Annotated in this window: 98 protein-coding genes and 1 pseudogene (2 of these 99 cut by a window edge); 52 read left to right on the top strand and 47 right to left on the bottom strand. The window is 61.0% G+C overall.

Annotated features, from left to right (window positions below; all coding sequences use genetic code 11):
- The 4 genes from G9X67_RS09720 to G9X67_RS09705 all read left to right on the top strand — a co-directional run.
- On the top strand, positions 1-218 hold the final stretch of the coding sequence (locus tag G9X67_RS09720; protein WP_012758783.1) for a substrate-binding domain-containing protein. 769 nt of this gene lie to the left of the window's left edge; the window shows 218 of its 987 coding nt (coding positions 770-987); the start codon falls outside the window, past its left edge; it ends in the stop codon at positions 216-218.
- Between the two features lie 194 nt (positions 219-412).
- A complete protein-coding gene (locus G9X67_RS09715) occupies positions 413-1,195 on the top strand; it encodes a FadR/GntR family transcriptional regulator (protein ID WP_138330129.1) in 783 nt (260 codons plus the stop codon).
- 132 nt (positions 1,196-1,327) lie between these two features.
- Entirely contained in the window at positions 1,328-1,921 is a 594-nt protein-coding gene (locus tag G9X67_RS09710) for an ankyrin repeat domain-containing protein (RefSeq protein WP_138386740.1), read from the top strand.
- A gap of 13 nt (positions 1,922-1,934) precedes the next feature.
- Positions 1,935-2,441, top strand: a complete 507-nt coding sequence (locus tag G9X67_RS09705; protein WP_171598574.1) for a YHS domain-containing (seleno)protein — start codon at positions 1,935-1,937, stop codon at positions 2,439-2,441.
- Between the two features lie 17 nt (positions 2,442-2,458).
- Here the strand turns inward: G9X67_RS09705 and G9X67_RS09700 are convergent, their stop codons facing one another.
- From G9X67_RS09700 to G9X67_RS09690, 3 genes are all read right to left on the bottom strand, one after another.
- Positions 2,459-4,630, bottom strand: a complete 2,172-nt coding sequence (locus G9X67_RS09700) for an adenylate/guanylate cyclase domain-containing protein (RefSeq protein ID WP_171598573.1) — start codon at positions 4,628-4,630, stop codon at positions 2,459-2,461.
- A gap of 195 nt (positions 4,631-4,825) precedes the next feature.
- On the bottom strand, positions 4,826-6,613 hold the full coding sequence (locus tag G9X67_RS09695; RefSeq protein ID WP_138386743.1) for an adenylate/guanylate cyclase domain-containing protein: 1,788 nt from the start codon (positions 6,611-6,613) through the stop codon (positions 4,826-4,828).
- Positions 6,614-6,760: 147 nt separating this feature from the next.
- Positions 6,761-9,079, bottom strand: coding sequence for a membrane-bound PQQ-dependent dehydrogenase, glucose/quinate/shikimate family (locus G9X67_RS09690; RefSeq protein WP_171598572.1), 2,319 nt, complete (start codon positions 9,077-9,079; stop codon positions 6,761-6,763).
- A 254-nt stretch (positions 9,080-9,333) separates the two neighbouring features.
- Between G9X67_RS09690 and G9X67_RS09685 the strand changes: the two genes are divergently transcribed.
- Positions 9,334-10,443, top strand: coding sequence for an acyltransferase (locus G9X67_RS09685; protein ID WP_138386745.1), 1,110 nt, complete (start codon positions 9,334-9,336; stop codon positions 10,441-10,443).
- 519 nt (positions 10,444-10,962) lie between these two features.
- Positions 10,963-11,259, top strand: coding sequence for a hypothetical protein (locus G9X67_RS09680; RefSeq protein ID WP_138330138.1), 297 nt, complete (start codon positions 10,963-10,965; stop codon positions 11,257-11,259).
- Positions 11,260-11,408: 149 nt separating this feature from the next.
- On the opposite strand, the gene G9X67_RS09675 is transcribed toward G9X67_RS09680, so the two are convergent.
- Complete coding sequence (locus G9X67_RS09675; protein WP_171598571.1) at positions 11,409-12,065, bottom strand: sugar transferase; 657 nt, start codon at positions 12,063-12,065, stop codon at positions 11,409-11,411.
- A gap of 452 nt (positions 12,066-12,517) precedes the next feature.
- Here G9X67_RS09675 and G9X67_RS09670 point away from each other — a divergent pair, with 452 nt between their 5' ends.
- Positions 12,518-13,267 (top strand): Crp/Fnr family transcriptional regulator, encoded by a 750-nt coding sequence (locus tag G9X67_RS09670; RefSeq protein WP_171598570.1) that lies wholly within the window; start codon positions 12,518-12,520, stop codon positions 13,265-13,267.
- Between the two features lie 286 nt (positions 13,268-13,553).
- Here the strand turns inward: G9X67_RS09670 and G9X67_RS09665 are convergent, their stop codons facing one another.
- A complete protein-coding gene (locus G9X67_RS09665) occupies positions 13,554-14,576 on the bottom strand; it encodes a glycosyltransferase family 2 protein (RefSeq protein ID WP_171598569.1) in 1,023 nt (340 codons plus the stop codon).
- Positions 14,577-14,709: 133 nt separating this feature from the next.
- Positions 14,710-15,621, bottom strand: coding sequence for a glycosyltransferase (locus G9X67_RS09660; protein ID WP_171598568.1), 912 nt, complete (start codon positions 15,619-15,621; stop codon positions 14,710-14,712).
- 308 nt (positions 15,622-15,929) lie between these two features.
- On the opposite strand from G9X67_RS09660, the gene G9X67_RS09655 reads away from it, so the two are divergent.
- Positions 15,930-16,229, top strand: coding sequence for a hypothetical protein (locus G9X67_RS09655; protein ID WP_138386750.1), 300 nt, complete (start codon positions 15,930-15,932; stop codon positions 16,227-16,229).
- 188 nt (positions 16,230-16,417) lie between these two features.
- On the opposite strand, the gene G9X67_RS09650 is transcribed toward G9X67_RS09655, so the two are convergent.
- From G9X67_RS09650 to G9X67_RS09630, 5 genes are all read right to left on the bottom strand, one after another.
- On the bottom strand, positions 16,418-17,884 hold the full coding sequence (locus G9X67_RS09650; RefSeq protein ID WP_171598566.1) for a hypothetical protein: 1,467 nt from the start codon (positions 17,882-17,884) through the stop codon (positions 16,418-16,420).
- Positions 17,885-18,007: 123 nt separating this feature from the next.
- Positions 18,008-19,393, bottom strand: a complete 1,386-nt coding sequence (locus tag G9X67_RS09645) for a polysaccharide biosynthesis/export family protein (protein ID WP_171598565.1) — start codon at positions 19,391-19,393, stop codon at positions 18,008-18,010.
- A 6-nt stretch (positions 19,394-19,399) separates the two neighbouring features.
- Positions 19,400-20,422: a glycosyltransferase gene (locus G9X67_RS09640; protein WP_171598564.1), complete on the bottom strand. Its 1,023-nt coding sequence runs from the start codon at positions 20,420-20,422 to the stop codon at positions 19,400-19,402.
- Positions 20,419-22,185, bottom strand: a complete 1,767-nt coding sequence (locus G9X67_RS09635) for a GNVR domain-containing protein (RefSeq protein ID WP_171598563.1) — start codon at positions 22,183-22,185, stop codon at positions 20,419-20,421. The genes G9X67_RS09640 and G9X67_RS09635 overlap by 4 nt, the downstream gene beginning before the upstream one ends.
- Positions 22,186-22,303: 118 nt before the next feature.
- Positions 22,304-23,005, bottom strand: a complete 702-nt coding sequence (locus G9X67_RS09630) for a sugar transferase (RefSeq protein ID WP_011653258.1) — start codon at positions 23,003-23,005, stop codon at positions 22,304-22,306.
- Between the two features lie 469 nt (positions 23,006-23,474).
- Here G9X67_RS09630 and G9X67_RS09625 point away from each other — a divergent pair, with 469 nt between their 5' ends.
- The 5 genes from G9X67_RS09625 (at position 23,475) to G9X67_RS09605 (ending at position 29,228) form a co-directional block, all read left to right on the top strand.
- Positions 23,475-24,212, top strand: coding sequence for a Crp/Fnr family transcriptional regulator (locus G9X67_RS09625; RefSeq protein ID WP_138330147.1), 738 nt, complete (start codon positions 23,475-23,477; stop codon positions 24,210-24,212).
- Positions 24,209-25,558, top strand: coding sequence for a glycosyltransferase (locus G9X67_RS09620; protein WP_171598562.1), 1,350 nt, complete (start codon positions 24,209-24,211; stop codon positions 25,556-25,558). Before G9X67_RS09625 ends, G9X67_RS09620 begins: the two co-directional genes overlap by 4 nt.
- Positions 25,555-26,799 carry a glycosyltransferase family 4 protein gene (locus G9X67_RS09615; RefSeq protein WP_171598561.1) on the top strand — a complete coding sequence of 415 codons (1,245 nt, stop codon included), beginning with the start codon at positions 25,555-25,557 and terminating at the stop codon, positions 26,797-26,799. The genes G9X67_RS09620 and G9X67_RS09615 overlap by 4 nt, the downstream gene beginning before the upstream one ends.
- Before the next feature lie 69 nt (positions 26,800-26,868).
- Positions 26,869-28,350, top strand: a complete 1,482-nt coding sequence (locus tag G9X67_RS09610) for a lipopolysaccharide biosynthesis protein (RefSeq protein ID WP_171598560.1) — start codon at positions 26,869-26,871, stop codon at positions 28,348-28,350.
- Positions 28,351-28,400: 50 nt separating this feature from the next.
- On the top strand, positions 28,401-29,228 hold the full coding sequence (locus G9X67_RS09605; RefSeq protein WP_171598592.1) for a glycoside hydrolase family 16 protein: 828 nt from the start codon (positions 28,401-28,403) through the stop codon (positions 29,226-29,228).
- 244 nt (positions 29,229-29,472) lie between these two features.
- Here the strand turns inward: G9X67_RS09605 and ugpC are convergent, their stop codons facing one another.
- The 6 genes from ugpC to G9X67_RS09575 form a co-directional block, all read right to left on the bottom strand.
- Positions 29,473-30,546: a sn-glycerol-3-phosphate ABC transporter ATP-binding protein UgpC gene (gene ugpC / locus G9X67_RS09600; protein ID WP_138330152.1), complete on the bottom strand. Its 1,074-nt coding sequence runs from the start codon at positions 30,544-30,546 to the stop codon at positions 29,473-29,475.
- Positions 30,543-31,472 carry a PfkB family carbohydrate kinase gene (locus tag G9X67_RS09595; protein WP_138330153.1) on the bottom strand — a complete coding sequence of 310 codons (930 nt, stop codon included), beginning with the start codon at positions 31,470-31,472 and terminating at the stop codon, positions 30,543-30,545. The genes ugpC and G9X67_RS09595 overlap by 4 nt, the downstream gene beginning before the upstream one ends.
- Complete coding sequence (locus tag G9X67_RS09590) at positions 31,473-32,495, bottom strand: SIS domain-containing protein (RefSeq protein ID WP_138330154.1); 1,023 nt, start codon at positions 32,493-32,495, stop codon at positions 31,473-31,475.
- Positions 32,492-33,337: a carbohydrate ABC transporter permease gene (locus tag G9X67_RS09585; RefSeq protein ID WP_138330155.1), complete on the bottom strand. Its 846-nt coding sequence runs from the start codon at positions 33,335-33,337 to the stop codon at positions 32,492-32,494. Before G9X67_RS09585 ends, G9X67_RS09590 begins: the two co-directional genes overlap by 4 nt.
- On the bottom strand, positions 33,337-34,221 hold the full coding sequence (locus G9X67_RS09580) for a sugar ABC transporter permease (protein WP_138330156.1): 885 nt from the start codon (positions 34,219-34,221) through the stop codon (positions 33,337-33,339). The genes G9X67_RS09585 and G9X67_RS09580 overlap by 1 nt, the downstream gene beginning before the upstream one ends.
- Positions 34,222-34,293: 72 nt before the next feature.
- Positions 34,294-35,532 carry an extracellular solute-binding protein gene (locus tag G9X67_RS09575; RefSeq protein ID WP_138330157.1) on the bottom strand — a complete coding sequence of 413 codons (1,239 nt, stop codon included), beginning with the start codon at positions 35,530-35,532 and terminating at the stop codon, positions 34,294-34,296.
- A 223-nt stretch (positions 35,533-35,755) separates the two neighbouring features.
- Between G9X67_RS09575 and G9X67_RS09570 the strand changes: the two genes are divergently transcribed.
- From G9X67_RS09570 to G9X67_RS09550, 5 genes are all read left to right on the top strand, one after another.
- Positions 35,756-36,961 carry an ROK family transcriptional regulator gene (locus tag G9X67_RS09570; protein ID WP_171598559.1) on the top strand — a complete coding sequence of 402 codons (1,206 nt, stop codon included), beginning with the start codon at positions 35,756-35,758 and terminating at the stop codon, positions 36,959-36,961.
- Positions 36,962-37,322: 361 nt separating this feature from the next.
- Complete coding sequence (locus tag G9X67_RS09565) at positions 37,323-38,678, top strand: extracellular solute-binding protein (protein WP_138330159.1); 1,356 nt, start codon at positions 37,323-37,325, stop codon at positions 38,676-38,678.
- A 232-nt stretch (positions 38,679-38,910) separates the two neighbouring features.
- Positions 38,911-39,795, top strand: coding sequence for a sugar ABC transporter permease (locus tag G9X67_RS09560; protein WP_072637366.1), 885 nt, complete (start codon positions 38,911-38,913; stop codon positions 39,793-39,795).
- A 10-nt stretch (positions 39,796-39,805) separates the two neighbouring features.
- On the top strand, positions 39,806-40,720 hold the full coding sequence (locus G9X67_RS09555) for an ABC transporter permease subunit (protein ID WP_138330160.1): 915 nt from the start codon (positions 39,806-39,808) through the stop codon (positions 40,718-40,720).
- 12 nt (positions 40,721-40,732) lie between these two features.
- Positions 40,733-41,842 (top strand): sn-glycerol-3-phosphate import ATP-binding protein UgpC, encoded by a 1,110-nt coding sequence (locus tag G9X67_RS09550; protein ID WP_064652204.1) that lies wholly within the window; start codon positions 40,733-40,735, stop codon positions 41,840-41,842.
- Positions 41,843-41,928: 86 nt separating this feature from the next.
- On the opposite strand, the gene G9X67_RS09545 is transcribed toward G9X67_RS09550, so the two are convergent.
- A complete protein-coding gene (locus G9X67_RS09545) occupies positions 41,929-42,402 on the bottom strand; it encodes a cupin domain-containing protein (protein WP_027683319.1) in 474 nt (157 codons plus the stop codon).
- Positions 42,403-42,531: 129 nt separating this feature from the next.
- On the opposite strand from G9X67_RS09545, the gene G9X67_RS09540 reads away from it, so the two are divergent.
- Complete coding sequence (locus G9X67_RS09540) at positions 42,532-43,074, top strand: hypothetical protein (protein ID WP_138330161.1); 543 nt, start codon at positions 42,532-42,534, stop codon at positions 43,072-43,074.
- Between the two features lie 4 nt (positions 43,075-43,078).
- On the opposite strand, the gene G9X67_RS09535 is transcribed toward G9X67_RS09540, so the two are convergent.
- The 8 genes from G9X67_RS09535 to G9X67_RS09500 form a co-directional block, all read right to left on the bottom strand.
- The gene (locus tag G9X67_RS09535; protein ID WP_171598558.1) at positions 43,079-45,181 is read right to left on the bottom strand and encodes a beta-galactosidase; all 2,103 of its coding nucleotides are present in this window, start codon (positions 45,179-45,181) and stop codon (positions 43,079-43,081) included.
- A 108-nt stretch (positions 45,182-45,289) separates the two neighbouring features.
- On the bottom strand, positions 45,290-46,165 hold the full coding sequence (locus G9X67_RS09530; protein ID WP_171598557.1) for a 2-hydroxy-3-oxopropionate reductase: 876 nt from the start codon (positions 46,163-46,165) through the stop codon (positions 45,290-45,292).
- On the bottom strand, positions 46,162-46,956 hold the full coding sequence (gene otnI, locus G9X67_RS09525; protein WP_138330164.1) for a 2-oxo-tetronate isomerase: 795 nt from the start codon (positions 46,954-46,956) through the stop codon (positions 46,162-46,164). Before otnI ends, G9X67_RS09530 begins: the two co-directional genes overlap by 4 nt.
- A gap of 10 nt (positions 46,957-46,966) precedes the next feature.
- On the bottom strand, positions 46,967-48,676 hold the full coding sequence (locus G9X67_RS09520) for an ABC transporter ATP-binding protein (protein WP_138330165.1): 1,710 nt from the start codon (positions 48,674-48,676) through the stop codon (positions 46,967-46,969).
- A gap of 10 nt (positions 48,677-48,686) precedes the next feature.
- Entirely contained in the window at positions 48,687-49,877 is a 1,191-nt protein-coding gene (locus G9X67_RS09515; protein WP_171598556.1) for an ABC transporter permease, read from the bottom strand.
- Between the two features lie 10 nt (positions 49,878-49,887).
- On the bottom strand, positions 49,888-50,874 hold the full coding sequence (locus G9X67_RS09510; protein WP_072637375.1) for an ABC transporter permease: 987 nt from the start codon (positions 50,872-50,874) through the stop codon (positions 49,888-49,890).
- A 103-nt stretch (positions 50,875-50,977) separates the two neighbouring features.
- A complete protein-coding gene (locus G9X67_RS09505; RefSeq protein WP_171598555.1) occupies positions 50,978-53,086 on the bottom strand; it encodes an alpha-amylase family protein in 2,109 nt (702 codons plus the stop codon).
- An 86-nt stretch (positions 53,087-53,172) separates the two neighbouring features.
- Positions 53,173-55,098, bottom strand: a complete 1,926-nt coding sequence (locus G9X67_RS09500; RefSeq protein ID WP_138330167.1) for an ABC transporter substrate-binding protein — start codon at positions 55,096-55,098, stop codon at positions 53,173-53,175.
- Positions 55,099-55,275: 177 nt separating this feature from the next.
- Here G9X67_RS09500 and G9X67_RS09495 point away from each other — a divergent pair, with 177 nt between their 5' ends.
- The gene (locus G9X67_RS09495; RefSeq protein ID WP_138330168.1) at positions 55,276-56,295 is read left to right on the top strand and encodes a LacI family DNA-binding transcriptional regulator; all 1,020 of its coding nucleotides are present in this window, start codon (positions 55,276-55,278) and stop codon (positions 56,293-56,295) included.
- Here G9X67_RS09495 and G9X67_RS09490 read toward each other — a convergent pair.
- Complete coding sequence (locus G9X67_RS09490; protein WP_171598554.1) at positions 56,292-57,062, bottom strand: TIM barrel protein; 771 nt, start codon at positions 57,060-57,062, stop codon at positions 56,292-56,294. The genes G9X67_RS09495 and G9X67_RS09490 overlap by 4 nt on opposite strands.
- 142 nt (positions 57,063-57,204) lie before the next feature.
- Here G9X67_RS09490 and G9X67_RS09485 point away from each other — a divergent pair, with 142 nt between their 5' ends.
- Positions 57,205-57,993, top strand: a complete 789-nt coding sequence (locus G9X67_RS09485; RefSeq protein WP_129421472.1) for an SDR family oxidoreductase — start codon at positions 57,205-57,207, stop codon at positions 57,991-57,993.
- Between the two features lie 176 nt (positions 57,994-58,169).
- Positions 58,170-58,634, top strand: coding sequence for an Rrf2 family transcriptional regulator (locus G9X67_RS09480; protein WP_011653231.1), 465 nt, complete (start codon positions 58,170-58,172; stop codon positions 58,632-58,634).
- Positions 58,635-58,646: 12 nt separating this feature from the next.
- On the opposite strand, the gene G9X67_RS09475 is transcribed toward G9X67_RS09480, so the two are convergent.
- Positions 58,647-59,774 carry a monooxygenase gene (locus tag G9X67_RS09475; RefSeq protein ID WP_171598553.1) on the bottom strand — a complete coding sequence of 376 codons (1,128 nt, stop codon included), beginning with the start codon at positions 59,772-59,774 and terminating at the stop codon, positions 58,647-58,649.
- Positions 59,775-59,938: 164 nt separating this feature from the next.
- Here G9X67_RS09475 and G9X67_RS09470 point away from each other — a divergent pair, with 164 nt between their 5' ends.
- Positions 59,939-60,715, top strand: a complete 777-nt coding sequence (locus G9X67_RS09470; RefSeq protein ID WP_171598552.1) for a metallophosphoesterase family protein — start codon at positions 59,939-59,941, stop codon at positions 60,713-60,715.
- A gap of 30 nt (positions 60,716-60,745) precedes the next feature.
- On the opposite strand, the gene G9X67_RS09465 is transcribed toward G9X67_RS09470, so the two are convergent.
- From G9X67_RS09465 to G9X67_RS09455, 3 genes are all read right to left on the bottom strand, one after another.
- Entirely contained in the window at positions 60,746-63,934 is a 3,189-nt protein-coding gene (locus G9X67_RS09465; RefSeq protein ID WP_138330171.1) for a multidrug efflux RND transporter permease subunit, read from the bottom strand.
- Positions 63,931-65,106, bottom strand: coding sequence for an efflux RND transporter periplasmic adaptor subunit (locus tag G9X67_RS09460; RefSeq protein WP_138330172.1), 1,176 nt, complete (start codon positions 65,104-65,106; stop codon positions 63,931-63,933). The genes G9X67_RS09465 and G9X67_RS09460 overlap by 4 nt, the downstream gene beginning before the upstream one ends.
- Positions 65,107-65,369: 263 nt before the next feature.
- Positions 65,370-66,914: a sodium:proton antiporter gene (locus G9X67_RS09455; protein ID WP_171598551.1), complete on the bottom strand. Its 1,545-nt coding sequence runs from the start codon at positions 66,912-66,914 to the stop codon at positions 65,370-65,372.
- A gap of 244 nt (positions 66,915-67,158) precedes the next feature.
- Between G9X67_RS09455 and G9X67_RS09450 the strand changes: the two genes are divergently transcribed.
- From G9X67_RS09450 to G9X67_RS09440, 3 genes are read left to right on the top strand one after another with little or no spacing between them, the layout of a single operon-like run.
- A complete protein-coding gene (locus tag G9X67_RS09450; protein ID WP_003562008.1) occupies positions 67,159-67,623 on the top strand; it encodes a MarR family transcriptional regulator in 465 nt (154 codons plus the stop codon).
- On the top strand, positions 67,616-68,845 hold the full coding sequence (locus tag G9X67_RS09445) for an HlyD family secretion protein (RefSeq protein WP_171598550.1): 1,230 nt from the start codon (positions 67,616-67,618) through the stop codon (positions 68,843-68,845). Before G9X67_RS09450 ends, G9X67_RS09445 begins: the two co-directional genes overlap by 8 nt.
- The gene (locus G9X67_RS09440; protein ID WP_138330175.1) at positions 68,838-70,379 is read left to right on the top strand and encodes a DHA2 family efflux MFS transporter permease subunit; all 1,542 of its coding nucleotides are present in this window, start codon (positions 68,838-68,840) and stop codon (positions 70,377-70,379) included. The genes G9X67_RS09445 and G9X67_RS09440 overlap by 8 nt, the downstream gene beginning before the upstream one ends.
- Before the next feature lie 61 nt (positions 70,380-70,440).
- Here the strand turns inward: G9X67_RS09440 and G9X67_RS09435 are convergent, their stop codons facing one another.
- The 3 genes from G9X67_RS09435 to G9X67_RS09425 are packed head-to-tail and all read right to left on the bottom strand — an operon-like array spanning position 70,441 to position 72,374.
- Positions 70,441-71,058, bottom strand: a complete 618-nt coding sequence (locus tag G9X67_RS09435) for a DNA-3-methyladenine glycosylase (protein WP_138330176.1) — start codon at positions 71,056-71,058, stop codon at positions 70,441-70,443.
- A gap of 53 nt (positions 71,059-71,111) precedes the next feature.
- Positions 71,112-71,426: a hypothetical protein gene (locus tag G9X67_RS09430; RefSeq protein WP_012758722.1), complete on the bottom strand. Its 315-nt coding sequence runs from the start codon at positions 71,424-71,426 to the stop codon at positions 71,112-71,114.
- A 39-nt stretch (positions 71,427-71,465) separates the two neighbouring features.
- Positions 71,466-72,374, bottom strand: coding sequence for a LysR family transcriptional regulator (locus G9X67_RS09425; RefSeq protein ID WP_171598549.1), 909 nt, complete (start codon positions 72,372-72,374; stop codon positions 71,466-71,468).
- A 119-nt stretch (positions 72,375-72,493) separates the two neighbouring features.
- On the opposite strand from G9X67_RS09425, the gene G9X67_RS09420 reads away from it, so the two are divergent.
- Entirely contained in the window at positions 72,494-73,237 is a 744-nt protein-coding gene (locus G9X67_RS09420; protein ID WP_171598548.1) for an SDR family oxidoreductase, read from the top strand.
- Positions 73,238-73,324: 87 nt separating this feature from the next.
- Positions 73,325-74,227, top strand: a complete 903-nt coding sequence (locus tag G9X67_RS09415; protein ID WP_171598547.1) for an SDR family oxidoreductase — start codon at positions 73,325-73,327, stop codon at positions 74,225-74,227.
- A 266-nt stretch (positions 74,228-74,493) separates the two neighbouring features.
- Here G9X67_RS09415 and G9X67_RS09410 read toward each other — a convergent pair whose 3' ends face one another.
- Positions 74,494-75,405, bottom strand: coding sequence for a LysR family transcriptional regulator (locus tag G9X67_RS09410; protein WP_138330180.1), 912 nt, complete (start codon positions 75,403-75,405; stop codon positions 74,494-74,496).
- A 162-nt stretch (positions 75,406-75,567) separates the two neighbouring features.
- Here G9X67_RS09410 and G9X67_RS09405 point away from each other — a divergent pair, with 162 nt between their 5' ends.
- From G9X67_RS09405 to G9X67_RS09375, 7 genes are all read left to right on the top strand, one after another.
- Positions 75,568-76,380 carry an alpha/beta hydrolase gene (locus G9X67_RS09405; protein ID WP_029872452.1) on the top strand — a complete coding sequence of 271 codons (813 nt, stop codon included), beginning with the start codon at positions 75,568-75,570 and terminating at the stop codon, positions 76,378-76,380.
- A gap of 46 nt (positions 76,381-76,426) precedes the next feature.
- A complete protein-coding gene (locus G9X67_RS09400; RefSeq protein ID WP_171598546.1) occupies positions 76,427-77,617 on the top strand; it encodes an efflux RND transporter periplasmic adaptor subunit in 1,191 nt (396 codons plus the stop codon).
- 119 nt (positions 77,618-77,736) lie between these two features.
- Positions 77,737-80,937 (top strand): multidrug efflux RND transporter permease subunit, encoded by a 3,201-nt coding sequence (locus G9X67_RS09395; RefSeq protein ID WP_171598545.1) that lies wholly within the window; start codon positions 77,737-77,739, stop codon positions 80,935-80,937.
- 161 nt (positions 80,938-81,098) lie between these two features.
- A complete protein-coding gene (locus tag G9X67_RS09390) occupies positions 81,099-82,010 on the top strand; it encodes an NAD(P)-dependent oxidoreductase (protein ID WP_138330182.1) in 912 nt (303 codons plus the stop codon).
- Entirely contained in the window at positions 82,007-83,791 is a 1,785-nt protein-coding gene (locus G9X67_RS09385) for a dihydroxy-acid dehydratase (RefSeq protein ID WP_171598544.1), read from the top strand. Before G9X67_RS09390 ends, G9X67_RS09385 begins: the two co-directional genes overlap by 4 nt.
- A gap of 130 nt (positions 83,792-83,921) precedes the next feature.
- Positions 83,922-85,745, top strand: coding sequence for a GGDEF domain-containing phosphodiesterase (locus G9X67_RS09380; protein ID WP_171598543.1), 1,824 nt, complete (start codon positions 83,922-83,924; stop codon positions 85,743-85,745).
- 358 nt (positions 85,746-86,103) lie between these two features.
- On the top strand, positions 86,104-86,952 hold the full coding sequence (locus G9X67_RS09375; protein ID WP_171598542.1) for a GNAT family N-acetyltransferase: 849 nt from the start codon (positions 86,104-86,106) through the stop codon (positions 86,950-86,952).
- A 24-nt stretch (positions 86,953-86,976) separates the two neighbouring features.
- On the opposite strand, the gene G9X67_RS09370 is transcribed toward G9X67_RS09375, so the two are convergent.
- Positions 86,977-87,894, bottom strand: a complete 918-nt coding sequence (locus G9X67_RS09370) for a DMT family transporter (protein ID WP_171598541.1) — start codon at positions 87,892-87,894, stop codon at positions 86,977-86,979.
- 191 nt (positions 87,895-88,085) lie between these two features.
- Between G9X67_RS09370 and G9X67_RS09365 the strand changes: the two genes are divergently transcribed.
- A complete protein-coding gene (locus G9X67_RS09365) occupies positions 88,086-89,384 on the top strand; it encodes an adenylosuccinate synthase (protein WP_011653210.1) in 1,299 nt (432 codons plus the stop codon).
- Positions 89,385-89,444: 60 nt separating this feature from the next.
- Positions 89,445-91,991 (top strand): hypothetical protein, encoded by a 2,547-nt coding sequence (locus G9X67_RS09360; protein WP_138330188.1) that lies wholly within the window; start codon positions 89,445-89,447, stop codon positions 91,989-91,991.
- Positions 91,992-92,097: 106 nt separating this feature from the next.
- On the opposite strand, the gene rpoH is transcribed toward G9X67_RS09360, so the two are convergent.
- On the bottom strand, positions 92,098-93,006 hold the full coding sequence (gene rpoH, locus G9X67_RS09355) for an RNA polymerase sigma factor RpoH (RefSeq protein ID WP_003542378.1): 909 nt from the start codon (positions 93,004-93,006) through the stop codon (positions 92,098-92,100).
- A gap of 190 nt (positions 93,007-93,196) precedes the next feature.
- The gene (locus G9X67_RS09350; RefSeq protein WP_138386788.1) at positions 93,197-94,222 is read right to left on the bottom strand and encodes an RluA family pseudouridine synthase; all 1,026 of its coding nucleotides are present in this window, start codon (positions 94,220-94,222) and stop codon (positions 93,197-93,199) included.
- 42 nt (positions 94,223-94,264) lie between these two features.
- Here G9X67_RS09350 and G9X67_RS09345 point away from each other — a divergent pair, with 42 nt between their 5' ends.
- The gene (locus tag G9X67_RS09345) at positions 94,265-94,651 is read left to right on the top strand and encodes a hypothetical protein (protein WP_003542374.1); all 387 of its coding nucleotides are present in this window, start codon (positions 94,265-94,267) and stop codon (positions 94,649-94,651) included.
- Between the two features lie 7 nt (positions 94,652-94,658).
- On the top strand, positions 94,659-95,483 hold the full coding sequence (locus tag G9X67_RS09340) for an RNA methyltransferase (protein ID WP_138330190.1): 825 nt from the start codon (positions 94,659-94,661) through the stop codon (positions 95,481-95,483).
- A gap of 74 nt (positions 95,484-95,557) precedes the next feature.
- Here the strand turns inward: G9X67_RS09340 and G9X67_RS09335 are convergent, their stop codons facing one another.
- Together G9X67_RS09335 and G9X67_RS09330 are read right to left on the bottom strand one after the other, a co-directional pair.
- Entirely contained in the window at positions 95,558-96,721 is a 1,164-nt protein-coding gene (locus G9X67_RS09335) for a hypothetical protein (RefSeq protein WP_171598540.1), read from the bottom strand.
- 116 nt (positions 96,722-96,837) lie between these two features.
- Positions 96,838-97,425: an EipA family protein gene (locus tag G9X67_RS09330; protein ID WP_003542368.1), complete on the bottom strand. Its 588-nt coding sequence runs from the start codon at positions 97,423-97,425 to the stop codon at positions 96,838-96,840.
- Positions 97,426-97,619: 194 nt separating this feature from the next.
- Here G9X67_RS09330 and G9X67_RS09325 point away from each other — a divergent pair, with 194 nt between their 5' ends.
- Positions 97,620-98,267: a histidine phosphotransferase family protein gene (locus G9X67_RS09325; RefSeq protein ID WP_171598539.1), complete on the top strand. Its 648-nt coding sequence runs from the start codon at positions 97,620-97,622 to the stop codon at positions 98,265-98,267.
- 121 nt (positions 98,268-98,388) lie between these two features.
- Complete coding sequence (locus G9X67_RS09320) at positions 98,389-98,751, top strand: response regulator (protein ID WP_003542364.1); 363 nt, start codon at positions 98,389-98,391, stop codon at positions 98,749-98,751.
- Between the two features lie 221 nt (positions 98,752-98,972).
- Here G9X67_RS09320 and ctrA read toward each other — a convergent pair whose 3' ends face one another.
- Positions 98,973-99,674: a cell cycle two-component system response regulator CtrA gene (gene ctrA / locus G9X67_RS09315; protein WP_003542362.1), complete on the bottom strand. Its 702-nt coding sequence runs from the start codon at positions 99,672-99,674 to the stop codon at positions 98,973-98,975.
- Between the two features lie 436 nt (positions 99,675-100,110).
- Here ctrA and G9X67_RS09310 point away from each other — a divergent pair, with 436 nt between their 5' ends.
- Positions 100,111-100,461, top strand: a complete 351-nt coding sequence (locus tag G9X67_RS09310; protein WP_003542353.1) for a hypothetical protein — start codon at positions 100,111-100,113, stop codon at positions 100,459-100,461.
- Between the two features lie 206 nt (positions 100,462-100,667).
- Here the strand turns inward: G9X67_RS09310 and G9X67_RS09305 are convergent, their stop codons facing one another.
- Positions 100,668-100,940: an N-acetyltransferase gene (locus G9X67_RS09305; protein WP_171598591.1), complete on the bottom strand. Its 273-nt coding sequence runs from the start codon at positions 100,938-100,940 to the stop codon at positions 100,668-100,670.
- Positions 100,941-100,995: 55 nt separating this feature from the next.
- On the opposite strand from G9X67_RS09305, the gene G9X67_RS09300 reads away from it, so the two are divergent.
- The gene (locus G9X67_RS09300) at positions 100,996-101,562 is read left to right on the top strand and encodes a paraquat-inducible protein A (protein WP_017961758.1); all 567 of its coding nucleotides are present in this window, start codon (positions 100,996-100,998) and stop codon (positions 101,560-101,562) included.
- 23 nt (positions 101,563-101,585) lie between these two features.
- Here G9X67_RS09300 and G9X67_RS09295 read toward each other — a convergent pair whose 3' ends face one another.
- Complete coding sequence (locus G9X67_RS09295) at positions 101,586-101,861, bottom strand: DUF1153 domain-containing protein (RefSeq protein WP_007533628.1); 276 nt, start codon at positions 101,859-101,861, stop codon at positions 101,586-101,588.
- A gap of 398 nt (positions 101,862-102,259) precedes the next feature.
- Here G9X67_RS09295 and G9X67_RS34930 point away from each other — a divergent pair, with 398 nt between their 5' ends.
- The 3 genes and pseudogenes from G9X67_RS34930 to G9X67_RS09285 form a co-directional block, all read left to right on the top strand.
- A complete protein-coding gene (locus G9X67_RS34930; protein WP_246705383.1) occupies positions 102,260-102,493 on the top strand; it encodes a hypothetical protein in 234 nt (77 codons plus the stop codon).
- Between the two features lie 42 nt (positions 102,494-102,535).
- The gene (locus G9X67_RS34925) at positions 102,536-102,883 is read left to right on the top strand and encodes a hypothetical protein (protein ID WP_246705382.1); all 348 of its coding nucleotides are present in this window, start codon (positions 102,536-102,538) and stop codon (positions 102,881-102,883) included.
- 68 nt (positions 102,884-102,951) lie between these two features.
- Positions 102,952-103,104 (top strand): annotated as a pseudogene (locus G9X67_RS09285) (helix-turn-helix transcriptional regulator); the annotation flags it as partial.
- 183 nt (positions 103,105-103,287) lie between these two features.
- Here G9X67_RS09285 and G9X67_RS09280 read toward each other — a convergent pair.
- Positions 103,288-104,013, bottom strand: a complete 726-nt coding sequence (locus G9X67_RS09280) for a sugar transferase (RefSeq protein WP_171598538.1) — start codon at positions 104,011-104,013, stop codon at positions 103,288-103,290.
- Positions 104,014-104,663: 650 nt separating this feature from the next.
- Positions 104,664-105,461 (bottom strand): 3'(2'),5'-bisphosphate nucleotidase CysQ, encoded by a 798-nt coding sequence (gene cysQ, locus G9X67_RS09275; RefSeq protein WP_138330194.1) that lies wholly within the window; start codon positions 105,459-105,461, stop codon positions 104,664-104,666.
- A gap of 543 nt (positions 105,462-106,004) precedes the next feature.
- Here cysQ and G9X67_RS09270 point away from each other — a divergent pair.
- The 6 genes from G9X67_RS09270 (at position 106,005) to G9X67_RS09245 (ending at position 111,536) form a co-directional block, all read left to right on the top strand.
- On the top strand, positions 106,005-106,907 hold the full coding sequence (locus G9X67_RS09270; protein ID WP_003542342.1) for a branched-chain amino acid ABC transporter permease: 903 nt from the start codon (positions 106,005-106,007) through the stop codon (positions 106,905-106,907).
- Between the two features lie 4 nt (positions 106,908-106,911).
- Positions 106,912-108,303 (top strand): high-affinity branched-chain amino acid ABC transporter permease LivM, encoded by a 1,392-nt coding sequence (gene livM, locus G9X67_RS09265; protein WP_029872436.1) that lies wholly within the window; start codon positions 106,912-106,914, stop codon positions 108,301-108,303.
- Positions 108,303-109,178 carry an ABC transporter ATP-binding protein gene (locus tag G9X67_RS09260; RefSeq protein WP_012758697.1) on the top strand — a complete coding sequence of 292 codons (876 nt, stop codon included), beginning with the start codon at positions 108,303-108,305 and terminating at the stop codon, positions 109,176-109,178. The genes livM and G9X67_RS09260 overlap by 1 nt, the downstream gene beginning before the upstream one ends.
- Positions 109,178-109,921, top strand: coding sequence for an ABC transporter ATP-binding protein (locus G9X67_RS09255; protein ID WP_171598537.1), 744 nt, complete (start codon positions 109,178-109,180; stop codon positions 109,919-109,921). The genes G9X67_RS09260 and G9X67_RS09255 overlap by 1 nt, the downstream gene beginning before the upstream one ends.
- Before the next feature lie 19 nt (positions 109,922-109,940).
- Positions 109,941-110,294, top strand: coding sequence for a DUF6867 family protein (locus G9X67_RS09250; protein WP_138330195.1), 354 nt, complete (start codon positions 109,941-109,943; stop codon positions 110,292-110,294).
- Positions 110,295-110,414: 120 nt separating this feature from the next.
- The gene (locus G9X67_RS09245; RefSeq protein WP_138330196.1) at positions 110,415-111,536 is read left to right on the top strand and encodes a branched-chain amino acid ABC transporter substrate-binding protein; all 1,122 of its coding nucleotides are present in this window, start codon (positions 110,415-110,417) and stop codon (positions 111,534-111,536) included.
- Between the two features lie 316 nt (positions 111,537-111,852).
- On the opposite strand, the gene G9X67_RS09240 is transcribed toward G9X67_RS09245, so the two are convergent.
- Positions 111,853-112,770, bottom strand: coding sequence for a DNA-binding response regulator (locus tag G9X67_RS09240; protein ID WP_138330197.1), 918 nt, complete (start codon positions 112,768-112,770; stop codon positions 111,853-111,855).
- On the bottom strand, positions 112,763-115,343 hold the 3' portion of the coding sequence (locus G9X67_RS09235; RefSeq protein ID WP_138330198.1) for an ATP-binding protein. The gene runs 806 nt beyond the window's last position; the window shows 2,581 of its 3,387 coding nt (coding positions 807-3,387); its start codon lies beyond the right edge, outside the window; the stop codon is at positions 112,763-112,765. Before G9X67_RS09235 ends, G9X67_RS09240 begins: the two co-directional genes overlap by 8 nt.

Genomic DNA, 115,343 nt, shown 5'->3' with positions numbered 1-115,343 from the left:
ATTTCGTCATTGGTGCCGCCGACACGATCGGCGACGAGGTCGCCATTGCGAAGGAAGGACTGGTGACGGCGCTCGTTGGCCAACGACCGTTCGAGATGGGCTACAAGGCACCGTCGGTGATGATGGATCTGATTGCCGGCAAGCCGGTTGAAGATCCGGTCTTCACCGGGCTCGATGAGTGCACAAAGGATACAGTCGACACCTGCATTCAAAAGTAGGTTCACGGTTTGGCGCACCCGGTTCAAGGGTGCGCCGACTGTCCTTAAGAGACGGATCGAGAGATCCGCTGGGCTTGACGCGCCCTGAATTCCGCGCTTTGTGCCGGCGTCAATCGCAGGCGACTTCCTCGTTATTACGATTGTTTTGATCATACGTGCAGACAGTCGAAAGAATGCTGAGGCAGTAGAAATAAATGCCTGACAAAAAATCGGGAAAGCCAACGGCTGCGGTCGAGGTGGTGACGGTTGACCGCTCGGCCACCACAAGGCGCCCAAATTCTCCCCGCATGACTGGGGCGAGTGTTCATGTGTCTTTAGCAGGCGAGATCGGTCTGCGAATCGTGCGCGGCGACTATCCGCCGGGCACGATTCTGCCAAATGAGGCAAAATGGTCGGAAGTCTTTGACGTCAGCCGATCGGCGGTGCGCGAAGCGATCAAGATGCTGATGGCCAAGGGCCTGCTTTCTTCTCGCCCCAAAATCGGCAGTTGGGTCGAACCCAGGGAGCGTTGGAACCTGCTGGATCGAGATGTCTTGGGCTGGTACGCCGCATCTCCCGATCGCGAGTCGTTTCTGAGGGCCGTGCAAGAACTCAGACATATGATCGAGCCGGAAGCGACGGCACTTGCTGCGGAGCGCCGGACTGAGGAGCAGATGGATGAGATCAGTCAGGCCCTGCATGACATGGATCAGGCGACATCGCTCCAACAGCGAACAGAATCCGATACGCGATTTCACATCGCGATCTTGCGCGCCTCGGGAAATGATCTGCTGGTACCGCTCGGCGTCTTGATCGAATCGGCGCTGAACCACCTCTTCGCCCATGTGACGCGGGAGGAAGACAATTTGCGGTACGCGCTGAAACTTCATGAAAATATTGAGAAAAGCATTCGACTGCAGCGACCGAACATGGCGCGCAACGCAGTCCGCAAGGCGCTGGCAAATACCGACGAAATCATCGCCCGGTGGTCACGATAGATTTTTGCATCCTGTCGGCTGGCGCGTTGCCGATAGCTTGATGCAGGGGAATTCAACCTCCTACAGTCCTCGATGCCTACCCAAAACCCGCGGCTTGTGCTATTTTCCTTGGCAACCTTCGGGAGCTGGGCCATGCGTGGGCTGCTTGCATCGGTGGCGTTGATTTTCACAGCGACGGTGGCCGCTGCGGGGAGCCCCTTGTTCGATGCCGTTGCCACTGGAAACACCGCCGTCGTCGAGCAGGTTCTGGCTACCGGTGCCGAAGTCGACAGCCGGACACGCGATCAGGCAACACCTCTCATCAATGCCGCGCTCGGAGCCCAGCTCGCCATAGCCGAATTGCTGATCGGCAAAGGCGCCGATGTCATGGCTCGGAATTCAGGCGGCTTTACGCCGCTTCATGCCGCGGCCTTTTCCGGCAGCTTGCCGATCAGCAAACTGCTTCTCCACCATGGCGCGACGCTCGACGACGCGGCCAATAAAGCGGGCGTGACACCGCTGATGGTCGCCGGTGAGGAAAACCACGTCGCTCTCGCCACGTTTCTTCTCGCTGAGGGGGCTGACGTCGGTCGTGCGGAGGTTCACGGCTACACGCCAATCACGCGAGCGATCTGGAAGGGCAACTCGGACATCGTGCGACTGTTCAAGCGGCATGGTGCGCCTTGCCCTCCGGCCAGCCGCATCGGCGAGAAAGAATACGCGAAGTGCATGGAAATCCACGATTGAATAGGAGGCACAGATGCATGCAGGGACCAGAAGCGGTGCGCGAGGAATTGGTCGCTCTGTGGCGGTGTTCGTTGTGGCTTTGGCAGCTGTCGGTGGATCGCGGGCTTTCGCCGACGACTCGGTTAACACGGGGTACTTCGGCGGGGTGGCAATCATGGGATATGACCCCGTCGCCTATTTCACCGAAGGCAAAGCGGTGAAGGGCTCCGAGGAATTCTCCCACGAATGGCTGGGGACGCCGTGGCTTTTTGCCAATGCCAAACACCGTGAAATGTTCATCAGCGAGCCGATCAAATATGCGCCTCAGTATGGCGGCTACTGCGCGGGCGAGGTGGCTCTCGGATCGGTGACGATCAACGTCGATCCAGAGGCATTCAAGATCATCGACGGCAAGCTTTACCTGATCTACGACAAGGGATCGGCGGAAGGGTTTGCCGCTCATGTGGCCGAAGCAGTACCGAAAGCCGATATAAACTGGCCGAAGGTCGCAGCCGATCTCGAACGGGATCGGTATCACTGATCGCGGGTGGAGCGCGGCTATTTGACGGCCGAAAAATAGAAGACCTTGGTGGAGTTCACGTAAGCATAGCTGGTTTCAGCGGGCGAGTTTGCAGGTCTGTAGACCGGTCCGCAATCGGCTCGTCCAAAAGCGTTTTCGCTTTGCTCGCAGAGCATGTCGCCATTGACGAAAACCGTTCCGGTGATCATCTGCGTCGCCGAGCGGAAGGCCGCCTTGCCGTCACGTTCGATTTGCATGAGTGCAGGGCTTCCCGAGGGTTCGGTCTTGCCCCGGAGGAGTTTGCCCATGACGGCGCTTGCGATTTCGTCACCGTGCAGCCGTTCCTGCTCATTGCCCTTGAAACCGAACGGCCATTCCGGCAGGCCGGCCTCGCGTAGGGCATCGAGGATAAACGCCAAATCCTGCTCGTTGCGGAAATGGGCATTGCTGATATGCCAGCCCGCCAGGGAATCGCGCCCAGCCAGAAAGCGAAGTCCTTCGGCGACAGTCGCACGGGCGGCGTCGAGGCGACCGGCACGGGCATAGGCCATAGCGAGTGGGGTAACGAAATCGCCGTTTCCCGGAGAACCATCGCGCGCGCGTTCGAAACTGTCGATGGCCTTCGTGTAGTCGCGCTGCAAATAAAACACCAGGCCAGCCGTGTATCGATTGATGGCGGAGAGGTTCGGATCGTGCCTGAGCGCCGTCTCGACGGCCGCGCCGGCCTCGGCATGATTACCGGAGAACAGTTGAACGTATGCCAACGCCATATGAGCTTCGGCATCGGCAGACCCAAGCGACACTGCCTGCTGCGCCGAGGCAACCGCCTGCTCGTAGCGGCGGTCCACGACTTGCATGACGGCAAGAACGGCGTATGGCGATGAAAGAACCGGGTCGAGCGCCAGCGCGCGACTTGCCTTCTCGTAGGCCCTTTTTCGCGCCAACGCGCTCTGGAGAACGTCATCGTAGGCGCTTCGCCAGACATAAGCGGTCGCGTGCGCGTCGGCTGCGAAGGCCTCTGCAAAACCGGGGTCGAGCGCCTCCGCCTTGTCAAAGAGCGCCAGTGCCTCGAGCAGCCGGGAACGGCGGCCGGTGCGTGTCGCCTGCTCGGCACGAAGGTAGTAGTCGTATGCCTCGAGATTGGCGGTCGGCGGACGGGTAATCCGTTCCGCCTCGGATTGAGTGAGTTTCAAGCCGAGCGCTTCGGCGATCTGCCGACTGAGCTCATCCTGCACAGCCATGACATCTGCCGCGGCGCGGTTAAATCGATTGGCCCACAAGTGGTCGCCGCTTGCGGCATCGCTCAATTGCGCATTGACGCGGATTTGATCGCCGATCCGTTGCACGCTGCCCTCAACGACAAAACGCACGCCGAGATCGCGTCCGATGTCGGCCAAAACGAGGGGCTTGCCTTTGTATGCAAACACCGAATTATGACCGATGACGTCAAGGTCCGAAAGCATGGTCAGATCGGCAATCAGGCTGTCGGTAATGCCATCGGTGAAATAATCCTGGCCGGCGTCGCTACTCAAATTGGCGAAAGGAAGCACCGCGACAGATGGACGTTGGGGCACAAACGGCCATTGCCATGCGAAGACAATCGCAGTGGCCGCGATCAACACCGCTGCAAGCGTGGCCAGGATGATCGCCCGGCGGCGCGGCCGACGGGAGGCAACGACCTTGCCTGCCTCAGAGGGATCTAACAGAACACGATAGACGCGAACCGGATCGGCTATGTTCTTCAGTTGCTGCTCGCCGAGAGAGGAAAAACCGACTTCAGCCTTGTGTACCGTGTGATCGAATGCGGTGCCGGATATGCAAATCCCGCCGGGCTGGGCAAGGCTCTCCAGCCGCGCCGCTATGTTGACGCCGTCTCCATGAATGTCCTCTCCTTCGACAATGACATCGCCGAGATTGACGCCGATGCGAAAAAGCATCCGCTGCTCGGGCCGCAGGGCCGCATTGCGTTCCGCCTTCTGTTGCTGGATTTTGACGGCGCAACGCAAAGCATCCACCACGCTATGGAACTCAACCAGGATCCCGTCGCCCATCGTCTTGATCAGGCGGCCGTGATGCGTGGCGATCTTCGGTTCGAAGAGTTCGTGGAGGTCGTTGTGGAAGCGGATACGCGTTCCCTCTTCGTCGATCTCGCTCATGCGGCTGTAACCGACCACATCCGCAATCAGGACTGCTGCAAGACGGCGCTCCATAACAGCTCTTTCCGGGTGTCCGCTCCCCTACCTATATCTTACAGCAGGTGCCGTGCCGTTGCCATTAAAGTTGCCCAAAGCGGCATCACGTTTGCCGGTCAAAAGCTCCCGTGGAGAGGGCGTGATCTGAGAGGCTTGTCGCGCGTCCGCCCATAGAATGCGCTGTCGCCCGTATCGGCTCGATGGCAGTTTCCATCAGCATGGACCAAGATCTGCCACGGTAAGTCCTGCCTTACGTAGTCCTTCCACGCGGCGGTTAAAGTCCTCGGGGTTTCGAAATGGAAGAACCCGCCGGCGGCGCTCGACAGAAAAATCAGGATTGATCCTGAGTGCCTTTTTCCAGGCCTGCCGGCTCTCCTCCGGCCGGTCGAGGTGCCCATAACATGAGGCAAGCAGGGCGTAGGCGGTCTCCGACTGGGAGTTTTGTTGGAGCCGCTGCTCGATGGCTGCAATCGCTTGTTCATACTCGCCGAGAGAAAAGTGCGCATCGGCGCGAAATTGGAAGAGAATTTCCGGATGGTGCGGGTCAAACCGCATCGATGCATCGAGTGTTTCCAGGGCGCCGGCGGGATCGCCGGAGAATATCTGGATATGGGCCATCAGCAACAGGAGCTCGGCGGAGTTGGGCTGTAGCGCGAGGCCCTGCTGCACCTCCGCCTGCGCCCGGTCCAGTTCCCGGTTCCACATGCAAGCCATGCCCAGTGCGAAGCGGCCGTTGGGCTGTTCCTCGGCCATTTCCACGGCCTGCTGCGCGAGATCCATCCCGATCCGCAGCGAGCCTTCCGGATCGGTGCTCCAGGCGTTGACGTAGTCCAGCACGTGGGTGAAGGAAATGAGTGCCTGGGCGGCCGCATATTGCGGATCGATGGCAATGGCGTCGGCCGCCAGGCTGCGGGCGGCTCTATTTCCGGTTCGGGTATGGGCCGATGCCTGTTCCCGGCCGCGCAACAGCAACTCGTAAGCGTCGACATTGAGTGCGCGCCCTTGGGCCAATCGATCCTGGTCGCCATGCGTGAGGTTCAGCCTGAGCGCCGCCACGATCTCCTGCGTCAATTCATCCTGAACCGCAAAAATGTCGGTGAGGTCGCGATCGAAGCGGCTGGCCCAGATATGTCCGCCGTTGCTGGCGTCGATCAATTGGGCCGTGACACGCACGCGGTTGCCAGCCTTGCGAACGCTGCCCTCGAGGACATAGCGGACGCCGAGCGCCTTGGCCATCTCAGGCACGGAGGCTGTTACATTCTTGTAGACGAAGGATGAGTTGCGGGCGATCACGTGCAATTCGGACAGCTTCGAGAGATCGGTGATGATGTCCTCGCTGATACCGTCGGAGAAATACTCCTGTTCGGCATCGCCGCTCATGTTGTTGAACGCCAGTACGGCGATGGACGGCTTGTCGGGAACGGCCGGAACTGACGGCATGTCGATTGCGGGCCGCACCTGTGGTACCGGGTTCGGCCGCGGAGTTCCGATCTGAAGCGAATAGACCTGCATCGGTTCAGCGATATTCTTGAGCTCAATTTTGCCGAGATCGGTGACGGCAAGATCGAGCCGCGCTTTCACCTGGCGGTAGGCGTCTTCGGAAAGACAGATGGCGCCGGGCTTGGCAATTCCCTCCAACCGCGCGGCGATATTGACGCCGTCGCCCATCAAGTCGCCGTCGTTCTCCTCGACCACATCTCCCAGATGGATCCCCACCCGGAACTCGATGCGATTCTCGGGCGACACGCCGGTATTGCGCTCGACCATGGCGGTCTGCACTTCGATCGCACAGCGCACGGCGTCCACGACGCTGCGAAACTCGATGAGGCTTCCGTCACCGGTACGCTTGACGACCCGGCCATTGTGCACGGCAATGGTCGGATCGACCAGGTCGCTGCGCAGCGTTCTCAGCCGCGCCAGTATGCGATCCTCGTCCGCACCGGCGAGGCGGCTGTAGCCGACCACATCTGCGACCAGGATCGCCGCCAGTTTTCGCGTCACGCTCGTCAGTCCCAATTCCTCGTCGGACCAAAATAACACAGTGTGACCGGCAACGCCGCCAAATCCGATTGCCTTCGCTAAGAAGCGGTCCGGTAGCCGGCTGCTTGGACTTGAAGATAGTCGGTGAAGCTTACGCGATATCCGCGGCTAAGCTCCGTCTTTCAGAGAGAAGGCAAGGACGTAGTCGCCGACGTCTTTCGAATAGGGTGCGCCGCCAACCGATATCAGGACATATTGCTTGCCTGTTTTCGGTGAGACGTAGGTCATGGGTGTTGCGCTCGAGCCGACCGGCAGGGGGTATCTCCAGAGCTCGGCACCGTTCTCAGCGTCATAGGCACGGATATAATAGTCCTGGAAGCCGGCGAAGAAGACGACGCCGCCGGCGGTCGCAGACGTGCCGGCGTAGCTCGGCAGTCCCATCGGCATAGGCAGCTTGGTTTTGATCTTGAACGGCCCGAGTTCTTCGGCTGTCCCGGCCGGAACCTGCCATGCGATCTTGCGCGTCTTCAGATCCACTGCAGTGACGGTGCCGAAGGGCGGTTGCGTGCAGGGAACGCGGAGCCTCGATGTCCACATCTCGGTGGCCATGGCGTAAGGCGTCCCGCGCTGCGGGGCGGAGGGGCCGTGAGCAGTCGTGGTGAGGGCAAAGTCGACATACTCCTCGCGTGGGATGAGTGCAAAGAGACTGGGGACGCGGATATCGTTCATGAAGACCCTGTTGTTGGGCAGATCGACCGATACGCTTCCCCAATTGAGGCCACCCAGATTTCCCGGCTGCTGGATTGCATATTGCGTGCCGATCGGGGTGAAATCGCCGTCATAGCGCATCTTGCGGAAGGCGATGCGGCATGCCAGCTGATCGAACATCGTCAGGCCCCAGGCCGTCTGCTCCGTCACGCGCTCCGCACCGATTGTCGGCATGCCGACGGAGTAGGGCTGCGTCGGGGAGAGTTTCTCTTCGGGCACGCCGCCTTGCTGCGGCACCGGCTTCTCCTGAACTTCGGCAAGCGGTGTGCCGGTTCGGCGGTCGAGGAGAAAAAGCTGCCCGCGTTTGGTGGTCTGCAGCAGAGCAGGCACAGCGGCGCCATTGCCGTCAGGCAGGTCGACCAGGACCGGTTGGGCCGGCAGATCATAGTCCCAGATGTCGTGATGCACGGTCTGGAATTTCCATTTCTCCCGACCCGTCGTCACATCGAGCGCCACCAATGTCGCATTGTATTGATCGGCGAAGGAAGGGCGATTGACGCCGTAATAATCCGGCGTGGTATTGCCAAGCGGTGTATAGATGAGGCCAAGCTTGTCGTCGAATGCGGCCGTCGTCCACATGTTGGGCGTGCCCCGCGTATAAGTCTGGCCCTCCGGCGGAAGTTTGGTGATCCCCGGGTTGCCGAGATCCCATGCCCATTCGAGCTCGCCGGTGACGACGTTGAACGCACGGATGACGCCAGAGGGTTCGCCGACCTCCTGATTGTCCGTGACCCAGCCTCCGACGACGATCAGGTTGCGGGCAATCAGCGGCGCCGATGTCTGGAAATAATAGCCCGTCTTGACTTCGCCCATGCCCTGGGAAAGCTGCACGGTGCCATTGTCTCCGAAGTCCTTGCAGGGCGCGCCGGTCTTGCTGTCGATCTCCAGGAGACGGGCATCGATCGTCGTCTGCACCAGGCGCTCGTTGCAAAGACCATCGGCGGACTGGGCTTCCGTTGGCATCTTGTAGTAACCGAGGCCGCGGCAGCGTTGCCAATAAGGCGCCGTCGCCTTGGGATCGAAAGTCCAGCGGGGTTTGCCGGTATCTGCATCGAGCGCTGCGATCACATCTGTCGGCGTGCAGGTGTAGACCGTATCGCCGATCTGCAGAGGCGTGTTCTGATCGGCGCCATCGCCTTTTCCGGTGCGATATGTCCAGGCGAGATCGAGCTTGGAAACATTGCCGCGGTTGATCTGATCGAATGGGGAATAACGATCTCCTGCCGTGGTGCGGCCATAGGATGTCCAGTCGGAGGGAGAGTTGTCACCCTTGGCGGTTTTATAGGCGGTGATGTCGGCGGAGGGGTGGATGATCCCATGCGGCACGAAGCTGAGACCGAAACCCGCGACAAAGATGAGAGCGGTCACCACGGCGCCACCATAAAAAAGCTTCCGGTTGGCGGCCGGGGAAAGCGATGGTGCAAAGAGAAGGGCAAAGCCCGCCAGCGCGATGGGGGACATCAAGCGGGCAAACAGCGCCCAGAAATTGAGACCCGACTCCCATAGCGCCCAGGGAAGGGTGAAAACGGCGACAGCCAAGACGATCAGCCCGCCTGACGTCTTCCGGCGCCACAGCAGAAGCGCGGCAGCCAGATAGGCAAGCCCGACGATTGCGTAATAGGGCGAGCCGCCGAGGCGCAGCAGCCAGGCGCCGCCTCCGATCAGCCCCAATCCGATAAGGGCGAGAACAATACAGAACAGGGTGGCCAGAAATTTCATAGTCTCCTCATCCAATCCGCCGCCCGATCACCTGGATTCCAACTCCGACCGTCGCATGGCCCTCGGGAAGCACAGGGCCATGGGTTGATGGTCAGAGACGTGTCTTCGGGAGAGGGCTGCTCTCTCGTTCAATTTTTAACTGATGTACCTGTGGTCACTGACACGCGGCCCCGACCCGGCAATGATGCCGCCGCCGGCTCTGCGGCAACGGCTTGCCATTCCAAATCGAGTCAATACTTCTGAAAGGGGCACAGATGGTTCTCGGCGAAAAGCTTGATCTAGCGAACGGGCGACCGACAGGATTCGACTATATGCGATTACTGTTAGCCTTTTCAGTGCTTTGGATACACACCGCCCGCGTCACCTATGGCGACGACCTGTTTCTTTGGGAGTCGTCATTCCGTCCTTTTATCAAATCAGTGCTGCCCATGTTCTTTGTCCTGAGCGGGTTCCTGGTGGCTGGCAGTCTTGAACGATCGAAGACATTGATTTCCTTTCTCGGCAATCGATTTATCCGGATCTACCCCGCTCTCGCGGTAGAGGTATTGCTGGCTGCCTTTATACTCGGAGCGATCTACACTGAGTATGACCTGCGTGACTATTTCACCGATCCTCAGTTCTTTACATATCTGATGAATGTCACAGGGCACATTCACTTCAATCTCCCCGGGGTATTCCTGGATAATCCTGACGCCGCAATGGTGAACGGGCAACTCTGGACGGTGCCCTTCGAGCTTGAGTGCTATGCCGCGATCGCCGTTCTCTTCCTGCTCGGCGTGGTCAGGCGGCGGGTGATTGCCCTTATCGCCACGCCGGCATTGATCATAGCCTTCGGTATTGCAAGATATTGGAAACATGAAAGCGATTGGGCAACTATGCCGACGACCGCGTCTGGCAATCTGCTCATTTGTGCTTTTCTTGTGGGGGTGACCTTCTATCTCTACAAGGACAAGGTTCTTTGGGATATCCGAATTTTCCTCGCCTCTGTGGCAATGATATTGTGGGCCTACTGGTTCACCTCCTTTGGGGACTTCATTGCCATTCCGGCCATGGGATATGTCACGGTCTTCCTTGGTCTTACCTCGCCCCGCAAGCTCGGCGTCCTGCGTGGGGCCGACTACTCCTACGGCGTCTTCCTCTATGGCTATCCGATCCAACAGGCGTTCGTAGCGCTCGGCCCCTGGGCGCATAACTGGTGGTTGAACGGCATCGTCTGCAGCATTGTTGCCGCTGGCTTTGCCGCCTTCTCGTGGAGATTCATCGAAAAGCCGGCGTTGAAATTGAGGAAACAAGTCACATGGCTGGAAAACCTCAGTCTCCAACGCGGCGCAAAACGGCAACTGGCCGGCGCGGTCTCGAAATAGGTTTGTCGATACCGGCCTCGATGCCGGCGATTCCATCGCAGGTGCTTAACCGGCAAGGACATCAGCAGGGCTCGCTATAGCGGTGGGCCTTGTTTCGTTATTGCGTGCCGATCACCTCAGATAAATATCCGGGTCCATCGCAGGGGCCGAGTTTTCCGTAGGCTGCTGCGCACGTAAGCCTATGGCCAAATTCATCTTTTCAGAAACAACAAATGAACATTCAGTTCGGCGAGAGAACGCCGTAGCTGCATTGCTCGCTCCTGTATAAGCCTCCAATACCTAGATCTTTCTGACTGCAACATCCAAGGATTTCTTGGGTTTAATCGGCAGAACGGCCCTGCTGGATGAATAGTCGAATATTCTCCGGCATTGTTCCGTCGACTTGCTGGGCCGGTATTAGCAATATTTTAACCGTAATAGGTAAAATACTTTGATCGGACTTCGTTTCGACTTTGGGTTTTGTCATGTCATCGAGGGCTGACGGTGGCTTGAAGGAGGTGTGAAGAGAGGATCAGAATAATGCTGAAGAGCACGCTCGTCGTGGTTGTCGTCTCTATCGCCGCCGGAGCGACCATTCGCGCCTCGGCCTTTGCAATCTTTGCATTTCTGGTGGTCACGGCCTTGGGCGGCGTGATCATGCTGAAAGGTTCCTCCTTGACGGAGGCGGTCGTCTCTTGCGTCGAAGTGCTTGTATTGATGGAGATATGCTATCTGGCGGGTCTATTCGCTTTCTCTTTGTGGCATATTCAAAAGCGCCGGAAAAAGAACTCCATTACTGAGCGCTCCCATGTCACGGGCAAGCGTCCTCATGGGTAATGACATGACCGACGGGGCAGGATGCTCGGCTGCGCTATGTCAGGGTGTAAAGCGCGTCGCGATCTTTTAGATTCGCTTGCCACGCCTTAGTCTCTGGTTTTGCGCATGTCTTTATCGCAAAACCGCACCACAGTTTTGCGCGACATGCTTTAGGAATCCGCTTTGGGCAGCAACGCGTGCCGGAAAAGCAGCGCCGACAGCGTTTTTGCCATGATCACGAAATCCAGCGTGAGCGTCCATTTGGACAAATATTCGACATCGAGGGAAATTCCATTCCGATAGCTGACGTCGTTGTGCCTGCTGGTTTGCCAATGGCCAGTCAGGCCGGGACGGAAGGCCATGTAGGCATAGGCATGTTCGCCGTAACGCGGCAGCTCTTCTTTGGTAATGGCGCGAGGCCCGACGAGGCTCATTTGACCCAGCAACACGTTGATCAATTGCGGAAGCTTGTCGAGGCTCGATCGCCTCAAAATATCGCCGACGACCGTGACGTGCGCGTCGGTCGTTGCGTCGGATCCTGTCGTCCGAAACTTGAGGCAACCAAACTCTTTTCCCTTATAACCGATCCTGCGATGGGAATTGAAAACAGGGCCCCAATCACTTAGCGTGACGATGACTGCTGCCGACAGAAGGAGCGGCGACAGAAAGAATAAGAAACTTGCCGCAATGATGATGTCCAATGCGCGCTTCAGAATTCTGCTGATCAGACGGGGTTGTGACGAATTGAATGGACGCCTTTCCTGTCGAGCCGTGGCGAAATCCCGCCAAGGTCCGGTTGGGTTGATGCCCTGATTTTTTCCCGCCACCTGCGTCTCCGTTAGACGAATTCCAGAAATCACAGCCAAAGCTTTGTTTTAATGCAAGTTTGATGTCTGTGACCGAGGTCATAATCATTAATAAATTCTTTATACTATAAAGAAATTCTTGCGTATATTAAAATATTACCTTTGATTTTAACTATATAACGGAAATATTATTTAGTTTTATTTTAAAATTCGGCGTTGTTGTTATACTTGTCGGATGTATTCTGTGGACGCGCAATTGTCATAAATTGTATAAAAAGCGTCATGCAGCCTCAAAGATTTGTTTGCGATAGAATTCAATATGAATTTTATGATATATAAACATGAGGATCCGTCATAATTATGTATAGTTTTAACACGAAGTTTTTATTTTATTATTGTTTGACTTTCTAATTTAACCTATTACGAATGTCGCTCAAGATAATAAATCAATTAGTCTGCGTGGAGTTGTGCGTATGGACGGGGCGATCAGCACCAGCGATAACAGAGCTAGAGGAAACGCAGCACGAACAAGCGAAGCGGTTACTTGCGGGTCTGCAGGTATTGTTTACGACGGCCGGGCGGGTTTGGATCACGAGTTTCCGTTTTACCGCTCGAGTGTTCGAAAGTTTCGCCGCGGTGAGATTATCGCCGGTGCCGGCGTCGTCCTTGACATGTTCGCCCGCGTACAGCGCGGAATGGTGAGCGCAAGCACCCCGCTTGCCGATGGACGAGAGTTTATCGTGGAAATCGTTCCGAAAGGCGGCTTGATCGGCGAATTGGAGGTGCTGCGCAAGCAGTCTCTCAGCCTGGAATATCGGGCCTCGTCGGACTGCGAACTGCATTACTTCGACGGTCGGTTGCTGCGGGACCTGTGTGCGAACGATCCGCAGTTTCAGGTGAAGATCCTGTCGAAGGCGCTGGCGCGTGTTTCCGAACTCGAACTGCGGATCATTTCCAATGCCGGATCGAGTCTAAGGCAGAGACTGGCCCGAACGCTACTGCGTCTTTCTGCCCTCTACAGAATGGATGCGCAGAATAGCGGCGACGAGTTGATCATCTCCCAGCATGAGCTGGCCGCGACACTGCCGGCGTCGCGTGAAAAGGTCAACCAATGCCTGCGGCGCTTGCGCGAGAGCAAAGTGGTCGACGGGACACAGGGCAAAATCCGCATTCTCAATCGGAAGGCGCTGGAGGCTTATGCCGAGGGGGCGGGTCTCGCCTGAGGCGCGCCGCGATAAAAAGCGGAACGGCAGAAAGCCTCGACAAAACCCGCCGCCGGCGGGTTTTGTGTTTGATGACAGTGCGAGTTGATAGTCAGACGAAGCAGGCTGAAAGATCGGGTTGGCGTGTTGGCTCTTGTCTTCATGCGCGTCGTCCCAAAATCGCTGCGCATTTTGGCGTGGCATGCTTAGAGCGATTCAGCTTTTCATGGAAACGCAGAACCGCTCTAACTTTTTGTTTTATGCAATTCCGGACGGAAAACCGCTTCGCACTTTTCCTGGAATTGCTCTAGACGCCGCTCTCGGAAGCATTCTTCCAGTATTTCCAGCCTTCACCCTGTATGAGCCCGTGATCGGACAGGTCCTTCCAGCTTCTGTAGGTGCCCGTATCGTCGTAGACGAAGTCATCCATGTCCTTGCCTGAGGAGTATACGGTATATTCTTCCGTATGTTGGGACCGGTGTGCCGCATCGGCGACCTTGTGCACGAAGGTCGACAGGAACTTGAAATGCAGAAGGGCGCCGGATACGCCGAGCGCTCCGCGCATGTCGCCCAAATTCAGGGAGAGCGGCCAGACCTGGTGCGATGATTTGAGAAACAGACGTTCACCCGCCACATAGACGAGGGGTATCTTGTTGAGCGCGGGGCCGTCCCAGAGCCGGTCGTGGAAATAGACGCGCCCGCGAACGCCGCCCTTGATCCATATCGTCCAGTTGCGTTTGTCGAAATGCGCCACATAGCCGGAGCGGTCGAAGAGATTGCAGACCTCGAGCGGGTTGCGACCGGGTTCGCATATGTTTTCGAGAACGGGATGCGGGCTGTACATGTCGATCATGACCGAGCGGAGGGAATGGCCGCCCATGGAATCGATATAGGAAGTCAATTGATCGATCGGCCGTGTGTCGCAATGCGGATAGACCAGGAACTCGTCTGCATCGACATACAGGACCCACTTCTCCCGGCAGTGGCGGTTGATGACTTCGTTGATCCAGTCGTTTCCGAACCTCGCCGCCTTGTAGGAACCATGAGCCGAAAGAAGGGAGACATCGTCGAAGCCGGACAGCAACTCGGCCGTGCCGTCGGTCGAGCCGTTGTCGATACAGATGAAGTGCTCGAAACCGAGATCGCGATAATACTGAAGGAAGAAGGCCAACCGGTGCCCCTCGTCACGGATGACGCAGATGACGACGTGGCGCGCCTGCTTGAGCCCGTTGCGCAGCAGGTCATAGCGAACCTGCCGAGCCTTGAGCGACCGGCGCAGACGGGCTTTCACGTAATGCGAGATACTGGCGGCGGAAGCCCTATAACTCATATTCTGTCCTGAAGATTATCCATTCCTGGAATGAATGGATGAATACCTTGCGCTTCCGTCTGCAAATCCACGGCTCGACCGGCGACGCTGAGTTCAGTCACGCCGACATTCAAGTCGGACCAACAATACACCATCATACGGCGTAGTCGCCAACCAGCAGGCTCTGGACCCTGGGATTAGGCCCTTCTTTCTCAACTGCGTGCTCGATGCGCGCCCGTATCGACCGGTATTTATACAGCATCTTCCGATCGAAGGTTATTCCGCGATACAGCGCGTTGTAAATCGGATGTGCTTTGCGCAGGTCGACGTACACTTGGCTTTCCTTATCGGTCCAGGGAAAGAAAGTTCCATGCCATGGCTTCGGATGCGCCATATAATGGACGATCGACAAGGAGGACATGTTCACCAGATGAAGGAATTGTTTGGGAAAGTTCCAGCGGTTCGATACCAGGATGAGTGATGAACCGCAGACATAATTCAATGCACCCTGATCATGTTTGCCCTCGCAGGCCTCGGGATTTCTAGCGAAAAGCTCGAGCGCCTCCTGCCCGATCCAGCCGATTCGATGGAATTTCAGGACGCCTGCGTTGAAATAGTGGCTGTCCTTTCCGGTGTCGAGGAAGTCATGGATCGCCGTGTAATCGCGCGCCGCGAAAAACCTGCCTTCGGGCACAGTGGCACTTTCGAACGCACCGAGATCGCTGACGATCTGCGTATCCCCATCGAGGTAGATGATCTGGGTATAGTTGGAAGGCAGGATCTCGCAAAGGACCAGCTTGGCCATTGTGCTGACGCTGATGCGTCCTTGGAAATGCGAACTATCGAGCTTGCCGAGCGAGTCCTGCAGCGCTTCGGTCGCATCGGTCAATATGACCCCACTCCTTGCGAGCAGGGCTTTCAGCTCTTCGAAATTGTCGAGATGTTCCGACATCAGAACGCAGACGTCGGTCGCAGGGCTTGCGAATTTGCGAGCCTGAAGCGCCGAGAGAATGGTCGGAAATGAATATTCGACATCCGTGACGTAGACGACGCACTGGTTGTTCATGTCATCACCTTTCCGATTGTGCGCAATACAAGTGAATCGGTATTGTCTTTGCGAGGCGAGGGACCAGTTGTGAATTGAGCCGACGGGTCTGTCATATGAAGGCCCTGTTCGGTATATATAGGCCAGCATCCAGCGCGCTGGTGCTGAATCGGTGTCTGGCTGCCGGCGGATTCTGTATGTTTCATTGTTGAGATATTCACCATGAAGAGTGCCTTGCCTGTCATAAGGCTATGTTTCGACATGTTGTTTCGCGGTACGGCGATTGGTGCCGGGACCCTTGTCGGAATGCGGAGGGAAGGGGGATTGTCATGTTGATCACCACACTCGGGGCAGCTGTGATTTCGATCGCTGCCGGGGCTTCCATCCGCGCCTGGGCTTTCGCGATTTTTGCAATCCTCGTGGCAATCGGCTTCGGCGGCGTGGCTTTCGCCGACGGGTCTTCCGTGATCGCGGCCATGCTCTCCGGTATCGCCATCCTCGTGCTCATGGAAATCGGCTATCTGGCAGGCGTGTTCCTGTCGGGGCTTTTGCGGCGCAATGCCAAGCTGCGCGAAAACAATTCCGTTGCAGATAGCGTCGCGACCACCAGCGAGCGCCCGCAAGGCTGATGTCGACATAAAACCCGCAGCATAGCCTTCTGCGACGGGCCTCGCAGGACGGTGTTTGTCGGATGGACGGCTTTTACAGGCGATCCTTGAAAGATGCAGTGCGGTCGGCCGGCTTCGGCCCAATGCGGGCACGCCGATGGCTCGACGAGATTGCCATCCCGCGCCGTGGCGGAGTTCCAAAGCGGGCGTCATCGTGTTGAAAACATCGGCGCTCTCATCAGAGATGTCGATGTCTCCAGCGGGGTTCGATTAGCGAGCGATCGGGTCGCGCGCCGGGGAGAGGTATTGGTTGCCAGGCAGCCGGCCGCCAGACCTGCTGTTGTGCTGAACAGCAAGCCGAGATCCGTGCCGCTCCCCGATATCGCCGCCGAGGCGACCTGCGCGATGGATGCCATAACCGCAGCGTTTCCGATCGCCTGCGTCTCCCGATCGCCTGACATGTGCCGGCCGGAGGCCCTTGCAAGGCTGTACAGGAAGGCGGCGAAGAGAAGAGTGCCGGTCAATCCGACATTGGAGAGCAACGCAGCGATAAAACTCGAGGCCCGAACCGTGCCGAGCCCGGCGCCGAAGGTGGCGGTATCGACGAATGCGATCAATGCCAGTGTATTCCAGGCGGTGCGCTCTTCACCGGATTGCGATTGGAGCTTGTCCGACAAGGTGGTGCTCATCAGGCCGGCGAGGGAATTCCACGCATCGGGGACAAGGCTGAGTGCGACGATGGCGCAGGGAATCAAAAACAGCGTGATCACCAGGAAAGTCACATGCGGGGTCTTGGCGGGGCCGCTGATCAGTCGTTTCAGGCAAAACAGAACGAACATGCAGACAACGAAAATGCCGGCAATATAAGCGGTTGTCGATGTGCAGAGGACGATCGTCGGGCCGATGAAAAGCGTTGCAAGTCCTGCCATACGGCTTTGGACGCGCTCCAGCCAGAGCAGAAGCGTGAAGGAAAAATAGGCTAATGCGACTGCGCCATAAGTGCTTGCTTCGGGGAACGGGCCGACGATGCGTTTGAAGCCGCTGATCGTCTCGGCCGTATGCATCGTATAGTTCGCGTTTCTGATGACATCGAGCAGGTAGGACTGGTCGGTCAGGAATGTTCCGATATCAATCAATGCCAGGGTAAAACATGCGATCGAGGCAACGATTAACTGCAGTGCGATGAAACGGGCATAGCCGAGCCTGGCAAGCCCCGAAACGACGGCAAAGCAGGCGAGGTCGCCAAGCAGATAGACAGACTGGCTGAGATTGGACGAACCCGGCGACAGGGGAGCGGCCACCGTCGACATCATGCCCGTGGCGTCTCGCGCAGAGGAGTAGACGAGAGTCGCGCCTGCAAAGATGCGCGGCAAAAAGAAAGATGATGCCACGGAAAACAGGATGTAGGCGGCAAACCAGAAACCGGGACCCGGATAGGCCATGCTGGCGAGCGTCGCTTGTGTTTGAGCCGGGCGCAGCAGGGCGGCTACCACGAGAAAAAGCACGAGAAGATGGCTTGGCTGGATGCTGCTGCCGCCGAGCGCGGGCAATTGCAGAGCCGCTGCCGCTCCGAGCAGCGTCGACAGGCAAAGGGTCGTGATCGCAAAACGCGCCCCGTTGACCATGCTGAGCAGGCCAAGCAGCAGAACGATGAAGCCGATCGGTTCTATCGACATGCTTCAGATCCCAATCCGGACGGAGCGGCGGAGGCATCGGGTTTGCTGAAAGCCGGCATCCGCCTTCCGACGCATTGCCCGAGGCGAAAGCCGCCAGCTGTCGTTAGTGGTCACGACCGCCCCCTAATTCGATCCCGTCTGGGATATCCAGCCGGGAGCCGTCTGATTGTCGCCTGCTACATCCGACAGCGGGACTGCCGAGCTTTGCTGCTGTGGCACGGACTGCAGTTGCAGCGGAGGCGACGGCGTCTGGAGGTCCGTGCCGATGCCGATTTCGACGACATCATGCGGCCGCAAGCTGGTCGTCTCGTCCGCCTCGATATTGCGATAAGTGCCATCGTCGTTACGACGCACGATCCTGTAGTTCTTTTGTGCTCTGCCAAGACCCGGCATGTCCGTATTCATCTGGGCGAGTTGAGCGCTGTAGCCAGCCTGTTCGCCCAGAAGCTGGGCCACCTGGATGTCGATTGCCGCCCTGCCGATCGCGAGATTGACCTGGTTGAGTAGCTCCTGGTTTTCACTGTTCTGCCGGTTGACGATATTGATCTTCGAGCGATCGGCTTCGCTGAGCCCCTGGCGAGCCGTGGTCAGGGCGACCTCGAGATCGATCAGGGTGCCTTGTGCATCCGCAACGCCGCGGTCGACCGTGACCTGCCGGGAATTGCTGACCAGACCCTTGCTCACCAGGCTGTTGACATTATCCAGTTCCTTTTGCGCAAGGTCGATCTGTCGCTTTTGCGAATTGATCTTGGCCTCCAGTGATTGGACCTGCTGGCCGTAGAGACGGGCGAGGTCGCTTGCCGCTTCGATCTGGCTTTCGATATCGACGCGTCGCAGCCGCATCAGGTTCAACTCCTGCGCTTTCAGCTTGTCCACATCGGGTGTTCCGGCGAGTTCGGCAGGGATCTCGAAACTCTGTTCGCCGGCGATCTCGGCGCGCAACCGCGCCTGGCGCATCAGAAGATCGCGCCGGTTGAGAATGGCCGTTCGGTAGGCGCCGGCAGCCTGGATCCGGTCCCGCTCGAAGACGGTATTCTCCTCGCGCTCCCGAAGGAAGCCGCCGGCGATGCTGACGGCCTTCATGACCGTCATATCGGCCTCAAAAGCATAGCGCCCGGGGGTCTGCACGGTCCCGGTCACGAAGATCGGCGCATGCTGGGCAATTTCCACGGCGATGAACGGCTTTCCCGGCAGTTCGGCCTTTTCGGAGAGCGCAGTGGCGATCGCATCGGAAACCTGCTCCGTCGTCTTGCCGATCGCCTGCACCTGGCCGGCGATCGGAATCGCCAGATTACCGGCATCGTCGACTGTATATGTTCCGCCGAGGGCTTCCCAACTGGCATACCGGGAATCCGACGATCGCCATTCGACGACACGCAGTCTCACCTGATCTTCCGGCACGAGGGTATAGTTTTCCGCATGGGCGACGCTCCAGCCGGTCACGCCGGAAAATACCAGCAAGGCAAGGACGATGGAGATGAGGCGACCGGACAAGGATGTGCGCTGCATTGTCTGCTATCTCCGTTTCGTTGTGATCGACGGCGAAGGCATCTCGCGCGGCGCGGGATTGCCGAATTCCAGGATGCGGGACGGAGAGACGCGGCCGACAAGAAGGTCGGAAAGCGCCAGCAAATTGCCGTTCAAGCGTCCCCATCGGTCGATCAAGCGGTCATTGAATAATAGGCCCCGCGTATTCGCCAGGATGTTGCGGCCGATCTGTGCGACAGCACGGCCCTTCGACATCGTGCCCTTCCGGATCAGGTAGACAGGATTGGCAACTTGCGAATAGCCGAGTCTTCGGCCGGGCTGGCGCCCGGATCTGACGCCGAGATGCACGCCGCGAGCGCCTTCGACACGCACGGACCTGCCGTGGCGGGCGATGGACCGGCTGAAATCGACATCTTCGAGCCAGCCGTAGAGCGGCAGCTTTTCGTCAAAGGTCAGCGCGTGCTCGACAACGGGTGAAAGGCGAACCGCCATGTTGCATCCGTAGGCGTTATAGACCTCCGTCACATGCCCGGCCCTTTCGCCCGCAGTTTCAAGAACCTTCAAAGCCTTTGACATGCTGAGGCCGCCATCGAGGATGCCGTCGGCCAGGACTTCGCCAGTGGCGATCGCCACGTCGGGGTTTGCTGCAAAGACAGCCGCCATCCGCGACAGGAAGGTCGCGGCGGGAATAAAGTCGTCATCCAGGAAGATCAGAATATCCGTATCGGCGGCGGCCGCCTGGATGATCCTGTTGCGCTGGGAGGTCAGGCCACGGCTGCCGACGATGACTTCCACATCGAGACGGTCGGCGAGGCCGGCGGCGTCGTCGATCACGGGCACGCAGACGATCAGCCGCTCGGCCTGGTCCGGCAGGGCGGTCAGATAATCGACGGTCTCCTTGAGTATCGAGGGGCGGCCTGCCGAAGCAATCCCCACAGCCAGTCGCAATGGGCGGCGCGCGCGGCCCGCCATGGCTTCAGCGCCGCAAGGAACAGGCGCCGGTCCGATCGGGCTGTCCTGCCTGGTTGCTTCTGCCGAAGGTGAAGTCATGACTCTATTCTTTTCGGTGCATGGTTGATGATCGCGCCGAGGATCTCCGCGCCGATATTCCGCAGGGTCTCGATGACGTGCATGGTATCGTCGATCGAGGTGTGTCCGTGCGACGTGACCACGAGGACACCGTCCAGTTCCGGCGCGATCGCATTGGCATCCGGCGAAGCAGAGAATGCGGAAATGTCGACGAATATGGCGTCGAACTCCTTTTTCAGGTCGGCGAAGCTCAACTGCGTGCGGCGGGAACTAAGGCGAATGGCCGGCGTCACCGCTTCGACTTTGCCGAGGGGTAGGAATTTCAGCGTCGGGGTGAGGGGCAATGCCGCCGTCTGGATCAGTTCGCCATTGTCGAGAACATCGACGAGGCCTGTGGAACTATGGGGTGCGATCGATTTGCTGAGCGACGATTTCTGCGCAGCGGCATCGATCAGCAGCGTCTGCGCTCCTGATATCGACGAGAGCACCGCAAGTTCGCATGCTATGGTCGATGCCCCGCTGCCGGGATTGACGGCGACGATTCCAATGACGACCCGGCGTTTGCGCCGAAGACCAACGACTGTCGCGCTCAGCTCCGCCATGCCTGGAATAATAGGATAGGCGGCTGCGGTGCCGCTGCTGCCGGTACCGGCGGCGAGGAAACGCGCAGAGGAACCATTGCGGGTCCTCGATGTCGCCAGCAAAGTGACAAAGGGCAGCCCACCGGCTTCCGCGATCTGATGGGGCCGGACGATCCGGCGATCGCCGGCGTGCCTTATCATGGCGAGTGCGAAGCCGACGCCAAGACCAACCGCCGCCGCAAAGGCGATAATGAGCGTGCTGCGTGGTCTGGCTTTCGAAAGAGGCAGGGTGGCCCGAGAGACGATCGTGGCATCCGACACCGGGTAGGTGATGCGCTGCCTGGCTTCGGTCAGCTGATTCAAGGTATTTTCATAGAGGGTGCGGCGGGCGTCAGTCGCGCTCTGCAGCTCCGCAAGCTTGAACTGATCGCGCGGATTGCTCGTGAAGCTGGCCAGGGCACTGGCAGCTTCGGCCAGTCCGCGCTGCTGCTCGCTTACGAATCTGGTCAGCCATTCGCTGTATTGCCGGGACGCATTGGCCTTCATCGCGATATTCTTCTGGATATACTGCCTGGCCAGCGTGTCGGCGATATCGACGGCCTGCTGCGGGGTCGACGCCGCAGCCGATATCTCGATGATCGTCGAACTCCCGATCCGGCGTACTCCCATCATGTTCAGCAGCGTGGCGACCGCCCGATCGTGGATCCGCCCGTCCTCGATCTGCTGTTGCGGCTGTGTGTCACGCGGTCCTGGGCCTGCCGCTTCCTGCGATGCCGTTTCCGGTTCGGAAGAAACCCCCATCAACCAGTTCTTTGCCCTATCCTGCAGCGAAGGCGTCTGATCGACAAAGTCAGGATCGGTATCGAGACCAAGTGCCGTTACCGTTCCACCGACGACATCGCTGGATTTGGCGATCTCCAACTGTCCCTCGATGAACGCGTCTTCCGCGAAAGCCCTCTGTGCTTCGGAGCCGCTGACCTGGGGGACGATCACAAGTTGCGTGTTGGCAACGAACGTCGGTTCGGCGGTCAGCACGTAGCTCCCTGCCATTACAAGGAAAGCGAAAGTCGTCGCCGCAATCCACAGCCAGCGCATTCTGAGAAAGAAGAGCATATCCCGCAAGGTGAGCGGCGAATTCCCGCCGGTGGCTGCGGCAGGCAGAGATATCGGAGAAACACCGCTGAAGATCGTGCTTGAGGTCATGTCGTCCTAATCCAAAATGGCGAGATCACGGAGTAACCGGGTAGTGGCAGCTTGGAGGGACGGGGGAGTAGCGTGTCTTCCGATTCCAGGCATGATCGGCGGCTCTCCCCATGAATGCTCAATACGAGCCACGCTGCGAAAACAGAGCGGGAATGGTCTTGGCAATGATGATGAAGTCCCGGCCGAGCGACCAATTGTTGAGATAGTGAACGTCGAGGGAAACCCGGTACTCGTAACTGACATCATTGCGCCCGCTGGTCTGCCAGTGACCGGTCAGGCCCGGGCGGACGGCCATGTAGGCCCATATATGCTCGCCGTAGCGCGGCAATTCCTCGGCCGTGATCGGCCGGGGGCCGACAAGGCTCATGTCGCCACGCACGATATTGATCAGTTGGGGAAGCTCGTCGATGCTCGACCGCCTGAGGATATCACCGACGGCCGTGATCCTCGGATCGTCCTTCAGCTTGCGTGTCTCTTCCCATTCGCTTCGCGCAGCCGGGTTGTTTTGCAGCAATTCGGCAAGCTGAGCACTTGCGTTGGTCTTCATCGTGCGAAACTTGAGGCATCCGAACGGTGCTCCGCCGACGCCGATGCGCGTATGGGAATAGAAAACCGGGCCGCGGTCGCTCATCTTCACGATCATTGCGACGATCAACAGAAGCGGCGAAAGCAGGATCAGCGCCGTGACGGCGATGACAAGGTCTAGCGCGCGCTTCGACGATCTGCCTGCCGCACGAGGCCGGGACGAATGAAGATCGGCGCCTTTCGCGGACCGTCCGACACGCGACCAAGCCTCGAAACTATGTGCTTCCCATGTCATGGGTGGTCTCCAAAATATTCCGATTAAGAACCGTTCAAAGTTTGCTGCGCCGCACTCTGGTTGTCTGTTACCAAGGTCATAATCCTTAACAAATTCTTTATGCTACTAACGGGCAATCGAGAATTCGGAATACACTTTGATGGCCTTATTTTCATTTAAAACGACAATCTAATCTAATTCGTGGTGATTATCCGCTGACGCCTATTTATCAGTTTTGATATCATCACTTTGATTATTGCCGCTTTTTATTCAGTAAGCCATTTTAATAGGCAGCGATCTTCGATCGCGTGGCTGTTTTTTGGCTTTTTTGAGGTTTTTGGTCCTTTTTACGGTGTATATTTTGTTTTGAAGTTAAATGTATACTTTATCTTTACGTTCATATCTCCGTGATGTTATTTGACTCTCATATTAAGACAATATAAATGATGCAGTGCAGCATTGCCTATGGTTATCGAGTGGAGTTATGCGCATGGATGGGGCGACACACGCATCAGATCGCAGGGCCGGCATCGGCAAGGCGGCGATATCGGCTAACGGCGGCATTCATCTGAACAGCCGCATCGTCATCGACGACGAATTCCTTTCCTGCCGGTCGAGCGTCCGGCGTTTCCGGCGCGGCGAGATCATCGCCGGGGCCGGCGTCCTCGTCGATACGTTCGCGCGCGTGCATTCGGGGGTGGTCAGCGCAAGTACGATGCTGCCCGACGGCAGGGAATTCATCGTCGAGATCATTCCGAAATCCGGCCTCATCGGCGAGCTCGAGGTTCTGCGCAGGCAGACGTTGAGTCTCGAATACCGCGCCGGTTCCGCCTGCGAGTTGCATTTCTTCGAAGGCCGGCTGCTGCGCGACATGTACGCCAGCGATCCCTGCTTTCGCGAAAAGGTCTTCTCCAGGGCGCTGGCGCGTATTTCAGAGCTTGAACTCCGGATCATTGCGAATGCGGCGTCGAGCCTGCAGTCGAGGCTGGCCAGCACGCTGCTGCGGCTCTCCACTGTTTATGGAAAAGATACGGCAAACAGCGGTGACGAACTGATCATCTCGCAAAATGATCTGGCCGCGACGCTGCCGGCGTCCCGCGAGAAGGTCAATCAATGCCTGCGGCGCCTGCGTGAAGGCAAGATCATCGACGGGGGCCAGGGCAAGATCCGCATCCTCAACCGCAAGGCGCTGGAGGCCTGTGCCAACGGCGCAGTTTCGGTGAAGTGATGCGCCCGTCGCTTCCCGAGGCCCTCCGATCCGCCGCAAACGTCGGCCGGTTTCCCGGCCCCGGCACGACAAAGATTGATCGCGTGGTCATCATCGACGACTATTCGGTGGCCAGAGGTGGTGCGACGGCGCTGGCGGTGCTGTCCGCCAAGCTTTTTCGGGGCCTCGACATCCCCGTGACCTATATCTGCGGAGATGACGCCGCCAATGCGGAGCTCGTCGCACTCGGGGTCTCAATGGTCGGGCTGAACAGCCGCGATCTGCTCAGTGCCGAGCGTGCGAAGGCTTTCGTGACCGGCATTCACAATGGCGCCGCCGTCCGCATGGTCGCGAACTGGATTGCCGCAAACGACACCGCCAACACTGTCTACCATGTGCATGGCTGGCACCAGATCCTGTCTCCGGCGATTTTCAGGGCGTTGATGCCGGTCGCCAGACGATGCGTGGTGCACGCGCATGATTTCTTCACAGCCTGCCCCAACGGCGCTTTCTTCGACTATCAGGCGCAGGAGGTCTGCCTTCGACGCCCGCTCGGCGGAGGCTGCATTGCGACGGCCTGCGACAAGAGAAGTTATTCGCACAAATTGTGGCGGGTTGCCCGCGGCTCCAATATCCTCCGGCGGCTGAAGGATCAGGCCGATTTCGGTCGCATCATCCTGCTGCACGAGAAGATGGCAAGCTTCCTCGTCGGCGCCGGATATCGGCCCGAGCGACTGACGACGATCCGCAATCCCGTCGCTCCGCTCTCCATCAAGCGCATCGAGGCGGAGGCCAACGAAGAGTTCGTCTTCATCGGGCGGCTGGACGAAGAGAAGGGCATAGAGGACGCCGTGGCCGCCACGCGCAAAGCCGGCGTCAGGCTCTGCGTGATCGGGGACGGGCCGCTGATGCCGCTGGTTGCGGCTTCGGGAGATCACGTCAGGGCCCTCGGCTGGCAGTCGCATGCGGAGATCGGCCCGACCATCCGCAAGGCGCGTGCACTGTTGATGCCGTCTCGCTATCCCGAGCCATTCGGCCTCGTCGCTATCGAAGCGGCCAGGAGCGGTCTGCCGGTCATCATGTCGCGCAGCGCCTTTCTTGCCGAAGAAATGCAAAGAGCCGGCATGGCGATCGCCTGCGATACGGCTGACGAAAGCGCCTTTGCCGATACTTTGACGCGATTTAGCCAAATGCCGAGGCACGAGGTCCGCGCCATGAGCGAGCGGGCTTTCCGGCTGTCGCCGGATCTTGCGTCGACACACGAGGAATGGCGTGACGCGCTTCTTTCCGAATACCACAGCCTGATTTCGACGAATGCGGTTCCCGAGCTGACAGACGGTGTGGCGATACAAGGAGTATTGAGTTGACCCTTAAGGCAACAACCTCTCTTCCCGACGCGAGGGCATTTCTCGGCGATGCGCCTGTCATGGCGAAAAGACGTGTCACTGATGCCGGAAGCGTGGGCGATACCAAGCAGCTTCGCGTCGCCATCGTGCATTATTGGCTCGTCTCGATGCGCGGTGGCGAGAAGGTCGTCGAAGAGCTGTGCCGCATGTTTCCGCAGGCTGACATCTTCACCCTCGTCTGCAACCGGGATCGCATCAGTGATTTTCTGAAGACGCGGAACATTCGCACATCCTTCCTGCAGAAGATCCCCGGTGCAAAGCGGCATTATACCAAGATGTTGCCGCTGATGCCCTTCGCGCTCGAGCAGTTCGATCTGCAGGATTACGACCTCGTGCTGTCGAGCGAATCCGGACCCGCCAAGGGCATCATCACGCGCGCTGACGCCCTGCATGTCTGCTACTGCCATTCGCCGATGCGCTACATCTGGGATCAGTTCCATGTCTACCGCCATGGCCTGCCCTGGGTGGGTCGCGCAATGATGTCGATCACCGCACCCATGTTGCGCGCCTGGGACGTGACGACCTCCTCGCGGGTCGATGTGTTCGTTGCCAATTCCGATTATGTCGCAAGCCGCATCCGCCGCTTCTACGACCGGGAATCCATCGTCATCCATCCGCCGGTTGCGACCGACGATTTTGCGGTGGGGAAGGGGAAGGGCGAATTCTATCTCTATGCAGGACAGCTGACCACCTACAAGCGGCCGGATATCGCCGTTCGCGCCTGCACCGAGGCAGGCAGAAAACTGGTCGTGATCGGCGAGGGCGATCAATTGGCCTATCTGAAGTCGATCGCCGGACCGACCGTCCAGTTCCTCGGCCATCAGCCCTTCAACGTTCTGCGCGACCACCTGTCTCGATGCCGTGCCCTGTTGTTTCCGGGCACGGAGGATTTCGGCATCCTGCCGGTGGAGGCCATGGCATCAGGACGGCCGGTTCTGGCTTTCGACGCCGGCGGCGCCAGGGAAACCGTTTCCTCGCCGCAGGTTGGGTTTCGCTTCGCGCAGCAGACCACGGAAGCTCTGTTGGAAACGATGGCGGCGTTCGAAGAGGTGGAGGACGATATCGATCCGCATGCCATCCGCGCGCACTCGCTGAAATTCTCTTCCGCCGTCTTCCGCGACCGTCTGTCCAGCCTGATCGAGCAGCAACTGACCAACCATGGCGACCGATCCGCCGAGGTCTTCAGAAGGCGGCCAGGCTGAGGGCAAGGAACGGAGCTGCCCGTCTTGCCGCTGCGACCGAAACTGTCGACGAGGAATAGAAAATAGATCATGTCAAGCGTATCTCAGAGGACGGCGACGGCGAGTATCTGGACCATCAGCGGAAAGTTTCTGGCGCGACTGCTCGATTTCGTCAGCCTCCTGATCCTCGCAAGGCTTTTGAGCCCGGCGGATTTCGGCCTTGTCGCCATCGCGACCTCGGTTCTGATCATCGTCGAGACAATCCTGGACCTGCCGCTGACGCAGGCCCTGATGCGCCAACCGTCGCCCTCGGACGATATGTTTGCCACCGCCCTTACCCTCAGCCTGCTTCGAGGCGTGGCCATCAGCATGCTGATGATGATCATCTCCTGGCCGATGGCTTTGATCTATGACGATTCCCGGCTTTTCTCTCTCGTCGCCGTGCTCTCGATTGCGCCTGCCATGCGCAGTGTGATCAGCCCGCGCATGGTTCTGTTCATGCAGCGGTTCGATTTCAAACGCGAATTCGCACTCGATCTCATCACCAAGGGGTCGACACTGCTGTTCGGTGTCGGGGTGGCGGTTGCGACCGGCAGCTATTGGGGACTGGCGATCGGCGCGGTTGCAGGCCCGACCGCCGCGGCGATCACCTCCTATGTCTTTGCGCCGATGCGACCGAGGTTCAGTCTTTCCGAGTGGAAACACTTTCAGGACATGATCAGCTGGAACACCGTCTCGCAGGTGCTGAGTTCGATCAACTGGCAACTGGATCGGCTGCTTTTGCCGCGCTTTACCGGCTTGTCGACTTTCGGCGCCTTCAGCGTCGCCGACAATATCGCGGGTATTCCATACCAGACTTTCGTCGGGCCATTGTTGCGTCCGCTGATGGCGGCATTCTCGACCGTCGATGACCGTCGCAATCTGATCGCTGCCTATCTGAAGGCGACGAACGCGATCACCTTCGTGGCAGCGCCCATCCTCATCGCGCTCGCTTTGCTTGCCGAGCCGGCCGTGCGGATCATCGTCGGCGAGAAATGGGCATCCGCCGCGCCGATTCTGCAGTGGTTGTGCATCGGCAGTCTGCTCGGTCTTCCGACGAACATGATGCCGCCCTTGGCTATGGTCCTGAACAAAACCCGTTATCTCGCTCTCAGGATGTTTGCCGAGTTCGCCGTCAGGGTTCCGGTCACCATCCTGGGCATTGTCTATTTTCAGGTGGCAGGAGCACTGGGCGCGCGGATCGTGGCGGTGCTTGTCGCCTATGCCGCATCGCTGATCATCACGCGGCGGCTGATCGGCGCGACGTTTGCCGCTCAATTGCACGCCTTTTTAAGGCCTCTGGCCGCGAGCGTGCCGATGATCGTTTTCCTGCTGTGGATGGAGCCGATGCTCGCCGCCATGCCTGTCGGCCTCAACCTTATCGTCAGCCTGGCGCTTTGCGGCGGGGCGGCAGTGGCGATCTTCTGGGCCTTCGCGCTGCTCGTTTGGCAGGTTGTCGGAAGGCCCGACGGCATCGAGACCATCGTCGTCCAAAGGCTCATGCCGCGACGAAACGGAGTTCTCATCTCATGATCGAGACAAGTGCAGCCCAACGATTGGTTTGGCGTTTTCGGAGGAGCAGAATGCGTTACGGGATATCTTCTAAGGCCCTGGGCTTGCTTATCGTTCTTGGTCTGGGGGCGTTGCCCGGCCAACCCAGCGTGGCTCAGGAACCACTCAATATCAATGCCTACCAGCTGACGTTCGAGGAGAGTTTCGACAGCCTCGACGTCTCGGCCTGGGGAGAGAAAAGCTCCCGCTGGATCGCCCATACCCCCTGGAACGGCGATTTCGGTGACGCCCGTTTCACAGATCCGGCCCCCGGCTTTCCATTTACCACCGATCAGGGAATTCTGAAGATCGAAGCGCGCAAGGAGGCCGATGGAACCTGGCGCTCGGGCCTGCTGTCGTCGGTGAACCCCAAAGGCGAAGGATTCTCGCAGCAATTCGGTTATTTCGAAGCACGGATGAAGTTGCCGCCGGGCAAGGGCGTCTGGCCAGCCTTCTGGCTTATCGGGCTCGACCGGTCGAAATACACCGCCGAGATCGACGTCCTCGAATATTATGGGCGCGCGCCCTACGAATTCAGCATGGGCTTTCATATCTGGCGTCAGAGCCAAGGCGGCCAGAACACGACCGGCGGCCATTGGCAAACCGTCCAGGACGGAATTCTGAACAGCGAATATCACACCTACGGCGTCGATATCCAAGCCGACAAGACGAGCTTCTACCTCGACCGCCAGTTCATCTGGAGCTTCGACACGCCGAAGGAATTCCACATGCCGTTCTATCCGCTGGTGAACCTGGCACTCGGCTCGGGTTGGCCGATCGATGAAACGCCGAATCCTTCCATTCTGCTCGTCGACTATATTCACGTCTACCAGCGGAAGCCTACTGACGCGGCGAATTGAACAACTGTCGGGGATAGCGTTCCGTCGCTAAAGCGCGTCGCGATCTTTCAGATTCGCTCCTCGCGCTTTAGGTCCTTGTTTTTACGCATGTCGTTGTCGCAAAACCGCTGCACACTTTTGCGCGACATGCTCTAGAACAGGATGATTTTAGGCCGGGTCGGCCTAAAATCTGAATCCTGTTCTAAGTTAAATAGTGAGAGCATGATGTCGTCCGAAAACCGCTCACACTTTTCGGCATCATGCTCTAACGGCCGCAGCTGAGACCGGTTTCCGGGTCGAAGAGATGCATTGCTTCCTCGTCGAAAAAGAGGGTGAGCTTCTCGTTGTCGCGGATCGGTGTGCGTGGCGGCAGACAGGCCATCAGGCGCTGATTTCCGGCAAGGGCGGTGACGACGAGTTCCGGGCCGGTCAGCTCTGCGACCTCAAGGGTTGCCTCGATCGACAGCCCTGTGCCGTCCGTGCGAAGCGCCTCGGGACGGATGCCCAGGATAAGGTCGCGGCCATTGCCGGCCGCCTGGCGGAAACGGGCGGGCAGGGGCAGGATCGCATCGGAGCCTGAAAGCGCCAGGCCACCGTCGCGCGCCGTCGCCTTCAGCAGGTTCATCGGCGGCGCGCCGACGAAGGTGGCGACATAGAGCGTTGCCGGATGGTTGTAGATCTCCTCCGGCGTGCCCAGCTGCTCGATCCGGCCGTCGCGCATGACGGCGATGCGGCTTGCAAGGGTCATCGCCTCGATCTGGTCATGGGTGACGTAGACGACCGTGGTCTTCAGCATCTGATGCAGCCGCTTGATCTCGGTGCGCATCTCCATGCGCAGCTTGGCGTCAAGGTTGGAGAGCGGCTCGTCGAAGAGGAATACCTCAGGTTTGCGCACCAGAGCGCGGCCGATCGCGACCCGCTGGCGCTGACCGCCGGAAAGCTGGCTCGGCTTGCGGTCGAGGAGGTTTTCGATCTGCAGGAGCTTGGCGGCATCGTGTACGGCCCTGTCGCGCTGCTGTGCCGGCACCTTGCGCATTTCCAGGCCGAATCCGATGTTCCGGTGCACCGTCAGATTGGGATAGAGCGCGTAGGATTGAAAGACCATAGCGATGTCGCGGTCCTTCGGATGCACGCCGAGCACCGAGCGGCCGCCGATCCTGACATCGCCGCTCGTCGCCTCGGCAAGGCCGGCGATGATGTTCAGCAGCGTGGACTTGCCGCAGCCGGAGGAGCCGAGCAGCACCAGGAACTCGCCGCTTTCCAACGAGATGTCGATGCCTTTCAGCGTCTCGACGTCGCCATAGGTCTTGCGGATGTTTTGAATTTCGAGCGCGCTCATCGCACGGGCTCCTGAAGAGATATGGGGCCGCCATAGGTGCGGGGAAGCGTGGAGATGGCGCGCGAGGCAACCTCGGTTCCAGCCTTCAGGCAGGAAACCAGCGGCTCACCGCTTGCGAGCGCGCCGAGAAAGGCGGCGTTGAAGACATCGCCGGCGCCGATCGTATCGACGACCTCGACAACGGGTGCTGCCACCGAAACCAAGCTGCCGTCCGGCCCGATCGCGAGAGCGCCGTCCGGGCCGCGTTTGACGACGATAATCGCACCCGCCGGCATATGCGACCTGATGTGACGCGCGGCCTCGATCGGATCGGCGATGCCGGCAAGTGTCGTCGATTCGACCTCGTTCAGCAGCGCGATGCCGCTCCGAGAGAGCCAGGCGCGTGTCGACGCGCAATTCTCGTCCGTCCAGCCGTCGAGCGGCCAGCCGGTATCGAGCGCGACGGTGATGTCATGACTGTCGGCCCAGTCGAAGAATTTGCCGTATTCTTTTGTCAGATCGTCGGTCAGGAACGAGCCGCAGAGAAGCGCGTAGCCGCCCTGCAGTCTTGCGCCTTCGATGGCGGCGAAGACGTCTGCCAGGCTGAAACGCGGCAGGTGGCCCCTCGTTGTGAAGAAGGTGCGCTCGCCGTCCGGATGGGTGATGCCGACGGAGAGCGTCGTTTTCTCAGGGCGTACCGGCCACTTGTCGGAACGGTGGCCGAAGGCTTCGCTCAGCCAGCGGCCGAACTGATCACTGCCGATATTGGCGGCGATCTCGAATTCGACACCGAGCGCTTGCCAGGCGAGCGCGCTGTTGCCGGCGGCTCCGCCGACCCGCAACTCGTCATGGTCGACGATGATTTCCGTCCCGGCCTTCGGCCAGGGGGCGGCCGGTCCAAGGATCAGGTCGACATTGACGTTGCCGATGACTGCAAGCGGCCGCATTCATTCGCTCCGGGTGATCTTGGTGGATCGAACCGGCGTTCCCGCATTCTCCACGCGGGCATCGGCAAAAGCGATCATCAGCCGCTGGGCGACCGGCAGCATGGCGAAGATCGCGGCAAGACCGGTTGCAGGCGCAAAGCGGATCGTCACCGCGCCGGCGACCGGCGCTTCGCCCGAGGCGTCGAACACAATGACCGGAGCGCCGGTCTCGACGGCGGACATCGCCATTGCCGTCACCAGGTCGGTGGTTTGGTCCGGGCCGCGGAACAGCACGACGCCGATTTCCGGCCCCAGCATCTCCATCGGACCGTGGCGCAGTTGGCCGCCTTCGAGCGAGAAGCAGGGACGGCGCGACAGCTCGGTCAATCCGAGCGCGAGCGCCTCGGCGATACCCTGCAGCCGGCGGCCTGACGTGACAATGGTCGCGACGTTTTCGAGCGCCGAGAGAGCGGCGGCGATGTCATGATCTTCCGGCGCCCTGAGGGCGGAAAGGGCGGTGTCAGGATCTTCGCCGAGGGCGGAAAGGATCGCCAGATGCAGGGCGAAAGTCACCGTCAGGCTGCGGGTCGCGGCGAAGGCAAGCTCGGTGCCGCCGCTGCCCACCAGCGACGGGGCGGTTCTTGCGAGGAAGGAATTGCCTTCGAGTGTCAGGCCGAAAGTCTCTTCCGTGCCGCCGGTCTGGTTGAACCAACGCACGACCTCGGCGCTTTCGCCGGATTGCGAGGTGACGAAGATCGTCCTGCCGGCGATCGGCAGCGGCTGGCCGAGCTGTTCGGACAGCGGCAAAGCGACGGCATCGATGCCGAGCGTCCTGTAGAGCGGCTCGACGGCGCGGTTGACGGCATGCGAGCCGCCCATACCGATGAGCAGCAGCCGGCCGGTCTTCTTCAGCGAAGCGGCGGCCCTCACCGCCATCGGCTGGGCCGCTTGATAGGAGGCGATGGCATCGGCATGCTGGCGCGCCATTTCGCGGTCGATCGCCGCAAGTCCGGCGGGTCGGGTTCTTTCTTCTGTCATGTTCATCCCTTGACGCCGCCGCTGGTGAGCCCCGAAATCAGGGCACGTTGCATGAGAAGACCGATCAGTACCGGGGGCAGGGCGGCGAGCACGCCTGCCGTCGCGATCAGTCCGTAATCGGAAACGCGGCCGCCGGCGAGATCGGCGATGGCGACGGTCAGCGTCTTGGCGCGTTGGTCCGAGGTGAAGAGCAGCGCATAGAAGAATTCATCCCAGGCAAGCAGGAAGGCAAAGAGGCTCGACGTCGCGACCACGGGGGCGGCCAGCGGCAGCGTGATGATCCTGAGCGTCTGGAACAGGCCGGCGCCGTCGATCATCGCGGCGGATTCGATTTCGCGCGGGATGGAATCGAAACCCGACTTCATCAGCCAAGTGGTGAAGGGCGCAAGGATGGTGAGATAGACGAGCGCGAGGCCGAAGACGTTGTTCAGCATGCCGAGATGGGAAAGCCCCATATAGAGCGGCACGGCGAGCGCTACCGGCGGCAGCATGTAAGTGGCGATCACCATTGACAGCGACCAGCCAACGGACGGCGTGCGCGACACGGCCCAGCCGGCCGGAATGGCGAGCGTAATGGCGGCGATCGTCGCCATGCCCGCCACCTCGATGCTGTTTCGCAGCGACGAGGTGAAGGCGGCGCCGGCGCTGTTTTCGAGCGTCGAGAGCAGCATGCCGTAGCGCGAGAAATCCGCCGTCTGCGGCCACCAGCGCAGCGGCTTTGCCGCAAGGTCGGCGGCCGGCGAGATGCTCATGATGAACAGCCAGAGGATCGGCGCCAGGATGACGGCGGCAAGCAGCAGCGCGCAGAGATGGATGAAGGCGGAAAAAAGCGGGCTCTGGCGTTCCATCAGGCAGCGCTCCCCGCCGTTTTGCGCACCAGAGCGGCGTAGCCGGCAGCAAGCAGCGTCACCAGCAGCGTGACGATCAAAGCCAGCGATGCGCCGGAGCCCGCCCGCTGGAAGGAGAAGGCTTCCTGATAGACGAGGATCGACAGCGTGCGCGTGCTGTTGGCCGGGCCGCCGCGGGTCATGACCCAGATGATGTCGAACACTTTGAAGGCCTCGATCGTGCGCAGCACCAGGGCCACCATCAATGGACCGGCGAGATAGGGCAGGATGACGAAACGGAAGCGGGCGAAGGCGCCGGCGCCGTCGACCAGCGAGGCGGCGGTGATGTCGCGCGGCACGGCCTGGAGTGCGGCCAGAGCGATCAGCGCCACCAGCGGGAAATTCTTCCAGCAATCGGCGACGATGAGGGCCGCCAGCGCCGTGCCCGGTTCGCCGAGCCAGGAGCGGTAGGCCTCCAGCAGGCCGAGTTGAGTGAGCGCGGCGTTCAGCGCGCCGTATTCCGGATTGTAGATCAGCCGCCAGAGCGTGGCGTTGACGACGGTCGGCAGCGCCCAGGGCAGGATCATCAGAGCGCGAAGCGCGGTGCGGCCGCGAAACTGCTGGTTCAGCAGCAGGGCTGCCAGAACGCCGATCACCATTTCGGCGGCGACCGAGACGATCGCGAACCATGCGGTGGTAACAAGCGTGCGTTGGAAATTCGAGCCGGAGATCATCTTCGCATAATTCTCGATGCCGACGAAGTTTCCTTCCGTGCCGACGAGCTTGGCATCGGTGAAGGAGAGGCCGACGGTATCGATCAGAGGCCAGCCAATGACTGAAATCATGACCACGAGAAGCGGCAGCATCAAAAGCCACGCGCGGGTTGTCAGCCAAGTGCCCGACATCAAGGCGACCCTTCTTCTTTATAGGTTTGGAGACCGGGCGACGGCAGACGCCGCCCGGGTCTTCATGCTTGATCAGAGGCCGCTATTGTCGGCGGCCGACTTCAGCGCGTCCTCGGGAGAGGACTGGCCGAGCAGCGATTCCTGGATCGCTTGCTGCAGCGCGGTCGAGAGCTCCTGATATTTCGGCGTCGTCGGGCGCGGATACATGGCGGCCAAGCCGATCTTGGCGGCGGAGATCAACTCTTCTTGGCCCTTGGTGACGGCTGGGTCCTCATAGGAGGAGGCCCAGATCGGCAGGCTGAGTTTGGCATAGGCATTCTGCGTCGCCTGCGAGGTCATGAAGGTAATGTATTTCCAGGCCTCATCGGGATGCTGGCTGGCCGAGGTGATGCCGAGGCCCATCGAGCCGTTGACGGCCGAAGCCTCGCTCTTGCCGGCAATACCCGGCGCCGGCACGACGCCGACCTTGCCCGCGACCTTGCTGTCCTTCGGATTGTTGGCCATGTTGTACATGTAGGTCCAGTTCAGCGCGAAGGCGGCATCGCCGTTTTCGAAGACCTTGCGGACGTCCTCTTCCAGGAATTCCTTGGAGTTCGGATTGGTGAGGCCCGAGGAATAGCTCGAAACCATGTATTTCAGCGCATCGAGGCCGCCGCCGGTCTGGAAGGCCGGCTTGCCGTCCTTGAGGAAATCGCCGCCATAGGCGCTGACGAGCGTGGTGTAATCGCAGATCGCGGCTTCGGCCTGCGACCAGCTCCAGGCGATCGGCGTGGCGAGCAGGCCCTTGTCCTTGATCGTCTTTGCCTGCTCGGTCAGCTCGTCCCAGGTTTTCGGCGGAGCCTCGATGCCGGCCTTTTCGAGGATTTCCTTGTTATAGAACAGATATTTGGTGTCGAGGATCCACGGCATGCCGTAATATTTGCCGTCATACTGCACGGTGGTCCAGGCACCCGGCAGCACGCCCTTCTTCATCTCGTCGGTGACGCGAGAGGTGACGTCGACCAGCACCTTGTTGGTGGCGTATTCGGCCGGCCAGATGACGTCGAAGAGGACGACGTCGTAACCGCCGCCGGAACCCTGCGCCAGCACCGTCTTGTCGTGCAGGCCTTCATAGGGAACGAATTCGAGATTGACCTTGATATCGGGGTTCGCCTTGGCGAAGGCGTCGGTCATGGCGCGCACATCGGCCTCGCTATAGGCGGCCTGCGCCATGAACAGCGCGTTCAGCGTCGTTTCGGCGAAAGCGTGCGGAGCAAAGGATGCGCCGATCAAGGCCGCACCCAGAAGCGTCTTGTTAAAGGATTTCAGCATTGCAGCCTCCAGTTTTTGACATTTACGCATTGCCGAGGGCGGTCTTCCGCCATCGGTGTTCGAGAGGGCACGCGCGAAAAGCGTGCCGGTTTGTTGTCTCGGAGCGTCGTCAGAGCCGGTGCCCGGCTCCTGCGTTCCCTGGAACTCTCCGGTTCCTTATTAAGTCAAGTGTCTTGACTTATTACTTCTTCAACATTCTATTGGAGTCAAGAGGGAATTGCACATGAATGACAGCCGCCCGATCCGGGCCAAGAGCGGCACCAATCACGAAGGCACCAGCGCGCATAACCGGCGCGTGATGATCGATGCCCTCAGGGTCAACGGTGCGCTTTCCCGCGCCGATCTGGCGCGGGCGACGCGGCTGACCAAGCAGACAGTGTCCAATATCATCGATGAACTCGAGCGCGACGGTCTCGTCAGTTCGCAAGAGGCGGTGAGGAGGGGCAGGGGGCAGCCATCGACACCCTATCGTCTCGTGCCCGAAGGCGCCTTTGCGATCGGCCTGCAGATCGACCGGCATGTGACGCGGGCGGTCGCCGTCGATCTCGTCGGCAGCGTTCTCGTGCGTGATGAGGCCGGCCTCCCGCCCGGAGGTCCGTTGAACGGGACGAAGGTCATTCTCGACCTCGTCGCCGGCATACGCTCAAAGCTCGCCGGGATCGTCCAGCAGTCGGAAAAGCGGCTGGTCGGCCTCGGCGCCGCCATGCCCGGGCCTTTCGGAGTTGCCGGCAGCGGCGATGATCCGTGGATGATGGAGGCCTGGCAGAAATTTCCGTTGTTGGAAACGCTGACCGCCGGCACCGGGCTCGATGTCGGCCTGCAGAACGATGCGGCGGCGGCAGCGACCGCCGAGCGCATGGTGGGGGCTGCCCATGGCCTCGACCATGCCGTCTGCCTCTTTGTCGGCTATGGCATCGGCGCCGGCCTCATTCTGAACGGCGAACTCTACCGCGGCACCAACGGCAATGCCGGCGAGATCGGCATGGCGCTGCTGTTTGCCGACGGCAAATCGACGCCGCTTGAACATCGCGCCTCGCTCGCCTCGCTCTATCAGCATCTATCGGTCGATCCCGCCGATCCTCATCTGCACGCACATATCAACGATCTTGCCCTGAGAGGCGATCAAAGCATCGACGTCTGGGTCGAGGCGGCCGCTGTGGACCTGCGCTGGAGCATCCATCTCATCGAGACGCTGTTCGATCCGCAGACGGTGATCCTCTGCGGCAGCGCGCCGGAAGCGCTGGTGAACAGGTTGATTGCGGCAATCGGCCCGTTGCTGCCTTCGATCGCCGAACGTCGTGGCCGGACGCTGCCGCGCCTGCAGCCCGGCATGGCCGATCCCTGGTCTGTGGCGCTCGGGGCTGCCGCGGGACCGATCAGCCGTGCATTCGATCCGCGTTTTGCTGCAATTTTGAAGGATTCCCTTTGATTTTGAGGCTGAAACCGAGCGTTGCACAGCAGTGCAACGGCAAAATGCGGCTGTTTTTGCAAGTTTCGTTCCAGCTGGACGCACGAATAACGGCGCTTTTTTCCAATATAATTAAACATTAAACGCCTTCCAAAATTGCGTTTGTTTTAATGTAGATATATAGTATTTCAAATACATTTGAGATGTCGGCTAAGTTCCTCTAAATATTTCTCGAAATGTTGCGAATAATGATTGTATGACTGTTTTGTGACAACTAGAATTGGAACATTTCATGTCATGTAATATTCATTGGCGGCGGCAATTTGAACCAGCTAATAGGGCGTGCGCTGAAAGTGCGCGTCCTTTTACGTTCGAGGTTCTCATGCAAGCCAAGCTTCTCGGCGCCGTTGGCGCCCTTCTCGCTACAGCGTTTCTTGCTGGTCCCGCTGCCGCCGCCGATAAGACCAAGATTGACTTCTGGTTCGGCAATTCCGGTGACATCGCAAAGCGTGTCCAGGAGCAGTGCGATCGCTTCAACCAGTCGCAGGCCGACTACGAAGTCGTCTGCACCAGCCAGGGCAGCTACGACGCGTCCCTGCAGAACACCATTGCTGCCTTCCGCGCCGGCAAGCAGCCGACCATCGCCCAGGTCTCCGACGCTGGCACCCTCGACATCATGCTCTCCGGCGCCTACTACCCGGCCAACAAGCTGATGGCCGACATGGGCTACACCGTCGACTGGAAGGACTACTTCTCCGGTATCTCCGGCTACTACGCGACATCGAAGGGCGAGATGTACTCCTTCCCCTTCAACTCCTCGACCGCTCTTCTCTATTGGAACAAGGACGCCTTCGCCAAGATCGGCAAGGATCATGCTCCGGCGACCTGGAAGGAAGCAGGCGAAGACCTCAAGGCTCTGAAGGATGCAGGCTATGCTTGCCCGCTCGGCTTTGACATCTCCAACAATGAAGTGTGGCAATACATCGAGCAGTTCGAAGCCGTCAACGGCGAAGCGATCGCCACGAAGAAGAACGGCTTTGAAGGTCTCGACGCCGAGCTGGTGTTCAACAAGAACCCGCTTCTCGTCAGCTACATCAAGGACCTCAAGTCCTGGTACGACGACAAGCTGGTCGTCATCAAGAACAAGGCTGTCGGCCAGACCTTCGTCGAAGCCTTCGCCGCTGGCGATTGCCAGGTCATACTGACCTCCGTCGGCGACCACGGCAACGTTGGCCGCACCGCCAAGCAAGGCATGAACTGGGACGTTGCCATGCTCCCGACCTACGGCGACGCAACCCGTCACAGCTCTTATGTCGGCGGCGCTTCGCTCTGGGTTCTGCAGGGTCACTCCGATGCCGAATACAAGGCTGCTGCCGCCTTCTTCAACTTCATCGCAAAGCCGGAAGAAGCTCTTACCTGGTCGACCGTTACCGGCTACATCCCGGTTCGCAACTCCGGTTTCGAATATCTGAATAAGCAGGGCTTCTACGGCAAGGCGCCTTATGCCGGCCGCGAACTCGCCATTCAGAGCCTGACCGCTTCTCCGGCTGGCGATGCGGCTCCGCAGGGCATCCGCCTCGGTGGCCTGCTGCAGGTCCGCACCGAAATCGCCAATGGTCTGCAGGCAATCTTCGTCAACAATGCCGATGTCCAGGCTTCGCTCGACAGTGCTGCCGAACGCGGCAATACACTCCTGCGTCGCTTCCAGCAGACCTACAAGAACGTTCAGCTCCCCTGATCGGCTGATATGAGCCGCACCCGGCCCGCGTTTTGCGTGCCGGGTGCGTCTTTGTAAGTTCTTTAGTCGGCCGCGGATGCGAGCTCGCCGCCCGCGCCTAAAGCGCGCCGCAATCTTTCAGGTTCGCTCCTGGCGCTTTAGATCTATATTTTTACGCATGTCGCTACAGCAAAACTGCTGCACAGTTTTGCGCGACATGCTTTAAACCAAACCAGGACGAAAACGGCCACTCATGGAAAAGCGCGTCACTTTCTCCTCGACGACGATCGGACTGCTCTTCGCATTTCCGATGCTGTTGCTGATCTTCGTCTTCTTCTACTGGCCGAGCGCGCAGGCGCTGTATTGGGCGTTCACGCTCGAGCAGCCATGGGGCGGCGGTAATGCCTGGGTCGGTTTCGACAATTTCAGACAGCTGCTCACCGATCCTGTTTATTGGGACTCGATCACCCGCAGCATGATCTTCGGCTTCAGCTCGACGGCCATTGCCATGGGTCTAGCGCTGATCCTGGCGCTTTTGACGGATCGTGAGCTGCGTGGCCACAAAGTCTACCGGTCGGTCTTCATCTGGCCTTACGCGATTGCCGCTCCCGCTCTCGGCCTCGCCTTCCGCTTCATCCTGGCGCCGGAAGCCGGCCTTCTATCCGTCATCAACCATGTCTGGCCCGGCCTCTGGAACCCGGCACTCGACGGCAAGGACGCGATGATCGCGGTCATCGTCGCCTTCTCCTGGAAATATATCGGCTACAACTTCATCTTCTTTCTCTCGGCGCTGCAAGGTATTCCGCGCTCGCTGATCGAGGCCGCCGCCATGGACGGCTCGGGGCCGATGCGCCGTATCTGGGATATCCAGCTGCCGCTGCTGACGCCGACGCTGTTCTTCCTGCTCGTCATCAACATCACCGAGAGCTTCCAGGATTCCTTCGGTATCGTCGACGTCATGACGCAGGGCGGCCCGGCGCGCGCCACCGAACTCATGGTCTACAAGATCTATTTCGACGGCTTCAGAGGTCTCGACTATTCGGGCGCTGCAGCGCAGTCCATCATCCTGATGGTGCTCGTTGTTCTTCTCACCATCTTCCAGTTCCGCTTCATCGAGCGGCGCGTGCACTACAAGTGAGGTCGCGGACATGATCGAACGCACGCCGATATTCAACTTCATCTGCTATACGCTTCTCGCGCTCGGCATGGTGATCGCGCTTCTGCCTTTCGCCATCGTCATCATCGCCTCGACGCTTGATCTGGAGACGGTCAATCGCGTGCCGCTGCCGCTGATACCGGGCTCGCATTTCTGGGAAAACGCTGAGACCGCCTGGGTTCGCGCCGATCTCGGCAACAAGCTGTTCCACAGCATCATCTTCGCCGCGACCGTCGGCGCCGGCAAGGTCATCCTTTCCTCGATGGCAGCCTTCTCGATCGTCTACTTCCGCTTTCGCGGCCGGTATGTGATTTTCTGGATCATCTTCATCACGCTGATGCTGCCGCTGGAAGTCCGCATCGTGCCGACCTATTCGATTGCGGCCAACGCGCTGCAGCCTTTCCAGACGATCCTCGACGTCACCGGGATAAGCTGGCTCGTTGCGCAGATCACCGGCGTCCAGATCAAGCTCGAATGGGGCCTGCTGAATTCCTATCCCGGTCTCGTTCTGCCGCTGGTCGCAACCGCGACCGGCACCTTCCTATACCGGCAGTTCTACCTGACGGTTCCCGACGAGCTGGCCGAGGCCTCGAAGATGGACGGATCGGGCCCGGTCCGGTTTTTCTGGGACATTCTGCTGCCGCTCTCGCGGCCAAATATGATCGCGCTCTTCACCATCATGTTCGTCTGGGCCTGGAACCAGTATCTCTGGCCGCTGCTGATCACCACCGATCCGAATTTCGGCATCGCCGTGACGCAGCTCAAGACCCTCATCCCGTCCGAATTCGGCCTGCCCGACTGGAACGTCGCCATGGCCGGAACCCTGATCATCATGTCGCCGCCATTGATCCTCGTCATTCTGATGCAGCGCTGGTTCGTACGCGGCCTTATCTCCACCGAGAAGTGAAGGAGTACTCCCTTGGCACCGATCTCCATTCGTGGCGTGAAGAAAAACTACGGCAAGACCCCCGTCGTTCACGGCGTCGATCTCGACATTCAGTCGGGCGAGTTCATCGTCATCCTTGGCCCATCCGGCTGCGGCAAGTCCACACTGCTGCGCATGATCGCTGGCCTCGAGGAAATCACCGGCGGTGAAATCGCCATTGACGGCCGCGTCGTCAACCAGCTGGAGCCGCGCGAGCGCGGCTGCGCCATGGTGTTCCAGAACTATGCGCTTTATCCGCATATGAGCGTTGCCGAGAATATCGGCTACGCATTGAAGGTGGCCGGCGTCTCGAAGGCGGAGCGTCAGCGGCGTATCGGCGAGGTCGCCAAGGCGCTCAGCCTCGAACCCTTCCTCGAACGCCGGCCCGCCGCTCTTTCCGGCGGTCAGCGCCAGCGCGTCGCCATGGGCCGCGCGATGATCCGCGAACCGAAGGTGTTTCTCTTCGACGAGCCGTTGTCGAACCTCGACGCCAAGCTGCGCATTGCCATGCGCGCCGAAATCCGCCGCCTGCACCGCCGCCTTGGCGCCACTTCGATCTTCGTCACGCATGACCAGACCGAAGCGATGACGCTGGCCGACCGGCTGGTGGTGATGAACGGCGGCAGGGTGGAGCAGGTCGGCACGCCCGAAGAGGTCTATCATCATCCGGTCTCGCGCTTCGTCGCGGGCTTCGTCGGCACGCCGGCGATGAACCTGCTCGAGGGCACGATCAATGACGAGGGCGTCTTCGTCTACGATCAAAGCCGCAAGGTCGCGCTGCCGCGCGAGCGCGCCGCACCGCTGAAAGGCAAACGCGTCGTGCTCGGCATGCGGGCCGAGGCCGCCCGGCTGGTGGCCCCGGATGCGCCGGGTGCCCTTGTCGCAACGGCCGATTTCATCGAAGAGCTCGGCGCAAGCCGCATCGTCCACGCTGATTTCGATGGGCTGCCCTTTGCCGTGGCGCTGACTGAGGCCGTGAAGGTGAAGTCGGGCGATCCGATCGGTATCGCGATCGATTACGACCAGATCCACCTTTATGCCGCCGATACCGGCCGGATCATCGAGAACCCTGTTATGAACAGCGCAGGCGCCGTCCACGCCTAAAGCGGTCTGCGACGATTCTTTGCGATGATCTTGGCAGAGCGTTCGGCGGCTGAGGATGTCAGCCGCTTACTCGAAGGTGAATTGCTCTAGCGATGGATCGGGTCGATCCACGCGACGTCCTCCGGCTTTTCGACCGGCTCGATGTCGAGGTTGACGACGACCGGTTCCTGGCCTGAGCGGACGAGAACGCATTCCAGCGTCTCGTCGCGGCTGGCGTTGATTTCCTGATGCGGCACATAGGGCGGAACATAGATGAAGTCGCCTGGGCCAGCCTCCGCGGTATATTCCAGATGCTCGCCCCAGCGCATGCGGGCCTTGCCCTTGACCACGTAGATGATGCTTTCGAGATCGCCATGGTGATGGGCGCCGGTCTTGGCGTTGGCATGGATCGTCACCGTGCCGGCCCAGATCTTTTCGGCGCCGGCGCGCGCATTGTTGATCGCGGTCGCGCGGTTCATGCCCGGCGTCTGCGCAGTGTTCGGATCGAGCGAATTACCGGGGATGACCTTGACGCCATGTTCCCGCCAGTCGACATGGTGATGCTCGTGATCGTCGCTCATGCCTTGCCTCCAGCTTCGATTTGATCAGTCTAGGCTTGAGCCGGGCGGCGGCCAAGCGGATTTGCCGCTGCGCAGCCGCATAACGTCTCGGCCCGATAGCTTCTGCGCACAAAGGAAAGAACGGACCCGATGAGCCACCTCCCGCAAATCGACTATGACACCGCTTCGGAAGAGGTTCGTGCGGCGCATGACGAGGAAGTCAGGCTGCGCGGCCGGATGACCAACATGAAGCGGACACTGCTGCACTCGCCGGCGGCTCACCGCATCTATGCCGAGTGGTTCACGCTGCGCGCCGAACTCGATCCCGCGATCAACGACCGGGCGATCTGGGTTTTCTCGCATGCGATCTCGAAGGCGGCGAAATCGAAGATCGCCATCACCTTCTTTCGCCGGGCGCTGATCAACAAGGGGTTCAATCCCGATGCGCTGGAGTTTTCAGACGAGGAAGCGCTGCTCGACGCCTTCGGCAAGGCGATCGTCGCCGATTCCAACGCTGTTCCCGCCGAACTCTGGGCGAAGCTGAAAGAGCGCTACGAGACCAAGGTGCTTGTCGATCTCGTCGCCTTTTCCGGCATCATGCTGGCGACCGCCGTCTTCAACAATGTCGTCGAGGTCGATTTCGATCCCGAGCTTGATGCCTTTGCCGAAGGCGCCAGTTCATCCGCATCCTGAAGTTTCAGCTATCGAGCGGCAGGATCAGCACATCGCGCGGCGGCACCTCGATGCCACTATTGCCGATATGGTCGATCGGCCAGACTGCCTGGCTTTGCGCAAGCGCTCCTCGGGCCAGCGTCACCTCGGTCTTCTGCGCCGTTCTCGTCGGATTGACGAGCCAGAGGAAGCTGCCTTTTTCCCCCTTGTGGATACGGGCGAAGAGTGCGGCATTCGACAACGTCACGTGGTGCTTCTTCCCACTCCATCTCAATAGCTCAATGAAGAAAGCGCCGTTCGTCTTCCCTTGCGTGCGGTAATAGGCAACGGAGGGATTGGTGCCGATCAGCAGCGTGCGGCCCTTGCCATAGGCATTTTCGACGACGGCAAGACGGCCGTCGGCGAAGTGGCCGCGTCCCGTTCCGCCGGTCAGCCGATAAGACTGCAGGAAGCCGCCACCGTCGGCAGTTGCGCCGTCGAGATCGAAATGAATGCGGTCGCCGATATCGGGCATGAATTCGACCTCCTCCTCGCGCGCGCCGAAGACCTCGTCGAGGCCCATGTTCGGCTGCACGGTGCCGACATGGCCACGGTCGCCGAAATAGCCGGGGCATGCTTCTGCAATCAGCGTGCCGCCGTTTTCGACCCAGGCTTTCAGGCGTTTGGCCTGTTCAGCGGTGAACATGATCGGGTATGGGAAATAGAGGAAATCATAGGCCGCGATGTCGTCGATATGCACCCAGTCCGGCTGCACGCCATTTTCGAGGAAGGCCCGATAGGCCCCCCACATGGCTTCGGGATAGGGTTTCTCCTTGCGGTCGTGGTTCAGGAGGTAATCGAACTCCTGCGTTTCGCGAACGACGAGGATGCCGACTTCGCCGCGCACCGGCTTTGCCTCCCAGAGGGGAGCCTGGGCCTTGTCATTTGCCCATTTCGCCATGGCGCTTGCCATGTCCGAGCGCGGCGTGCGCGAGCCGTCCATGCCGTAGGAGCCGAAAGCACCGAAGAGTGGACCGTCGAGCAGCGGGCGCCAGCGCAGATTGATCACGCCGCGGGCGCCGCCGGCAAGCGAGGTCATGCTCCAGAGCCGGATATCCTCGGGCTCGGCGACGCGGCCATCCTCCTTGTCGCGGCCGATCACCTGCGGCTGCAGCCAGAGCGGGCCACCCTGGCGTTCGGCATGCCAGAAGGGTTTGCCGCGGGCGGCGGCGCGGTTGATGTCGACGCCGTACCAGTTCTTCCAGGCTTCCGAGCCCTTGCGGGCCTGGATCCAGGTGAAGCCGTAAACCTCGACCTTGGAGGCGGCGAGCCAGTCGTCGCAGCCGTTGGCCGCCATGTTGGGAATTGCGCCGGATATGCCGTGGGCAACGATGGTGTTCTTCTGGTCGACGGCGCGGATCGTGTCGATGCGCCATTGCATCTGATCATAGAAATTGTCGCGCTTGAACTGCAGCCAGTCGATGCATTCGGGGTAGGGCGCCATGTGCACTGGCGGCTCGATATCGTCCCATTCGACATAGCTGTAGCGGTACCAGGCCTTGGCCAGAACCTTAAGGCTGCCGTATTTCTTTTCGAGCCATTTGCGAAAGGCAGCCTTGGCATAGGGGCTGTAATCGACATCGGCGGAATAGTTGCACTCGTTCCAGACGTCGTAGCCATAGATCGCCGGATGATCCTTGTAGCGGGTGGCGAGCGCGGTCAGGAACTTGCCCGCTGCTTCCTTCACTTCGGGGCAGTTTAGCGTCAGGGCGCCGGCGCCGCCGCCATTGTTGGAGAAGCCGCCGGTCGCCGACGACACACCCATATAAGAACCGAGTTTGCTGCCGTCGGCGTTGACCTGCAATGCATGAGCGTATTTGCGCACCGCCCAGTCGGGCACGGCATGGATCAACTCGGCGATAACGGTCTTGATGCCGTTTGCGGCGGCAAGGTCCATTTGACGGTCATATTCTTCCCAGTCGTAGACGCCGGGGGCGGTTTCGATCGCGCTCCACATGAACCAGTGGCGGAAGATGTTGAGGCCGTCTTGCCCGGCGGTCGCGTAGTCGCGCTCCCAGTCTTCGCGAGGTGGGTTCGACTTGCGGAAATAGACGGCGCCGTAGGGCAGTTGGATATCGTTGTTCAGCATTGTCCTGTCCTTCTCTATCGATGTCCGGACATAGCTTCGCCGTCCGGAAAGAAAGCTCCGGCAGTCGGCAATCGAAGATGTCGTCCGGTTATTCTAAAAAGCGTTGATCTAGCGCGGTCCTCCGGCGAGGAGTTCCAGGGTGCGGATGAGGGCGGAATGGTCGCGTTCGCCGTCGCCGTTGGCGATCGCGGCATTCATCAACTGTTGCGTGGCGGCCGTGTTCGGCAGCGACAGATCGAGTGCGCGGGCGGCATCGACGGCAAGCGTCATGTCCTTGCGGTGCAGGCGGATGCGAAAGCCTGGCTCGAAGGTCTCCTTGACCATGCGCTCGCCATGCACTTCGAGGATGCGCGAGGCGGCAAAGCCGCCCATCAGTGCTGCGCGCACCTTGGCAGGATCCGCGCCGGCCTTCCTGGCAAAGAGCAGCGCTTCGGCAACCGCCTCGATCGTCAGGCCGACGATAATCTGGTTGGCGACCTTGGCCGTCTGCCCGTCGCCGCTGCCGCCGACATGAGTGATGTTCTTACCCATCTTCTCGAAAAGCGGCTTGGCGCGTTCGAAAATCTGCTCATTGCCGCCGACCATGATCGTCAGCGAGGCTGCCTTGGCGCCGACCTCACCGCCGGAAACGGGGGCATCGAGATACTCGCAGCCGAGCGCTTCGATGCGCTTGGCGAAAGTCTTGGTGGCGACCGGCGAGATCGAGCTCATGTCGATAACCAGCTTGCCTTCCGTAAGCCCCGACGCAACGCCTTCTTCGCCGAATAGAACCGCCTCGACATCTGGTGTATCCGGCAGCATCAGGATGACGATGTCGGAGGCTTGCGCCACCGTCTTGGCGCTTGCGGCGGCTTTGCCGCCCTTGTCGACAAGATGCTGCGAGACTTCCTTCACGCGGCTCAGGTGCAGTGTGTGGCCAGCGTCGATCAGGTGTTCCGCCATCGGGCGGCCCATGACGCCCAGTCCGATAAATCCGATGTTCATGCTGTCCTCGCTGACTTCAGATAGGGGTTCATCCAGCCGAGGCCTTCGCTGGTGCCGGATTTCGGCTTGTACTCGCAACCCACCCAGCCGTCGTAGCCGAGGCGGTCGAGCTCGGAGAGGGTGAAGCCGTAATTGATCTCGCCGGTGCCGGGTTCGTTGCGGCCGGGATTGTCGGCGATCTGGACATGGGCGATCTTCTCCTTCAGCCGGATGAAGGTGGGGATCAGGTCGCCCTGCATGATCTGCATGTGGTAGAAATCATACTGGATGTAGAGATTGTCCGAGCCGACCCGGTCGAGAATGCGTTCGGCATCAGCGGTGGTCGACAGGAAGAAGCCGGGAATATCGCGCAGGTTGATCGGCTCGACCAGCAGCTTGACGCCGACGTCGGCACAACGCTTTGCAGCATATTTCAGATTGTCGACCAGCACCGTTTCCAGCGTTTGGAGGTCCGCACCCTTCGGCACCAGCCCGGAGATGACATTCACCTGTGGGCAATCGAGCGCTGCGGCATAGTCGAGCGCCTGTGCGACCCCGTTGCGGAACTCCTCTACGCGGTCCGGCAGGCAGGCAATGCCGCGCTCGCCGCCGGCCCAGTCGCCTGATGGCACGTTGAAGAGCGCCTGTTTCAGGCCACTCGCTTTCAACGTCTCGGCGACCTTCTCCTTGGGCTCGGCATAGGGGCCGAGATATTCGAGGGCGCCGAAGCCGTCCTTTGCGGCTGCCGTGAAGCGGTCGAGAAAGGGCAGGTCCTGGTAGAGGAAGGAAAGGTTGGCGGAAAATTTCGGCACGGGATCGTCCTTAGATATTGGCAGGCGCGACGAAACGATGCCGGTGCAGCATGCGCTTGTCGCGGGGGTCGGGATTGGGAACGGCTGATATGAGGCTCTTGGTATAGGCCTCCTCGGGAGCGGTGCAGATCTGTTCGGCCTCGCCAAGTTCGACGATTTTGCCGCGATGCATGACAGCGACGCGATCGCAGAAATAACGCACGACCGAAATGTCGTGGGAGATGAAGATGAAGCTCAGGTTCAACCGCTGGCGGATATCGAGCAGCAGGTCGAGGATCTGGCTGCGGATCGAGACGTCGAGAGCGGACGTCGCCTCGTCGGCGATGATGATGCGCGGATCGAGCGCGAGGGCGCGGGCGATGCCGATGCGCTGGCGCTGGCCGCCGGAGAAGGCATGCGGATAACGCTCCATGCCCATCGGATCGAGGCCGACGAGGCGCATCAGCTCGGCGACGCGGTCCTCCAGCGCCTTGCCCTTGGCCAGCCCGTTGACAACAAGCGGATCGCCGATCACCTCCTTGACGGTCATGCGCGGATTGAGCGACGCGAAGGGATCCTGGAAAACCAGGCGGACCTCGCGGTGGAAGGTGCGGAGCTCGCGTTTCGTCAGCTTGGTGACGTCGATCTCACCGCCGTCCCTGCCACGATAGCTGATGGTGCCCGATGTCGGCTCGACGGTGCGCAGAATGAGCCGGCCGAGCGTCGTCTTGCCGGAGCCGCTTTCGCCGACGATGCCGAGGTTTTCGCCGGGATAAAGATCGAAGCTGGCGTCGTCGACGGCGCGCAGCGTATTTGATTTGCCGTGCCAGCCGTAGATCTTGCCAAGGTTGCGGACGGACAGGATCGGCTGCGGCGCCTGCGGCGATAGTGCCACGGCGGGCAGCCGCCCTTCGACATGTTGGGTCAGCTTGACCGTCGAGGCGAGCAGTTGGCGGGTATAGGGATGTTCGGCGGCGTGGTAGATCGCATCGACCGGTCCGCGCTCGACGATGCGGCCGAAGCGCATGACGGCGACGTCGTCGGCCACTTCCGCGACGATCCCCATGTCATGGGTGATGAGCAGCATGGCCATGCCGCGCTCGACCTGCAGGCGCTTGATGAGGTCGAGGATTTCGGCCTGGGTGGTGACGTCGAGCGCCGTCGTCGGTTCGTCGGCGATGAGAATGTCGGGATTGCCGGCGAGCGCCATGGCGATCATGGCGCGTTGGCGCATGCCGCCGGAGAATTCGAAGGTGTAGCGGTCGGCCATCTTGTCCGGGTTCGGAATTTCGACCTGACGCAGCAGTTCGATGGTCCTTTCGCGGGCGGCACGCTGATCGAGATTGCTGTGGAGGCGCACGGCCTCGGTGATCTGCGAACCGATGGTATGCACCGGTGACAGCGAGCTCATCGGCTCCTGGAAGATCAGGCCGATGCGGCGGCCGCGGATGGCGCGCATCGCCCGATCCGACGGCTTCAAGGCGGCGATATCGGTGATCCCGTCGCCGTTGTTGAGCAGGATGCGGCCGGAAATGATGCTGCCGGGGCTGTCGACGATCTGCAGGAGCGAGCGGGCGGTGACGCTCTTACCGGAGCCGCTTTCGCCGACGAGGCAGAGCGTCTGGCCGCGCTTCAGCTCGAAGCTGACATTTTCGACGGCGTGCAGAATGTGGGTGCGCAGCCGGAAATCGATCGAGAGGTTTTCGACGGAGAGAACGACGTCGTCTGAAAGATCGGTCATGGTTTCCTCCTCAATTGTCATAGGGGTCGGCGGCATCGCGCAGGCCGTCGCCGAAGAAATTGAAGGACAGGACGGCTACGACGACCGCGAGTGACGGCCAGATCAGGAGCCACGGCGCGGTGGCGACGGTGCGGATGTTCTGGGCGTCCTGCAGCAGCACGCCCCAGCTGACGACCGGCGGCTTGAGGCCGATGCCGAGGAAGGACAGCGAAGTCTCGGCGACGATCATGGTCGGCACGGCCAGCGTCACGACCGCAAGGATGTGGCTGGTCAGCGACGGCAGGATGTGGCGGAAGATCAGCCGCGCTTCGCTCGATCCGTCGAGCCGGGCGGCGACGACGAAATCCTCGCTGCGCAGTGCCAGGAACCGGCCGCGCACCTCCCGCGCCAGGCTGGTCCAACCGAGCAGCGAGACGATGATCGTTATGACGAAATAGACATTGACCGGCGACCATGTCAGTGGGATCGCCGCCGCCAGGCCGAGCCACAGCGGGATGGTCGGCATGGCGCTGACGACCTCGATGACGCGCTGGATCAGCGTATCGACCCAGCCGCCGTAGAAGCCGGAGATCGAGCCGAGTACGACGCCCAATATCAGCGACATGGCGACGCCGACGAGGCCGATCGACATGGATACACGGGTGCCGTAGACGAGGCGCGAGAAGACGTCGCGGCCGAGCCGGTCGGCGCCGAGCAGATACATCGGGTCGTTCTGGTCGAGGGGGCCGATCAGGTGGCGGTTCATCGGGATCAGGCCCCAGAGATCGTAGGCCGCGCCTTTGACGAAGAAGCCGATTGGGACAACCTTGGTGTCGTCGACGACGAAGGTGCGGCGCAGTGCCACCTTGTCGATCTCGACCTTGTAGCCCTTCACGTGAAAATTGAACTCCGAACTGCCGTCCGGTTTTTCGACGAAGAAGCTGAGGCCCTGCGGCGGGGCATAGGTATATTGCGGCCGCGAGGTCATCGGCAAAGCCGGCGCCAGGAATTCGGCGAAGAGGCCAACCAGATAGAGGAAGAGGATGATGGCGCCGGCCACCATCGCCACCTTCTGGCGGATCAGTTTGCCGGCAACCAGCCGCCAGGGGCCGATCGCAGCGGTCGAGACGGTCTTGCCCTGTTTCAGCGGGCTGATCGAGGGACCATCGGCAACAGTGTGAAGCGGACCAGCGTGGTTTCCGAAGGTTTCGTGCGTGCTCATCGCATTCCCCTCAATTGAACCGGATGCGCGGATCGAGCAGCGCCAGCAGCAGATCCGACAGCAGCATGCCGACAAGGGTCAGCGCGCTCAATAGCAGGATGAAGCTGCCGGCGAGATACATGTCCTGCGAGATCAGCGCGCGGAAAAGCAGGGGACCTGCGGTCGGAAGGTTCAGCACGATGGCGGTGATCGTCACGCCCGAGACGAGATGCGGCAGCACCCAGCCGATCGCCGAGACGAAGGGATTGAGCGCGATTCTGACCGGATATTTGAGGATCACCTTGTATTCCGGCAGTCCCTTGGCGCGGGCGGTGACGACATAGGGCTTGTGCAGCTCGTCGGTCAGGTTGGCGCGCAGGATGCGAATCATCGCTGCCGTTCCGGATGCGCCGATGATGATGATCGGGATCCAGAGATGGGCGAGGAAATCGCCGACCTTGGCGAGGCTCCAGGGCGCCTCGGCATACTCAGGCGAGATCAGCCCGCCGACGCTCTGGCCGAGATATTTATAGGCGATGTACATCAGAGTCAGCGCCAGGATGAAGTTCGGTACGGCAAGGCCGATGAAGCCGAGGAAAGTGAAGACATGGTCGCCGACGGAGTGGCGGCGGACGGCGGAATAGATGCCGATCGGTAAAGCGACGATCCAGACGAAGAGCAGGCTCAAGAGCGAGATCACCAGCGTCGAGCCCATGCGGCCCCAGATCAGCCCGGAGACGGGCTGGCCCCACTCGAAGGAGTAGCCGAAGTCGCCGCGGCTGACGATGCCCCAGATCCATTTCAGGTATTGGACATAGAAGGGGTCGTCGAAGCCGTAGATTTCCTTCAGCCGCTCGATCTGCGCGGGATCGACGGTCTGGCCGCTGTCGCTCATGGTGGCGATCATCGAGGTCAAATAGTCACCCGGCGGCAGCTGGATGATCAGGAACGAGATCAGCGACATGCCAAACAAGGTCGGGATCATGTAGAGCACGCGCTTGAAGATATAGCCAAGCATCGAAACGTTTCTCCTCCCGTCGGGAACGCTGTGACGCGCTTCCCCGGATCTTCACCCGCCTTCGGCCCTCCAGGCCGAAAGCGCTCCTCCGTCGCGTATCACCTCATTTCCAGGTGAGATGCAGGACCTCCAGCCGATCGATACCAGGTACCTCCACCTCGGCGCGGCCATTCGCAAAGCTGAAGCTTGCCGCGCGGTCGGCAACGACGAGCCACGCCTTCGCCACCGATCGACCCTCCGGAATCTCCACCGAAACGGTCTGCGCTGCCAGAGGGTAATTGTCGCGGATCGGGCCTTTCATCATCATCGGGTTGGTGAGGTTGAAGATGCTGAGCGCCAGGCCCTCACCGTTTTCACGCAGCGCCAGATCGACGACGCCCTTGCCTTTGACGGTGACACGCGGCGTCTTGCCGAGTGCCCAATGGACGGTGTTGGTGATGAGCCGGGCGTGGTCGACGGCAAAGACCTCCCAGAAGATCTCGCCGATATTCCAGGGGATGTAAACCGTGCGTCCGCCCTTGCCGGTCTCGCGGGCGATGACGGCAGCACCTTTCGGGGCCTCGCGCGGGTAGACCTCTTCCATCGGCAGATCGGGAAAATCGGGGACGTAGAGGAAGGGCGTCTTCGCATCGGTCGACGGTTCGGCATGGATCAGGCGGGTGCCGCCCATGATGCGTTCGGCGCCGTCGAAACCCTGATTGATCGGGTGATCGCTGGAAAGGGCGACATAGGTGTTCTTGACGATGCCGCGCGGGCCGGAGACGTATCTGGCGCCGAGCACGTCGGCCAGGCCGAATTCGTCACGCTTCTTGCCGAATTCGTCACGCAGCGACGTCTCGTAGGAGGCAATGACGCTGCCGCCGCGATCGACATAGGCGCGGATCGCCGCGTTCTGCGCATCCGAAAGGCAGGAAGCGTTGGCAAGGATGATCAGCTTGAAGCGGTCGAGGTTTTCCTCGGTCAGCACCTGGTCCGAGAGCAGCTCGAAGGGCAGTCGAGCTTCGACGAGGGCGTGATAGAGACCGAGATCGTGCTTCTCGGCGGAATGCCGCTCTTCCGGCGCCCAATGGCGCAGCGTCGTCGAGGGATCGATGACGGCGATTTCGGCGGTCGGCTTCATGCTTTCGAGCACCGGCTCGACGGCTGCCTGCAGGCCGAATGCGTCGGCCACCGGCTCGACCCAGCGTTTGTCGGGCACGACACCGTTGAACTTGGTGAACCAGGCGTAGAGGCCGTGGGCGGTGCCGTCGTTGATCCAGAGCTGCATCTCCTCACCCGAGGTGACGGCATCCTTCCAGCGATATTCCTCCTCCGGGCCGATCGAGGTGATCAGTACGACCGGGCGGTCGGGGAAGGTGGCGCGGATGCGCTTGCCGTTGCGGCCAGCCGACCAGCCGAGCTCGAGGCCCTTGCGGCCCTGATGGTCGACGACGAGGAAGGGGCAGTGCCTGGCGATGACCGAGAGGTCGAATTCCATCAGCGACGCGCCGCCCATGTTCGGGATGAAGCTCGCATGCGGGCGGATCGCTTTGACGGCATCGTCCCATTGCGCGATCATGTCGGTGAGCACGCGGCGGCGCCATTGCACCCAGGCCTGCCAGGCGGGATCCTCGGCATCGGGTTTTACAGGCAAGGCGTGGCCGGACATGTCCTTGAAGCGGCGGGCGCTGTCTTCGCTATAATCGACGCCGTGGCCCTGCCAGCGATTGGCGAAGACCGCATCGATATCGTATTTGCGGACGATCTCCTTGACCACCTCAGGCATGAAGACGCTGTTGTAGTCGCCATAGGCATTGGTCACCCAGACATCGGGATAGGCCCAGTGGCGGCGCGGCGTGCCGTCGGCGTTGATCATCACCCATTCCGGATGGGCTTTGGCGGCATCGTCATGGATCGCATGCGGGTCGACGCGGGCCATAACATGCATGTCGAGTTTGCGGGCGGCGTCGACGAGCGCGCCGAAGATATCCTTGTCGCCGAGATATTTGCTCACATAGTGGTAAGGCACTTCGCTCGGATAATAGGCGATATAGCCGCCGGCACTGAGGCAGACCGCGTTCGATTTCGTGCGTTTGAAGACATCGATCCAGAAGGCCGGGTCGTATTTCTCCGGGTCGTCTTCCACGAAGGTCAGCTGGGTCCAGCGGGTCGCGGTCTTGAACCAGTCCGGCGTCCTTAGCGTGTGGGTGTTCTGTTTTCTGGCATCGAGCATCGTCTTCATCCAATCATTGGCAAAAGAAGGTCCTCGGCGCCAACCGGCGGGGCCGGCGCCTAACTAGGCTCCTGGGATAAAGGTCTTCAGACCTTGTAGAACTGCTCCGGCATGGTCGGAGCGGGCGTCGGCCAGCCGAAAGAGTTCGGCATGATCTTCGTGACGTTTTTCATGTTGTTCTTGACGACGCCGTATCCATCGGGCGGCAGCGAGATGCCGAAGACATAAAAATTGTCGGCGGCGCCTTGCAGGATCTGCTTCATGACCTCGCGTTGGCCTGATGCGTCGGAGGTCGCCTTCAGCTTGTCGTAGAGCGCAAGCTGGTTCTTCGTGCTTTCCGGCGGTTCCTCAGCATTGGCATTGGCGCGGTCGCGATACCAGAGCTGCCAAGCCGGGGCATACATGGCGTTGGCATCGGTCGGCACGTAATAGCGCGGGTCGAGCATGGCGGCGACGCCGCCATTTGCGCCGAACTGGTGGGCGGTCGCATCGAAATCACGGCCTTGACGGACGCGCGTTTCCCAGAGCGAACGGTCCATCGAGCGCATCTGTGCATCGATGCCGACCGCCTGGAACATCGGGATCACCAGCTGGAAGAGATCGAGGAAGACGGCGCGCGCCTGGTCGATCTCGAATATGATCGTCAGGCGGCGGCCCTTTTCGTCGAGGCGGAAGTTCTGGTCGTCGCGCTTCGGCACGAGCTGGTCGAGCATGGCATTCGCCTTGTCGACGTCATAGGCCGTGAACTGCGTGGCGAGCTGCTCGTTGTAGAGCGGGTCCTCCTTCTTGACCGACGGCTGGGCAGGCGCGCCCTGGCCGACGAGCACCGCATCGATCAGCGACTGCCGGTCGAGTGCTGTCGAGAGTGCCGCACGGAAATCCTTGTTCCGGAAGAGCTTCCGCTTGGTCTCGTCGTTGTGGTTCAGGTTGAAGATGAAATTCATCACATTGGCTTCGGTCGAAGTCAGCGTGTAGAAATCATAGCCGCCCTGCTCACGCGCATCGTAGAGAACCGACTTGTTGTTCGGCGTGGCGATATACTGGTCCATCAGGTCGACTTCGCCCTGCATGGCCTTCAGCAACAGAACCTGCGGGTCGGCGACCATCTGGTAGACGATGCGGTCCATATAGGGCAACTGGTTGCCCTCGGTGTCGACCTTCCAATAGTAGGGATTGCGTTCGGCAACGGCGCGTTCGGTGTTTTCTCCGGGCGCTATCGTGAACATCCAGGCATGCACGCAGGGCTTCTTCGAGGAGTTCAGGAAGAAGGCGTTGTCGTCCTGGAAACCGGCGGCCGCCTGGAAGGAGGCGATCCAGCTTTCAAAGCCGCGTTGCTTGGCGAGTTCATCGGCCTTCGGATTGAAGTCGATGTGGAACTGCTCGAGATAATGTTTCGGTGTGCGCGTCGTCTGGTCGTTGTTTGCCCAGGCGACCTGCAGCGGGAAGAGGCCGTTCGGCTTGTCGAAGGTGACCTTGAAGGTCTGCTCATCGACGATCTCCAGCTTGGCCGGCTTGCCGCCGGACTTCCAATGATCCTGGCCGACGAAGGCGACGCGCTTGTCGGTGAAAACGGTGTCGTACCAGAACTTGATGTCGGCGGTGGTGTAGGGATGGCCGTCCGACCATTTCATGCCCTTGCGCAGGCGGATCGTATAGACCTTGGAGTCGGCGTCGCCCTCGAAGGACTCAGCGACATTCAGCGTCACGCCAGACCAGTCGGGCGTATAGCGCAACAGCGGCTCGTAGGCCTGGTAGCGGAACAGCATCGACAGCGACCCGCCGCCGACCAGCGCCATGTTCCAGTCGCCGCCGTACTTGCCGACGCTTTCGACCGGTTTGACGACGAGCGGATTTTCAGGAAGCCGCTCCTTCAGACCCGGCAGGGCGCCGCTCGACACTTTCGCTTTCAGGATATCCGCTTCCTTGAAGTCAGCGGCGAAAACCGGCAGGGCCGGCAATATCAGGGCGGCCGACGTCCCGGCCAGAAACGCACGTCGTTTCAGCTTGATCATAGGAATCTCCTCCAAAAATCCGGCCCTTATCATTATTTTTGCTGTGGGCTGGGATGAGGGAAAGATTACATTTGGATATTGTTAGGTAAAGCGTTATGTTTCTGTTAGTGCGAAAATTTGCCTTACCGGCGCGGTTGATATAGCCAGCGTCGCATCAATCGAACGGCGAGGTGCCACGTGGGAAGCAGGGGCCGGGTTACATTGCAGACGATCGCGCGGGAGGTCGGCCTGTCAAAATACGCCGTGTCGCGCTCGCTTGCCGGCAAGAGCGGCGTCAGCGAAGAAACGCGCGCGCTGATCCGCGAGACGGCGCAGCGCCTCGGCTATACCAAGCCCGCCGGGCAGGGTACTGCCGGCGAGGTCGCGGTCGTCTTTCACGATCTCGATGCCATCAACAGTGAGCTCTATATGCAGGTGCAGAACGGTGTGCAGCGCGAGGCTCATCGGCTTGGCATGACGCTGCGCGTACGCTGGACCCATGATTCCGGCCAGTTGGAAGAGCTGGCGCGCACTTGCGACGGGCTGATGCTCGTCGGCCCGCATGCCCGTGAGGCCGTGGCGGCGGTGAGTGCCACCGGCGTTCCAATCGTGCGTTTCGGCTGGGTCGATGCGCTCGAACAGATCGACCATGTCGGCGGCACCGACCATGAGGCAGGGCAGGCGGTGCTGGAGTATCTGGTCGGGCTCGGCCATCGGTCCATCGTTTACGTCTATGGCATGCCGGGCCTGCGGGGGCGCCAGGAGCGGCATTACGGTGCCCGAGAAATCGCCGAACGTTATCCTGACGTTGCGCTTCATGTTATGCAGTTTGACGAAGAGAATGGCTTCAGCGCAGCCTTCCGGGCACTCGTGGAAAAAGGCATCCGGCCGACGGCCTTTTTCTGCGCCCATGACGGGCTGGCCCTGACCGTGGTTTCCGAGTTGCTCGGTCAGGGATACCGCATTCCCGACGATATTTCGGTCGTTGGTTTCGGCGACTACTCGCCGGCGACGCAGATCTCGCCGGCGCTGACGACGGTGAGGATGGAGGGGCAGGAATGCGGGGCGGTCGGGCTGCGGCTTTTGCTCGAGCGCATCGAAAATCCGCGCCTGCCGGGCATGCCGGCGCGGCGCATCATGATCGCCTCGCGCATTATCGAGCGCCGCTCGGCCGGACCCTGCAAGGCGGCGGCAAGCGTCGATGCCGCCGAGGTTTAACCGCCGAGCGAAGCAATCGCGGCCTTGACTGCGTCCGCGCCGGGCCTAGTCGGCCGGTATTCCAGACCGACGGCGCCGGCGTAACCGTTGGCGAAGATCCAGTCGAGACGTCGGGCAAGGTCGATATCGCCGGAGCCTGGTTCGTTGCGGCCAGGGTGATCGGCGACGTGGACGTGGATGATACGGTCGAGACGGCCGTTCAGCACCTCCTCGGTGCGCTCGTCCATCACGGCGGAATGGTAGATGTCGTAGACGATGCCGATCTCGGGGCGAGCGACGTCATCGATGATGTCGAGGCCTTCGCGGGTCGAATCGAGGAAATAGCCGACATGGTCGATGCGGATGTTGAGCGGCTCGACGCCGAGGCGGACACCGCTGCCTTTGAGGATATCGGCGCCGGCTCTCAACGTTTCGGTCAGCGCCCGGCGCTGTTCTTGGCGAGTCAAGCCCGGGAGTTCGTCGCCCGCCTGGGCAATCAGCACCGGCGCGCCGAGACGTTCCGCGACAGTGACGGATTCGGCAAGGCCTTTCAGCCAGGCCTGCCGGTTGGCGGTGTCGGTCAGCGCGATCATCGGTTCGGCGACGAGGCTGGAGACAGCAAGGCTGGTTTCCTTCAGCGCCGCCTCGATCGCATCCAGATCCTTGCCGGTCCAGCGCCAGAATTCGATCGTCGTCAGGCCGGCCGCACGGGCGCGGCGGATGCGATCGGGAAAGCTGTCGCCCTCTTCGGCAAACAGCCATTCTATGCAGGCTGAATAACGTCGCATGAAAACTCCTCCCATCTGTTGATGCAGGCATGCGACAGATCGGCGCTTGCCGCAAGAGGTGTTCGGGCGCTTGACGCCCGGGTTCATTGGCGAAACACTTGGCACATCAGGCCGGAATCTCCGGCCGTTTGCGGAGGAAGACATGGATCTCGGATTGAAGGGTAAGACTGCCGTCATAACAGGTGCGTCGGTCGGCATCGGGCTGGCGATCGCTGAGGGGCTGGCGGCTGAGGGCGCCGACCTCGTGCTGGCAGCACGCGGCGGCGAACGGCTCGAGGCGGAAGCCGCCCGTATTGCCGAGAAGTACGGCGTCAGCGCCGCCGCTGTCGCGGCCGATGTGGCGACGGTTGCGGGAACCGAGGCGATCATCGCGGCGGCGGCCGAAAAAGGCGGCGCCGATATCCTCATCAACAATGCCGGCACCGGGTCAAACGAGACGGTGATGGAGGCGCCCGACGAGAAGTGGCAAGACTATTGGGACCTGCATGTGATGGCCGCCGTGCGGCTGGCGCGCGGCATTGCGCCGCAGATGAAGGAACGCGGCGGCGGGGTAATCCTGCACAATGCCTCGATCTGCGCCGTCCAGCCGCTCTGGTACGAGCCGATCTACAATGTCAGCAAGTCGGCGCTGATGATGTTTTCGAAGACGCTCTCGACCGAGCTCATCAAGGACAATATCCGCGTCAACTGCGTCAATGCCGGCCTGATCCTGACGCCCGACTGGATCAAGACCGCCAAACAATTGACGGCTGAAACCGGCGGCAACTGGGAAGGTTATCTGCAGAGCGTCGCCAACGAGCACGCCGCCTCCAAACGCTTCGGCACGCCCGAGGAGCTGGCCAACGTCTTCGTCTTCCTGAGTTCGGAGCGTGCGAGCTATTGCATCGGCTCGACCTATTTCGTCGATGGCGGCATGCTGAAGACGATCTGACCGAGACTCCCGGAAGGGCGCGCGGCGGCCGGTCTTTCTCGATGCTGCCGGGCGTTTCTGTGGACGTTGCCGATACAAGCTATAAATAATAGCTATTTTGTTGTATGTTCACGCTTTTGACGCTATTTGCCTGCTATTGGCAGGATAAATACTGCGACTTCTACAAGGCGACGACGATGCTGACGAAAAAGGGAAAATACGGGCTGAAGGCGCTGGTCGACTTGGCGCGGCTGGCGCCGGGTGAGACCGCCTTCATCAATGACATCGCGGCCCGCAACAATATCCCGAAGAAGTTTCTCGATACCATCCTGCTCGAACTGCGCAATGTCGGCATCCTGCGCTCGAAGAAGGGACCGGGCGGCGGCTATTCCCTGTCGCGGCCGGCAACCGAAATCCGCATCGGCCATGTCATCCGCACGCTCGACGGGCCGTTGGCGCCGATCCGCTGCGCCAGCCGTACGGCTTACGAGGCCTGCGACGACTGTGCCGATCCGGAAACCTGTCAGGTGCGGCGCTCGATGACCGATGTTCGGGACGCGATCGCCGCCATTCTCGACAATATGACCCTCGAGCAATTCGTCGCCGATGGCGGCCGCATCGACGGCGCCAAGGAAGAATTCCCGATCTCCGCGGCCAGCTGACGAGGAAAGGCTCTAGGCGCCGCCGGGCTTCGACATATATTCGCCCGCGGTGTGCATCAGCTTATCCCGCGGCAGGGATAGCGCGTGAATGCGGGCATTGCGCCAATGGCGGTCTAGATTGAGGCCGATGCCGGCCGATATTTCCCCTGCAAGTTCGAACAGCGCGTTTGCGGTGGTAAGCGCCGTTTCCCCGGCAAGGATTGCGGCCGCCGAGGCGGAGAAATGCGCGTCCGCCATCGCGGCCTCAACAGGATTGACCTGGGCAATGTCGAGTTTGCGGCCAGCCCGTTCCAAGGCTGCCGCCGTTGCTTCGATGCGGATGGCGCGTTCGCCGATCTGGGGAAGGACGGTGGTGCTGCGATCGCCAATTGCGGTCATCAGGTCGCTCCATGCGGCCCGGGCGATGCCCAGGCTGACGCCCGCCTTGAGCAGCAGGCCGAGCGAGATGCCGGTCGAATATCCGGAGGAGGGAGCAGGCGCAATCGCATCGGCATTGACATGAAGCGTTCCGACGATCGCCGTCGCCGATCCATTGGTGCGCTGGCCGAAGCCGTCCCAATCGTCGACCACCTGCACGCCTTCTTCACCGGGTGCGAGGTAGAGTGTCACCGGGCGGCTGGGCGGAGCGGTGGCGGCAGCGGCGATCCAGTCGGCGAATAGAATACCGGGCGCCTGACGCGTGCGCCCGCTCAGGCGGTAGCCCGGACCTTCGGCGGTCAGTTCGCCCCCGTCGGTGAAGGTGGCGCCCGCGAAGCGGTCACCGAGCAGCACGCGGGCAAACAGCGATGCCTTCAAATCCTCGGCAGCCTGGGTGCGCAGCGTTTCTAGCGCACAAAAATGACTTTCCAGCGCCTCGCCGATCGATGCATCGCCCTCGGCGATGATCGCAACGATTTCGGCGAGCAGGGCGTTCGACACGTCGAGCCCTTCATGGTCAGGCGGAACAGTGATTGCCGTCAGCCCTGATACCGACAGTGCGTCGAGTTCGGCAAAGGGCAGGATGCGGTTGATGTCACGCTCGCTCGCCTGATGCCGGAATGCGGCGGCGAGGTCGCGGGCCGTGGATATCGCCTCCTCTTCGCTTTCGATGCGATGCGCGGGAGGCCTCAGGCTCTCATGAAACTGCGATACCGTTCCCATCGGTCACTCTTTCCTCGACGGTTACAGGAGTGAGGGATTGACCCTCGAATGATAAGGCCGGTTTTTCTACAAAAGCCGTGTGCTTTGAATTTTCTTACCAGCTTGATTGCCTTGTCCTTTACTCTACTTACGGTGAAGTGGGGCTTCCTTGATCGAGAAATATGATGAGCGACTCTCGTGCTCGCAACAGCGAGGTTTCGAAAATGGCGCGCCAGCCGAGACCGCGTCTGACGCTGGATATTGCCGCTATGCCAACCTATGCGATCGGCGACATTCACGGTCGGTACGATCTGCTTGTGAAAGCCGAGGCGGCGATCCTGCGTGATGGCGCGCGGCTGCCCGGGCGTAAGCTGATCGTCACGCTCGGCGACTATATCGACCGCGGCCCGGAATCGGCACAGGTCATCACCCATCTGATGGAGCCACCGCCTGATGGATTCGACCGCATCTGCCTTGCCGGCAATCACGAAATCGCCATGCTCGACTATATCGACGGCTGGATCTCCTATGACGATTGGATGAAGATGGGGTCGGCGGAGTCGCTCAAATCCTATGGCCTCGATCCGGAGCACCTGCCGCTGGTCTTCCCCACCGGCGCGAAGCTCGATGTCTTCATCCGCCAGTCGCTGCCGCGTACGCATATCGATTTCATGCGGGCGATGCCTGTCCTGCTGGAAACCCCATGCGTGATTTTCGTGCATGCGGGCATCAATCCGAAACTGCCGCTCGACAGGCAGACGGACGAGGATCTGGTCCTCATCCGCCAGCGGTTTCTCGAAAGCCGGGTGCCGTTACCAAAACTCGTCGTTCACGGCCATACACCGAACGACAAACCCGACATACGGCCGAGGCGGCTCAATATCGATACGCGCGCCTATCGCAGCGGCAAACTCACCGTCGCCCGCTTGTGGCAGGGCAAGGTGCATCTGTTTTCGACCTGACTTCCGTTTCCTCAGCTGGGTGGGATCGTCTCAGACGACCCCTTCCTCGACCGGCTCTGTCCTAGCTGGTTCTACAGTGGCCGGCCGGTTACGGCGCCAGCCGCGCAGCACGACGTAGAAGACCGGCGTCAGGAACAGGCCGAAGATCGTCACACCGAGCATGCCCGAGAAGACGGCTGTGCCGAGCGACTGGCGCATTTCGGCGCCGGGGCCGGTGGCGATGGCAAGCGGCAGAACGCCGAAGATAAAGGCGAATGCCGTCATCAGGATCGGGCGCAGGCGAAGATGGCTGGCCTCGATAGCCGCCTCCACCGGCGACTTGCCCTCGTCTTCCGCTTGCCTAGCGAACTCGACGATCAGAATAGCGTTCTTGGCCGCAAGGCCGATCAGAACAATCAGGCCGATCTGCGTCAGGACATTGTTGTCCATTCCCCTCAGCGAGACCCCGATCAGCGCCGCGAGCACCGCAAGCGGGACAATGAGAATGATCGCCAGGGGGAGAACCCAGCTTTCATATTGCGCCGCCAGCGCCAGGAAGACGAAGACGACGGACAGGGCGAAGATGTAGATGGCGGTGTTGCCGGTGTGGGTTTCCTGATAGGCGAGTTCCGTCCATTCGAAGGTCGTCCCCTGCGGCAGGATCTTGGCTGCTAAGGCCTCCATCTTGGCGATGGCATCGCCCGTCGACGTGCCCGGCGTCGGATTGCCCTGAAGCGGCACCGAGACATACATGTTGTAGCGCTGGACAAGCGCCGGGCCACTGGCATCCTGGATGTCCATCAAGGTTCCAAGCGGAACCAGCGCGCCGGTCGCCGACCGGACCTTCAGGGCAAGGATGTCTTCCCGGTCCATGCGGTATTGCCGGTCGGCTTGGGCTCGAACCTGGTAGACGCGGCCGAACGCATTGAAATCGTTGACGTAGGAGACGCCGAGATTGATGGAAAGGGCGTTGAAGATATTGGGGATCGGCACATTCAGGAAACGTGCCTTGTCGCGGTCGATCGCCAGGAAATATTGCGGGCTTGCATCGGAGAATGTCGTAAAGACGCCGGTCAGCCCCTCGGTCGTTGCCGCCGCACCCATCATCTGCCGGGCGAGGCCGAGGACGCGCGTCATGTCGGCGTTTTCGAGATCGGAAATCTGCATCTTGAAGCCGCCGGAATTGCCGACGCCACGCACGGATGGCGGCGGGATGGCGATGATGAAGGCTTCCTGGATGCTTTGCAGCTTTCCGTAAAGCTCGCCGATGATCTTGTTGGCGTTCTCTCCGCCTTCTTCACGTTCGGCAAAGGATTTGAACGGGACGAAGACGACGCCGGCATTCGAGGCATTGGTGAATGTCGCCCCGCTGAAGCCGGCAAATTGAACGGCATTGCCGACGCCGGGCACGGTGCGGGCGATATCGCCCACCTGTTTGACGACGGCATCGGTACGCGCGAGCGAGGCGCCGTCAGGTAGCTGTATGACGATGATGGCGTAACCCTGGTCCATGGTCGGGATAAAGCCCGCGGGAACTTTCGTGCCCATATACCAGGTCGCTCCGAGCAGGCAGACGAAGGTGACCATCGCGGCTGTCAACCCTACCCAGCTGCTGACCAGATGCCGAACGGTCCATGAATAGCCGGAACTCAGCCGATCGAATCCATGATTGAAGCCGTCCGCAAGCCCTCTTCCCAGACGGGATGCGACATTCGTGCGCTTGGTTTCATGGTCATGGGTTTTCAGTAATATGCCTGCGAGCGCGGGCGACAGTGTGAGCGAATTCAATGCAGAAATTGCAGTGGTGACGGAGATCGTGACCGCGAACTGCCTGTAGAACTGGCCAGAGATGCCTGGAATGAAGGCTGTCGGCACGAACACGGCGATCAACACCAGCGAGATGGCGACGACGGCGGTTCCGACTTCGTCCATCGTGACATGGGACGCCTGCTTCGGCGTCATCCCGCGCGCCAGATTGCGCTCGACGTTTTCCACCACCACGATCGCGTCGTCGACGACGATACCGATCGCGAGGACGAGGCCGAACAGCGTGAGCATGTTGAGCGAGAAGCCGAAGGCGAGCAGGACGGCGAAGGTGCCGATCAGCGATACCGGGATGGCAATGATCGGAATGATCGCGGTTCGCCAGGATTGCAGGAAGACGAGAACGACGATTGCCACCAGGATGGCCGCTTCGGCGATGGTTCTATAGACCTCGTTGATGGAATCCGAGATGAATTCGGTCGTGTCGTAGACGATACGATATTCTAGGCCCGGCGGGAAATTCTGGGAGATGTCCTTCATGAGCGTCTGGACCTGATGCGCAGTGTCCAGGGCGTTGGTTCCCGGCCGGGCGAAGATGCCGAGAGCAACTGCGGGGTCATTGTTGAGATAACTGTTGGTGACGTAATCCTGTGCGCCGAGTTCGATACGGGCGACGTCCTGCAACTGGACGAGCCGGCCTGATGTCGTCGATTTCACGATGACATATCGGAACTCGCGCACGTCGGAGAAGCGGCCGTCCGTTCGCACCGTATATTCGAAAGCATTCTTGCCGGTGACGGGTGGGGCACCGATCTTGCCGCCCGACACCTGGACGTTCTGATCTCTCAACGCGGAGACGACGTCATCGGATGTCATCCCGTAAGCGGAGAGCTTTTCCGGATCCAGCCAGATTCGCATCGAATACTGGCGCTCGCCAAAGATCTGCACGTCGCCGACGCCGTCAAGTCGCACGAGAACGTCGCGGATGCGGTTGCGGGCGTAGTTCGAGACGTAAAGCTGGTCATAGCGGTGCGACGGCGACAGCAGGTGCACCACCATCATCAGATCCGGCGAGCTTTTGTCGGTGGTCACGCCAAGCCGCTGGACTTCCTCGGGAAGACGGGGAAGGGCGATGGAAACGCGGTTCTGGACGAGCACCTGGACCTTGTCGAGATCGGTGCCGAGCTTGAAGGTGATCGTCAGCGACATGGCGCCGTCGGCGCTGGAGTAAGAAGACATATAAAGCATGTCTTCGACGCCGTTGATCTGTTGTTCGAGCGGTGTCGAAACAGTATCGGCGATCGTCTGCGGGTCGGCGCCCGGATAAGAGGTGCGCACGACGATGGTCGGCGGCGCTATCTCCGGATACTGCGATACCGGCAATTGCGTGTAGGCAATGCTGCCGACGACGAGAAAAAGGATCGAGATGACGGCCGCAAAGATCGGCCGGTCCACGAAAAAATGAGCAAATCTCATTGTCCGCTCTCCGCGCCGGCAGTTTCCGGCGGAGCGTCCTGCCGCTCCTGCGGCAGTTCGGTCATCTGAGGCGTGATCTTTGCGCCCGGCCGGGCGCGCATCAGGCCGTTGACGATGATCGTCTCGGTGCCGTCAAGGCCCTCGCGTATGACGCGGTAGCCGTAGAGGCGCGGTCCGGGCCTTACGGGCTTGGTCGAAACCGTGCCGTCTTCGGCGACGACATAAACGACGCGCTCATTCTGGTCCGAGCCGATGGCCTCGTCGGGGACGAGAATGGCCTGGTAGGTGTTGGAGGCTTCGACCTGTATGCGACCGAACAGGCCGGGCTGAAGGACGAGATCAGGATTGGGGAAGCGGGCACGCAGACGAATGGTGCCACTCTCATTGTCGACCCGGTTCTCGGCGAAATCGAGCTTTCCCTTGAACGGTTTGGCACTGGGATCCGAGATCGTGACGGACACATCCAGTCCGCCACCGCCCTGCTGGAGATCCTTGCCCAGTTTGCGCGCCGTGTCGGCGAAATTCAGCAGCCGGCGCTCGTCGACGTCGAAATAGAAATCGATCGGATCGAGCGAAACGATCGTCGTCAGCACAGTCTGGTCGGTCTGCACAAGGTTGCCGGCCGAGATCAGCCGGCGGTCGATGCGGCCGCTGAGCGGCGCCTTGATCTCGGTATATTCCATGTCGAGAGAGGCGCGGTCGGCTGCGGCCTGTGCGCCGCGGACATTGGCCTCGGCCGAATCGAATTCGCGGCGGCGATCATCCAGCGTCTGCGCTGACTGGCTGCCGCTCGAAGTTAGCGATTGCGTGCGCTTATATTGCGCATCGGCAAAGACCAGGGCGGATTGCGCCGATTCGAGTGTGGCCTTTGCCTGATTGAGCGCGGTTACGAACGGCCGCTGATCGATGACGAAGAGCAGATCGCCCTGCTTGACCAATGCGCCGTCCTGGAAATGAATTTCCTGCAGGTAACCACCGACGCGCGATCGAACCGAGACCTCGTCGACCGGCTCGAAGCGGCCGATGAATTCGTCGCTGTCGACGACATCGCGAACGACCGGCTTGGCGACGGTGACGGGCGGGGGCGGCGGGGCGCTCTGGGCCAGCACGGGGAGGGGCATGAATGCGGCGATACAGCCAAGCACCACCATCTGTCGAAGCGCGTAAGTCATACCGGTCCCCCAATCTCGACGGTCGATTTCACTGCCGCCAAACCTAAGATGAAGTGATGCTGTACATGTCTTGCTGCTTTGACCGAGGGTCTCTGCCCCCGTGATTTCCCCGGCGTTCAATCCCTTGGAAAAGGAAGGCCGGCACGCAATGCACATCCGAAAAATCGTAACCCTATGGAATTGGACTATAAACGGCAGCGGCGAAAAATTGCAAATGCCAATTGGTAACGATTCCGGAATCCATCAAAACGTCACAGAGGGTATCAGCTCTCGACGATTTCGTCTTTGCCGGGCGGCAGGGCGGCGAGTTCGGCCCAGTCGAGCTCCTGTTCCAGCATGTGAAAAACATCGTCGTCGATCTCGTCGGCGCGCCGCATCGCCGCCAGTCTGCGGCGTTTGGCGACGATGACGTTGCGGCGCTGCTTGTCGAGCCTGCTGACCTCGCGCGGGTGTTTCCCATCAGCGGTGATTTCGCGCTCGGAGGTGTAGACGTCGCGCAGGATGCGGGTGGATTTGTCCTCGCCGCCGGCGAGTTCGGCAAGGGCCGCATCGATCAACGTGACGCGGGCCTTGGCGAGGTCGCGATCCAGGGAGGTGTCCGGGTCGAATTTCAGGAAACGGATCAGCGGCCCGAGCGTCAGCCCCTGGACGATGAGCGTGCCGAGAACGACGGCCAGCGCGCTGAGCAGGATGATATCGCGATCGGGGAAGTCGATCGGCAGAGCGAGCGCGGTCGCCAGCGTGACGAGGCCGCGCATGCCGCACCAGCCGGCAAGCAGGCTGGTCGCGAAAGTCGGAACGGCTTGTGTCGTGCGTCCGCGCGCGGCGAGAAAGTTGATGACGCGGTTATAGATGAGCACCCAGGCCAGGCGGACGACGATGACGGTGACGAAGACCATGGCGGCGAAGGTGATCGCGAAATTCAGGCGGCCGGGATCGAGGTCGAGGACAATCTGACGGGCCTGCAGACCCATCAGCAGGAAAGCGAGCACGTTGAGCAGAAAGACCGCGGCTTCCCAGACCGAATAGGAATGAATGCGGTGGCGGGCCGTCTGCCGCTCGGGCATGTAGCGGGCGATCACCATCGCATAGACGACGATGGCCAGAATTGCCGAAAGGTGCAGCCGCTCGGCGATGATCCAGGTGCCGAAGGTGGCGACGAATTCGAGCAGGGTGCCGCCGAGCGTGCCGGCAAGCCTCAGGCCGACGACCATATAGAGACGGCCCATGAGATAGCCGAGGATGAGGCCGCCAGGCACGGCGAGCGCCAACTCCGCCAGGGCGCCGGCGAAGAAGGCGGGACTTGCGGCGGCTGCCACCGCAGCGCTGAAGATCAGCAGCGCGACTGCGTCGTTCAGGAGGCTTTCACCCTTCAGGATCACATAGGTCTGGCGCGGCAGGGTGAAGCGGTCGAGCATGGCGGTCGCGGCGGCCGCATCCGGCGGGGCGACGATGGCGCCGAGTGCGACAGCTGCGGCAAGCGGCAGGCCGGCCATAGTCACGCTGACGGTGGCGACGGCTGCGGCCGTTAGGATCACGGCGATGGCGGCGAGCGAGAACAGCGGCAGCCAGTTGCGTCTCAATGTCCTCGGCGGCAGATCATAGGCGGCGTCGAAAAGTACGGGCGCAATCAGCAGCGCTAGCGCAAGCTCGGGATCGATCGCGACCTCGGGCGCCCAGGGCACGGCCGCGACGATGACGCCGGCGATCGCCAGCATTGTCGGATAGGGAATCCGGAATTTCCTGGAGAATTGCAGAAAGACGATCGCCACCAGCAGCAGCGTCAGCATGCTTTCGAAGAACGCCATCGAGCTCCCCAATGCGCGCCTCCGGCGGAGGCTGTTCCTGCCACAGAATTAGGGCGGAGCTGGGCTGCGGCTACCGTCTGGTGCTTGTAAACGGCGAAAGGAGAAACTGCAGGATATGCTTGACCCGGTCTGCGGCATTTTAGCCGCCATTGCTGAATCTGCCGTCCATGCCCTTGTGCAGTGCACATGCTCAATATATCTACCGATATTATAAGGATGCTTATAAATAACGGTCACAGGTTTCATGAACGCCACTCCGACCCTCGGTTTCCTTCTCCACGACGTTGCACGGCTGCTGCGCAAGCGGTTCGAGCAGCGCGCGAAGTGCCTTGGGCTGACACGGTCGCAATGGCAGACGCTTGCCTATCTCTCGAACAATGAAGGCATCCATCAGGGCGGCCTTGCCGAAATCCTGGAAGTCGAGCCGATCACGCTGGTGCGCATTCTCGACAAGCTCGCCGAACGCGGGCTGATCGAGCGCCGCCAGCACCCGACCGACCGGCGCATCTGGCTGCTCTATATGCGCGACGAGGCGCACCCGTTGCTCGCCGAAATGCGCGAGCTCGGCGACACCACCCGCGCAGAAGCGTTGCAAGGCGTTTCGCCAGAGCAGCGCGAGCTGCTTTTCCACATCCTATCCGTAATGAAGACGAACCTGGTTCAGGCATGCCGGAGCCCGGTTGACGAGAACGAGACGAACGATGGCTGATCAATCCTCCCTCCGCGTCGTTGCCGACGCCAATGCCAAGACCGAGACTCCTGTCGAAGACAACGAAGCGAAACAGCAGGAAACGGTAGCCGAAGCGCCTTCATCCAATTCAGCGCCGGCTGCCGCCGTGGCTGCGCCTGGCGGCAACAAGGTCCGCCGCCGGCGCAGTCTCACGCGGCCGATCCTGTTTGCCCTGCTGCCGGTGGCGCTCGTCGTCGGCGGTTATTATTACGTCAATGGCGGCCAGGTGATGTCGACCGACAACGCCTATATCCAGGCCGACATGGTCGGACTTACCACCGACGTCTCGGGCATCGTCGACCAGATCAACGTACATGAGAACGAGGCCGTCAAGGCGGGGCAGGTGCTCTTCAGCCTGCGGTCGGATTCTTTCAAGATCGCGCTTGATGGCGCCAAGGCGCAGCTCGGCGCGCAGCGCAACCAGATCATGAATCTCAAGGCCAGCTATCAGCAGTCGCTTGCCGAGATCACGCAGGCGCAAGCCGATCTGCCCTATTATCAGGATCAGTTTGACCGGCAGCAAAACCTCGTCAACAACGGTAGCGCGACGCAATCCGCCTATGACGAAGCCAAGCACAATCTGGAAGCCGCGCAGCAGAAGGTGACCGTCGCCAAGGCGGAAGCCGCAACGACGCTCGCCCAGCTTGGCGGCAATGCCGACCAGCCGGTGGAGGAAAACCCGCTCTATCTGCAGGCCAAGTCGCAGGTCGATAATGCCCAGCGCGAACTCGACCACAGCGTCGTCAAGGCACCGTTCGACGGCATCGTCACCAATGTCAACGCGCTGCAGGTCGGCTCCTACCTGCAGGCTTCGCAACAGGCCTTCTCGCTTGTTGCCACCGACCATCTGTGGATCGCCGCCAGCCCGAAGGAAACCGAGCTTACCTATGTCAAGCCCGGTCAGACGGCCGATATCTATGTCGACACCTATCCCGGCGTGACATGGAAGGGCAAGATCGAGAGCATCAGCCCGGCCTCCGGCTCCAGCTTCTCGCTGCTGCCGGCGCAAAATACTACGGGCAACTGGGTGAAGGTCGTCCAGCGTATTCCGATGCGCGTCAGCATCGAGGACACCGACGGCAAGCCGCCGCTACGTGTCGGCATGAGCACGGTGGTCGATGTCGAGACCGGTCATGCCCGCGGCCTGCCTGATTTCGTCAACAAGCTTCTGGGCCGGCCTCAGGGCAAGGATCATGAGTAACGCTGCTGCTTCTCCGGCGACGCCGATTGCCAATCGCGGCGCGATCACGGCCTGCGTCATTCTCGCCGTCATCATGCAGGCGCTGGACACGACGATCGCCAACGTGGCGCTGCCCTATATCCAAGGCAGCGTGTCGGCCTCTGCCGACCAGATCAACTGGGTGCTGACCTCCTATATCGTCGCGGCGGCCATCATGACGCCGCCGTCGGGCTTTCTCGCCGCCAAGTTCGGGCGCAAACGCGTGCTGCTCGTCGCCATTGCCGGCTTCGTGGCGGCCTCCGTTCTCTGCGGCCTGGCGCAATCGCTGAACCAGATCGTCGCGTTTCGCCTGCTGCAGGGCCTGTTTGGGGCATCGCTGGTGCCGCTTTCCCAGGGCATCCTCCTCGACATCTACACGGTCGAGGAGCGCGGCTCGGCGATGGCCCTTTTCGGCGTCTCGGTCATGGTCGGGCCGGTGCTTGGGCCCGTCATCGGCGGCTGGTTGACCGACAATATCAGCTGGCGCTGGGTGTTTTATATCAATGTGCCGATCGGCGCGCTGGCCTTCATGGGCATTGTCGTCTACGTCACCGAGACCAAGAGGGATCTGCTCGCCAAACTGGACTGGTTCGGCTTCGGGATGATGAGCCTCGGCATCGCCGCGCTGCAGCTCTTCCTCGACCGCGGCGAGCAGCTCGACTGGTTCTCTTCCGGTGAGATCATGCTCGAGGCGTTGATCTGCGCCTCAGCCTTCTATCTGCTGATCGTGCATACGCTGACGGCGGAGAAATCCTTCGTGAACCCGAAGCTGTTCCTCGATCAAAATTTCTCGATCAGCATGATCTTCATCTTCGTGGTCGGCATTACCTATCTCGCCTCACTGGCACTGATGACGCCCTATCTGCAGACGCTGATGGGCTATCCCGTCATCACCGCCGGCATCGTCATGGGGCCGCGCGGGCTCGGCACCATGCTCTGCATGTTCATCGTCGGGCGGCTGGTCGGCAAGGTCGATACGCGCGCGTTGCTGGCGCTCGGCTTGGGGCTCACCGCATGGGCGATGTACGACATGACCGGCTGGACACCCGACGTCTCGCAATGGACGATCGTCTCGGTCGGCTTCATCCAGGGCGCCGGCCTCGGCTTTCTGTTCGTGCCGCTGACGACGATCGCTTTTTCCACGCTGCCCGCCCATATGCGCGGCGACGGCACCGGTCTCTACAATTTGTCGCGAAACATCGGCTCGGCGGTCGGCATCTCGATCGTCTCGGCGCTGATCGTCGAAAACACGCAGAGCAATCATGAATCGATCGCCGCCTATGTGACGCCGTTTAACCACGCCTTCAATGCGGTGGCTGCGCAGGGGCTCAGCCCGGTGACGGCGGCCGGCCGTGCTTCGCTCAACGAGATCATCACGCTGCAAGCGACGATCATCGCCTATATGGACGATTTCAAGCTGCTGATGCTGATGTCGCTTGCGGTCATTCCGCTGGTTCTGCTGTTGCGCAAGCCGAAGGCAGCACCCGCCGTCGACCACAGCGCCGTCATGGAATGAACTCCAGGCGTTGCCGCAATTCCGGACGGAAAAACCGCTTCGCACTTTTCCTGGAATTGCTTTAGCGAAACGGCTTGCTGAGATATCGAGATCCCTGAATGCCGAAGCGCCATGGTGCTTCGGCATTTTTCGTGATGCCGATGCGTTTTCCCGAGACGATCGGCACCGGGGCCGACGGCGCGATCGCATAGGGCGGGCGATCGAGCAGCCTGTCATTGATCTCGATGTCGATGCCGAGCGCCTGGCAGAGCTTGCCGGGGCCGCTGCAGAGCGACGTCAGCATATCGGTGCCGCGCCGCTCCATCATTAGAGGGATTCCCGTTTCCGGCTCCAGGGCGCGGATGAGTGCAGCCGAGCCAGGATGGCAGACGAAATTCAGGCACCAGTACATGCCGTAGATGCGGTAGATATAGACATTGCCCGGCTTGCCATACATGGCGCCGTTGCGCTTGGTCGGGCCGCGGAAGCTGTGCGAGGCCTCGTCATCGGGGAAATAGGCTTCGGTCTCGGTGATGCGCCCGCCGACGCCGTCCACGGTCAGATGGCAGCCGAGCAGGTCGCGGGAGACGGCGATCGCATCGCGCTCGAAAAATTCCCTGAGGCTTTCGCCGGTGAGCGTGCCGGCGCCGATCGCGCCTGATATCGTTCCACCATCGGTCATATCAGACGCAGATAACATTCAGCGCGCTCGCCGTCATCCCGAAACCGCTTCATGTTTTTCGGCCAGAGACATCAGCGGCCCGCATTCGGATCGCGCATCGGGATCGAGGATGATGTGACCGAGACCGGGTCGCTCGCCGGGAAGGAATCTTCCAGGCCCTCTTCCAGCTCTTCTTCGAGCAAAGCAGGATCCTTGCTGCGCGCGCCGTCGCCATGGGCAGGTTCGATTGCTGCGGCAAGCAGGGCCTTGGCCCGCAAGACGGCATTTTCCGACGTTAGCTCAGGCGTGCTGCGCAGCGTCACGGCAATGCTGTCTTCGCCTTCGCCGCCGAATTCGACGACGAAGCCGTCTTCCGTCTGGTAGACGGTGATATCGTTGAGTGCCATGGCCGTTCTCCGAGGGCGCTCATATTAGCAAGGCGCAATTTAGTGAAGCGCGTTTTCGGAATTTTGTCGAGCGAAGACCTTTACCAGCCAGTCGATGAAGACGCGCACGCGCGGCGAAAGCTGGCGGTTGCGGGGGTAAAGCAAGGAAACCGGTGTCGGGGTCAGCGGAAAGTCCTGCAGTATCTGGACCAGCGTTCCCGCGGCAAGATCTCCTTCGGCGTGATAGCGTGGGATCTGGATCATGCCGAGGCCCATCCTCGCCGCTGAGATATAGCTTTCGGCGGCGTTGACCGCGATGGTGGCGGGAATGGTGATGTTACGCACCGTGCCGTCGACGGTGAATTCGAGCGGCAGCGGGCTGCCGGTGCCGCTGGAGTGGAAGCCGACCATGCGATGGCCGGCAAGCCGATCGGGATGCTGCGGCAGGCCGTTGCGGGCAATGTAGGCAGGAGAGGCGAGTGTCACCTCATCGAGCATGGCGACGCGCCGGGCGACCATGTCGCTGTCTTGCGGCGTGCCGACGCGCAACACGCAATCGATGCCCTCACGCACCAGATCGATCAGCCGATCGCCCTCACTCATGTAGAATTCGATCTCCGGATAGGTCTCCAGGAAGGACGGCAGGCTCGGCAGTACGAAATGGCGGGCGAGCGTGCCGTGCACGTCGACACGCAGCATGCCCTTCGGCTTGGCGCCGGCAAAGGCTCCTTCGGCTTCCTCGATATCGGTAAGGATCGACAGGCAGCGTTGGTAATAGGCTTCGCCATCAAGCGTCGGACTGACATGGCGCGTCGTGCGCTGGAGCAGGCGCACGCCGAGGCGGGCTTCCAGCCCCTTGACCGCATCGGTGACAGTCGAGCGTGGCAGACCGGTGTCATCGGCGGCAAGCGTGAAGCTGCGGCGTTCCACGATACGGCAAAACACGCGCATGGCGTCAAATCTGTCCATCTGTTTGTTCGTTATTCTCGGATAGTGATGCCGAAGAATGCCAGATTATCCGCAAAAGGAAAAGGCGCATCTTCTCCTCATCGAAAACGCGCTGCGGCGCAGAATGAAGGAGAAGGACAATGGCTTCCCACGAAAACAGCAAGGTCGCACTGGTGACCGGCGCTTCCCGCGGCATCGGCGCAGCAGTCGCCGAGCGCCTCGCCAAGGACGGTTTCACCGTCGTCATCAATTACTCCGGCAATGCCGCTCCGGCCGAGGAACTGGCAAAGAAGATCGAGCAGGCCGGCGGCAAGGCGCTGACGGCGAAGGCCGATGTCAGCGATGCGGAAGCCGTCCGCCGCATGTTCGATGCCGCGGAAACCGCTTTCGGCGGCGTCGACGTGCTCGTCAACAATTCCGGCATCATGATGCTCTCTTCGCTTGCCGAGGCCGATGACGCCAATTTCGATCGCCAGATCAGTGTCAACCTCAAGGGCACCTTCAATACGCTGCGCGAGGCAGCCAGGCGTCTGCGCGACGGCGGCCGGGTCGTCAACTTCTCGACATCCGTCGTCGGCCTGAAGCTCGAAACCTACGGCGTCTATGCCGCTACCAAGGCTGCGGTGGAAACGCTGACGGCGATCATGGCCAAGGAGATGCGTGGCCGCAACATCACCGTCAACGCCGTCGCGCCCGGTCCTGTCGCCACCGAGCTTTTCCTTAACGGCAAGTCGGACGAACTCATCGCCCGCACGGCGAAAATGAACCCGCTGGAACGCCTCGGCACACCGGAAGACATCGCTTCTGCGGTTGCCTTCCTCGCCGGCCCGGACGGCGGCTGGATCAACGGACAGACGCTGCGCGCCAATGGCGGCGTGATCTGACGAAAGACCGGCGGCGGTCTCCAGGCTGCCGCCAACTCAAAGTTTCCACTTCAAGCAATCCCAATCGAACCCAGAAGGAATAGGATCATGAGCAAGCAAGTCATCGTCATAACAGGCGCTTCCAGTGGTTTCGGCGCGCTTACCGCCCGCGCTCTCGCTAAGGCCAGCCACACCGTCTATGCCGGCATGCGCGCCACGGAAAGCCGCAACGCTCCCGCCGTCGCCGATGCGGCTGAATTCGCCAAGGAGAACAATGTCGATCTGCGCTCGGTCGAACTCGATGTCGCCTCCGACGCGTCGGTTGTATCAGGTATCGCCAGGATCATCGCCGATGCGGGTCGCCTTGATGTCATCATCCACAATGCCGGCCATATGTCCTTCGGCCCAGCCGAAGCCTTCACGCCGGAACAGTTCGCCGAACTCTTCGACATCAACGTGCTCTCCACCCAGCGCGTCAACCGCGCGGCACTCCCCTATCTGCGCAAGCAGGGCAAGGGCCTGGTGGTCTGGGTATCGTCGTCGAGCAGCCGCGGCGGCACGCCTCCCTACCTCTCGCCCTATTTCGCCGCCAAGGCGGCGATGGATTCACTTGCCGTCTCCTATGCCGGCGAGCTTACCCGCTGGGGCATCGAGACCTCGATCATCGTGCCCGGCGCCTTCACCAAGGGCACCAACCATTTCGCCCATTCCGGCTCGCCCGCCGATACGGCCCGCGCCGCCGAATACAATGAAGGGCCCTACAAGGGCGTGCCGGAACAGGCGCTGCAGGGCCTGGCAGCGCTCGAACCTGCCGACGCCGATGCCGGCGCGGTTGCCGTCGCCATCGTCGATGTCGTTGGTAAGCCGTTTGGCACCCGGCCGTTCCGCGTCCATATCGATCCGTCCGAGGACGGCGCGGAGATCGTCAACGGCGTCGCCGATCGTGTTCGGGCGGAATTGTTCCGCCGCATCGGTCTCGAGGACCTACTGAAGCCGGCGGCCGGGAATTGAAACCCGGTCCGCCACCGCGCGGGGGAACAAGGAGCCAGCCATCATCGCAATTATGTGAACGTGATTGCGGAATTTTTCCTTACAATCCTGTGGGGAGTGCGTATATCTGCTTTATCGCGAGAGAGTGGAATTCCCTGCCGTTCTCTTTGCGAACCTCCAGAGTCTGCCGCGCCCTTGCTACGGTGCGACAGGCTTGATGTTCAAAGTTGCAGATTGCGGCCCGTCGAAGGTTTCCCCTGCCTTCCGGGCCGTATTTGTTTTGGCGCTCAACCGTCGTTCAGTTTTGCCTCGACCAGAAGTTTCACCAGCCAGTCGACGAAGACGCGGACCTTGTTGCTGAGGTGGCGGTTCGGCGGATAGACGACATAGAGCGGCAGCGGATCGCGGCGCCAGTCCGGCAGCACGCGGACGAGTTCGCCCCTTGCCATCGGCTCGCGCGCCATGAAGATCGGCACCTGCGCGATGCCGAGGCCGGTCAGCGCCGCCGTCAGATAGGTGCGGCTATCGTTGACCGAGGCGATGTAACGCGGGCTGGTCTCGATCACCTCGTTGTGCCGGCGGAATTCGAACGGCAGCGTCCGGTTGTTTTGGGCGCGGAAATAGTTGACGGTGTAATGATCCGCCTCCAGATCCTCGGGCCGCTCGGGCATGCCGAATTTCTGGATGTAGCCCGGAGAAGCGCAGGTGATCATCTCGACTTCGGAGACGCGCCGCGCAATCAGCGACTGGTCGGCCGGCGTGCCGGCGCGCAGCGCGCAATCGACGTTTTCTGCAAGATAATCGACCGTGCGGTCGCCGACACCGAGGTCGATACGGATATCGGGATAACGCTGATAGAAATCGCAAAGTGCCGGAACGACAATCCAATCGGCGAAAGCGCCGGCCATCTCGACACGCAGCCGTCCGCTCGGCAAGCTCTGCGAATTGGAGAGGCTGCCATCGAGTTCTTCCAGTTCCGAAATGATCTGGGCGGCGCGTTCGTAATAAAGCGCACCGTCCGTGGTCACCATGACCCGGCGCGTGGTCCGATTCAAAAGCTTGGTGCGCAGATGCGCTTCCAGGCCCTGGATGAGATTGGTCACCGTCGCCTTGGGCATGGCGAGCATGTCGGCGGCGCGGGTGAAATTGCCCGTCTCCACGACACGAATGAAGACGCGCATTGCCGAGAGCTGATCCATCGGTTTCAAATCCGCAGTTTGCGTTGCACCATTGTTCGAGATCTGGAACAGTGTTATCGCGTTATAGCTTCTTATTCCCTGGTTGGAATAACAATATCTTTTTTGTAGAAAATGCAAGCGGCGGACGTTGTCTGCTTGTGGCCGACAAAAGAGACCGGAAGCATGACGGTGGAATGGAAAGATATGATGCTGGATAAGGTGGCCATCGGCCCCGTTTCCGCACGCATCTACCAGGGCGCCGATTACGGCAAGGGTCCGCCGATCGTGCTTTACCTGCATGGCGGCGCGTTTCTGGATAGCGACAAACACGTCGACCGGCCGGTGGCGATGAGCCTCGCCAAGGCCGGCGCCATCGTCGTTGCCGCCGATTACAGCAGCCTTTCCGGCAACCTGTTTCCAAAGGCGCTGGAAGTCTCCTTCTCCGTTTTCACCTATCTCGCCAACAAACGCGCCGGTCTCGGCGACCGCAAGTCGCTGCTCTTCGTCGCCGGCGAGGAGGCGGGCGGCAATGTCGCCGCCGGCGTGGCGCTGAAGGCGCGCGACCAGATGCCGGACGCGCTCGACGGCCAGGTTCTGATTTCGCCGCTGCTCGATCCCTTCATGGGCACTTCCTCGATCCGCAAGGCTGAAGCCATCGGCATGCGCCAGCGCTGGACGGAAGGTTGGAGCCACTATCTGAGCGGCGGCGGTTGCCATCCTTATGCGGCGCCTTGCCTCTGTTCGCGTATTTCAGGCGTCGCGCCGGCGCTGATATTCACCGCGGAGGATGATCCTCTGCACGACGAAACGATTGGTTACGGTGTCCGCCTGAAACAGGCCGGCGTCGGTGTGCGCCAGCATGTCCTTCCCGCCGGGACGGGCTGGCCCTCGATTTATGGTGGGAAATCCGACGGAGCGCCCGACTGGCAGGAAAACGTCAGCCGCCATTTTGGAAGCTTTCTTCGGGAGGTAAGCGTCCAACCGCAATTGCATTGAAGAAGACCTGATATTTCGGCGGCTTAGAGCCGCAAGGAGAGTACTAATGACGTCCAGAAGTAAGCGCTGGGCCCTGATGGGCGCCGGCATAGGGCTTGTTGCGTCCATTTCCGGCGCTGCATTGTTTTTCGAATTGCCGATGAGCACGACCGCTACAGCTGCTTCCGCCCCCGCGGAGACTCCCGCTGTGCCGGTGACGGTTGCCGTCGTCGCGGCGCGCGACGTGACGGCCTGGGAAAGTTTCTCCGGCCGTCTCGAAGCGGTCGACCGGGTGCAGGTGCGTTCCCGTGTCGCCGGCGCCATCCTTTCGGTGGCCTTCCGCGAAGGGGCGCTGGTCAAGCAGGGCGACCTGCTCTTCACCATCGACCCGGCTCCCTACCAGGCGAGCGTGGCGCAGGCGCAAGGCCAGGTCGCTTCGGCCGAGGCCAAGGTCAGCCTAGCGCAGACCGAACTCGATCGCGGCCGCAGGCTTTCCGACAACCGCACCATCTCCCAGAGCGATCTCGATCAGCGCCAGAGTTCGCTGGCTGAGGCTCAGGCGGGGCTGCGTTCGGCGCAAGCTGCCCTGCAGTCTGCGCAGCTCGATCTCGATTACACTCAAGTGCGGGCTCCGGTTTCCGGCCGCATCGGCAAGATCGAGGTGACTGCCGGTAACCTCGTCGCGGCCGGTTCGACCTCGCCGGCGCTGACGACGCTCGTTTCGGTCGATCCGATCTATGCGAGCTTCAATGCCAGCGAAGAGATGGTGACGCGGGCGCTCGCCCAGCTTCCGCAGACGGACAGCGCCCTGCCTCCCGTCGAGCAGATCCCGGTCGAAGTCGGCACGCTGACCGACAGCGGCACGCCGATCAAGGGCAAGCTGCAACTGATCGACAACGAGGTCGATGCATCAAGCGGCACGATCGGCGTTCGCGCCGTCTTCGATAATCCGGGCGGGCGTCTCATCCCCGGCCAGTTCGTGCGGGTGCGCATGGGCCAGCCGAAGGCCGAGAACAAGATCGTCATCAGTGACCGCGCCGTCGGCACCGACCAGGACAAGAAGTTCGTCTTCGTCGTCGATGGCGAGAACAAGGTCGCCTATCGGCAGGTCCAGCTCGGCACAGTGGCTGACGGTCAGCGGGTGGTCGAAGGCGGCCTGAACGTCGGCGAGAAGATCGTCGTCAACGGTCTGCAGCGCATCCGTCCAGGCGCAGTCGTCGCGCCTCAGATGGAAGAGAAGGTCGCGACCGCGCAGTAAAGACTTTCGCCTTCCCCTGAGGGGGAGGGCCAATACTCGAAATGATACGACCCGCCGGCGGCTCCCAAACCGCCGGAGAGGGACTTTGCATCCATGTTCACCCCGGAGAGGGCTTTGATATGAACATCTCCAGATTCTTTGTCGACCGCCCGGTCTTTGCCGGCGTTCTTTCGGTCCTCATCCTGGTTGCCGGCCTGATCGGCCTGCGCGCGCTGCCGATTTCCGAATATCCAGAGGTCGTACCGCCGTCGATCGTCGTGCGCGCTACCTATCCCGGCGCCAACCCAAGCGTCATCGCCGAAACGGTGGCGACGCCGCTCGAAGAGCAGATCAACGGTGTCGAAGGCATGCTCTATATGGCCAGCCAGGCGACATCGGACGGCGTGCTCAACGTCACCGTTACCTTCAAGCTCGGCACCGACCCCGACAAGGCGCAGCAGCTCGTGCAGAACCGCGTTTCACAGGCCGAACCGCGCCTGCCGGCGGAAGTCCGTTCGCTCGGCATCACGACAGTCAAGAGCTCACCCAACTTCATCATGGTCGTCAACCTCGTCTCCGACGGGAACAATCACGACATCACCTATCTTCGCAATTACGCGACCCTCAACGTCAAGGATCGGCTCGCCCGCATCGCAGGCGTCGGTCAGGTGCAGGTTTTCGGCGCCGGCGACTATTCCATGCGTGTCTGGATCGACCCGCAGAAGGCCGCCGAGCACAATCTTGCCGCCAGCGACATCAGCAGCGCGATCAGTTCCCAGAACATCCAGGCCGCCGCCGGTATCATCGGCGCATCGCCGAGCCAGCCCGGTGTGGACCTGCAGCTCAACGTCAATGCCCAGGGCCGCCTGCGCACGCCCGAGGAATTCGGCAACATCATCGTCAAGACGGGCGCCAATGGCGAGATCACCCGCCTTCGCGATGTCGCCCGCATCGAGCTCGGTGCTGCGGACTACACGCTGCGTTCGCTGCTCGACGGTAAGCCGGCCGTCGCCGTCGCCGTTCTTCAGGCGCCGGGTTCGAACGCGATCGAGATCGCGGACAATGTGAACGCGACCATGGATCAGTTGCAGCTCGCCATGCCTGAGGGCGTCAAATACGAGATCGTCTACGATACGACGAAATTCGTGCGGGCCTCGATCGAGAAGGTCATCGACACGCTGCTCGAAGCCATCGCGCTCGTCGTCCTCGTCGTCATCCTGTTCCTGCAGACGTGGCGCGCCTCGATCATCCCGCTGATCGCCGTTCCTGTCTCGATCATCGGCACTTTCGCGGTCATGTATGTCTTCGGCTTCTCGATCAACGCGCTCAGTCTGTTCGGACTGGTGCTTGCGATCGGTATCGTCGTCGACGACGCGATCGTGGTGGTCGAAAACGTCGAGCGCAATATCGAGGAAGGCCTGTCGCCGCGGGCTGCCACCTACAAGGCGATGAGGGAAGTCTCCGGTCCGATCGTCGCGATCGCGCTGGTGCTCGTCGCGGTGTTCGTGCCGCTTGCTTTCATCTCCGGTCTGTCGGGTCAGTTCTACCGCCAGTTCGCGCTGACGATCGCGATTTCGACCGTCATCTCGGCCTTCAACTCGCTCACGCTGTCTCCGGCGCTGGCAGCCCTTCTCCTGAAGAGCCATGATCAGCCGAAGGACTGGCTGACGCTGTTCATGGACGCTATCTTCGGCTGGTTCTTCCGCGGCTTCAATCGTGTCTTCGGAGCGGGCTCGAATGCCTACGGCAAGGGCGTTGGCGGGCTGTTGTCGCGCAAGAGCATCGTCATGGTGATCTACCTGGCGCTGGTCGGTGCGACCTACAGCCTGTTCAGCACGGTCCCCGGCGGCTTCGTGCCGTCGCAGGACAAGCAGTATCTGATCGGCTTCGCCCAGTTGCCGGATGCCGCAAGCCTGGACCGCACGGAAGACGTCATCAAGCGCATGACCGACATCGCGCTGGCGCAGCCGGGCGTTGCCAATGCGATTGCCTTTCCGGGCCTGTCGATCAACGGCTTCACCAACTCCTCGAATGCCGGCATCGTCTTCGTGACGCTGAAGGACTTCGAAGAGCGCAAGACGCCTGATCTCTCGGGCGGTGCAATCGCCATGGCGCTGAACCAGAAGTTCGGCGTCATCCAGGATGCCTTCATCGCCATGTTCCCGCCGCCGCCGGTCAATGGTCTCGGCACGACGGGCGGTTTCAAGCTGCAGATCGAGGATCGTGCCGGCCTCGGCAACCAGGCGCTCGACGAGGCGACCAAGGCCGTGCTTGCAAAAGCCTACCAGGCGCCTGAGCTCGCCGGGCTGTTCTCCAGCTTCCAGATCAACGTGCCGCAGCTCTATGCCGATCTCGACCGTGCCAAGGCCGAGCAGCTCGGGGTTTCCGTCACCGACGTCTTCCAGACGCTGCAGATCTATCTCGGTTCGCTCTACGTGAACGACTTCAACGCCTTCGGCCGCACCTACAGCGTCCGTGTGCAGGCCGATGCGAAATTCCGCGCCCAGCCGGAAGATATCGGCCAGTTGAAGGTCCGGTCGGCATCGGGTGAGATGATCCCGCTTTCTGCCCTCTTGAAGGTGGAACCGAGCACCGGTCCGGAACGCGCGAACCGCTACAACGGCTTCCTTGCCGCCGATATCAACGGCGGTCCGGCACCGGGCTTCTCGTCGGGTCAGGCGCAGGCGGCAATCGAGAAGATCCTTCACGAGACCCTGCCTGCGGGCATCGACTTCGAATGGACGGATCTGACCTATCAGCAGATCCTGGCCGGCAATTCGAGCATCGTCGTCTTCCCCCTGGCACTGTTGCTCGTCTTCCTGGTGCTGGCCGCCCAGTATGAAAGCCTGACGCTGCCGCTTGCGATCATCATGATCGTGCCGATGGGCGTGCTGGCCGCGCTGACCGGCGTCTGGCTCACCGGTGGAGACAACAACATCTTCACCCAGATCGGTCTTGTGGTGCTTGTCGGTCTATCGGCGAAGAACGCGATCCTTATCGTGGAATTCGCCCGCGAACTGGAGTTCGAGGGAAGAACGCCGCGGGAGGCCGCGATCGAGGCCAGCCGCCTTCGCCTTCGCCCGATCCTCATGACCTCCCTCGCCTTCATCATGGGCGTCGTGCCGCTCGTCGTCTCCACAGGCGCCGGCGCGGAAATGCGTGCGGCCATGGGTGTCGCGGTCTTCTCGGGCATGATCGGCGTGACCTTCTTCGGCATCTTCATGACGCCGGTGTTCTATGTGCTGCTGCGGCGGCTGACGGGCAACCGTCCGCTCATCCAGCACAAGCCGGACGAACACAAGGAAGAAGAGGCGGAGGTCATCCGGCTCGCGGCGGAATAAACGGAATTCAACCTTCCTTTGTCGAGTAAATCGGGCGGGAACTTCGGTTCTCGCCCGTATCGTTTTCAGGGTGTTCCACAAAAATGCGTTACGTCGGTCAAAACGGTTTGCAACGATGGGCGGGGGGACTATCAAAGACGGACAAGAGTTGGGAGGACTGAATGACGAGTTCGAGAGAAGGTCATGACGGCAGGCGGATCGCCTTTCTCGGCACCGGCCTGATGGGCGCGCCGATGGCTCGCCGGCTGCTTGGCGCGGGCTTTGCCGTCACCGTCTGGAATCGCGATGCCGGCAAGGCCGAGGCGCTTGCGGGAGACGGCGCGATCTGCGCTAAAACACCGGTGGATGCCGTTTCGGGTGCCGACGTCGTCATCACTATGCTCACCAACGCCGAGGCGGTGAAGGACGTGTTGTTCGACCGCGGAGCGGCCGATGCGATGACGCCTGGCACAACCGTCATCGACATGAGTTCGATCGCCCCGCATTTCGCCCGCGACCATTCGGCGAGGCTTGCCGACCGCGACATCCATCATGTCGATGCGCCGGTATCAGGCGGTGTCGTCGGGGCGGCAGCGGGTACGCTTGCGATCATGGCGGGCGGTGACAAGGACGTGGTCGACGGGCTTGCCGACGTCTTTGCGCCGATGGGGCGCGTGACCCGCGTCGGCCCAAGCGGGGCAGGCCAGCTCGCCAAGCTTGCCAACCAGCAGATCGTCGCGGTGACGATCGGCGCCGTCGCCGAAGCGATGATGCTGATCGAAGCGGGCGGCGGCTCGCAGGCGGCCTTCCGGGACGCCATTCGCGGCGGCTTTGCCGAGAGCCGTATCCTCGAACTGCACGGCAAGCGCATGGTCGAGCGGCAGTTTACGCCAGGCGGTTCGTCCAGCAACCAGTTGAAGGATCTGAACGCCGCCATGGAGACGGCGAATGCTCTGTCGCTGTCGCTGCCGCTGACGGCGGCGGTGCATGCCGAATTCAGCGAATTCGTCGCCAATGGCAATGGCGAAAAGGATCACAGCGGCCTGCTTCTCCATCTCGAAGAGAAGAATGCCCGGCCGGGAGGAAAGAAGTGACGGACAGCCATTCGCCGAAGCGGCGCCTACGTTCGCAAGACTGGTTCGACAATCCCGATCATATCGACATGGCAGCGCTCTATCTCGAGCGCTTCATGAATTACGGCATCACGCCGGAAGAGCTGCGCTCCGGCAAGCCGATCATCGGCATCGCCCAGAGCGGCAGTGATCTAACGCCCTGTAACAGGGTGCATGTCGAGCTTGCCAAGCGCGTGCGCGATGGCATTCGCGATGCCGGCGGCATTCCGATCGAGTTTCCGACACATCCGATCTTCGAGAATTGCAAACGCCCGACAGCCGCACTCGACCGCAATCTCGCCTATCTCGGCCTCGTCGAAATCCTCTACGGCTATCCACTTGACGGCGTCGTGCTGACCACCGGCTGCGACAAGACCACGCCTTCGGCGATCATGGCGGCTTCGACGGTCGATATCCCGGCGATCGTGCTCTCCGGCGGCCCGATGCTCGACGGTTGGCACGAGGGGGAGCTGGCGGGCTCCGGCACGGTGATCTGGCGGATGCGGCGGAAATATGCGGCAGGCGAGATCGATCGGGAGGAATTCCTGCAGGCGGCGCTCGATTCTGCGCCTTCCGTCGGCCACTGCAATACGATGGGCACCGCTTCGACTATGAATGCGCTGGCCGAGGCGCTCGGCCTTTCGCTGACCGGCTGTGGCGCCATTCCGGCGGCTTACCGCGAACGCGGCCAGATGGCCTACCGCACCGGGCGACGCGCCGTCGAAATCGTGTTCGAGGATCTGAAGCCATCGGATCTCCTGACGCGCGAGGCTTTCCTGAATGCGATCCGCACCAATTCGGCGATCGGCGGCTCGACCAACGCGCAGCCGCATCTGGCCGCGATGGCGAAGCACGCCGGCGTCGAACTCTATCCCGACGACTGGCAGGTGCATGGCTTCGATATCCCGCTGCTGGCCAATGTCCAGCCGGCGGGCGCCTATCTCGGCGAACGCTTTCATCGTGCCGGCGGCACGCCGGCGATCATGTGGGAACTGCTGCAGGCCGGAAAGCTCGACGGCAACTGTCGCACAGTGACGGGCAGGACGATGGCCGAGAACCTGGAAGGCAAGGAAGCGCGCGACCGCGAGGTCATCACGCCGTTCGCCGAGCCGCTGAAGGAGCGGGCGGGCTTCCTAGTTCTCAAGGGCAATCTCTTCGATTTCGCGATCATGAAGATGAGCGTGGTCTCGGAAGATTTCCGCCGGCGCTATCTTGAGGAACCCGGGCGCGAAGGCGTCTTCGAGGGCAAGGCGGTGGTCTTCGACGGTTCCGAGGACTATCACAAGCGCATCAACGATCCCGAACTCGGTATCGACGAAAATACCATCCTCGTCATCCGCGGCGCCGGGCCGATCGGCTGGCCGGGTTCGGCTGAGGTCGTCAACATGCAGCCGCCGGATCATCTCCTGAAGCGTGGCATCCGCAGCCTGCCGACGATCGGCGACGGTCGCCAATCGGGCACGGCGGACAGTCCCTCGATCCTCAATGCCTCGCCGGAAAGTGCTGCCGGCGGCGGCCTCGCCTGGCTTCGTACCGGCGATATCATCCGCATCGACTTCAACCACGGGCGCTGTGACATGCTGGTCGAGGACGCCGAGATCGAACGGCGCAAGGGCGACGGCATCCCGCCAGTGCCGGCGGATGCGACGCCATGGCAGCAGATCTACCGCCGCTCGGTGACGCAATTGTCGGACGGCGCGGTGCTGGAGGGAGCGACGGAATTCCGCCAGATCGCAAAGAACCCGCCGCGGCACAACCACTGATCTTGAGCTGCCGCAGACTGCAAGTCCTTTGATCCAAAAGGGGAAAGTCGTAACGAACAGTTCACCTAGTCACTAGTTCGGTCATCAGGACAAGGCTTCATTAATGCCGGCTTGAGACCATATTGCCGTTATGCAAGCTTCTAAGGCTGGGACCGCGTTGCCAGAGAAAAAAGCCACACGATCCGAACACGAGTTTCAGGATCTTCTGCGTCGGCTCGAACTCGCTCTCGATGCATCCCGGATCGGTGTCTGGGAGCACAGCATCGAGCAGGACGGGATCTTGTGGGATGCGCAGATGCATCGTCTCTACGAGACCGGCGAAACCTGCCGGCTGGTGCCGGCATCGCTTTGGTCGAACGCCATCCATCCCGATGATCGCGAGCGGGCTGAACGCGACTTCGAGCAGGCGATCGCGACGCGCGGCGCCTATAACTCACAATTCCGGATCGTGCTGCCGAGCGGTGAAATCCGCCATTTGCGTTCGCGCGCGCATTTCTATGTCGATGCGGAGGGTCTGCCCTCCTTCATCGGCGCCGAATGGGATGTTACGGCCGACGTCCTGCTCAACGCGGAACTCGCGCGGCAAAAGGTGGTGGCCGAGGCGAGGGCGCTGGCGCTGGAAGAAAGCAATGCTCGCATCGAGCATGTCGCCGATCATGACTATCTCACCGGCTTGCCGAACCGGCGCCTTCTCGACAAGCGGCTGGCGGAGTTGCCGGCCGACAAGAGCATCACGACGCTTGGCGTGCTGCATCTCGACCTCGACCAGTTCAAGCAGATCAACGACAGCCACGGTCATGCGGCAGGCGACGCCGTTCTCAGGGCCGCAGCACTTCGAATCACCGCCGCCATTCCTGCAAATGGCGTGGTCGCCCGCGTCGGTGGCGATGAATTCGTCATCGTGCTGGTCAATTTCACCGATCTCACTGAGCTGAAGCTGATCACCGAAGACCTCCAGCGTCGGCTGCGGAAGAAGATCCGCTTCGGCCAGGAGATGCTGCAATCCGGCGCCTCGATCGGCGTTTCCTGGAGCGGCGATCGGCGGGCGCGCAACCTGCTTGCCGAATCCGATTTGGCGCTTTACCAGGCCAAGAAGCTCGGGCGCAGCCGTGTCGAATTCTTCACGCGGCAATTGCAGGAGGATCTGCGCTCCAAGCGTCGCCTCGCCGAAGAGCTGAAGCTCGGGCTGGAGCGCGGCGAGATACTTCCCTATTATCAGGTGCAGCTCGACGCCCGGACCCGGGAGGTCATCGGCTTCGAGGCGCTGGCGCGCTGGAAACACCCCGAAAAGGGCGTGCTTGCTCCGGGGGTATTCCTGAAGATCGCCGACGAGCACGGGCTTGCGGCGGAGATCGACGCGGCGATCCTCAAAAGCGTTCTCGAAGACCGGTTGTTCTGGCTGTTGCGCGGCCTTGCGGTTCCGCGCATCGCCGTCAATATCTCGGCGTCCCGCCTTGCCGATCCGGCGTTGCTCGACAAGCTGAGGAAACTCGATATCCCGCCCGGCGCGATCGTCTTCGAACTGGTTGAGACGATTTTCCTCGACGACAGCGACGAAAAACTGCTCGATCATATCGGCGATATCAAACAGATGGGCATCGACATCGAGATCGACGACTTCGGATCGGGCCATGCTTCGCTCATCGGTCTCGTCAAGCTGCGGCCGAAGCGGCTGAAGATCGACCGGCAGCTCGTCACCGAGGTCGTCAGCTCCGCCGAGCAGCGGCGCGTGGTGGGGTCGATCGTGGAAATCGCCAAGGCACTCGATGTCGAGGTGATCGCCGAGGGCATCGAGACCGAGGCGCATGCCGTCGTGCTGGCGCAGCTCGGCTGCGACGGTCTGCAGGGTTATGCGTTCGGTTATCCCGCACCGGCGGCCGAGACAGAGCGTCTTTTCTCATCGCCGACGAGCCGAATCGAAAAGCAGAAGACCGCGATGCTGAACGGCCGGTGATCCTTCCGCGGGCGACGGTCGTCGCTCCCGGTTTTTTGCCGCGTTGCGGAGGTGATTTCGGACGAATGCTTCTCTCGTCTTTCAAATTGGCAGGCGGTATCTTTTCGACGCGGCTTTTTATTCGCACCGGCTGGAAGATAATTGAGGCGCAAGTAATTTTCTTGAGCTTGCAACGGCATTGTTTCATGGTAATGCGGAAACGAAGCTTTCTGTATTGCATCGAAAAATGATTATACGCGTCGTCAAGTCGATGAGCGCGGCTCTCCATCGTTCGCAGGTGCAATCGGGGGCTGGGGCCTGACAATTGCTTTGCCGTTGCCGGGATGGACTTGCGGGACATTCAATCTGGGAAAGTTGCATGAATTCGGAATTTGCCGTTCGTTCGATGCGGCCCGGCGAACTGGAACTCGTGCTCGAATGGGCGCGTCAGGAGGGCTGGAACCCTGGCCTCGACGATTCGCTTGCATTCAACGAGGCCGATCCGTCGGGATTTTTCGTCGGCTCCATCGGTGAAGTCCCCGTCGGCTCGATCTCGGTCGTCAAATATGGCGACACTTTTGCCTTCCTTGGCCTCTACATTGTCCATCCCGATTTTCGCGGCAAGGGTTACGGCAAGGCGATCTGGGCGACGGGCATCGCCAGCGCGGGAGACCGCACGATCGGTCTCGACGGCGTCGCCGCACAGCAGGACAACTACCGCAAGGCCGGCTTCGAACCCGCCTATTCCACTGTTCGTTACGGCGGTGTTGCTACTTCCTTGCCTGTCTCGACGCTTGTCGCGCAATCGGTGCTGGATTCACGCCTCGAAGGCCTGCAGCGATATGATTCGGCGATCTTTCCGCAGCCGCGGGATGCCTTCCTTGCCGCCTGGTGTACCGGCCGCAAGGGCCGTCGTTCGGCGGTGGTGCGGAAGAGCCACAAGATCCGCGGTTACGGCACGATCCGCCGCTGCTACGAGGGCTACAAGATCGGCCCGCTCTTTGCCAACGATGCCGACAGCGCCGCGGCGCTGCTTGCCGAATTGATCCCCGAGGCGAAAGGGGCCGCGGTCTTCATCGACATTCCCGCAGAGAACCACGAGGCGGTCGCGCTTGCCGAAGGTATCGGCCTTCAACCGGTATTCGAGACGACACGCATGTATCGCGGGCCGGCGCCGACCATTCCGCTGAAGCACGTCTTCGGCGTGACGACGCTGGAACTCGGTTAGAGCCTTTCCTGACCAGGAAAGGCTTTAATCCAAGGGTGAGGCGGGCACGGTTTGTGCCGAAGCTTTCGGACGGCCCTTTTCGGCGATCGCGATGCCGCCCAAGGTCAGCACCAGCGCGATCACATGGAACGACTGCAGCTGCTCGCCGATCAGTGCGACGGAGAGCAGCGTTCCGAACACCGGCACGAGATTGATGAAGAGGCCGGCCCGGTTGGCGCCGATTGCGACGACGCCCTTGATATAGAGGATCTGCGCCACCAGCGAGGGGAAGATCGCCGTGTAGAGAGTGATGACCCAGCCGGCCTGGTCCGGCCATTGCGCGGCACCGCGGCCCGCCTCCCAGAGGAGCAGCGGCAGCGAGGTCAGCATGGCGCCGAGCGCTGGGACCGCCATCAGCGTGCGCCAGTCGAGCGGCGGCTTCCAGCGCAGGAAGATCGTGTAGACCGAATAGGCGGCAATGGCGATCAGCATCAGCCCGTCGCCGCGGTTGAGGCTTAATTGCAGCAGCGTTGCGAGGTCGCCATGCGCGGCGGTCAGAGCGACGCCGATCAGCGTCATGCCGAAGCCGAGACATTGCGCCAGCGAGATGCCGGTACGGAAGAACATGAAATTCAGCAGGAAGATCAGCATCGGGATGCCGGCCTGCTCGATGGCGACGTTGATCGCGGTCGTATATTGTACGGCCGAATAGAGCATGGCGTTGAAAAGGGTGTAGCCGATGACGCCGTAGAAGAGGAGCAGCGGCAGGTTCTTCCTCACCACCGGCCAGTCCTTCCGCAGTTGCGGCACTGAAATCAAGGCGATCATCGCCACGGCGAGGAACCAGCGCAGGAAGGTCAGCATCATCGGGCTGATATGCCCGAGCGCGAGTTTGCCGGCGACGGAGTTGCCGCCCCAGCAGAGGGTGGCGATAGCGAGGCAGATATAGGCCGTGGCTTGCAAGAGCGTTCTTCCCGTCTTTCCGCGATCGCCGAGCGGCGTTTTGTGACGGGAAATAGCCTGTCGGCTGCTGATTTGTCACGTAAAAAGCCCAATCTGCTGTGACAACAGGGTCGCTTTCCAAAAAACAAAGCTTTATAGATGCGCGGGTTTGAGCAGGTGCGCGGTTCCGCGCCGGTAATAGGAAGAGTTGGATGACGAACGTAGTCGTGGTCGGTTCGCAATGGGGTGACGAAGGCAAGGGCAAGATTGTCGACTGGCTTTCGGAGCGTGCGGATATCGTTGTGCGCTATCAGGGCGGACACAATGCCGGCCATACGCTCGTCATCGACGGCACGAGCTATAAGCTCTCGCTGCTGCCGTCCGGCGTCGTGCGCCCGGGCAAGATGGCTGTCATCGGCAACGGCGTCGTCGTCGATCCGCATGCGCTGATCGCCGAGATCGGCCGGCTGGAGGCGCAGGGCGTGACGGTTACGCCTGACAATCTGCGCATTGCAGACAATGCGACGCTCATTCTTTCTCTGCACCGCGAGCTCGACGCGATGCGCGAGGATGCTGCGTCGAACAGCGGCACCAAGATCGGCACGACGCGCCGCGGCATCGGCCCGGCCTATGAAGACAAGGTCGGCCGCCGCGCCATCCGCGTCATGGATCTTGCCGATCTCGATAGTCTTTCCGGCAAGGTCGACCGTATTCTGACGCATCACAATGCGCTTCGCCGCGGCCTCGGCGTTGCCGAAGTCAGCCACCAGGCGATCATGGACGAGCTGACCTCGGTCGCCGATCGGGTACTGCCTTTCCGTGATACGGTCTGGCTCTTCCTCGACAAGGAGCGTCGCAAGGGCTCCCGCATCCTGTTCGAAGGCGCGCAAGGCACTCTGCTCGATATCGATCACGGCACCTATCCCTTCGTGACCTCTTCGAACACGGTGGCCGGTCAGGCGGCAGCCGGTTCCGGCATGGGACCCGGCTCGCTCGGTTATATCCTCGGCATCACCAAGGCCTATACGACGCGCGTCGGCGAAGGCCCGTTCCCGACCGAGCTGAAGGACGCGATCGGTGAGTTCCTTGGGGAAAAAGGTCATGAGTTCGGCGTGGTGACCGGACGTAAGCGGCGCTGCGGCTGGTTCGACGCCGCACTCGTGCGCCAATCGATCGCCACCAATGGCATCACGGGCATCGCGCTCACCAAGCTCGACGTGCTCGACGGTCTCGAGGAATTGAAAATCTGCGTCGGCTACATGCTCGACGGCGAACAGATTGATCATCTTCCCGCAAGCCAGGGAGCGCAAGCTAGAGTCGAACCGATCTACATCACGTTGGAGGGATGGAAGGAATCGACCGTCGGCGCCCGCAGTTGGGCGGATCTGCCGGCACAGGCGATCAAATATGTTCGCCAGGTCGAAGAGCTGATCGGGGCACCCGTCGCGCTCCTTTCCACCAGCCCGGAGCGGGATGACACGATACTTGTGACCGATCCGTTTGAGGATTAAGCTCACGGGTCACTGTGGAGGATGGTTCGGTAGAGTACCGGACTTCTTGAGAAAGTACTGATGGCGGATTTTATTGCAGTCATTCGGCGGGCCGTCGACGGCCTGGCTGAAAATACCCCCGAGATGCGGGTGAAAGTCTACGAACGTGCCCGCGGCGCAGTGCAGCGGCAGCTCGAGAACATGAAGCCGCGTCCGCCGGAAGCCATGCTGCAACGCCAGCTCGAAAAGCTCGAGGCTGCCATCCGCGAGGTGGAGGGCGAACACTCCGAGGCGATGCCGCTCGATGAGCCGGTTGCGGCCGCCGTCATCGCGTCGGAATCCTTCGAAGAACAAGCGGTTCCCGACGAAAGCGAACCGGCGTCGGCGCCGGAGACGGCTGCCGAGGAGCCGGTCTACGAAGCCTATGTGGAACCGCAGGCGGCCGAGGCCGTAGACGAGCCCGATCACGTGGAGGCCGCCGCACCGGAGGAGGCTGAGGAAGAGGTCGCTGCCGAGGAGCCTCTTTCCCCTGAAGCATCCGTTTCCGCGGAAAACCCTGTTCCGGCGGAAACCCCTGTTCCCGCGGAGACATCGGTTTCGCCGGAAACATCCGGTCCGGCCGAGACATACTGGCATCCCTCCCAGGAGGAGGAAGCGCCGGCCGAGGAATGGCATGCCAGCGAGGCGCGCAACGTCGCTGCCGAAGACGTGCCGGCCGAACATGACGGCTGGGAAGCGCCACCTGCCGAGCATCGCGACGAGCAAGCCGACGAACAGCATGCCGACGAGCAGCATCCCCTGGAAGCCGACGAGATCGCGGACGAACCTGCGGCGGTGGAAAGCGAGGAGCCTGAGGCTGAGGGGGCTTACGAGCCCGTCGAGCCGTTGCAGCCGATCACCCGCGGCATAGACCACGCATCCAACCGCCTGGTGGAGCCGGTCGCCGATTTCGATCGTCCGCAGGAGTTCGTCGAGCACAGCCGCGAGGAGCCGTTGCAGGCCGAAGTTGCGGCGCATTTCGACCCCGTCTGGACCGAGCCCGTTGCCGAAACCCCGGCTCCGGCGCCCAAGGATGCGGAGACCGAATGGGCGGAAGAGGAACTCCGGCAATATTCGGAGACGGCGCCGGCGCCGATTACCGCCGATGCCTCGGCGCGCGCCTTCGAGGAGGTGATATCGAGCCTCGAAAAAGTGGCACCCGCCGCCGTCATGCCGGCCGCCAAGGAAAGTTTTTCCTGGGAGACGGCTGCCTTCGACGATCTGCCGCCGATCGAGGCCGGCAACAATAAGAAGACGCCGGTTGCCTCTCATTTCGATGATGTCGATATCTTCGCCGAAGTACACAACGGCAAGCCGGCGCCTACTAGCGGCGCGCCGAGCGAGGACTGGCGAGAGGCGAAGGCGCTGCGCGGCTACGACCGCCGCGGCTCTGTCGCCGCTGATGACGATGACGCCAATCCGTCGATGGATATCGATCAGATTGTCGCCTCCAAGCTGCAGGGCAAGAGCTTCCGTATGGAGCCGAAGCGCCGCCGCTTCGGCATCGGCACCGTGATCACGCTCATCTTCGCACTCATCCTGATCGGTGGCGGCGCCTATGCCGGCTGGACGAACAGAGAGGCGCTGGTGGCGATGGTCGACGGGCTCGTCAGCTCGGCACCGTCGCAGGCGACCAGGAACGAGGCGGCAACCCCACCGGACGGCTCGACGACGACGCCTGCCCAGCCGAGCGCGGTGACGCCAGCCCAGCCAACCACACCAGGAGCGCAGAATACTCCAGCGGCGCCGGCGCAGCCGAACCCGAACCCGCAAGTAGCGTCAGTGAACAATGACGGCGCTGCGGCCAATTCGAAATTCACCCAGCGGCTGCTGACCGATGGAACCGAGGTCGACAGCGGACCGGCGACGGTGCCGGGAACGCCGACCGCGGAAGGAAAATCGGTCGCCGAACAGAATGTTGCGGCAGCCGATACGCCGCCTGCCAGCGCGCAGGGCGATGCGGCACCCGCCGACACGCGGACGCCGAACGGCCCGGTGGCATCGCCGCCGCAGACCGCGCCCGTCGGTTCGTCGCAAAAGATGTTCCTCTATGAGGAGCGCATCGGCCAGAGCTCGCCGACGGCCATCGAGGGATCAGTCGTCTGGAGCGTGCAGCACGAGGCCGGCCAGGATGGCCGGCAGGAGGCGACGGTGCAGGGCAATGTCACGGTTCCCGAGCGCAATCTCTCGGCTCTCGTGACCTTCAAGCGCAATTCCGATCCGTCGCTGCCGGCAAGCCATCTCGTCGAGATCGTCTTCTCAGTGCCGCCGAATTTCGAAGGCGGCAGCATCGACAGCGTCCAGCGCATCTCGATGAAGCGCACGGAGCAGGACCGCGGTGACGCGCTGATCGCGGTTCCGGCCAAGATCACCGACGATTTCCACATGATCGCGCTCAACGACTACCCCGATGCGCGCAAGGCCAATCTCGATCTGATGTCGACCCGCAACTGGATCGATATACCGATCACCTACCGCAACGGCCGCCGCGCGCTGCTGACGATGGAAAAGGGCGGTACGGGAACGGACGCCTTTAATACCGCGATCAAGGAATGGACTGCGCTCGGAGATGTGTCGACGAGCCAGTGACGGTTTCCCGATCTTGGCGCGGTGCCGAGGCTGCAGACAAAGATGAATGAAAAACAAAAGGCGGGCCGCAAGGACCCGCCTTCTTCAACCGTATCACGCGAGGGGTCTATGCCGTGGCTTCGACGACCCGGACGGCCTTGGCGCGTTCCAGGGCTTCCTTGCGGACGGCGTCCTGCACCTTTTCGAAGGCGCGGACCTCGATCTGGCGAACGCGTTCGCGGCTGATATCGAATTCAGTCGAAAGGTCTTCCAGGGTCACTGGATCCTCGGCAAGGCGGCGAGCCTCGAAGATGCGACGTTCGCGCTCGTTCAGCACGCTCATCGCTTTCGCCAGCATGCGCCGGCGGGTGTCGAGCTCGTCCTGTTCGATCAGCACGTCTTCCTGGCTGTCATGGTCATCCACCAGCCAATCCTGCCATTGGCCGCCGTCACCTTCGGCTGCCTTGATCGGCGCGTTCAGCGAGGCGTCGCCGGAGAGGCGGCGGTTCATCGAAATGACCTCCTCCTCCGAGACGTTCAGCTTGGTGGCGATCTCCGAGACGTGCTCCGGCTTCAGGTCGCCGTCATCGATTGCCTGGATGCGGCCTTTCAGCCGGCGCAGGTTGAAGAACAGCCGCTTCTGGTTGGCGGTCGTGCCCATCTTCACCAGCGACCACGAACGCAGGATATATTCCTGGATCGAGGCCTTGATCCACCACATGGCGTAGGTTGCGAGGCGGAAGCCGCGCTCGGCATCGAACTTCTTGACGGCCTGCATCAGGCCGACATTGCCTTCGGAGACGACTTCGCCGATCGGCAGGCCGTAGCCGCGATAACCCATCGCGATCTTCGCAACGAGGCGAAGGTGGCTGGTGACGAGCTTGTGGGCGGCATCGCGGTCACCATGCTCGGCATAACGCTTGGCGAGCATGTATTCCTGCTGCGGCTCCAGCATCGGGAACTTGCGGATTTCGTCGAGGTAACGATTGAGACCGGCTTCACCGGCGGTAATGGACGGCAAGGTATTTCGGGCCATAGTGCACCCTCCTAAAGTGAATTCCGGTCCCCGATGGAAACGCATCCTCGCGTTAAAAAAGGCAAACCGGGACGTGCGGCTCTACTGCGAGCCCGCACTAAGTCAGTATACAGATAAGTGTGGCGAAACGGCGGTTCAAGGTGCCGCTCACGCAGGTGTGAGTTGGGTAGGCGGCATTCGGAGCCCGGCTTTATCGCCGCAGTGCATCGACCAGTTCGACCATATCATCCGGCAGCGGCACCTCGAAATGCATGATTTCGCCGGTGCGAGGATGCTCGAATTGCAGCATGAAGGCATGCAGCGCCTGCCGGCCGAAACCGTTGACGACATTGCGGATCTCTTCGGGGAGGAGATTGGCCTTGGTCTTGAAGCCGGCGCCGTAAACCGTGTCGCCGAGCAGCGGATGGCCGATATGGGCCATGTGGACACGGATCTGGTGGGTGCGCCCGGTTTCGAGGTGGCACTCGACCAGCGAGGCGAACGCGGTCGCGTCCGGCTTCTCATGGAAGCGCTCGATCACCTGGTAGTGCGTGATCGCCTCGTCGGCGTCCTGACTGTCGGGGCGTTTGACGGCGCGGCGCGTGCGGTCGCCGGTGGCGCGGCCAAGCGGCGCGTCGACCGTGCCCGACAGCGTGCGGGGCCGGCCCCAGACGATTGCCTGATAGGCCCGCTCCAGCGGCGTGGTGCGGCCATGGTCGGCAAATTGCAGCGACAGGTGGCGATGGGCAATGTCGTTCTTGGCGACGACCATGACGCCCGTCGTATCCTTGTCGAGACGGTGGACGATGCCGGGGCGGCGCACGCCGCCGATGCCGGAGAGCGTATCGCTGCAATGGTGGATCAGCGCGTTGACCAGCGTCCCCGTCCAGTTGCCGGCGCCGGGATGGACGACGAGACCGGAAGGCTTGGAGATAACGATGACGTCGTCGTCCTCATGGAGGATATCCAGCGGGATATCCTCGCCCTGCGGCGTCGGGTCTTCCGGCTCGGGCAGCGTGAGTTCGAAACTGTCGCCGGTGCGCACCTTGCGCTGCGGGTCGGTGACGGGTTCGCCGCGCAGAAAAACCTGGCCGTCCTTGATCAGCGCCTTGATGCGGCTGCGCGAAAATTCCTCGCCGACCTGCGCCGTCAGCCAGGAGTCCAGCCGGCCTTCGGCAGTTTCATCGGCGGTCAGGACTTTTCTATTGCCGGCTGCTTGTTTAAAGGGGTCGCTCAAGACGCTTCTTCTCCGACGTATTTTTTAGAACGGGACGCACAGATGACAGCAATCGAGCCAGACGACCAGGAAGAGAAGCCCCTTGATCCGGCGATGGAAAGTGTCCGGCGCAAGATGGTCCGCCTGCAGATCGTCTCCGGCGCCATCATGTTCGTGAGCCTTATGGCGGTCTTCGGCGCGGTTGTCTACAAGGTGATGCACAGCGAGCCGAAGGAGACGGCGTCCGCTGTTACCGCCTCCGGCGTACCTTCGGATGCGCCGCTTGCGGCAACCGTTTCCCTGCCGCTCGGCTTCAAGGTGCAGTCCACTTCGTTTTCAGCTGGGCAGCTTCTGTTCTACGGCGAAACGGTCGAGGGCAAGAACAAGGCGCTGGTCTACGATCTCAGGACCGGCCGCACCGTCGCCGACGTCACTGTTACGGGCAATTGAGGCCGGCATGGCCGCCGTCCCGATCGACATCGACAGCGCCGACGATCCGCGCGTCGCTGAATTCCGCGAGATCCGCGAGCGCGACCTGACGGGGCGAGAGAGCCGCTTCATCGCCGAGGGCACCGTCGTGCTGCGCATGCTCGCCGAGGCGCATGCGGCAGGCCGCGGCTTTTTCGCCGAGAAGATCCTGCTGCTGCGCAACCGCGTCGAGGGCGTGCTGCCCATCCTGGAGCGGTTTCCGGCCGATGTGCCGGTCTATGTCGCCGGGGCGGATGTGCTCGACGGCGTCGTCGGTTTCCATCTGCATCGCGGCGTTCTCGCGCTTGGCCGGCGACAGGATCGCGGGGAGGCGGCACTTCTCGACGCACTGCCGGAACGGGCGCTGGTGCTCGTCGGCTGCGGCATTTCCAATCATGACAATGCCGGCTCGATGTTCCGCAATGCGGCCGCCTTCCGGGCGGATGCAGTGCTGCTCGACGAAACCTCCTGTGATCCACTCTACCGCAAGGCGCTGCGCGTCTCGGTCGGTTCGGTGCTGAGCGTTCCGCACCGCCGCGGCGGCAAGGCGCTGGATGTGCTCCTGGCGCTTGCCGAACGGAGCTTTGCCATCTGGACGCTTTCACCGCACGGCAAGACCGATATCCGCGCCATTCCGGCCTCGACGCGCATGGCGCTCGTCGTCGGGACCGAGGGCGAGGGGTTGCCGGAGGCGCTGCTTGCGCGATTCCAGAGCGCGCGCATTCCACAGTCGGAGGAACTCGACAGCCTCAATGCTGCGACGGCGACGGGGATCGCGCTGTTTTCCATGGCCTCGGCGATGGGCCGGGTCTAACGCATATCCCTCTCAAATCGGAATCGATTTTCTAGGTTCTGTGTCAATTCAAACATAATGGCGCGCCGCGCGTCCTATCGGACGCTCGGGGGATCGGCGAGGATCGCGGTTGCCCTGTCGGCAAGGCTGACACGATCGTTCGGGTTCTTTTCCGCAGCTTCGACGAGGAGCGTGCGGATCGGCGAGGAGGGACCCTCGTTCAGGGCGGTCAGCGCCACCATATTGGCGGCGATCGAGGCGATCTCCTCGCGGATCGCACCATCGCGTCCGGCTACGGCCTTTGCCTTTTGCAGGCGCTCGGCCAGGGCGGCGCTGCGTTTGCGGACATCCTCGCCCATCTCAGCCGTGACGACAGCGGTGTCGAGCGCGGACGCGGTCGTGTCTTCCGTAATTTCCGCCGGCAGCTCCGCGGCCATCCCGGCAAGGCCGGCGTCGCGCAGCACCCGGTTGACCTTACGGATCTCGACGTTGGCGGCCTTCAACTGCTCCTTCAACCTGGCGATCTCCTGCTGGCGGCGAGCGACCAGGTTTTCCTTTTCGGTGGCGGAAGCGCTATCGCGAGCGGCCTTGTCCTCCAGGCGGATCACCATATGCTGCTGCTGCGTCAGTTTCTGTTCGGCATCCTTGGCGCGCTTCTGCAGCAGGCTGACGTCCTGGCGCAGCGTGTCGCGTTCGTCGCGCAGCGTGTTGACGCGGAATTTCAGGCTCTCCGCCTCGGTCTCGCGTGCGGCCAGGTCTATTCTCAGCCCATCGGCCTGTTCACCGAGCTTGCTCAGCCGCGTCCGCATCGTCGCCAGTTCGCTCTCCTTGTTGGCAGCGGACTGCTCGGCAATATGCAGATTGGTCTTCAACTGGCTGATATAGTTCTCGTCCTTGCGCAGATGCGAGCGCTGGTCGGCCGCCTCGACATGCATCTCGCCGATCTGGGCCTGCAATTCGCCGATCTCGGCGGCAAGCCTGCCGGCATCGACGGCGAGGGCGTCGTGGCGAAGCTGGAACGACAGGGATTTCTCGCGCTCACGCAGAAGGTCCTGGGTGGTGCGGGCGTTTTCGGCGGCATAGAGCGCGCGCACCATGTCTTTCTGGGCGCGGACCTCCTGCGGGCTCAGCGGCATCGTCGCTTTCAGCCGGTTCTCGGTATACCAGACGATGCGGCGGTGAACGGCGGGCGAGACCAGAAAGACGAGGAAGGCCGCGGTCAGGAAGCCCAATCCGAACAAGAGAGCATATTCGATCACGGCGCGGCCATCGGTAAGAAGGTTGATACGAGGTCAGCCGCGATGATTAAGCACGCGTGACGCGCATGGCAAGGCCGCCGGTGGGGACGGCGGCAGATTCCAGCGGCTTTGAGGCCTCAGAAGGGGTTCCAGGTCGGCGCCTGGGTGATCTTGAGATAGCCGACATTGACGCCGAGGCGAGCACCGACGCCGGTGCGGATCGGCACGACCAGCACGTCGTTGTTCTTGAGCAGCGTCATGCCGAAGCCGGCGATCACATAGGCCGAGCCGCTGACACCGCCGAAGCGGGCATAGATGCCGTTGACGGAGGGCAGGTCGTAGACCAGCATCATCACGCGCGAGCCCTGGCCGCCGTAATCGAGGCCGAGCGAGGGGCCTTGCCAGTAGAGATTATGTTCGCCGGCGTTCTTGGTGTTCAGCTGGCCTTCGCCATAGGTAAGGCCGGCGATGAAGGCGCCGCCGCCTTCCTGTCCGAGGATATAGCCGTTCGGCAGGCCGTATTTCTGGAAGGCACTCTCGACCACTTTGGCAAGTCCGCCGCTGGCGGAGCCGAAGAAGGAGTGGCCGGCGTCGACGATTTCCTGCATCGTGTACTGGCCGTTGTCCTGGGCGGCAGCCGGCCCGGCAACCATCAGCGAGGAGAAGATGAGGGCCGAAAGTAACCTGCAGAAGCCGATGAATCGGTGCGGAAATTGAGGGCGCATGGTGTCATCCGTTCGTCGTTTGGCTAAGAGCGGGCAACCGCTCGCGGCGATTGGTGCATTTTGCGCCGATGATCTTAACAATCGGTTTACCAAATATGGTGTCATTATGGCACCGAGTACGATCGCAAACTTCGCGCAATTTTGATGAAGCATATTCCGGGCGCAATGAAATTGCCGCCCATCAGGAGACAATGATGTCCAAGAACCCCAATCTCACCCTGTCCGGCCCGGATCTGGCCGCGCTTCTTTGCAGCCGCGTTTGCCACGATGTCATCTCGCCGGTCGGCGCGATCAATAACGGGCTGGAGCTCCTGGATGAAGGCGGCGCCGATGCCGATGCGATGGACCTGATCCGCACCAGCGCGCTCAATGCTTCCGTCCGCCTGAAATTCGCACGTCTCGCCTTCGGCGCGTCGGGCTCCGTCGGCGCCTCGATCGACACCGGCGAGGCCGAGCGTGCAGCCAAGGATTTCGCCGTCGCCGAAAAAAAGACCGAGGTGATCTGGAACGGACCGCGCGCCATCGTCGCCAAGAACCGTGTCAAGCTGCTGCTCAACCTCTTCCTCGTTGCCTATTCCGCCATTCCGCGCGGCGGCGTGCTCGAGGTAACGCTCGAAAATCCCGAGTTCGATGCGAAGTTCAAGCTCACGTCCAAAGGCAAACTGATGCGCCTGCCGCCGAAGTTCGTCGAGATATCGACCGGCACTATCGAGGAGGCGATCGACGCCCATTCGATCCAGCCCTATTACACCGTGCTTCTGGCGCAGGAGTGCGGAATGTCGCTTGATCACAGCGCCAGCGCCGACGAGCTGGTGTTCACGGCAGTGGCTGCGGCAGCCTGATTTCGGGGCGCGGACCTGTGTCGGCGCCCCGTCCGGTAACGATTCTTTAGCCTGATGGACCTATTCTCCAGGGTTGTAAGAGGCCTCTTGCTGCGACGAATGCGGGGGCAAAGGAGCGACCATGCAAAGGTTCATGATCACCGATAATTCGGACATCGTCCGCAAGGTTGGCAAGCGCATTCTCTCCGAACTCGACTTTCTCGTCAGCGAGGCCTCCAACGCCGGCGAGGCGCTGCAGCGCTGCCAGGCGGAGCTGCCGGAATATCTGATCGTCGATTCCGGCATGGAAGGCGCCCTCGACCTCATCGCTGCCATCCGTGCCATGGAGGGCGGCAAAGAGGTCAAGATCTATTACTGCGTCGTCGAGGCGGATCTGAAGAAACTGATGGCAGGCAAACGGGCCGGTGCCACCGACTTCCTGCTGAAGCCGTTCGATCGCAAGATCCTGACCGCCGTTTTCGGAAATCGCGCGATCGCCGCCTGACGGGCAGATCTCTTTCCGCCGATATCGGCACCACCGGAGCATGATGCCGCGTGCAAGCGGTTTCGGCCGCCCCACGCTATTTCCTAGATCGAAAGAACAGCGGATTTCAGGTCGATCCGGCCTGAGGTGAGGGCGGATTCTTATTGCGCAGGCAGAAACGAAAAATCCCGCCGAAAAGGCGGGATCTTCGTTTATCCGATAAGGGGGATCGGAAAAAAATATCAGGCGGTTTCGGCGTATTCGGCACCGTCCGGCTCGCGAAGAACGTAACCACGGCCCCAGACGGTCTCGATGTAGTTGGCGCCGCCGGCAGCGTTGGCGAGCTTCTTGCGGAGCTTGCAGATGAAGACGTCGATGATCTTCAGTTCCGGCTCGTCCATGCCGCCATAGAGGTGGTTCAGGAACATTTCCTTGGTGAGGGTGGTGCCCTTGCGGAGCGAAAGCAGCTCCAGCATCTGATATTCCTTGCCCGTCAGGTGGACGCGCTGGCCGCCGACTTCGACCGTCTTGGCATCGAGGTTGACGATCAACTCGCCGGTCATGATGACCGACTGGGCGTGTCCCTTGGAGCGGCGGACGATGGCGTGGATGCGGGCGACGAGCTCGTCCTTGTGGAACGGCTTGGTCATGTAGTCGTCAGCGCCGAAACCGAGGCCGCGAACCTTGTCTTCGATGCCGGCCATGCCCGACAGAATAAGGATGGGCGTCTTGACCTTGGACAGCCGGAGAGTGCGAAGCACTTCATATCCGGACATGTCGGGCAGGTTCAGATCGAGAAGGATGATATCATAATCATACAGCTTGCCCAGATCGACGCCTTCTTCACCGAGATCGGTGGTATAAACATTAAAACTCTCTGATTTAAGCATCAACTCGATGCTCTGCGCTGTCGCGCTGTCATCCTCGATTAGAAGTACCCGCATAATTATCCCCTTTACCGCCGCCGAAAGGTGGTCTGGCCCCCTACACGATACCGAACACGCTACGTGATTTGAAAGCTGCCACGAAATGGTTAACAAATTCTAATTCACTCTGGCAAGGAGTATCGAATTTATTAAACAATTTTTCCATTTCTCTGTTTTCCAATAAGAATCTCAAAAAGGTGCTCCTCAACTTTAACATTAGGAAACAGCGCTAAGTGATTCATCCGACTCGCCAATGAAAAGGTTCGAACTTCATGCCTCGGCATTTACCGACCCTTAAATCATCGGGCCTATCATTAACGATGCCCGTAAACGAAAGGTTACCAGCGGTAGGTATTTGTTAATATCGCGGGAAATTTTTTAGCAAACCGTGTCAAAGCGGCGCGCAGGGCGGTTTCAAGTTGAGCCGGGGTCTCGCATCACGGGAGTAATGCGTATGAAGTCGCGAGAAAGTCTCGTTCGCCTGAAGGAATTTCAGGTGAACGAAAAACGACGTCAGTTGCAGCAGTTGCAGATGATGATGTCCGAATTCGAACGGATGACGAAGGATCTGGAGAGCCAGATCGTCGTCGAGGAAAAGAAGTCCGGTATTTCCGACCCGAATCACTTTGCTTATCCGACCTTCGCCAAGGCCGCGCGTCAGCGGGCCGACAACCTGCAGGTTTCGATCAAGGAACTGAAGATGCAGGAAGAGACGCTGGAAATGGCGCTCGAGGAGATGCAGGCGGAATATGCAAGGGCCACAGCGCTGGAAGAGCGTGACGGCGGCGCCAGAGCAAGGGCGTAACAGAAACGGCTGGGTGCCGGCTTCGGCGCCCTGGGATCGCCACTGAGAAGCCATGTATGATGGGCGCGCTGTCCGTTATACATGGCTTTTGGTGTTTGCCTTATGGCGTCGCTCCCATGCGAAACGAGATTCGTCCCCCGCGGGGACGATTTGTCTTATGCATGTCCTTGTCCCAAAACCCGCTGTGCGTTTTTGGGCGACATGCATTAATTCACGACATCCTTCCATTCCGGATGGCGTTGCGCCTGCGCCTTGAAAAATGGGCAGAGCGGGAAGATCTTCCAGCCGCCGGTGCGGGCTGCCTCTACGGCGTGGAGCGCCAGTGCCTGGCCGACACCTTTGCCGCGCAGCGCATCGGGAACGGCCGTGTGATCGATGATGACCAGCTTCGGCGATGTGCGTGAATAGGTCATCTCCGCCTCGTGCCCTTCGACCTCGGCCGCATAGCGGCCGCCGGAGACGCCTTCCTCACTTCGAATGTCCTTTCCTCATAACCGATATTGTCGTAGCGGACCGTGACATGGCGGCGCGGTCGTGCCAAGCCGTGGAGGCAATACGGGCAGGAGACAGAGTGTTCATGCAAAATGTCGGATCGATGAGAGGTTCAGGGCAATGAGTGCGCTTTCGATGGCTCGCCCCGTGCTTCTCGTGGCTGCGCCGTTCTTCCTGGCGCTCGGCCTCGTCTTGCCGCTGGTCCGTTTCGAGACGCTGTATTTCTTCGACGAAACGCCGTCGCTCATCGAAATCATCGTCTCGCTTTGGCAAGGCGGGGACGGGCTGCTGGCGGCAATCGTTGCCCTGGTTTCGATCCTGCTCCCGTTTCTGAAGATGATCGGCATCACCGTGGAGGCGATGGGGATCACCGCAGAAGCGACGGCCGCCGGGGGTGGGGCCGGCAGCCTGTTCTATCGTCGCGTCGTACCGCATCTGTCCAAGTGGTCGATGATGGATGTGCTGCTCGTCGCGATCGTCATTGCGGCGGCGAAGACGACGGGGCTGGCGGATGCCTTCACGCAGCCCGGCCTCTGGTGCTACGCGGCCTCGTCAATGATTTCGGGCCTTCTTCATTCCCTCATGGGAGATGCGTCCGGCCCGAAATAAATGTCGTCAATGCTGGGGTGTGATCAGTGACGATATTGCTGAATGCGCGTGGTGCGCAGGCCGGCAAGACCGTGGCTGTTGATCGACGACTGCCAGGACAGGAATTCTTCGACCGTGAGCGTGTAACGCTCGCAGGCCTCTTCCAAGCTCAACAAGCCACCGCGGACAGCCGCGACAACCTCTGCCTTCCGGCGAATCACCCAGCGCCGCGTATTGGGCGGCGGAAGATCCGCGATCGTCAGGGGGCTGCCATCGGGGCCGATGACATATTTTACTCGGGGACGTATCATTTCGGTCATTGGACTCTCTACACAACGCAAGACCACGAGCCCCACTCTAGCCTGCCACATTTAAAAATTGCCTAAACCCATCGTAAGACTTTGATAACAAATTTAGACGCCCGCCCTGGCCGGTGATCGGGGCGGCTGCCTGCCGCTACGTCAATTTGTAGCGCCTGCATGGGGGCCATGGGGAATAAATATTAGCTGATTTCCCGGGACGATTTTATAAGGGCTGCAACATAAGAATGAGCGCAAGACTTCGTCTCCGTTCTTCCCGCTGTATCAGTCCAGTCCGTGTTTTTGATGCTTCGTATCCTCGGGATGCGGGCAGAAACCGACTTTGCTCATGCCCCGGCGCGAACGTTTCGCCGCCCGCAGCGAGGCCGAGCCGAAGCTGGCCGTACGAGGATATGAAGTTGAAAAGACGTGAGCGCGCAGTCGGCGACTGCGCTGAGGATGCTGCATTTTCGCCTTCGCAGGCCGATGGCACCGGGGTTTCGGCCGACGACGGCAAGGAACGGCTCGACGCGATGGCGAAGCTTGCGGGTTTCGATTTCTATCTACTCTCGGCTTTCCCGCGGGGCGACCGCATGGCTTTCAACGAAAACCGGTTGATCAGCAATTGGCCGCAAAGCCTTGTCGGCTTTTAAGAGGCTGCCGATCTCTTCTATTGCAGCAGACTGGTGACCGCGATGAAGCGGACGATCGTGCCGATCTTCTGCGAGGAGGGGTGGTTTGCGGGCAGCGCCGCCAAGCAGGAAAACCGCAAACTCAACGTGCTCTTTCAGATGCATGGGCTGAAAAATAGCTTCGCCTTCACGCTGCACGACGCTGACCTGAAACAATACATCTTCGCCTTCTCTGGCGGCTGTCCTATGCCCACCCGAGAGCAGGCGATGGCGCTGCTCTACGGCTGCATGGAGCTTCTGGACAAGGTTTCGCGTAGCGGAGCGTGGAGGATGGCCCGTTGGAGACGCTCACCCGGCACGAAACCGAATGCCTGCGACGCTGCCCGATTCCTTAAATCGGAATCGATTTAAGGAATCGGGCAGCAATTCAAAGTGCTACAGCCTCCTTTGCGCGTCTAAAAAGACCCGCGGCGCTGTAGTCCGCGACCGGCAAAAGCAGCGACGAGATCGCGATCATTCTCGATCTCTCGTCGCATACGGTGGTGGGTTATCTGAAGAGCGCGATGCGCAAGCTCGATTCGGTCAGCCGCCTGCAGGCGCTCGCCAGAGCATCCCGGTGCCGGCTGCTCTAAAGCGCGTCGCATCGCGCTTTAGGTCTTTGTTTTATGCATGTCGGTTTCCCAAAACCGCTGTACACTTTTGGGCGACATGCATAGGGCAGCCGGCCCTTTCTCACAAAGCTAAAGCTGGGAAGCATGTCGCACAAAATGTGCATCGCTTTTTGTGCGACATGCGCAAAAACAAAGACTAAAGATTTAGAAGCCTTTTCCGCGGGTCAGCTCCGACACGACGGTTCCGAAAATGATGCGCATGTCCATCAAGATCGAAAAATTCCCGACGTAGTAGAGATCGCTGGCGATGCGGGCGCGCGCCTTGGCCGGACGGTCGGTCGGACCGCGCAGGCCGCGCATCTGGGCAAGACCCGTCATGCCAGGGCGCATCGCATGGCGCTGATGGTATTCCGGTACGAGCTCTTCGTAGAGCACGCCGCCGGCGCGCATGCCGATCGCATGGCAGCGCGGGCCGACGACCGACATGTGGCCCAGCAGCACGTTCAGCAGCTGCGGCAACTCATCGACATTCGTACGGCGCAGAATGGCGCCGATGCGCGTGACGCGCGGATCGTTCATCACCGTCTGGGCAACGCCGGAGACGTCGCAGAGGTCGGTGCGCATGGAACGGAACTTGTAGACCTTGATGGCCTTGCAGTTCTTGCCCCAGCGGGTCTGCTTGAAGAGCACCGGCCCCGGGCTGTCGATCTTGATCAGCAGGGCGACGAACAGAAGGAAAGGGGCGAGGACGAGGAGGGCGCTCAACGACGAAACAATGTCGAACGCCCGCTTCAGGACCAGATCCGCCAACGGCGCCTGCGGCGCATCGCTGTGGATAACAGGGGTCTGGATCTTCAGGCTCGGCTGCTGGCGGCGGCTCGGCCGGAAGGACTCTGTCGAAATGCTGTTGTTTAATTCCGTGATGCTCAAGGATCGTACTCTGTTGTCTTCGAGGGGGCGCGGCGGCAATAGGCGATCAATGGTTAACCCTGTCACCAGGGCTGCACTTAGGTCTTGGTAACCCTACTAAAACGGAAAAATGCGACAATTGTGTAATGGTGTCCAGAGAAATATCGCATCGCAGCAAATCTTTCGCATCTGCGTTAAGTTGAGGCAAGCTCATGATATTTCGTTAATAATTGAAATTTTGTCAAAGTTTCTAGGCCTTTGGAGGGGTTCGCCGAGGGCTGGCGACGTGCCGTTTCGACACTTGGCCCATGGCTCTTAACCGTATTTCTTAACGGCAGACGAGGCGAAATTTTTCTGATGAGGATATCGATCGGTGTCGAAGCCGTGTCAGAATGTGACAAAATCAAGGCGGGTTGGGTGGCGGTATGGCGTCCGGAAACGATGCAGAGCGACGAGTTTCCGGCCAGAATCACCTAGTGAGGCCCGATCGCGCGAATCACTCACAGCTGGAAATGGGATCGTGGACCGCTTCCGGACCCGCAGGGGGAGGATATTGGCGGGTAAGGGGGGCGGCCGCAGGTCGATCGCGGATCGTCGCGGCACGCCTGGACGCGTGGCGGCGATGCAAAGGATTGCGCCGCCTGCCGGTATTCAGCGATTCCCGCGGGTGATCACGCCGGTTCGAGGACGCGTTTCCTGCCACCCCAGGAGATGAAGTTCGGGTTGGCGAAGTCGAAATCGGCGGCCGTTCCCGTCTTGCCATAGGTCAGCGGCGTCCCGTCCAGCGTCACCGTCGAACCGCCAGCGGCGCGCAGCACCGCATCGCCGGCCGCGGTGTCCCATTCCATCGTGCGGGTGAAACGCGGATAAACGTCGGCCTTGCCTTCGGCGAGCAGGCAGAACTTCAGAGAGGAACCGATATTGGTGCATTTGAAGATCGCGTGGTCGGCGAGGAAGCTTCCGGTCTCCGGGCTGTTGTGACGAAGGCTTGCAAGCGCCAGCCTGTCGTCCGGCTGTTCGCGCACCGTGATTGCGCTGCGTGCGCCAACCGTGAAATCGTCCATGACGACGAGCCTTTCGGCCTGGCCGCGTTCTCCCGAGAAGGCAAGCCCCAGCGCCGGCGCATAAACGATGCCGGCCACCGGGGCGCCGTTCTCGATATAGGCGATGTTGACGGTGAATTCCTGTCGTCCGTCGACGAATTCACGGGTGCCGTCGAGAGGGTCGACCAGGAAGAAGCCTCGCCCGGCAATGTCGGGCACTTTTCCGGCGGCGACCGATTCTTCCGCCACGACGGGTATTTCGGGATAATCTCTGGCGAGATGAGCGAGGATGATACGTTCGGCCTCCTCGTCGGCGACCGTGACCGGACTTGCATCCGCCTTCATGGCTACGGGGAAGCCTTCGCGCAAGACCGTGATGATGGCCTTGCCGGCTTCGAGCGCCGCCTTTTCAAATGTCCTCAGCATTGTCCTTTTGCCGTTCGCCACGCGGCGAGCACCCCGCTGACGCTCGTCCGCAAACCATCCCTGTCACAACCAGATACGCAAGTTAATATGGTGTTCCCCGTCGTGCTCCGCATCCCTCAATACGCAGCCTGATGATGCTACCATAAGTTTTCAGCCTTGTCAGACGAAGATGCGGCATCGCTGGTGAAATGGCATTCGTCAAAGGGGCTGCCTTGGGGTCTGAATTTGCTCCATCTTCCAATTCTGTGGAATAGCTTACGCAGCAAGCGGCGCAGGAAATCGACGGCGATATCTCCGGATGGTTAACCCAGTGGCCGTTTCTGGCTAAAAATAGGCCCTACTCTGCCGTTTTTCTGTGGATTTTGGTTCAAAATGCGCCAGTTAACCCTGTTTCCGCAAGAATCTGTCGGAGTAAATCCTTTTTGTCTTCACATTTTCGATGAAACCGCTATGCATTCGGCCTATGAGGTTCCCTGAAACGGGGAACCAAAGAACCAAAAAGAGATGCAGCATGTTTCGCTCGCATCCAGGGGAAAACGACATATGGAGTATTTCGTCCAGCAGCTCTTAAACGGGCTGACGCTCGGATCCATCTATGGCCTTGTGGCTATTGGCTATACGATGGTTTACGGCATTATCGGCATGATCAATTTCGCCCATGGCGACATCTTCATGCTCGGTGGTTTCGCCGCTCTTATCGTCTTCCTCGTCCTCACATCCATCTTCGCAGGTCTCCCGGTGGCCGTTCTGCTGCTGGTGATGCTTGTCGTTGCGATGCTGATGACGAGTTTGTGGAATTGGACGATCGAGCGCGTCGCATACCGGCCCCTGCGCGGGTCCTTCCGCTTGGCGCCGCTGATTACCGCGATCGGCATGTCGATCACGCTGTCCAACTTCATCCAGGTGACGCAGGGTCCACGCAACAAGCCGATCCCGCCGATGGTGAGCTCGGTCTACCAGTTCGGCAACATCTCGGTGTCGCTGAAGCAGATCATCATCATCGTGATCACCGCAGTGCTGCTGACGATCTTCTGGTACATCGTCAATCGCACGGCACTCGGCCGTGCCCAGCGCGCCACTGAGCAGGATCGCAAGATGGCGGCGCTGCTCGGCGTCAACGTCGACCAGACGATCTCGATCACTTTCGTTATGGGTGCGGCACTCGCGGCCGTGGCCGGCACGATGTACCTGATGTATTATGGCGTCGCCTCGTTTAACGACGGCTTCACGCCTGGTGTGAAGGCCTTCACGGCAGCCGTTCTCGGCGGCATCGGTTCGTTGCCCGGCGCCGTCTTCGGCGGCCTGCTTATCGGCCTTATCGAGTCGCTGTGGTCGGCATACTTCACCATCGCCTACAAGGACGTCGCGACCTTTGCGATCCTGGCTTTCGTGTTGATCTTCAAGCCGACCGGCATCCTCGGGCGGCCGGAAGTCGAGAAGGTATAACGTCATGGCAAACATCGAAAATTCTGCAGGCAAGCCCGATGCCGGACTTGTCCGCAAAGGCCTTACCGAAGCTCTTTTCGCCGCCGTCCTGTCGTTCGGCATGTTCGTTCTCTATGTCGGCCTCAAGACCGACCAGAACATCAGCAACGAGTTGATCATTGTCCAGCGCTGGGGCCTGCTTGCGATCTTCGTCGCGGTCGCCGCCATCGGCCGCTTCGCCATGGTCGTTTTCATCAGGCCGAATATCGACCGCCGCAAGCTCAGCAAGGCGCGCGAGGGCGAGCTCGCCATCTCGACCGAGAAGAGCTTCTTCCACCGGCATTTCCTGAAGATCGCGCTGATCGCGCTGCTGCTTTATCCCATGGTGGTGGTGGCGATCAGAGGCCCTCAGGGCTCGCTGACATATGTCGACAATTTCGGCATCCAGATCCTGATCTATGTGATGCTCGCCTGGGGGCTGAACATCGTCGTCGGCCTCGCCGGCCTGCTCGACCTCGGCTATGTCGCCTTCTATGCCGTCGGCGCTTATTCCTACGCGCTGCTTTCGAGCTATTTCGGCCTGTCCTTCTGGGTGCTGCTGCCGCTTTCGGGCATCTTCGCGGCACTCTGGGGCGTCATTCTCGGCTTCCCGGTGTTGCGCCTGCGCGGCGATTACCTTGCCATCGTGACGCTTGCCTTCGGTGAAATCATTCGTCTCGTCCTCATCAACTGGACTGACGTGACGAAGGGCACCTTCGGTATCTCGAGCATCCCGAAGGCAACGCTCTTCGGCATTCCCTTCGATGCGACGGCCGGCGGCTTTGCCAAGCTCTTTCACCTGCCGATCTCCTCGGCCTATTACAAGATCTTCCTGTTCTATTTGATCCTGGCGCTCTGCATGCTGACGGCTTATGTCACCATCCGGCTGCGTCGCATGCCGATTGGACGCGCCTGGGAAGCTTTGCGTGAAGACGAGATCGCCTGCCGTTCGCTCGGCATCAACACGGTGACGACCAAGCTCACCGCCTTTGCGACGGGCGCGATGTTTGCCGGTTTCGCCGGCTCGTTCTTTGCCGCCCGTCAGGGCTTCGTCTCGCCGGAATCCTTCGTCTTCCTGGAATCGGCCGTCATTCTCGCCATTGTTGTCCTTGGCGGCATGGGGTCGTTGACCGGCATCGCGATCGCCGCCATCGTCATGGTCGGCGGCACCGAGTTGCTGCGCGAGATGAGCTTCCTAAAACTCATCTTCGGACCAGATTTTACGCCGGAACTCTACCGCATGTTGATCTTCGGCCTCGCCATGGTCGTCGTCATGCTGTTCAAGCCGCGCGGCTTCGTCGGCTCGCGTGAGCCGACAGCCTTCCTCAGAGAACGCAAGGCGATATCCGGAAGCTTCATCAAGGAGGGCCATGGTTGATGAGCCCCGTAACGAATACGATGTCTGACGACACTCTTCTCAAGGTCGAACACCTGTCGATGAAGTTCGGCGGCCTGATGGCCATCAACGACTTCTCCTTCGAAGCCAAGCGTGGCGATATCACCGCGCTGATCGGGCCGAACGGCGCCGGCAAGACCACTGTCTTCAACTGCATCACCGGCTTCTACAAGCCGACGATGGGCATGATCACGTTCAACCAGAAGAGTGGCAAGCAATACCTGCTGGAGCGCCTGCCGGACTTTCGCATCACCAGGGAAGCCAAGGTCGCACGCACCTTCCAGAACATCCGGCTGTTCTCCGGCCTGACCGTTCTCGAAAACCTGCTGGTTGCCCAGCACAACAAGCTGATGAAGGCATCGGGTTATACGATCCTCGGCCTTATCGGTGTCGGCCCCTATAGGCGGGAAGCGGCTGCTGCAATCGAGCTCGCCCGTTTCTGGCTCGAGAAGGCCGACCTGATCGACCGCGCCGACGACCCCGCCGGCGACCTGCCCTACGGCGCCCAGCGGCGTCTCGAAATCGCCCGCGCCATGTGCACCGGCCCGGAGCTGCTTTGCCTGGATGAACCGGCTGCCGGCCTCAACCCACGGGAATCGGCAACGCTCAACGCGCTGCTGAAGAGCATTCGCGCCGAAACCGGAACGTCGATCCTGCTGATCGAGCACGACATGTCTGTGGTCATGGAAATCTCCGACCACGTCGTCGTCCTCGAATATGGTCAGAAGATTTCCGATGGCACGCCGGATCACGTGAAGAACGATCCGCGGGTCATCGCGGCCTATCTTGGCGTCGAGGATGAAGAAGTGGAAGAGGTGATCGCAGCCGTCGAGCAGCTCGAAGGAGGCGCAAACTGATGGGCGATGAAGTAATGACGGGTCAACCGCTCCTTCAGGTGAATGGCGTCGAAACCTATTACGGCAATATCCGGGCGCTGGCCGGCGTCGATGTCCACGTCAACAAGGGCGAGATCGTCAGCCTGATCGGCGCCAACGGCGCCGGCAAGTCGACACTGATGATGACGATCTGCGGCAGCCCGCAGGCCCGCACCGGTTCGGTGGTCTTCGAGGGCCGCGACATCACCCGCATGCCGACGCATGAAATCGCCCGTCTGCGCATTGCACAGTCGCCGGAAGGCCGCCGCATCTTCCCGCGCATGACGGTTCTGGAAAATCTTCAGATGGGTGCCGGCCTCGATAATCTGAAACACTTCGCCGAAGACGTCGAGAAGATCTTCACGCTCTTCCCGCGTCTCAAGGAACGTCACGCCCAGCGGGGTGGAACACTTTCGGGCGGCGAGCAGCAGATGCTGTCGATCGGCCGCGCGCTGATGGCGCGCCCGAAGCTGCTGCTTCTCGACGAACCCTCGCTCGGTCTTGCGCCGCTGATCGTCAAGGGCATCTTCGAGGCGATCAGGAAGCTCAACGAGGCGGAGGGGCTGACCGTTTTCCTCGTCGAGCAGAACGCGTTCGCCGCCCTCAGGCTTTCTCACCGCGCCTACGTGATGGTGAACGGCAAGGTGACGATGAGCGGCTCCGGCACGGAGCTTCTTGCCAATCCCGAGGTCCGCGCCGCCTATCTCGAAGGCGGAAGACACTAGGTCGAAAGGAGAGTTTGACATGCAGGGACTTTTCTTCGAAGCGGATGCCGGCCCCCTTGTGGCGATCCGTGTCATCGTCTTGCTCTTAGGCTTCTGGACGGCCTGGCGCGCCGGCAAAGCGGTTGCCGAGGGCTGGAGCGACTATCCGCTGGTCATCGTCTATACATTTCTGCTCGCCTGGGCGATGCAGTTCCTGCATCATGCCCTGTTCAACGGGCCGATGCTCAACACCTTCTACTATATCCTCGACTTCGTAACGCTGCTGGTGTTCTCGACGGCCGGCTTCCGCTACCGCCGCACCAATCAGATGGTTAACAACTATTACTGGCTGTACGAAAAAACTTCCGCGTTTTCGTGGAAGGACAAACATTGACAGTCCGTTGAAACTAGGCATGAATTGCCTTCCGAGTGGAACAGCTTTCCTGGCGCAGTCAATGGTGGGTAGTGCGCTGGGCCTTGGACCGGAACCCGCCCAAAAATTGGGAGTAATAATATGAAGAAGTCTCTTCTGTCGGCAGTGGCTCTGACGGCGATGGTCGCCTTCAGCGGCAACGCGTGGGCCGACGTTCTCATCGCTGTCGCTGGTCCGCTGACTGGCCCGAACGCCGCGTTCGGCGCTCAGCTCCAGAAGGGTGCCGAACAGGCAGCCGCCGACATCAACGCGGCTGGCGGCATCAACGGCGAGCAGATCAAGATCGAGCTCGGCGACGACGTCTCCGACCCGAAGCAGGGCATTTCGGTCGCAAACAAGTTCGCTGCTGACGGCGTCAAGTTTGTCATCGGCCACTTCAACTCGGGCGTTTCGATCCCGGCTTCGGAAGTCTATGCCGAAAACGGCATCCTCGAAATCACCCCGGCCGCGACGAACCCGACCTTCACGGAGCGGGGCCTCTGGAACACGTTCCGCACCTGCGGCCGTGACGACCAGCAGGGTGCCATCGCCGGCAAATATCTTGCCGATCATTTCAAGGACGCCAAGATCGCTGTCGTTCACGACAAGACCCCCTACGGTCAGGGCCTTGCCGATGAAACCAAGAAGGCTATGAATGCCGCTGGCGTCACGGAAGTCATTTACGAAGGCATCAACGTCGGCGACAAGGACTTCTCGGCCCTCATCGCCAAGATGAAGGAAGCCGGCGTCTCGATCATCTATTGGGGTGGTCTGCACACCGAAGCCGGTCTCATTATCCGCCAGGCGGCCGACCAGGGCCTGAAGGCGACGCTGGTTTCGGGTGACGGTATCGTTTCGAACGAACTGGCCTCGATCGCTGGCGACGCCGTCGCCGGTACGCTGAACACCTTCGGCCCCGATCCGGCGGCGAACCCTGCGAACAAGGAACTCGTCGAAAAGTTCAAGGCCGCTGGTTTCAATCCGGAAGCCTACACGCTCTATTCCTACGCTGCGATGCAGACGATCGCTGGGGCCGCCAAGGCTGCCGGTTCGCTGGATCCTGAGGCCGTTGCCAAGGCCATGAAGGAAAAGGGCCCGTTCCCGACCGTTCTCGGCGACATTTCGTTCGACGAAAAGGGCGACCCGAAGATTCCTGGCTACATCATGTACGAATGGAAGAAGGGTCCGGACGGCAAGTACAGCTACTTCCCGCAGGGCATGTAAGCCGCGCTTCCCTTTATGGGACACGATTATCGAAGCCCGGTTCCGACCGGGCTTCTTTCTTTTGGCGGGTGTTTCAATTCCGGCCTGGCTACCGTGCCGCAATCGCTCATCGATCGATCCCACGAAGACGGCGCGTTATGGCGCCCGGCAGCTCGCTTCACTGGGGGGTTGCTGACGGCGAAAAACGGTACGATCCGGGGGGTGGGCTTGACGTTTACGAGGCGGAACCTGATGTGCCGAGGCGCTTCGGCGAATGGAGACCGTCATGGTCCCACGGCATCTCGGCAGCGCCACGGAACCAGCCTCCATCACCCTCTTACATCTCGTACAGCACGTGCGTGGCTTTCACGGCGGCCGAGGCGCGGTTCTCGACGCCGAGCTTCACGTAAATCTGTTCGAGGTGTTTGTTCACCGTCCGCGCTGACAATCCCAATATTTCACCGATGTCGCGGTTGGCCTTGCCCTTGGCGATCCAGAGCAGCACTTCGGATTCGCGCTGGGTGAGCGAGAAGCGCTGGCGCAGCACCTCGTCGTCGCTCCGCTGATTGGCGGCGGTGAGGCGGAAGAGATATTCGTCAGGGCCGATTGCGCCGAGGAAGGCGAGCTGCAGCGCCGCCTGGCCGGCATGGGCGATCGAGATGATGCCGTCGCGCACCGCGGCGACGCGGTCGCGCATCCAGCCGGCGATATGGCGGACGACGATTTCCATGCCGTCATCGCTGCCCATGGCGGCATTGACCAGGCGTGTCGCTTGCGGCGTTGACCAGTGGATGGCGCCGTCGCCCTTGACTGCCAGCAGATGGCGGCCGGCTGCGTCGAGCGCCACGCGGGCGCTCTGGGCCGAGCGGGCATTGCGCAGATGGACGCGGATGCGGGCGCGCAGTTCGTCGATATTGATCGGCTTGCTGAGATAATCGACGCCGCCGGATTCCAGCGCGTGCACGACATGCTCGGTCTCGGTCAGGCCGGTCATGAAGATGACGGGCACCTGCGCCACCGCGGCATTCGCCTTCAGCCGGCGGCAGGTCTCGAAGCCGTCCATGCTGGGCATGACGGCGTCGAGCAGGATGAGATCGGGCGTGATGCGCTCGACGATACCAAGTGCCGCCGTGCCCGATGTGGCGATCAGCACGGAGAAGCCGGATTGTTCGAGCGCGTCGGTCATGAAGCCGAGTGCTTCGGCCGAGTCGTCGACGAGCAGAACGATGTCGCGGGGGAGGGCCGGCTCAGCCAATGGATTCCACCTTTTCGTCGAAGTCGTGCAGGAAGGTCATGAAGCCGGCGAGATCGAAGGCGGCGACATAGGCGCGAAGTTCCTCCGTGAATGGCTGATTTGCCTCCACCTTGGCAAGGTCCGAAAGCTTGGCTTCGATGCCTCTGATATAGCCGATCTCGCCGAGCCGCAGCAATTCCTGCACATGGGCAGCACCTGGGCTCAGCATCGGCGCTTCGATCTTGACAGGAACGGCTGGCGTGGCATCGGCATAGATCCATGTCAGGCCAAGATGCAGGGCGAGCTTGTCGCGCAGCTGGCGGATGTCGACCGGCTTGCCGATCGCATCATTGTGGCTGTCGTCACTGTCGCTGAGAACGGCCGCGTCACCGATATTGGCCGAGAGCATCAGCACCGGTGCCGTCTGGCCGGCCTCGCGCAGACGCGAGACGAGCTGCCAGCCGTTCATGCCGGGCATCAGGATATCGACGAGGAAAAGGTCCGGCATGATGCCCTCGATCAGCGTCAGGCATTCGCCGCCGCCTGCCGCCGTCAACACGATGAAATCGAGCGGCGCCAGGATCTCGCGCATCATCTCGCGGTGGTCCTCGTTGTCGTCGACGACGACGACCGTGCGGCGCGGGCCGTCATAACCGACGATGCGCTTCTCCTGCGGCGCTGCGGCCACGGCGCGCGTGACGGCAGACAGCATCAGCCGGACGCGGAAGGTCGAGCCTTCGTCCTTCGCGCTTGAAACCGAGATCTCGCCCCCGAGCGTATTGGTCAGAAGCCGGGTGATGGTGAGGCCGAGGCCGAGCCCCGGCATCGGCCGCACGCTTTCGGCTTCACCGCGCTGGAAGGGTTCGTAAATACGGGGCAGGTCTTTCTCCGTGATGCCTCGGCCGGTATCGGCAACGGTAAAGGTCGCGACCTGGCTGCGATAGCCGACATCGAAGGTGACGCTGCCTTCGTCAGTGAACTTGATGGCATTGGAGAGCAGGTTGACGAGGATCTGGCGCAGGCGCTTTTCGTCGGTGCGGACGAATTGCGGCAAGGCCGGCGCGCGCTCATGGATGAAGGCAAGCCCCTTTGCCTGCGCCTGCGGGCGGAACATATCGACGATCTGGTCGAGAAAATCCTGGATGTTGATCTCGTTGGAATAGACCTGCAGGCGGCCGGCCTCGATCTTCGAAATATCCAGCAGGCCGTCGATCAGGCCGGAGAGGTGTTCGGCGCTACGGCGGATGACCTTGATCGAGGATTGGCGCGGCGCCGGGATGGTCTCGTCGCGTTCGAGGATCTGGGCGTAGCCGAGCACGGCGTTCAGCGGCGTGCGTAATTCATGGCTGAGCCCGACGACGTAGCGGCTCTTGGCGCGGTTGGCGGCCTCGGCCGTCTCCTTGGCGTTTTGCAGGGCGGCGTCGGTCTTCTTGTGGGCGGCGATTTCCTTCAGCAGCAGCGTGTTCTGGCGTGAGGATTCCTCCTCGGCAACGACGCGGCTGTCATGGGCGAGCACATAGAACCAGCAGACGACGCCTGAGATCACCGAGAAGACGAAGAAGACGATGAGGATGGTGCGATTGACGACCTCACCCGTCTCGGGCGAGGCGGAGGCGACCTGATGGGCGATCATCGCCAGGATTGCGCCGATGGCGGTCAATGCCAGCACGACGGCGATGCCGTAGCGGCCAAGGCGCGTCGCCAGCTTCCCCAGAATGGCTTCCGGCAGCAACGCCTTGGCGACGGTGCCGACCTGCGCGTTGAAACGGGCAGCCGGCTTGCACATGTCGTGGCAGCGACTGTCGAGCGAGCAGCAGAGCGAGCAGATCGGCGCGGCATAGGCCGGGCACCAGGCCATGTCCTCCGGCTCGAACGGATGCTCGCAGACCGAGCAGGTGATGTTCGCCAGGTTCTTCCAGCTCTGGCGCGGCTTGCGGGCGAGATAGAACTTGCCTTTCGTTGCCCAGGCGATGACAGGCGAGGCGACCAGCGCAATGACCAGCGTAATATAGGGAGCGAGCGAGGCGGCGATCTCCCCGAAGGCGCCGAAATGGGCAATCAGCGACACCGTCGCCGACAGCGTCATGGCGCCGAGGCCGACCGGGTTGATGTCGTAGAGGTGGGCACGCTTGAACTCGATGCCGGGAGGAGCCAGCCCCAGCGGCTTGTTGATGAAGAGATCGGCGGAGATCGTGCAGAGCCAGGCCATGGCGATGATCGAGAAGATGCCGAGCGTCTCCTCCAGCAGCCGGTAGATGCCGAGTTCCATCAAAAGCAGGGCGATTGCGACGTTGAAGACCAGCCAGATGACGCGGCCGGGATGGCTGTGGGTCAGCCGCGAGAAGAAGTTCGACCAGGCGAGCGAACCGGCATAGGCGTTCATCACATTGATCTTCAGCTGCGAGACGACGACGAAGGCGGCCATCAACAGCAGCGCGCCATTATGCCAGGGGACCATGTAGCCGAAGGCGGTCAGATACATCTGCGCCGGGTCGGCGGCGCGATCGAGGGGGACGCCCGAGGTGAAGGTCAGCACGACCAGGAAGGAGCCGGCAAGCAACTTCGGCGCGCCGATGATGACCCAGCCGGGCCCG

The sequence above is a fragment of the Rhizobium sp. WYCCWR 11152 genome (assembly GCF_013087615.1).
GTDB classification, from domain to species: Bacteria; Pseudomonadota; Alphaproteobacteria; order Rhizobiales; family Rhizobiaceae; genus Rhizobium; species Rhizobium indicum.
This window is presented reverse-complemented; position numbering and strand designations above follow the sequence as displayed.

Coding starts and splice junctions, on each gene's coding strand:
- G9X67_RS09390 (WP_138330182.1), top strand. CDS start 81,099: ATGACGAGTTCGAGAGAAGGTCATGACGGCAGGCGGATCGCCTTTCTC.
- G9X67_RS09360 (WP_138330188.1), top strand. CDS start 89,445: ATGGCGGATTTTATTGCAGTCATTCGGCGGGCCGTCGACGGCCTGGCT.
- G9X67_RS09605 (WP_171598592.1), top strand. CDS start 28,401: ATGCGTTACGGGATATCTTCTAAGGCCCTGGGCTTGCTTATCGTTCTT.
- G9X67_RS09430 (WP_012758722.1), bottom strand. CDS start 71,426: ATGGCACTCAACGATATCACCGTCTACCAGACGGAAGACGGCTTCGTC.
- G9X67_RS09655 (WP_138386750.1), top strand. CDS start 15,930: ATGTTGATCACCACACTCGGGGCAGCTGTGATTTCGATCGCTGCCGGG.
- G9X67_RS09395 (WP_171598545.1), top strand. CDS start 77,737: ATGAACATCTCCAGATTCTTTGTCGACCGCCCGGTCTTTGCCGGCGTT.
- G9X67_RS09590 (WP_138330154.1), bottom strand. CDS start 32,495: ATGAACATGACAGAAGAAAGAACCCGACCCGCCGGACTTGCGGCGATC.
- G9X67_RS09545 (WP_027683319.1), bottom strand. CDS start 42,402: ATGAGCGACGATCACGAGCATCACCATGTCGACTGGCGGGAACATGGC.
- G9X67_RS09580 (WP_138330156.1), bottom strand. CDS start 34,221: ATGTCGGGCACTTGGCTGACAACCCGCGCGTGGCTTTTGATGCTGCCG.
- G9X67_RS09480 (WP_011653231.1), top strand. CDS start 58,170: ATGCTGACGAAAAAGGGAAAATACGGGCTGAAGGCGCTGGTCGACTTG.
- G9X67_RS09595 (WP_138330153.1), bottom strand. CDS start 31,472: ATGCGGCCGCTTGCAGTCATCGGCAACGTCAATGTCGACCTGATCCTT.
- G9X67_RS09630 (WP_011653258.1), bottom strand. CDS start 23,005: ATGACATGGGAAGCACATAGTTTCGAGGCTTGGTCGCGTGTCGGACGG.
- G9X67_RS09260 (WP_012758697.1), top strand. CDS start 108,303: ATGAGCCCCGTAACGAATACGATGTCTGACGACACTCTTCTCAAGGTC.
- G9X67_RS09340 (WP_138330190.1), top strand. CDS start 94,659: ATGGCCGCCGTCCCGATCGACATCGACAGCGCCGACGATCCGCGCGTC.
- G9X67_RS09640 (WP_171598564.1), bottom strand. CDS start 20,422: ATGACTTCACCTTCGGCAGAAGCAACCAGGCAGGACAGCCCGATCGGA.
- G9X67_RS09610 (WP_171598560.1), top strand. CDS start 26,869: ATGTCAAGCGTATCTCAGAGGACGGCGACGGCGAGTATCTGGACCATC.
- G9X67_RS09295 (WP_007533628.1), bottom strand. CDS start 101,861: ATGACCGAAATGATACGTCCCCGAGTAAAATATGTCATCGGCCCCGAT.
- G9X67_RS09665 (WP_171598569.1), bottom strand. CDS start 14,576: ATGAGTTATAGGGCTTCCGCCGCCAGTATCTCGCATTACGTGAAAGCC.
- G9X67_RS09505 (WP_171598555.1), bottom strand. CDS start 53,086: ATGCTCGATGCCAGAAAACAGAACACCCACACGCTAAGGACGCCGGAC.
- G9X67_RS09705 (WP_171598574.1), top strand. CDS start 1,935: ATGCATGCAGGGACCAGAAGCGGTGCGCGAGGAATTGGTCGCTCTGTG.
- G9X67_RS09660 (WP_171598568.1), bottom strand. CDS start 15,621: ATGAACAACCAGTGCGTCGTCTACGTCACGGATGTCGAATATTCATTT.
- G9X67_RS09560 (WP_072637366.1), top strand. CDS start 38,911: ATGGAAAAGCGCGTCACTTTCTCCTCGACGACGATCGGACTGCTCTTC.
- rpoH (WP_003542378.1), bottom strand. CDS start 93,006: ATGGCCCGAAATACCTTGCCGTCCATTACCGCCGGTGAAGCCGGTCTC.
- G9X67_RS09625 (WP_138330147.1), top strand. CDS start 23,475: ATGGATGGGGCGACACACGCATCAGATCGCAGGGCCGGCATCGGCAAG.
- G9X67_RS09245 (WP_138330196.1), top strand. CDS start 110,415: ATGAAGAAGTCTCTTCTGTCGGCAGTGGCTCTGACGGCGATGGTCGCC.
- G9X67_RS09445 (WP_171598550.1), top strand. CDS start 67,616: ATGGCTGATCAATCCTCCCTCCGCGTCGTTGCCGACGCCAATGCCAAG.
- G9X67_RS09420 (WP_171598548.1), top strand. CDS start 72,494: ATGGCTTCCCACGAAAACAGCAAGGTCGCACTGGTGACCGGCGCTTCC.
- G9X67_RS09415 (WP_171598547.1), top strand. CDS start 73,325: ATGAGCAAGCAAGTCATCGTCATAACAGGCGCTTCCAGTGGTTTCGGC.
- G9X67_RS09710 (WP_138386740.1), top strand. CDS start 1,328: ATGCGTGGGCTGCTTGCATCGGTGGCGTTGATTTTCACAGCGACGGTG.
- G9X67_RS09715 (WP_138330129.1), top strand. CDS start 413: ATGCCTGACAAAAAATCGGGAAAGCCAACGGCTGCGGTCGAGGTGGTG.
- G9X67_RS09540 (WP_138330161.1), top strand. CDS start 42,532: ATGAGCCACCTCCCGCAAATCGACTATGACACCGCTTCGGAAGAGGTT.
- G9X67_RS09685 (WP_138386745.1), top strand. CDS start 9,334: ATGGTTCTCGGCGAAAAGCTTGATCTAGCGAACGGGCGACCGACAGGA.
- cysQ (WP_138330194.1), bottom strand. CDS start 105,461: ATGCTGAGGACATTTGAAAAGGCGGCGCTCGAAGCCGGCAAGGCCATC.
- G9X67_RS09440 (WP_138330175.1), top strand. CDS start 68,838: ATGAGTAACGCTGCTGCTTCTCCGGCGACGCCGATTGCCAATCGCGGC.
- G9X67_RS09700 (WP_171598573.1), bottom strand. CDS start 4,630: ATGGAGCGCCGTCTTGCAGCAGTCCTGATTGCGGATGTGGTCGGTTAC.
- G9X67_RS09520 (WP_138330165.1), bottom strand. CDS start 48,676: ATGACCGATCTTTCAGACGACGTCGTTCTCTCCGTCGAAAACCTCTCG.
- G9X67_RS09450 (WP_003562008.1), top strand. CDS start 67,159: ATGAACGCCACTCCGACCCTCGGTTTCCTTCTCCACGACGTTGCACGG.
- G9X67_RS09365 (WP_011653210.1), top strand. CDS start 88,086: ATGACGAACGTAGTCGTGGTCGGTTCGCAATGGGGTGACGAAGGCAAG.
- G9X67_RS09405 (WP_029872452.1), top strand. CDS start 75,568: ATGACGGTGGAATGGAAAGATATGATGCTGGATAAGGTGGCCATCGGC.
- G9X67_RS09475 (WP_171598553.1), bottom strand. CDS start 59,774: ATGGGAACGGTATCGCAGTTTCATGAGAGCCTGAGGCCTCCCGCGCAT.
- G9X67_RS09530 (WP_171598557.1), bottom strand. CDS start 46,165: ATGAACATCGGATTTATCGGACTGGGCGTCATGGGCCGCCCGATGGCG.
- G9X67_RS09380 (WP_171598543.1), top strand. CDS start 83,922: ATGCAAGCTTCTAAGGCTGGGACCGCGTTGCCAGAGAAAAAAGCCACA.
- G9X67_RS09585 (WP_138330155.1), bottom strand. CDS start 33,337: ATGGAACGCCAGAGCCCGCTTTTTTCCGCCTTCATCCATCTCTGCGCG.
- G9X67_RS09310 (WP_003542353.1), top strand. CDS start 100,111: ATGAAGTCGCGAGAAAGTCTCGTTCGCCTGAAGGAATTTCAGGTGAAC.
- G9X67_RS09490 (WP_171598554.1), bottom strand. CDS start 57,062: ATGCGACGTTATTCAGCCTGCATAGAATGGCTGTTTGCCGAAGAGGGC.
- G9X67_RS09270 (WP_003542342.1), top strand. CDS start 106,005: ATGGAGTATTTCGTCCAGCAGCTCTTAAACGGGCTGACGCTCGGATCC.
- G9X67_RS09535 (WP_171598558.1), bottom strand. CDS start 45,181: ATGCTGAACAACGATATCCAACTGCCCTACGGCGCCGTCTATTTCCGC.
- G9X67_RS09500 (WP_138330167.1), bottom strand. CDS start 55,098: ATGATCAAGCTGAAACGACGTGCGTTTCTGGCCGGGACGTCGGCCGCC.
- G9X67_RS09375 (WP_171598542.1), top strand. CDS start 86,104: ATGAATTCGGAATTTGCCGTTCGTTCGATGCGGCCCGGCGAACTGGAA.
- G9X67_RS09485 (WP_129421472.1), top strand. CDS start 57,205: ATGGATCTCGGATTGAAGGGTAAGACTGCCGTCATAACAGGTGCGTCG.
- livM (WP_029872436.1), top strand. CDS start 106,912: ATGGCAAACATCGAAAATTCTGCAGGCAAGCCCGATGCCGGACTTGTC.
- G9X67_RS09670 (WP_171598570.1), top strand. CDS start 12,518: ATGGACGGGGCGATCAGCACCAGCGATAACAGAGCTAGAGGAAACGCA.
- G9X67_RS09510 (WP_072637375.1), bottom strand. CDS start 50,874: ATGCTTGGCTATATCTTCAAGCGCGTGCTCTACATGATCCCGACCTTG.
- ugpC (WP_138330152.1), bottom strand. CDS start 30,546: ATGAGCGCGCTCGAAATTCAAAACATCCGCAAGACCTATGGCGACGTC.
- ctrA (WP_003542362.1), bottom strand. CDS start 99,674: ATGCGGGTACTTCTAATCGAGGATGACAGCGCGACAGCGCAGAGCATC.
- G9X67_RS09345 (WP_003542374.1), top strand. CDS start 94,265: ATGACAGCAATCGAGCCAGACGACCAGGAAGAGAAGCCCCTTGATCCG.
- G9X67_RS09565 (WP_138330159.1), top strand. CDS start 37,323: ATGCAAGCCAAGCTTCTCGGCGCCGTTGGCGCCCTTCTCGCTACAGCG.
- G9X67_RS09250 (WP_138330195.1), top strand. CDS start 109,941: ATGCAGGGACTTTTCTTCGAAGCGGATGCCGGCCCCCTTGTGGCGATC.
- G9X67_RS09635 (WP_171598563.1), bottom strand. CDS start 22,185: ATGACCTCAAGCACGATCTTCAGCGGTGTTTCTCCGATATCTCTGCCT.
- G9X67_RS09570 (WP_171598559.1), top strand. CDS start 35,756: ATGAATGACAGCCGCCCGATCCGGGCCAAGAGCGGCACCAATCACGAA.
- G9X67_RS09400 (WP_171598546.1), top strand. CDS start 76,427: ATGACGTCCAGAAGTAAGCGCTGGGCCCTGATGGGCGCCGGCATAGGG.
- G9X67_RS09325 (WP_171598539.1), top strand. CDS start 97,620: ATGTCCAAGAACCCCAATCTCACCCTGTCCGGCCCGGATCTGGCCGCG.
- G9X67_RS09645 (WP_171598565.1), bottom strand. CDS start 19,393: ATGCAGCGCACATCCTTGTCCGGTCGCCTCATCTCCATCGTCCTTGCC.
- G9X67_RS09515 (WP_171598556.1), bottom strand. CDS start 49,877: ATGAGCACGCACGAAACCTTCGGAAACCACGCTGGTCCGCTTCACACT.
- G9X67_RS09690 (WP_171598572.1), bottom strand. CDS start 9,079: ATGAAATTTCTGGCCACCCTGTTCTGTATTGTTCTCGCCCTTATCGGA.
- G9X67_RS09650 (WP_171598566.1), bottom strand. CDS start 17,884: ATGTCGATAGAACCGATCGGCTTCATCGTTCTGCTGCTTGGCCTGCTC.
- G9X67_RS09460 (WP_138330172.1), bottom strand. CDS start 65,106: ATGACTTACGCGCTTCGACAGATGGTGGTGCTTGGCTGTATCGCCGCA.
- G9X67_RS09410 (WP_138330180.1), bottom strand. CDS start 75,405: ATGGATCAGCTCTCGGCAATGCGCGTCTTCATTCGTGTCGTGGAGACG.
- G9X67_RS09435 (WP_138330176.1), bottom strand. CDS start 71,058: ATGTTATCTGCGTCTGATATGACCGATGGTGGAACGATATCAGGCGCG.
- G9X67_RS09555 (WP_138330160.1), top strand. CDS start 39,806: ATGATCGAACGCACGCCGATATTCAACTTCATCTGCTATACGCTTCTC.
- G9X67_RS09470 (WP_171598552.1), top strand. CDS start 59,939: ATGAGCGACTCTCGTGCTCGCAACAGCGAGGTTTCGAAAATGGCGCGC.
- G9X67_RS09465 (WP_138330171.1), bottom strand. CDS start 63,934: ATGAGATTTGCTCATTTTTTCGTGGACCGGCCGATCTTTGCGGCCGTC.
- G9X67_RS09680 (WP_138330138.1), top strand. CDS start 10,963: ATGCTGAAGAGCACGCTCGTCGTGGTTGTCGTCTCTATCGCCGCCGGA.
- G9X67_RS09255 (WP_171598537.1), top strand. CDS start 109,178: ATGGGCGATGAAGTAATGACGGGTCAACCGCTCCTTCAGGTGAATGGC.
- G9X67_RS09575 (WP_138330157.1), bottom strand. CDS start 35,532: ATGCTGAAATCCTTTAACAAGACGCTTCTGGGTGCGGCCTTGATCGGC.
- G9X67_RS34925 (WP_246705382.1), top strand. CDS start 102,536: ATGAAGCGGACGATCGTGCCGATCTTCTGCGAGGAGGGGTGGTTTGCG.
- G9X67_RS09455 (WP_171598551.1), bottom strand. CDS start 66,914: ATGGCGTTCTTCGAAAGCATGCTGACGCTGCTGCTGGTGGCGATCGTC.
- G9X67_RS09425 (WP_171598549.1), bottom strand. CDS start 72,374: ATGGACAGATTTGACGCCATGCGCGTGTTTTGCCGTATCGTGGAACGC.
- G9X67_RS09320 (WP_003542364.1), top strand. CDS start 98,389: ATGCAAAGGTTCATGATCACCGATAATTCGGACATCGTCCGCAAGGTT.
- G9X67_RS09330 (WP_003542368.1), bottom strand. CDS start 97,425: ATGCGCCCTCAATTTCCGCACCGATTCATCGGCTTCTGCAGGTTACTT.